This window comes from Bradyrhizobium sp. HKCCYLS3077, assembly GCF_051167555.1.
In the GTDB taxonomy this organism is placed as follows: Bacteria; Pseudomonadota; Alphaproteobacteria; order Rhizobiales; family Xanthobacteraceae; genus Bradyrhizobium.
The window spans coordinates 1-112,382 of record NZ_JBNPTH010000001.1; the positions used below are offsets into that span (position 1 = coordinate 1).

Annotated in this window: 104 protein-coding genes and 2 tRNA genes (1 of these 106 running past the window's edge); 52 read left to right on the plus strand and 54 right to left on the minus strand. The window is 66.3% G+C overall.

The annotated features are described in order from the left end of the window. Positions 1-322 precede the first annotated feature (322 nt). The 3 genes from ACQR0Z_RS00005 to tsaD all read right to left on the minus strand — a co-directional run bounded on the left by ACQR0Z_RS00005 (position 323) and on the right by tsaD (position 3,295). Positions 323-742 carry an EVE domain-containing protein gene (locus tag ACQR0Z_RS00005; RefSeq protein ID WP_434857858.1) on the minus strand — a complete coding sequence of 140 codons (420 nt, stop codon included), beginning with the start codon at positions 740-742 and terminating at the stop codon, positions 323-325. A gap of 139 nt (positions 743-881) precedes the next feature. Beyond that, a complete protein-coding gene (locus ACQR0Z_RS00010) occupies positions 882-1,862 on the minus strand; it encodes an NAD(P)H-dependent glycerol-3-phosphate dehydrogenase (RefSeq protein WP_434917293.1) in 981 nt (326 codons plus the stop codon). A 365-nt stretch (positions 1,863-2,227) separates the two neighbouring features. Next, positions 2,228-3,295, minus strand: a complete 1,068-nt coding sequence (gene tsaD, locus ACQR0Z_RS00015) for a tRNA (adenosine(37)-N6)-threonylcarbamoyltransferase complex transferase subunit TsaD (protein ID WP_434917294.1) — start codon at positions 3,293-3,295, stop codon at positions 2,228-2,230. 139 nt (positions 3,296-3,434) lie between these two features. On the opposite strand from tsaD, the gene ACQR0Z_RS00020 reads away from it, so the two are divergent. From ACQR0Z_RS00020 to ACQR0Z_RS00040, 5 genes are all read left to right on the plus strand, one after another. Then, complete coding sequence (locus ACQR0Z_RS00020; protein WP_434917295.1) at positions 3,435-4,175, plus strand: uroporphyrinogen-III synthase; 741 nt, start codon at positions 3,435-3,437, stop codon at positions 4,173-4,175. A 50-nt stretch (positions 4,176-4,225) separates the two neighbouring features. Further along, positions 4,226-5,530, plus strand: coding sequence for a COG4223 family protein (locus ACQR0Z_RS00025; RefSeq protein ID WP_434917296.1), 1,305 nt, complete (start codon positions 4,226-4,228; stop codon positions 5,528-5,530). Between the two features lie 17 nt (positions 5,531-5,547). Beyond that, the gene (locus ACQR0Z_RS00030) at positions 5,548-7,470 is read left to right on the plus strand and encodes a heme biosynthesis HemY N-terminal domain-containing protein (RefSeq protein ID WP_434917297.1); all 1,923 of its coding nucleotides are present in this window, start codon (positions 5,548-5,550) and stop codon (positions 7,468-7,470) included. A gap of 146 nt (positions 7,471-7,616) precedes the next feature. After that, positions 7,617-7,692: transfer RNA gene (locus ACQR0Z_RS00035), tRNA-Thr, on the plus strand. Between the two features lie 171 nt (positions 7,693-7,863). Then, on the plus strand, positions 7,864-8,247 hold the full coding sequence (locus tag ACQR0Z_RS00040; RefSeq protein WP_434917298.1) for a hypothetical protein: 384 nt from the start codon (positions 7,864-7,866) through the stop codon (positions 8,245-8,247). A gap of 1,370 nt (positions 8,248-9,617) precedes the next feature. On the opposite strand, the gene ACQR0Z_RS00045 is transcribed toward ACQR0Z_RS00040, so the two are convergent. Further along, positions 9,618-10,688 (minus strand): hypothetical protein, encoded by a 1,071-nt coding sequence (locus ACQR0Z_RS00045; RefSeq protein ID WP_434917299.1) that lies wholly within the window; start codon positions 10,686-10,688, stop codon positions 9,618-9,620. Between the two features lie 744 nt (positions 10,689-11,432). On the opposite strand from ACQR0Z_RS00045, the gene ACQR0Z_RS00050 reads away from it, so the two are divergent. Continuing rightward, positions 11,433-12,842, plus strand: a complete 1,410-nt coding sequence (locus tag ACQR0Z_RS00050; protein WP_434917300.1) for a GSCFA domain-containing protein — start codon at positions 11,433-11,435, stop codon at positions 12,840-12,842. A 34-nt stretch (positions 12,843-12,876) separates the two neighbouring features. On the opposite strand, the gene ACQR0Z_RS00055 is transcribed toward ACQR0Z_RS00050, so the two are convergent. Continuing rightward, positions 12,877-13,446: a hypothetical protein gene (locus ACQR0Z_RS00055; RefSeq protein WP_434917301.1), complete on the minus strand. Its 570-nt coding sequence runs from the start codon at positions 13,444-13,446 to the stop codon at positions 12,877-12,879. Positions 13,447-13,888: 442 nt separating this feature from the next. On the opposite strand from ACQR0Z_RS00055, the gene ACQR0Z_RS00060 reads away from it, so the two are divergent. Next, positions 13,889-14,323, plus strand: a complete 435-nt coding sequence (locus ACQR0Z_RS00060) for a hypothetical protein (protein ID WP_434917302.1) — start codon at positions 13,889-13,891, stop codon at positions 14,321-14,323. Between the two features lie 95 nt (positions 14,324-14,418). Next, positions 14,419-14,817, plus strand: coding sequence for a hypothetical protein (locus tag ACQR0Z_RS00065; RefSeq protein ID WP_434917303.1), 399 nt, complete (start codon positions 14,419-14,421; stop codon positions 14,815-14,817). Between the two features lie 151 nt (positions 14,818-14,968). On the opposite strand, the gene ACQR0Z_RS00070 is transcribed toward ACQR0Z_RS00065, so the two are convergent. Continuing rightward, complete coding sequence (locus tag ACQR0Z_RS00070) at positions 14,969-16,009, minus strand: polysaccharide deacetylase family protein (protein WP_434857871.1); 1,041 nt, start codon at positions 16,007-16,009, stop codon at positions 14,969-14,971. Positions 16,010-16,338: 329 nt separating this feature from the next. On the opposite strand from ACQR0Z_RS00070, the gene ACQR0Z_RS00075 reads away from it, so the two are divergent. Together ACQR0Z_RS00075 and ACQR0Z_RS00080 are read left to right on the plus strand one after the other, a co-directional pair. Beyond that, on the plus strand, positions 16,339-16,629 hold the full coding sequence (locus ACQR0Z_RS00075; protein ID WP_434917304.1) for a hypothetical protein: 291 nt from the start codon (positions 16,339-16,341) through the stop codon (positions 16,627-16,629). A 115-nt stretch (positions 16,630-16,744) separates the two neighbouring features. Next, positions 16,745-16,960, plus strand: a complete 216-nt coding sequence (locus ACQR0Z_RS00080) for a hypothetical protein (RefSeq protein WP_434917305.1) — start codon at positions 16,745-16,747, stop codon at positions 16,958-16,960. A 235-nt stretch (positions 16,961-17,195) separates the two neighbouring features. On the opposite strand, the gene ACQR0Z_RS00085 is transcribed toward ACQR0Z_RS00080, so the two are convergent. Then, entirely contained in the window at positions 17,196-18,878 is a 1,683-nt protein-coding gene (locus ACQR0Z_RS00085) for an MFS transporter (RefSeq protein WP_434877695.1), read from the minus strand. Positions 18,879-19,052: 174 nt separating this feature from the next. On the opposite strand from ACQR0Z_RS00085, the gene ACQR0Z_RS00090 reads away from it, so the two are divergent. The 6 genes from ACQR0Z_RS00090 to ACQR0Z_RS00115 all read left to right on the plus strand — a co-directional run bounded on the left by ACQR0Z_RS00090 (position 19,053) and on the right by ACQR0Z_RS00115 (position 26,077). Then, entirely contained in the window at positions 19,053-20,423 is a 1,371-nt protein-coding gene (locus tag ACQR0Z_RS00090; RefSeq protein ID WP_434917306.1) for a hydrolase, read from the plus strand. A 155-nt stretch (positions 20,424-20,578) separates the two neighbouring features. Beyond that, positions 20,579-21,976, plus strand: coding sequence for a cytochrome P450 (locus ACQR0Z_RS00095; protein WP_434917307.1), 1,398 nt, complete (start codon positions 20,579-20,581; stop codon positions 21,974-21,976). 52 nt (positions 21,977-22,028) lie between these two features. Further along, positions 22,029-23,435, plus strand: coding sequence for an adenylate/guanylate cyclase domain-containing protein (locus ACQR0Z_RS00100; RefSeq protein WP_434877698.1), 1,407 nt, complete (start codon positions 22,029-22,031; stop codon positions 23,433-23,435). A gap of 119 nt (positions 23,436-23,554) precedes the next feature. Next, positions 23,555-24,022, plus strand: coding sequence for a TerB family tellurite resistance protein (locus ACQR0Z_RS00105; protein ID WP_434857878.1), 468 nt, complete (start codon positions 23,555-23,557; stop codon positions 24,020-24,022). Positions 24,023-24,233: 211 nt separating this feature from the next. Then, positions 24,234-25,013, plus strand: a complete 780-nt coding sequence (locus ACQR0Z_RS00110; protein WP_434857879.1) for an SDR family NAD(P)-dependent oxidoreductase — start codon at positions 24,234-24,236, stop codon at positions 25,011-25,013. Positions 25,014-25,267: 254 nt separating this feature from the next. After that, the gene (locus ACQR0Z_RS00115; RefSeq protein WP_434877699.1) at positions 25,268-26,077 is read left to right on the plus strand and encodes a glutamine amidotransferase; all 810 of its coding nucleotides are present in this window, start codon (positions 25,268-25,270) and stop codon (positions 26,075-26,077) included. 126 nt (positions 26,078-26,203) lie between these two features. Here the strand turns inward: ACQR0Z_RS00115 and ACQR0Z_RS00120 are convergent. After that, positions 26,204-26,279, minus strand: a tRNA-Ala gene (locus ACQR0Z_RS00120). A 242-nt stretch (positions 26,280-26,521) separates the two neighbouring features. Between ACQR0Z_RS00120 and ACQR0Z_RS00125 the strand changes: the two genes are divergently transcribed. From ACQR0Z_RS00125 to folD, 3 genes are all read left to right on the plus strand, one after another. Beyond that, positions 26,522-26,812, plus strand: a complete 291-nt coding sequence (locus ACQR0Z_RS00125) for a YggT family protein (RefSeq protein WP_011923523.1) — start codon at positions 26,522-26,524, stop codon at positions 26,810-26,812. A 14-nt stretch (positions 26,813-26,826) separates the two neighbouring features. Next, a complete protein-coding gene (locus ACQR0Z_RS00130) occupies positions 26,827-27,156 on the plus strand; it encodes a DUF167 domain-containing protein (RefSeq protein WP_434917308.1) in 330 nt (109 codons plus the stop codon). Between the two features lie 275 nt (positions 27,157-27,431). After that, positions 27,432-28,316, plus strand: coding sequence for a bifunctional methylenetetrahydrofolate dehydrogenase/methenyltetrahydrofolate cyclohydrolase FolD (folD, locus tag ACQR0Z_RS00135; RefSeq protein WP_434917309.1), 885 nt, complete (start codon positions 27,432-27,434; stop codon positions 28,314-28,316). A gap of 140 nt (positions 28,317-28,456) precedes the next feature. Here the strand turns inward: folD and ppa are convergent, their stop codons facing one another. Both ppa and ACQR0Z_RS00145 read right to left on the minus strand, forming a co-directional pair. Beyond that, on the minus strand, positions 28,457-28,993 hold the full coding sequence (gene ppa, locus ACQR0Z_RS00140; RefSeq protein WP_434917310.1) for an inorganic diphosphatase: 537 nt from the start codon (positions 28,991-28,993) through the stop codon (positions 28,457-28,459). A 203-nt stretch (positions 28,994-29,196) separates the two neighbouring features. Next, on the minus strand, positions 29,197-29,706 hold the full coding sequence (locus ACQR0Z_RS00145; RefSeq protein WP_006611902.1) for a GNAT family N-acetyltransferase: 510 nt from the start codon (positions 29,704-29,706) through the stop codon (positions 29,197-29,199). Positions 29,707-29,947: 241 nt separating this feature from the next. Between ACQR0Z_RS00145 and ACQR0Z_RS00150 the strand changes: the two genes are divergently transcribed. The 6 genes from ACQR0Z_RS00150 (at position 29,948) to ACQR0Z_RS00175 (ending at position 35,173) form a co-directional block, all read left to right on the plus strand. After that, positions 29,948-30,856 carry a dienelactone hydrolase family protein gene (locus tag ACQR0Z_RS00150; protein ID WP_434917987.1) on the plus strand — a complete coding sequence of 303 codons (909 nt, stop codon included), beginning with the start codon at positions 29,948-29,950 and terminating at the stop codon, positions 30,854-30,856. Positions 30,857-30,866: 10 nt separating this feature from the next. Next, positions 30,867-31,334, plus strand: coding sequence for a DUF2269 family protein (locus ACQR0Z_RS00155; RefSeq protein ID WP_434858288.1), 468 nt, complete (start codon positions 30,867-30,869; stop codon positions 31,332-31,334). A gap of 10 nt (positions 31,335-31,344) precedes the next feature. After that, positions 31,345-32,673 carry an SDR family oxidoreductase gene (locus ACQR0Z_RS00160; RefSeq protein ID WP_434917311.1) on the plus strand — a complete coding sequence of 443 codons (1,329 nt, stop codon included), beginning with the start codon at positions 31,345-31,347 and terminating at the stop codon, positions 32,671-32,673. After that, positions 32,673-33,083 carry a thiol-disulfide oxidoreductase DCC family protein gene (locus ACQR0Z_RS00165; protein WP_434857885.1) on the plus strand — a complete coding sequence of 137 codons (411 nt, stop codon included), beginning with the start codon at positions 32,673-32,675 and terminating at the stop codon, positions 33,081-33,083. Before ACQR0Z_RS00160 ends, ACQR0Z_RS00165 begins: the two co-directional genes overlap by 1 nt. Before the next feature lie 219 nt (positions 33,084-33,302). Further along, the gene (locus ACQR0Z_RS00170; RefSeq protein ID WP_434917988.1) at positions 33,303-34,277 is read left to right on the plus strand and encodes a YeiH family protein; all 975 of its coding nucleotides are present in this window, start codon (positions 33,303-33,305) and stop codon (positions 34,275-34,277) included. An 8-nt stretch (positions 34,278-34,285) separates the two neighbouring features. After that, positions 34,286-35,173, plus strand: a complete 888-nt coding sequence (locus ACQR0Z_RS00175; RefSeq protein ID WP_434917312.1) for a LysR substrate-binding domain-containing protein — start codon at positions 34,286-34,288, stop codon at positions 35,171-35,173. 261 nt (positions 35,174-35,434) lie between these two features. On the opposite strand, the gene ACQR0Z_RS00180 is transcribed toward ACQR0Z_RS00175, so the two are convergent. From ACQR0Z_RS00180 to ACQR0Z_RS00220, 9 genes are all read right to left on the minus strand, one after another. Then, positions 35,435-36,682: a flavin monoamine oxidase family protein gene (locus tag ACQR0Z_RS00180; RefSeq protein WP_434917313.1), complete on the minus strand. Its 1,248-nt coding sequence runs from the start codon at positions 36,680-36,682 to the stop codon at positions 35,435-35,437. A gap of 247 nt (positions 36,683-36,929) precedes the next feature. Continuing rightward, the gene (gene typA / locus ACQR0Z_RS00185) at positions 36,930-38,756 is read right to left on the minus strand and encodes a translational GTPase TypA (RefSeq protein ID WP_434857888.1); all 1,827 of its coding nucleotides are present in this window, start codon (positions 38,754-38,756) and stop codon (positions 36,930-36,932) included. A gap of 225 nt (positions 38,757-38,981) precedes the next feature. Beyond that, on the minus strand, positions 38,982-39,749 hold the full coding sequence (locus ACQR0Z_RS00190) for a hypothetical protein (protein ID WP_434917314.1): 768 nt from the start codon (positions 39,747-39,749) through the stop codon (positions 38,982-38,984). 10 nt (positions 39,750-39,759) lie between these two features. Next, positions 39,760-40,029 (minus strand): hypothetical protein, encoded by a 270-nt coding sequence (locus ACQR0Z_RS00195; protein ID WP_434857890.1) that lies wholly within the window; start codon positions 40,027-40,029, stop codon positions 39,760-39,762. Further along, positions 40,022-40,186: a hypothetical protein gene (locus ACQR0Z_RS00200; protein ID WP_434917315.1), complete on the minus strand. Its 165-nt coding sequence runs from the start codon at positions 40,184-40,186 to the stop codon at positions 40,022-40,024. Before ACQR0Z_RS00200 ends, ACQR0Z_RS00195 begins: the two co-directional genes overlap by 8 nt. A gap of 59 nt (positions 40,187-40,245) precedes the next feature. After that, positions 40,246-40,494, minus strand: coding sequence for a hypothetical protein (locus ACQR0Z_RS00205; RefSeq protein WP_434877709.1), 249 nt, complete (start codon positions 40,492-40,494; stop codon positions 40,246-40,248). Positions 40,495-40,540: 46 nt separating this feature from the next. Further along, complete coding sequence (locus ACQR0Z_RS00210; protein ID WP_434917316.1) at positions 40,541-41,953, minus strand: radical SAM protein; 1,413 nt, start codon at positions 41,951-41,953, stop codon at positions 40,541-40,543. Beyond that, positions 41,934-42,653 (minus strand): prolipoprotein diacylglyceryl transferase, encoded by a 720-nt coding sequence (locus ACQR0Z_RS00215; protein ID WP_434917317.1) that lies wholly within the window; start codon positions 42,651-42,653, stop codon positions 41,934-41,936. The genes ACQR0Z_RS00210 and ACQR0Z_RS00215 overlap by 20 nt, the downstream gene beginning before the upstream one ends. A gap of 85 nt (positions 42,654-42,738) precedes the next feature. Continuing rightward, the gene (locus ACQR0Z_RS00220; RefSeq protein WP_434877711.1) at positions 42,739-43,500 is read right to left on the minus strand and encodes a Crp/Fnr family transcriptional regulator; all 762 of its coding nucleotides are present in this window, start codon (positions 43,498-43,500) and stop codon (positions 42,739-42,741) included. A gap of 165 nt (positions 43,501-43,665) precedes the next feature. Between ACQR0Z_RS00220 and ACQR0Z_RS00225 the strand changes: the two genes are divergently transcribed. Next, positions 43,666-44,040 carry a response regulator gene (locus tag ACQR0Z_RS00225; protein WP_434857896.1) on the plus strand — a complete coding sequence of 125 codons (375 nt, stop codon included), beginning with the start codon at positions 43,666-43,668 and terminating at the stop codon, positions 44,038-44,040. 22 nt (positions 44,041-44,062) lie between these two features. On the opposite strand, the gene ACQR0Z_RS00230 is transcribed toward ACQR0Z_RS00225, so the two are convergent. Continuing rightward, positions 44,063-45,637: an alkaline phosphatase D family protein gene (locus ACQR0Z_RS00230; protein WP_434917318.1), complete on the minus strand. Its 1,575-nt coding sequence runs from the start codon at positions 45,635-45,637 to the stop codon at positions 44,063-44,065. 127 nt (positions 45,638-45,764) lie between these two features. Further along, positions 45,765-47,123: a TAXI family TRAP transporter solute-binding subunit gene (locus tag ACQR0Z_RS00235; RefSeq protein WP_434857898.1), complete on the minus strand. Its 1,359-nt coding sequence runs from the start codon at positions 47,121-47,123 to the stop codon at positions 45,765-45,767. 366 nt (positions 47,124-47,489) lie between these two features. Between ACQR0Z_RS00235 and ACQR0Z_RS00240 the strand changes: the two genes are divergently transcribed. After that, complete coding sequence (locus tag ACQR0Z_RS00240) at positions 47,490-47,792, plus strand: 4a-hydroxytetrahydrobiopterin dehydratase (protein ID WP_434917319.1); 303 nt, start codon at positions 47,490-47,492, stop codon at positions 47,790-47,792. A 101-nt stretch (positions 47,793-47,893) separates the two neighbouring features. After that, positions 47,894-48,310 carry a YkvA family protein gene (locus ACQR0Z_RS00245; protein WP_434857900.1) on the plus strand — a complete coding sequence of 139 codons (417 nt, stop codon included), beginning with the start codon at positions 47,894-47,896 and terminating at the stop codon, positions 48,308-48,310. A 113-nt stretch (positions 48,311-48,423) separates the two neighbouring features. Here the strand turns inward: ACQR0Z_RS00245 and ACQR0Z_RS00250 are convergent, their stop codons facing one another. From ACQR0Z_RS00250 to ACQR0Z_RS00260, 3 genes are all read right to left on the minus strand, one after another. Then, the gene (locus ACQR0Z_RS00250) at positions 48,424-49,596 is read right to left on the minus strand and encodes a TAXI family TRAP transporter solute-binding subunit (RefSeq protein ID WP_434857901.1); all 1,173 of its coding nucleotides are present in this window, start codon (positions 49,594-49,596) and stop codon (positions 48,424-48,426) included. A gap of 144 nt (positions 49,597-49,740) precedes the next feature. Beyond that, positions 49,741-50,766 carry a hypothetical protein gene (locus tag ACQR0Z_RS00255; RefSeq protein ID WP_434917320.1) on the minus strand — a complete coding sequence of 342 codons (1,026 nt, stop codon included), beginning with the start codon at positions 50,764-50,766 and terminating at the stop codon, positions 49,741-49,743. Positions 50,767-51,265: 499 nt separating this feature from the next. Next, a complete protein-coding gene (locus ACQR0Z_RS00260) occupies positions 51,266-52,240 on the minus strand; it encodes an NADPH:quinone oxidoreductase family protein (RefSeq protein ID WP_434917321.1) in 975 nt (324 codons plus the stop codon). Positions 52,241-52,475: 235 nt separating this feature from the next. Between ACQR0Z_RS00260 and ACQR0Z_RS00265 the strand changes: the two genes are divergently transcribed. The 5 genes from ACQR0Z_RS00265 to argG all read left to right on the plus strand — a co-directional run bounded on the left by ACQR0Z_RS00265 (position 52,476) and on the right by argG (position 57,323). Continuing rightward, entirely contained in the window at positions 52,476-53,084 is a 609-nt protein-coding gene (locus ACQR0Z_RS00265; protein ID WP_434857904.1) for an invasion associated locus B family protein, read from the plus strand. A 116-nt stretch (positions 53,085-53,200) separates the two neighbouring features. Next, entirely contained in the window at positions 53,201-54,412 is a 1,212-nt protein-coding gene (rlmN, locus tag ACQR0Z_RS00270) for a 23S rRNA (adenine(2503)-C(2))-methyltransferase RlmN (protein ID WP_434917322.1), read from the plus strand. 165 nt (positions 54,413-54,577) lie between these two features. Then, positions 54,578-55,060: a hypothetical protein gene (locus ACQR0Z_RS00275; protein WP_434857906.1), complete on the plus strand. Its 483-nt coding sequence runs from the start codon at positions 54,578-54,580 to the stop codon at positions 55,058-55,060. Between the two features lie 39 nt (positions 55,061-55,099). Then, the gene (locus tag ACQR0Z_RS00280; RefSeq protein ID WP_434917323.1) at positions 55,100-55,882 is read left to right on the plus strand and encodes a phosphatase PAP2 family protein; all 783 of its coding nucleotides are present in this window, start codon (positions 55,100-55,102) and stop codon (positions 55,880-55,882) included. A 103-nt stretch (positions 55,883-55,985) separates the two neighbouring features. Beyond that, a complete protein-coding gene (argG, locus tag ACQR0Z_RS00285; protein ID WP_434917324.1) occupies positions 55,986-57,323 on the plus strand; it encodes an argininosuccinate synthase in 1,338 nt (445 codons plus the stop codon). Positions 57,324-57,398: 75 nt separating this feature from the next. Here the strand turns inward: argG and ACQR0Z_RS00290 are convergent, their stop codons facing one another. The 13 genes from ACQR0Z_RS00290 to sdhC all read right to left on the minus strand — a co-directional run bounded on the left by ACQR0Z_RS00290 (position 57,399) and on the right by sdhC (position 72,119). Next, positions 57,399-58,412, minus strand: a complete 1,014-nt coding sequence (locus ACQR0Z_RS00290; RefSeq protein WP_434917325.1) for a lipase family protein — start codon at positions 58,410-58,412, stop codon at positions 57,399-57,401. Between the two features lie 204 nt (positions 58,413-58,616). Then, positions 58,617-59,417 carry an EndoS/ChiA family endoglycosidase gene (locus ACQR0Z_RS00295; protein WP_434917326.1) on the minus strand — a complete coding sequence of 267 codons (801 nt, stop codon included), beginning with the start codon at positions 59,415-59,417 and terminating at the stop codon, positions 58,617-58,619. Between the two features lie 2 nt (positions 59,418-59,419). After that, a complete protein-coding gene (locus ACQR0Z_RS00300) occupies positions 59,420-59,965 on the minus strand; it encodes a hypothetical protein (protein WP_434877720.1) in 546 nt (181 codons plus the stop codon). A 255-nt stretch (positions 59,966-60,220) separates the two neighbouring features. Next, positions 60,221-62,413 carry an OmpA family protein gene (locus ACQR0Z_RS00305; protein ID WP_434917327.1) on the minus strand — a complete coding sequence of 731 codons (2,193 nt, stop codon included), beginning with the start codon at positions 62,411-62,413 and terminating at the stop codon, positions 60,221-60,223. Positions 62,414-62,656: 243 nt separating this feature from the next. Beyond that, on the minus strand, positions 62,657-62,875 hold the full coding sequence (locus ACQR0Z_RS00310) for a hypothetical protein (RefSeq protein ID WP_434857914.1): 219 nt from the start codon (positions 62,873-62,875) through the stop codon (positions 62,657-62,659). After that, positions 62,875-63,360 carry a pyridoxamine 5'-phosphate oxidase family protein gene (locus ACQR0Z_RS00315; RefSeq protein WP_434877722.1) on the minus strand — a complete coding sequence of 162 codons (486 nt, stop codon included), beginning with the start codon at positions 63,358-63,360 and terminating at the stop codon, positions 62,875-62,877. The genes ACQR0Z_RS00310 and ACQR0Z_RS00315 overlap by 1 nt, the downstream gene beginning before the upstream one ends. An 88-nt stretch (positions 63,361-63,448) precedes the next feature. Next, complete coding sequence (locus tag ACQR0Z_RS00320; RefSeq protein WP_434917989.1) at positions 63,449-64,276, minus strand: FkbM family methyltransferase; 828 nt, start codon at positions 64,274-64,276, stop codon at positions 63,449-63,451. A gap of 117 nt (positions 64,277-64,393) precedes the next feature. Continuing rightward, positions 64,394-66,349: an ABC transporter ATP-binding protein/permease gene (locus ACQR0Z_RS00325; RefSeq protein ID WP_434917328.1), complete on the minus strand. Its 1,956-nt coding sequence runs from the start codon at positions 66,347-66,349 to the stop codon at positions 64,394-64,396. Positions 66,350-66,408: 59 nt separating this feature from the next. Further along, the gene (locus ACQR0Z_RS00330) at positions 66,409-68,559 is read right to left on the minus strand and encodes an ATP-binding protein (protein WP_434917329.1); all 2,151 of its coding nucleotides are present in this window, start codon (positions 68,557-68,559) and stop codon (positions 66,409-66,411) included. Positions 68,560-68,667: 108 nt separating this feature from the next. Continuing rightward, on the minus strand, positions 68,668-69,450 hold the full coding sequence (locus ACQR0Z_RS00335) for a succinate dehydrogenase iron-sulfur subunit (RefSeq protein WP_006613010.1): 783 nt from the start codon (positions 69,448-69,450) through the stop codon (positions 68,668-68,670). A 33-nt stretch (positions 69,451-69,483) separates the two neighbouring features. After that, positions 69,484-71,322 carry a succinate dehydrogenase flavoprotein subunit gene (gene sdhA, locus ACQR0Z_RS00340; protein ID WP_434857919.1) on the minus strand — a complete coding sequence of 613 codons (1,839 nt, stop codon included), beginning with the start codon at positions 71,320-71,322 and terminating at the stop codon, positions 69,484-69,486. Between the two features lie 3 nt (positions 71,323-71,325). Then, a complete protein-coding gene (sdhD, locus tag ACQR0Z_RS00345) occupies positions 71,326-71,700 on the minus strand; it encodes a succinate dehydrogenase, hydrophobic membrane anchor protein (RefSeq protein WP_011923484.1) in 375 nt (124 codons plus the stop codon). A 20-nt stretch (positions 71,701-71,720) separates the two neighbouring features. Then, on the minus strand, positions 71,721-72,119 hold the full coding sequence (sdhC, locus tag ACQR0Z_RS00350) for a succinate dehydrogenase, cytochrome b556 subunit (RefSeq protein WP_011923483.1): 399 nt from the start codon (positions 72,117-72,119) through the stop codon (positions 71,721-71,723). Positions 72,120-72,686: 567 nt separating this feature from the next. Here sdhC and ACQR0Z_RS00355 point away from each other — a divergent pair. Continuing rightward, complete coding sequence (locus ACQR0Z_RS00355; RefSeq protein ID WP_434917330.1) at positions 72,687-72,944, plus strand: hypothetical protein; 258 nt, start codon at positions 72,687-72,689, stop codon at positions 72,942-72,944. A 7-nt stretch (positions 72,945-72,951) separates the two neighbouring features. On the opposite strand, the gene ACQR0Z_RS00360 is transcribed toward ACQR0Z_RS00355, so the two are convergent. Next, positions 72,952-74,478, minus strand: a complete 1,527-nt coding sequence (locus ACQR0Z_RS00360; protein ID WP_434917331.1) for a malonate--CoA ligase — start codon at positions 74,476-74,478, stop codon at positions 72,952-72,954. 179 nt (positions 74,479-74,657) lie between these two features. Between ACQR0Z_RS00360 and ACQR0Z_RS00365 the strand changes: the two genes are divergently transcribed. Next, positions 74,658-75,416 carry an SDR family oxidoreductase gene (locus ACQR0Z_RS00365; RefSeq protein WP_434917332.1) on the plus strand — a complete coding sequence of 253 codons (759 nt, stop codon included), beginning with the start codon at positions 74,658-74,660 and terminating at the stop codon, positions 75,414-75,416. A gap of 282 nt (positions 75,417-75,698) precedes the next feature. Next, entirely contained in the window at positions 75,699-75,923 is a 225-nt protein-coding gene (locus ACQR0Z_RS00370; protein WP_434917333.1) for a hypothetical protein, read from the plus strand. Between the two features lie 605 nt (positions 75,924-76,528). On the opposite strand, the gene bamA is transcribed toward ACQR0Z_RS00370, so the two are convergent. Then, complete coding sequence (gene bamA, locus ACQR0Z_RS00375; RefSeq protein ID WP_434917334.1) at positions 76,529-79,033, minus strand: outer membrane protein assembly factor BamA; 2,505 nt, start codon at positions 79,031-79,033, stop codon at positions 76,529-76,531. A gap of 954 nt (positions 79,034-79,987) precedes the next feature. Between bamA and ACQR0Z_RS00380 the strand changes: the two genes are divergently transcribed. From ACQR0Z_RS00380 to ACQR0Z_RS00390, 3 genes are all read left to right on the plus strand, one after another. Then, positions 79,988-81,202 carry an aminotransferase class I/II-fold pyridoxal phosphate-dependent enzyme gene (locus ACQR0Z_RS00380; RefSeq protein ID WP_434917335.1) on the plus strand — a complete coding sequence of 405 codons (1,215 nt, stop codon included), beginning with the start codon at positions 79,988-79,990 and terminating at the stop codon, positions 81,200-81,202. Between the two features lie 11 nt (positions 81,203-81,213). Then, complete coding sequence (locus ACQR0Z_RS00385) at positions 81,214-83,697, plus strand: DNA translocase FtsK (RefSeq protein WP_434917336.1); 2,484 nt, start codon at positions 81,214-81,216, stop codon at positions 83,695-83,697. 185 nt (positions 83,698-83,882) lie between these two features. Next, positions 83,883-84,641, plus strand: coding sequence for an outer membrane lipoprotein carrier protein LolA (locus ACQR0Z_RS00390; RefSeq protein WP_434917990.1), 759 nt, complete (start codon positions 83,883-83,885; stop codon positions 84,639-84,641). Between the two features lie 18 nt (positions 84,642-84,659). Here ACQR0Z_RS00390 and ACQR0Z_RS00395 read toward each other — a convergent pair whose 3' ends face one another. Then, complete coding sequence (locus ACQR0Z_RS00395) at positions 84,660-85,730, minus strand: DUF2336 domain-containing protein (RefSeq protein WP_434917337.1); 1,071 nt, start codon at positions 85,728-85,730, stop codon at positions 84,660-84,662. Between the two features lie 227 nt (positions 85,731-85,957). Between ACQR0Z_RS00395 and ACQR0Z_RS00400 the strand changes: the two genes are divergently transcribed. From ACQR0Z_RS00400 to ACQR0Z_RS00410, 3 genes are all read left to right on the plus strand, one after another. Further along, a complete protein-coding gene (locus ACQR0Z_RS00400) occupies positions 85,958-87,496 on the plus strand; it encodes a YifB family Mg chelatase-like AAA ATPase (protein WP_434857928.1) in 1,539 nt (512 codons plus the stop codon). A gap of 103 nt (positions 87,497-87,599) precedes the next feature. Beyond that, a complete protein-coding gene (locus tag ACQR0Z_RS00405; RefSeq protein WP_434857929.1) occupies positions 87,600-88,079 on the plus strand; it encodes a hypothetical protein in 480 nt (159 codons plus the stop codon). Positions 88,080-88,214: 135 nt separating this feature from the next. Then, positions 88,215-90,455 carry an ATP-binding protein gene (locus tag ACQR0Z_RS00410; RefSeq protein ID WP_434917338.1) on the plus strand — a complete coding sequence of 747 codons (2,241 nt, stop codon included), beginning with the start codon at positions 88,215-88,217 and terminating at the stop codon, positions 90,453-90,455. A gap of 502 nt (positions 90,456-90,957) precedes the next feature. Here the strand turns inward: ACQR0Z_RS00410 and coaA are convergent. The 7 genes from coaA to hisB form a co-directional block, all read right to left on the minus strand. Next, positions 90,958-91,914 (minus strand): type I pantothenate kinase, encoded by a 957-nt coding sequence (gene coaA / locus ACQR0Z_RS00415; protein WP_434857931.1) that lies wholly within the window; start codon positions 91,912-91,914, stop codon positions 90,958-90,960. Between the two features lie 34 nt (positions 91,915-91,948). Further along, positions 91,949-92,272 carry a phosphoribosyl-ATP diphosphatase gene (locus ACQR0Z_RS00420; RefSeq protein WP_434917339.1) on the minus strand — a complete coding sequence of 108 codons (324 nt, stop codon included), beginning with the start codon at positions 92,270-92,272 and terminating at the stop codon, positions 91,949-91,951. 77 nt (positions 92,273-92,349) lie between these two features. Further along, a complete protein-coding gene (gene hisF / locus ACQR0Z_RS00425) occupies positions 92,350-93,126 on the minus strand; it encodes an imidazole glycerol phosphate synthase subunit HisF (protein WP_434917340.1) in 777 nt (258 codons plus the stop codon). An 11-nt stretch (positions 93,127-93,137) separates the two neighbouring features. Further along, complete coding sequence (gene hisA / locus ACQR0Z_RS00430; RefSeq protein ID WP_434917341.1) at positions 93,138-93,872, minus strand: 1-(5-phosphoribosyl)-5-[(5-phosphoribosylamino)methylideneamino]imidazole-4-carboxamide isomerase; 735 nt, start codon at positions 93,870-93,872, stop codon at positions 93,138-93,140. 58 nt (positions 93,873-93,930) lie between these two features. Then, a complete protein-coding gene (gene hisH, locus ACQR0Z_RS00435) occupies positions 93,931-94,581 on the minus strand; it encodes an imidazole glycerol phosphate synthase subunit HisH (protein ID WP_434917342.1) in 651 nt (216 codons plus the stop codon). Further along, the gene (locus ACQR0Z_RS00440; protein WP_434917343.1) at positions 94,578-95,099 is read right to left on the minus strand and encodes a DUF2628 domain-containing protein; all 522 of its coding nucleotides are present in this window, start codon (positions 95,097-95,099) and stop codon (positions 94,578-94,580) included. Before ACQR0Z_RS00440 ends, hisH begins: the two co-directional genes overlap by 4 nt. Before the next feature lie 27 nt (positions 95,100-95,126). Next, a complete protein-coding gene (gene hisB / locus ACQR0Z_RS00445) occupies positions 95,127-95,720 on the minus strand; it encodes an imidazoleglycerol-phosphate dehydratase HisB (protein ID WP_434917344.1) in 594 nt (197 codons plus the stop codon). 195 nt (positions 95,721-95,915) lie between these two features. On the opposite strand from hisB, the gene hslV reads away from it, so the two are divergent. From hslV to ACQR0Z_RS00470, 5 genes are all read left to right on the plus strand, one after another. Then, positions 95,916-96,476, plus strand: a complete 561-nt coding sequence (hslV, locus tag ACQR0Z_RS00450; protein WP_006612664.1) for an ATP-dependent protease subunit HslV — start codon at positions 95,916-95,918, stop codon at positions 96,474-96,476. 3 nt (positions 96,477-96,479) lie between these two features. Next, the gene (locus ACQR0Z_RS00455; protein WP_434917345.1) at positions 96,480-97,079 is read left to right on the plus strand and encodes a DUF2585 domain-containing protein; all 600 of its coding nucleotides are present in this window, start codon (positions 96,480-96,482) and stop codon (positions 97,077-97,079) included. Between the two features lie 13 nt (positions 97,080-97,092). Further along, the gene (locus ACQR0Z_RS00460) at positions 97,093-97,605 is read left to right on the plus strand and encodes a GNAT family N-acetyltransferase (RefSeq protein ID WP_434917346.1); all 513 of its coding nucleotides are present in this window, start codon (positions 97,093-97,095) and stop codon (positions 97,603-97,605) included. A 6-nt stretch (positions 97,606-97,611) separates the two neighbouring features. After that, entirely contained in the window at positions 97,612-98,916 is a 1,305-nt protein-coding gene (hslU, locus tag ACQR0Z_RS00465) for an ATP-dependent protease ATPase subunit HslU (RefSeq protein ID WP_009031372.1), read from the plus strand. Positions 98,917-99,125: 209 nt separating this feature from the next. Further along, positions 99,126-100,247, plus strand: coding sequence for a hypothetical protein (locus ACQR0Z_RS00470; protein ID WP_434917347.1), 1,122 nt, complete (start codon positions 99,126-99,128; stop codon positions 100,245-100,247). Positions 100,248-100,250: 3 nt separating this feature from the next. Here the strand turns inward: ACQR0Z_RS00470 and ACQR0Z_RS00475 are convergent, their stop codons facing one another. From ACQR0Z_RS00475 to ACQR0Z_RS00485, 3 genes are all read right to left on the minus strand, one after another. Beyond that, a complete protein-coding gene (locus ACQR0Z_RS00475) occupies positions 100,251-100,826 on the minus strand; it encodes a Smr/MutS family protein (RefSeq protein ID WP_434877767.1) in 576 nt (191 codons plus the stop codon). A gap of 12 nt (positions 100,827-100,838) precedes the next feature. Beyond that, positions 100,839-102,467 (minus strand): murein transglycosylase A, encoded by a 1,629-nt coding sequence (gene mltA, locus ACQR0Z_RS00480; RefSeq protein ID WP_434917348.1) that lies wholly within the window; start codon positions 102,465-102,467, stop codon positions 100,839-100,841. Positions 102,468-102,622: 155 nt separating this feature from the next. Then, complete coding sequence (locus tag ACQR0Z_RS00485) at positions 102,623-103,324, minus strand: Tim44/TimA family putative adaptor protein (protein WP_434857943.1); 702 nt, start codon at positions 103,322-103,324, stop codon at positions 102,623-102,625. Positions 103,325-103,705: 381 nt separating this feature from the next. Here ACQR0Z_RS00485 and secB point away from each other — a divergent pair, with 381 nt between their 5' ends. Further along, entirely contained in the window at positions 103,706-104,194 is a 489-nt protein-coding gene (gene secB, locus ACQR0Z_RS00490; protein WP_434857944.1) for a protein-export chaperone SecB, read from the plus strand. A 63-nt stretch (positions 104,195-104,257) separates the two neighbouring features. Here the strand turns inward: secB and dnaQ are convergent, their stop codons facing one another. The 4 genes from dnaQ to ACQR0Z_RS00510 are packed head-to-tail and all read right to left on the minus strand — an operon-like array spanning position 104,258 to position 107,092. Further along, positions 104,258-104,956 carry a DNA polymerase III subunit epsilon gene (gene dnaQ / locus ACQR0Z_RS00495; protein WP_434857945.1) on the minus strand — a complete coding sequence of 233 codons (699 nt, stop codon included), beginning with the start codon at positions 104,954-104,956 and terminating at the stop codon, positions 104,258-104,260. Positions 104,957-105,000: 44 nt separating this feature from the next. After that, complete coding sequence (gene coaE, locus ACQR0Z_RS00500; RefSeq protein ID WP_434917349.1) at positions 105,001-105,600, minus strand: dephospho-CoA kinase; 600 nt, start codon at positions 105,598-105,600, stop codon at positions 105,001-105,003. Positions 105,601-105,632: 32 nt separating this feature from the next. Continuing rightward, positions 105,633-106,241, minus strand: a complete 609-nt coding sequence (locus tag ACQR0Z_RS00505) for a Maf family protein (RefSeq protein ID WP_434857947.1) — start codon at positions 106,239-106,241, stop codon at positions 105,633-105,635. Between the two features lie 11 nt (positions 106,242-106,252). Further along, positions 106,253-107,092, minus strand: coding sequence for a pyruvate, water dikinase regulatory protein (locus ACQR0Z_RS00510; RefSeq protein WP_434917350.1), 840 nt, complete (start codon positions 107,090-107,092; stop codon positions 106,253-106,255). Between the two features lie 414 nt (positions 107,093-107,506). On the opposite strand from ACQR0Z_RS00510, the gene hemJ reads away from it, so the two are divergent. From hemJ to mnmG, 4 genes are all read left to right on the plus strand, one after another. Continuing rightward, on the plus strand, positions 107,507-107,929 hold the full coding sequence (gene hemJ / locus ACQR0Z_RS00515; protein ID WP_434857949.1) for a protoporphyrinogen oxidase HemJ: 423 nt from the start codon (positions 107,507-107,509) through the stop codon (positions 107,927-107,929). Between the two features lie 241 nt (positions 107,930-108,170). Further along, positions 108,171-109,436, plus strand: a complete 1,266-nt coding sequence (rho, locus tag ACQR0Z_RS00520) for a transcription termination factor Rho (protein WP_434857950.1) — start codon at positions 108,171-108,173, stop codon at positions 109,434-109,436. Between the two features lie 437 nt (positions 109,437-109,873). Next, positions 109,874-111,208: a tRNA uridine-5-carboxymethylaminomethyl(34) synthesis GTPase MnmE gene (gene mnmE, locus ACQR0Z_RS00525; protein ID WP_434917991.1), complete on the plus strand. Its 1,335-nt coding sequence runs from the start codon at positions 109,874-109,876 to the stop codon at positions 111,206-111,208. Positions 111,209-111,437: 229 nt separating this feature from the next. Then, a protein-coding gene (gene mnmG / locus ACQR0Z_RS00530) for a tRNA uridine-5-carboxymethylaminomethyl(34) synthesis enzyme MnmG (protein WP_434917992.1) crosses the window boundary here: on the plus strand, positions 111,438-112,382 show its 5' portion. It continues 930 nt past the right edge of the window; the window shows 945 of its 1,875 coding nt (coding positions 1-945); its start codon is at positions 111,438-111,440; its stop codon lies beyond the right edge, outside the window.

Consider the following 112,382-nt stretch of genomic DNA (forward strand, 5'->3'; position numbering starts at 1 on the left):
AAGTCCTCCTGCCGATCACCTCAACCTGTCACCCATGTCGTCGGTTTGTTCTGTCACCTATGTAGCCGGTTTGGACCCCCCCCGACCCCTCCCCGCAAGGGGGAGGGGAGCTCAGCGTCGTCGTGATCGGTAGCGGGGCTTTTAGTCGCCTCAGGAATTTTGCCGCTGCAGCGGATCGGCTGTCATGACACTAGTCTTGCCGGTCAGACATTCGGGCAGGCGGTCCGGCAGGAGATCGGGACGCAGATGATCGAAGAGCGGTGCAAGAAGGGGCGGGATCTCTGACCGACATGACGGCCAGACTTGTTCGATCACGTGCTCGTCAGCCCGACACGCCGCCCAGCTTGCAGACGTGCTTCCACTCCTCCGGCGTCACCGGCTGCACCGACAGGCGCGACTGCTTGACCAGCGCCATCTCCGACAGCTTCGGGTCGGCCTTGATGGCCGCGAGCGTGACCGGCGTCTTGAACGGCTTGTGCGCCTTGATGTCGACGCAGACGAACTTGCCGGTCTTGTCGGTCGGATCGGGATAGGCCTCCTTGATGATCTCGGCGATGCCGACGATCTCCTTGCCCTCGTTGGAATGGTAGTAGAAGGCGAGCTCGCCCTTCTTCATCGCCACCAGGTTCTGCCGCGCCGTGTAGTTGCGCACGCCGGTCCAGGCCTCGCCCTTGGCGCCCTTCTCGACCTGCTGGTCCCAGGACCACACCGAGGGTTCGGATTTCACCAGCCAGTAGCTCATATGCGCATCGTCCTCAGATCACGGCAGCGCCGGTCCCGCGCGGAGTGCAGCATGGCTCGGCGGGCGGATCAAAGAAGACGGCCATCGCCGGGTCAACAGTTTACAGCGAGCACATCGGGCTTTTGCCCAGCGATCAGGCTCACTGCTCCGCCTTGAACGGCCGCAGCATCAGCGCCTCGATCGCGGCATCGATCGTGACCGCACCCGACAGGATCGCGGCCACCGCCTGCGCGACCGGCATCTCGACGCCGCGCGAGGCGGCGAGCTCGACCAGCACAGGGGCGGTGTACTGCCCCTCGGCGAGCTTGCCCGCCGGCAGCGGCTCGCCGCGGCCGAGCGCCAGACCGGCGGCGAAGTTGCGCGATTGCGGGCCGGCGCAGGTGAGGATGAGGTCGCCGAGGCCGGACAGGCCGGTCAGCGTCTCGCTGCGCGCGCCATAGGCGCGGCCGAGCCGCACCAGCTCGGCGAAGCCGCGCGTGGTCAGCGCCGCCAGCGCGGAGGCGCCGAGCTGGCGCCCGGCGACGATGCCGGCCGCGATCGCCAACACGTTCTTGGCGGCGCCGCCGATCTCGACGCCGCGCACGTCGGTCGAGTGATAGGGCCGGAAGGTCGGCGAGCCCAGTGCCTGGACGAGATCGGCTGCCAACGTCTCGTCGGGCGCGGCGAGCGTCACGGCCGTCGGCAGGCCGCGTGCGACATCGTCGGCGAAGCTCGGGCCGGAGAGGATGGCGGGCGTCGCGTTCGGCGCCGCCTCGGCGATGACCTCGGTCATGAATTTGTGGGTGCCGTGCTCGATGCCTTTGGCGCAGGCGATGACCGGCGTGGCGGGCGCAAGCAGCGGCGCGATGTGCATGACGGCGCCGCGCAGATGCTGCGCGGGGACGACGATGAGGATGGCAGAGGCGCGGGCGGCGGCGGCGAGATCGGCGGTGACGACGATGCTGTCGGCGAGCGGGATGCCGGGCAGCCGCGGGTTTTCCCGCGCGGCTGCTATGCGCGCAGCGTGACCCGCGTCGCGGGCGAAGAGGGTGACGTCACGGCCGGCCCGCGCGGCGACGGCGGCGAGCGCCGTGCCCCACGCCCCGGCGCCGATGATGGAGATGGTTTGGAAGCGGGTCATGCGCAACACGCGCCGCTGCGCTCCCTCTCCCCGTCCTTACGGGGGCGCGACGAGCTTCGCTCGCGCTGAGAGGGTTGGGGTGAGGGGCAGCCACACCCACCGACCTTGCTGGGAGCGCACACCCGGATTGCATCGGGCGATGCGATCGGACCTCTCAGCGCGAGCGAAGCTCGTCGCGCCCCCGCAAGTGAGGAGAGGTTAGATGGAGTGCCACGAATATGCGTCTTTGTGGGGCTACCCCCACCCCCGCCCCCTCCCCGCAAGGGGGAGGGGAGCGCACGGAGCGCGCCGCACGGGCTTGCGTCGTCATGCGCAGGAGCGCGGGCCAACCGATGGCTCAGGACATCTGGCAACAACGCCACGTCTCAAAACCCCGCGCGCGTTTTCGCGAACTTGCCGGGGACCTGCGCATTCGCATCGAGCAGCCAGCGCGCACGCGGGGCGGCATCCATGCCGTCGACGAGGCCGAGGGCGAGGCGCTCGGCGCCGGCCCAGGCGATCATGGCGCCGTTGTCGGTGCACAGCGCCGGCGGCGGCATGATCAGGCGGGTGCCCGCGGCTTGCGCGACATCGTCCAGCGCGGCGCGAATGGCCTGGTTGGCGGCGACGCCGCCGGCGGCGACCAGCGCGGTCGGGGCGCCGAAGCGCTGCTTGAACAGATCGAGGCCGACGCGCAAGCGGTCGGCGGTCGACTCCAGCACCGCGGCCTGGAAGCTGGCGCAGAGGTCGGCCACATCCTGCTCGCCCACGCTGTCCAATCGTCCGATCTCGGTGCGCACGGCCGTCTTCAGGCCAGACAGCGAGAAATTGGCGTCGCTGCGGCCCTGCATCGGACGCGGCAAAGCGAAACGCGTTGCGTCGCCGTTGCGCGCGGCCAGCTCCACTTGTGGTCCGCCGGGATAGGGCAGCCCGAGCATCTTGGCGACCTTGTCGAAGGCCTCGCCCATCGCGTCGTCGACGGTGGTGCCGAGCCGCACATAGTCGCCGACTCCGGCGACGGCGACGATCTGGGTGTGGCCGCCGGAGGCCAGGAACAGGCAATAGGGGAAGTCGATTGCATCGGTGAGACGCGGCGTGAGCGCATGCGCCTCGAGATGGTTGACCGCGATCAGCGGCGTGTCGTGCACCAGCGCGATCGCCTTCGCCGTGGTGAGACCGACGATGACGCCGCCGATCAGGCCCGGCCCCGCAGCGGCGGCCACGCCGGAGAGCGCGGCGTAGTCGACGCCGGCTTCGCGCATCGCGGCATCGATGAGATGGTCGAGCATGTCGACATGGGCACGCGCCGCGATCTCGGGAACCACACCGCCATAGATCGCGTGTTCATCGGTCTGCGAGCGCACCACATTCGAGAGGATATGCCCCTTGCCGTCCGAATCACGCGCAACCACGGCCGCGGCGGTTTCGTCGCAGGTGGTTTCGATGCCGAGCACGAGCGTTTGCGAGTCGTTACCCAATCTCAACCCTTTGGTCATTATGTGTGCGGGAAACCGCCTAACACCACGAGGTCGCCAGGTGCAATCACCACGCCGTTGCAGCCCGGCCGATCCGTATTCGACGGGAGCATAGCACATGGCTGTGCTGGTGACCCGTCCCGCTCCCGACAATCAACGCACCGCCGCGGCCTTGCGCGCGCGCGGCTTCGAGGTGCTGCTGGCGCCGATGCTGCGATTCGAGCCGGCCGCGCTGCCGGCCGATGCGGGCCACGACGTGGCGGGGGTCATCGTGACGTCGTCGAACGCGTTGCGCGCGGTCGCGCCGCAACTGCAGAGCTCCGCGCTGTTGCGCCTGCCCCTGTTCGCGGTCGGCGACCAGACCGCCGCGGCGGCGCGCGACGCGGGTTTCACGAACGTGATCTCCGCCGCCGGTGATGCCACGGCGCTGCGCGAGGTGATCACCAGCAGCCGCCTGGTCAAGGCCAAGGCCAACGTGAAGTCCACCCTGCTCTATCTCGCCGGCGCCGACATCTCGCGCGATCTCGCCGCCGAGCTGGCCGAGCGCGGCTTCGAGGTGATCACGCAGACCGTCTACCGCATGGCACCGGTCGCGGCACTGCCGCGCGAGGTCTGCGACGCCTTCGCGGCCAACGCGATTCAGGCGGTGCTGCATTATTCGCGGCGAAGTGCCGCGGCATTCGTGGCCGCGATCCGGGCCGAGGGCGTCGAAATCTCGGCGCTGGCGGTGCCGCATGGCTGCCTGTCGGCCAATATCGCCGAGGTGCTGCGTGACGCCGGGGCGACCCAGGTCACAATCCCAGCGCATCCGGATGAAAACGACATGCTGGAAGGGCTGACCCGTGCGCTCCCGTCGTGAATGGCGTAAGAGGGCCTGCCCAGTCTTGCTTCAGCCAGGGAACCTCCATCATGGTCGATGAACCCGACACCGCTGCACCGGCCTCCGATACCGGGCGGCCGAAACGGCCGCCGCCGACCATCGATCTTGAGGCGACCTCGCGCGAGGAGCGCCCCGCGGCCAGTGAGAGCGCGGCCGAGCGGCCGGCGCTGTCGCCGTGGTCCGCCCCGGCCGAGGCTGTCGCCGAGGGCTCGTCGGGCGCGGCAAGCCAGTCGCATCCGCATGGCGAGCCGGAGAGCGAGACTGAAACTGCCACACCGGACGAAACGGTCGCCGCGGCCGAGCCGCCGCGCGCCGACCTGCCGCCGCCTCCGCCGCCTCGCCCTGTGTCGCCCTGGATCATCGCGCCGTTCTCCGGCGCGGCCGCCGCAGCCCTGGTGATCGGCGTCGGCTGGATGCTGGGCTGGCCGGCCGTGCAGCCGCCGTCGCCCACCACGCCGCTGTCGACGGCCGTCGACGAGCTCACCACGCGGGTCGCCGGACTGGAGCAGCGCATCGGCAAGCCGGATACGGCCGTGACCGGCCGCATCGATGCGATCGACAAGGCGATTGCCGGCGTCCGCAGTGACGTCGCCGCATTGCGCAGTCAGAACGACAAGACGGTCGCGGCGCTGAACGACGTCAAGGCGCAGCCGCGCGATGGCGGCGCGTCCGTGCCCGCGCCTGCCCCGGTCGATCTGTCCGGCCTCACCGCGCGCATCGACGCGCTGGAGCGCGCCAGCAAGTCCCAGAGCGCGGCGCTGGCCCAGGAGAGCCGCAAGCTGTCCGAGGCAGCCGAGGCGGCCAAGACCACCGACGACGCGCCGCTGCGCCGTGTGATTGCCGCCACCCTGCTCGACGTCGCCGTGCGCCATGGCGATCCCTATGGCCCGGCGCTGTCGACCGCGAAATCGCTGGCGGGAGACGCGGCGGCGCTGCAGCCGCTCGAGACCTTCGCCAAGAGCGGCGTGCCGAGCCAGGCCGCGCTCAGCCGCGAACTGCTCACCATCGTGCCGAAGCTGACGCCGCCCGCGGCGGACGGCACCACCGGAACCTCGATCCTCAGCAAGCTCTCCGCCGGCGCGCAGAGCCTGGTCAAGGTCGAGCGCACCGATGGCGCCGGCACCGATCGCGGCGCCGTGGTGGCGCGGATCACCGCGGCTGCCCTGCGCAACGACGTCGCCGAGGCGCGGCGCGAGCTGAAGGGATTGTCGGCCGAGGATCGCGCGCCGGCCAATGACTGGCTCGCCAAGGCCGATGCACGCGACGCCGCGCTATCGACCGCCCGCAAATTCGCCGACGACGCGATGACCGCGCTCGCCAAACCCGCGCAATAGGACGCGCAAGGACGCACATGTTCCGGATCGTCATCTTCCTCATCCTGGTCGGGCTCGCGGCGGCGGGCTCGGCCTGGGTCGCCGAGCAGACCGGCGACGTCGTCTTGAACTGGGGCCCCTGGCGGGTCGCGATGACCCTGCCGGTGTTCGTGCTGGCGCTGGGCCTGACCATCGCGGCCTGCGTGCTGGTATGGAACCTGATCAGCGCGCTGCTGCGGGCGCCCGGCCGGATCCGTCACGCGCACCGCAACCGCCGCCATCAGCGCGGCCGCCACGCCATCACCCACGGCCTGCTCGCGATTGGCCATGGCGATTCGACCGCGGCGCGGCAGCATGCCGACATCGCCAAGCGGCTCGCCGGCGACGATCCGCTGACGCTGCTGCTGCATGCGCAGGCGGCGCAGCTCGAAGGCGACCGCGACGGCGCGCAGCGCGCCTTCCGCGCGATGGCCGAGCGCCACGACACCCGCCTGCTCGGCCTGCGCGGCCTGTTCATTGAGGCGCAGCGCGCCGACGACGCCTATTCGGCCGTCATGATCGCCGACGAGGCGCTGCGGCTTGCGCCGAACGCGACCTGGGCCTCGCATGCCGTGCTCGGCTTCCGCTGCGCGCAGGGCGATTGGGACGGCGCGCTTTCGATCCTCGACAGCAACTACACCGCCGGCATGATCGACAAGCCGAGCTATCGCCGCCAGCGCGGCGTGCTGCTGACGGCGCGCGCGCTCGCGCTGGAGACCGAGAACCGCGACGTGTCGCGATCGAGCGCGATGGAAGCGGTCAAGCTGGCTCCGACCCTGGTGCCGGCCGCGGTGCTGGCGGCGAAGTTCGAGAGCGAGGCGCACCAGGTGCGGCGCGCGATGAAGATCATCGAGGCCGCCTGGGCGTCCTGCCCGCATCCGGACCTCGCCGATGCCTATGCCCATGTCAGGCTCGGCGATTCCGCCCGGCAGCGGCTGACGCGGGTGGAAAATCTCGCGGCCCGCACGCCCGGCCATATCGAGGGCGCGCTCGCCGTGGCCCGCGCGGCGATCGACGCCTCCGAGTTCGGCCGCGCCCGCGAGGCGCTGGCGCCGTTCACCGAGGACCCGACCCAGCGCGTCGCCATGCTGATGGCCGAGCTGGAGCGCACCGAGAGCGGCGATGCCGGCAAGGCGCGCGAATGGACCCTGCGCGCGGTGCGCGCCCGCCACGACCCGGCCTGGACCGCGGACGGCTATGTCAGCGAGCGCTGGCAGCCGATCTCGCCGGTCACCGGCCGGATCGACGCGTTCCAATGGCAGACGCCGGTCGCGAGCCTGCCGTCGGAGCGCAACAGCGTGATCGAGAGCTCGGCCTTCGCCGAAGCCGTGCTGGCACCGCCGGCCCGGCCGGTCATCGCCGAGACCCCGGCCGAGCCGCTGCGCGACATCCCCGCCGCGGCGGTGATCGCCCCGGCCGTGCAGGACAACGTCCCGCCGCGGCCGGCCGAGACGGCGCGCGACGTGGCCACGGTGGACAAACCTGTCGACGAATCTCTGGACAACGCCCTGGAGAAGCCTGTCGAGAAGCCGGTGGACAACCCTGTTGAAAAGGCTGGGGATGGCCCGTTGATCGAGGCGACGGCCGTCACAGCCGTCGCGGCCGAGCCGGCGCCGCCGTTGCAGGCCGCAGCCCCCGCCGAGACGGACGCGGCGGAGCCGGCCGAGGACAACGAGGCTGCGGAAGCGCCAGCGAAACCGGCGGAGACGGCCGCGACCGCGCCGACGCCGCTGTTCCGGACCCGCAACGACCTCGCCAAGCCGCCGGAGACGCCGATCCAAGCCATCGTGCCGATCATGCGACCGCCGGACGATCCGGGGGTCGAGGACGACGACCAGCCGCGCGACGAATTCGCCGAGCAGATCGCCCCCAAGGTCCAGGCCGGCGGCTGGCGGGGCTTCTGGTCCCGCTTCGGCAACTAGCCGCGCGGAACCAGCATCACGGTGGCCACGAAATCGTCCGGGGCGGTCCCCTCGCCCCCGACTTGTCCTTGCCAACGGGCCATCGGCCCGATATCAGGAGCGCGTTCGCGTGGTCCGGTCGTGCCGGACACGCGCTGCTATGGTTCGCCGCAATAGCTCAGTTGGTAGAGCACGTCATTCGTAATGACGGGGTCGGGGGTTCGAGTCCCTCTTGCGGCACCACTGGCTGTACAAACCGCAACAAATAGTTGCGGTCAGAAACAGGTACCCCTCAAAAGCGCCTTGTCCGCTGTATGTCTGCAACAGGACGCAGGGTGCGATTCGCGTTCGGCGACCGTCTGCACGCACTGCATGGGGAGACCTCGACAGCAGGTCTTGGAGGACTTCATTTCATTGTCTCAGCAGTTGACCGAACTCGCGCGGCTGGTCGAGATCGCCGAACGACCGAGCCGCGACCTGGACCGCTTGATCTGGCAGACCGTCGACCCCGCATCCGCGTCGATCCCCGGTGGCGTGCCGCCGTTCTTTACCGACGATCCTCACGCCTCGAAGCTGCTGCTGCCGGATTCGGCGCTCATGGCCACGTCGAAGCGCGATGGCTCCAGCTTCCTGTCGACCGTGATCATGCAGACCAACAACGGCCAAACGACGATCGAGGCGCATCACCGCCATCGTTTTCTCGCCGCCTGCCTTGCGGCGCTGCGCGCCAGGGCAGCCTCGCTGGAGGATCGTGAGCCGGCAGCCGCTCCGCATCCCAAACCTCTCATCCGGCGGTGATCTCGGTCCGGTGACCGCCAAGCTTCCGCCGGTGGCGCAGCTTTCTTGTTTCCAAACCTTTCCGCCCGCATTCCCCGGGTTAAGAATTGCTCAACCCAAATCGCGCCATCGTCGGCGCGAGCCGCGGGGACAATTCCCGCACAGGCGGCGTTTCGGACCCTCGTTTTTCGTGGCGCAGCCACAAGTAGCCCGAAGGGCGAAGCGTGCCCGGCGTAGCCTCTTGGCGAAGCCGGGCGTTTGAGCCCCCCAAGTCTCACTTGAGTCCGGCTCTCTCTGATCCGATCAACGCTGTCAAACAGCCCGCCGCTCGTCACGGTCTTGCTGACGCCCATGCCGCCGCGATCCCGCGGGTTGATAACCCCGAGCTCCGCTGCAGTTTGGCGTCCTCGTCGATTGAGAGGGCGCAGGGAAGGCCGAGTGCCGACTGGCACCCGCGGCCCCCGTGCGAAGGAAAATGCACGGGGCAGGAACCACAGGCTCAGCCGGACACAACCCGGCCTTCCCTGCGCAATGGTTTGAACGGCTGCTCCGTGCTCTCCCAGGGGACCGGGCTTGCTTGCCCCCGTCATCGGCATCGTCGCCGATCAAGACACCAGCGTCGGGGTGTCGGGACCACACGGCTTGACCGTCCGCGACACGACGTTCGTCCGCACCTCCATGAGATGCTGCGTCGCCCCACGGCCACCGCTCCCCGCCGCAACGTCCCGTGACGATCGCGATACGCCCCTCTCAGTGCGGGCGGGATGGCGAGATAAGATCACTGATTTGGGGGTGGCGTCAACAAAATTTCTGGTATTCGGAATTCACGCCCCCGCACCGCTCACTTGCCGTGCACAACAGTCAGTCATCCCGTTTTGGCCGCCATCAAACTCGATGAGTGGGCCAAATGGCTCCCGAACAGAACGGCGAGATACATGCAGTCCAGCAGCGTCACCGTAGCCCGAACGTTGGCGCTTCGACGTTACGGGACTTTGAAGCCGGCCGACCGGAGCCGACGGAACGATCTAGCGGGTAATGAAAGCTGCAACGTAATCAGGTCGCGTTTCATTTTCAAAAGATAAGAAGCAGCGCGGCGTCGTAGCGCCGCGCTAGACGCGATTCAGCGGTTTTGATAAAGGGGGCAGTTAAGCCCCAGAGACTATTATGTGGGCTTGCCACATGGGATGCTCCTGATCCGGCTCGGCCGGGGTTTGGATGGTCTCAATGCCAGAGGGTTGCTCCGCCAAGATTGGCCCTCTGACGGTGGAACGGTGGAGATGGAGGGACTCGAACCCTCGGGCTCGCCAGGTGGACAACCGACCGCCCGCACCGTGCCATCCCCATTCTGAAACCGGAGCCGAAAGGCTCCGGTTTTTGTTTGAGCGGGCCATTTAAGAAAGACCTCCGCTCATATTCTTCCCGCCGCTTTCAGCCGCCGCAGCGCTACCTTTGGCGCGGCTATCGGAGTTGCGCACATGTTTCGGAATGCCGCACGCGTCGGCTAGAAGCCTCCACCATCGTCGAAATTCGACGGCCGACCATGGCAATCCGTCATACTCGGAAGCGATCATTGGCCCTTTCATGGGCAGCTCATTGGAGTGGTTGGTCCTAACGCGCTCCAATTCCTCCATCACCATGGGGTATTTCTTGAGTTCGATAGTGACTTCCTTATCGCCGATCAGATGCGTAAGCGTCATCTGCTTGCGGTCAATTTCTTCCCACCGGAGACCGCGCACCCATTTCATGTTGCCTTCAATGACATCAGAAATGCCCGGCTCGGACATGGGCGCCCATTCGCCGATGACTTCTTTTTGAGTCAGCCCAACGTCGGATTGGAAGGCCTGCGCCAGTGCAATAGATGGCCGGTTCTTTTCGTGTGCCTTGGCTCTGATCAGATTAGCTTGCTCACGCGTGAGTTGCTCATTCCGCGCTTTCGGTAGTTCGATTTCCATATTGCCAAGCAAGCCATAAAGGCGCGCGCAATTCTCATCCCGCACCGACGTTGTGCCGAATGAAAAAAGATTTCGGAGCATCACCATTTTGCTGTGTGAAACAGCAATCTTCCCGCCTTCGCGCCATTTCGCGTACCATGCATCGAGGGTATTGGCGTCGGCCTCTGACAGCTTTTGGCCGCCGAAGTCATTGCGGATAAGATTGAGCAGGGTGTCGTAATGCTCCCGCGACGTATGCTTGAGCTTCTGAAAGGGAGAGGTCGGAGAAGTTCGATAGCGATCAACAAGTTCGCCAAGTGTTGCAATGCTCGACGCGGGCGGCTCTTTAACCTCTTCCAGCCCCATCTGTTTTGCGATTGCCTTAAAGGCGTCAGGGTAAGCGACGGCCAACCGAGCAATTTCAGCCATCTCGCGTTCAATTTTGGCGGTCGCCTGCTCCAATAAGCGCGCCTTCTCGCGTTCGAGGGCCTCCAACAAATTGGGACCTGGCTGGTCAGGATGGCTGGTCATCGAACCTACAGGTTCCCAATGGGTTGCTCTTAGCCCGAACCCGACACTTGGCTGAGAGGCGGTTCTCACAACGGCATCTTAGTCAGTGCTAGGTCGCGCTTCGTCTTAAGCTGTAGCCGATTGCTACATTCCGAAGTGCTTTGAAGGTCCCCGAAGGGCCGATCTTGCATCTTTACCTAAAGTGATTCTCTTTTTCGCGCAACGATAGAAATAAGGAAACAGATTACTGAGCATTCCCCGTTAAGGAAAACACAAATCCAAAATGGCGTTAAAAGTCAATGTCGAGTGGTTTCCTACCTAGTGCCGGAAATTTCGGACAAGCACGGGCAAGTAGTGAGGCAGGAAGAATCTTTGCGGTTTGCACTATGGTTCGCTCCGAAACAGCGGAAATCCTTTCGTCGGTCCGGCCCAGCCTGCCTAGTTTCCGTCGCGCGCTTGGTTGACCAGTTAACAATTGCTTAACCCAAATCGCGCCATCGTCGGGCGCGAGCCGCGGGGAAAGTTCCCGCTCAGGCGGCGTTTCGGACCCGTGTTTTTACGTTCGATATCCGCAATGCCGGCCAAAGCTCGGCGTACGTCAACGGCCAGGCCGCAGACGATCAGTACAAAGGTCATGGTCGAAACGGAATGCGCGCGGCGTGCGATGCCTGCGCGCGTGACGAACAGGCCTTTTAGGCGGCGATGCCCGGCTCCGGCGGCCGGCAGGCCGGATCGACGCAACGAGACAAAGGCGAGCCCTTCGACATGAGCACGACAGCCACTGCCCTCGACAATCACAGCCAATATCAATCCATCGTCGGCCAGGTCCGGACGCTCGCCTACAAATATATCGAGGACAAGGACTACGTCAGCGCGCAGCTCGCGTTCCAGAAGCTGCTGGAGCTCGACCCGAAGGACATCAACGCGCGCTTCATCTATGCGCAGCTGATCGACGACGGCTCGCACAAGAAGCGCGCCGAGGCGCGCGACATGATGCTGGCGATCCTCGACGAGAACCCGCAGATCTTCGAGCAGGCCACCGAGGGCAATCTGCACCTGATCCGCAGCGCCGCCGTGCGCTGCAGCCATGTCGGCCCGTTCAGCCGCTCGATGGAGCTGTTCCGCAAGCTCGCGCCCGCCTCCAACGAGGCGGCGGACTATTTCTCGCTCAGCGAGATCCTGACCCAGGGCAACGAATTCGAGGAAGCGGTCACCGCGCTGGAGAAGGCGATCAAGCTCAACCCCGCCTATGACACGCCGGCCAATCGCGAGACGCTGGAACTCGCGCGCACCAACGCCAGGAAGGGCAAGACCAAGGAGGTCAAGGCCCGCGCCAAGGTCGGGCGCTATCCGGAGACGAAGGACTTCCTCGGCGACCTGCAGACGCTGATCACCAGCCACATCGCCGTCAACCTCGCCGCCGCGCCAAAGTTTCTCGACAAGAGCACGCGCTTCTTCACCATGGGCTCGTGCTTCGCGCGCAACCTCTCCAAGAGCCTCAATGACAGCGGCTACAACAGCCATCACATGGAGATCTCGGAATACATCAACACGACCTTCGCCAACCGCGTGTTCGTCGACTGGCTGCGCGGCGCCAAGATCGATCCGGAGATCCGCGAGCGCATCGTCGAGCTGCTGCCGCCGGGCTCGAGCCAGGAGAATACGCTCGCCGTCATCAAGCAGGCCGACGTCTTCATCCTGACGCTCGGCGTCGCCGCCGCGTTCTTCGACCGCGAGACCGGCGCCTTCGTGCTCCCCAGGCCGAGCGCGCTCAACTCACGGGCGCTGGCCGAGAAGTACAAGTTCCGCACCGCCAGCGTGCAGGAGAATGTCGACAATGTGCGCTATCTGATCGACTTCGTCAGGAGCGTGCGGCCCGGCATCAAGGTGATCGTCACGGTGTCGCCGGTGCCGCTGCTCACCTCGTTCGAATATGAATCGGTGGTGCAGGCCGACTGCCTGTCGAAGAGCACGATGCGGCTGGTCGCGCACGAGATCGTCAATAATTCGGAGCTCGAGGACATCTGGTACTGGCCCTCGTTCGAGGTGTTCCGCTGGGGCGGCTCGAATGCCTCCAGCTTCTTCGCCGCCGATGACGGCGCCGCCTGGCACGTCTCGGAGGACAAGGTGTCGGCGACCGTCCGCGCCTTCGTGCAGACCTTCTCGCCGGCCTGAGCACGGTCACGGAGAGCGATTCAGATCGGCTGCCTCAGGGCAGCCGTTTCCTCCAGAGACGGAAGATCAGGAAGCTGGCCTGGGCATAGCCCGGCGGCGAACTGTCGGGCCCGAACGGGGTCCGCGAATATAGCGAGCTGGAGACCATGAAGCCCCCCACATAGGGCTCCGGCAATCCCGTCAGCACCAGGAAGCAGCGGTGCGTGAGCAGGCCATCCTCGGGCTGGTTGCCGCGGACCAGACGGCAGTCGCCAAGCCCGGTGAAGGGGATGCCGTTGAGCTGGCCTTCGGTGTAGGTGCCGAGCACGGTCGGATCCATCGCCTGGCCAATACACACCCGCATGTCGCCGATGCTCTTGTCGTTGCTGCCGGTCATCCGGCCATCGCTCGCCTGCACGTTCACGCTGTGAATGGACAACTGGTCCTCGAGCGCCGGAGCAAAACCGGTCTTGGTCGGCGCGCAGAAATCCGACGGCACCACCCGCCCACGGCGCACGGAGCGCGCGATGTAGATTTCCTCGACGTCATTCTCGCCCGCCTGGGCGAGGCTGGGATGCTGGCCGGCGAGCAGCATGGCGGCCGTTATGAGCAGTGCTGAGATCATTCGGCGCATGCGCCAGCCCTTCCCCCGAATCGACCACTTTCCCTATCGGATTCGGCGAACCTTCTGAACAGCACCAACGAACAGTACATATGCATACGATCATACCTCAACCTTGGGTCGTTCCACGAGGATGGAACACCTCCGCATGGCGGTATTTTGGTAACAAACGCCGATGGTCTGGGAGTGCAGTGCGAGCGCCCGCACATGCTGCAATCAACGATGGTCGGATGATCGTCGGGCGCGTCCCTGAGCTCCTCATCGCCCTGAACTGAAGTCGCGGTCATCGACAAAAGGTTCTGAGAAAAGCGGTGTGCCGATCCGCGAGGGCGTGTGGAGCGCCCGCGTACGATCTGGAATTGTCCCGCCCAGTGTGACGGGCATCACATCAGGGGATCGCCGGGACGTCTAAACCTCCTCGCAGCCAACAAGGGGAGCTTTCACGATGCGCAAGATGATCCTGACCGGTGCCATGGTCCTGATGTCCGCCACCGCCGCCATGGCCGAGGGCACCCGCAGCCTGTCGCTGTCGTCCAGCGACGCTGCCCCGACGCCGCGACCCAGCTATGTGCAGCAGGCCGGCCAAGTCACCGTGACACCCGCACCGGTCCCGGCCGTCGCGACCGTCCCGGCGCAGCCCGCCACCCAAGCGACGGCCGCTGCTGCACCCGCGGCAGCGCCCGCGCCGGCCGCTCCGGCGACCACCGCCGCGACGCCGCAGCCGGCGACGGCCACAGCGACCGCGCCTGCGGCGTCGACCAGCTCGGTGCAGAAGCCGCAGAAGTTCCAGCGCTCCGCCCGCAGCAGCAAGCCGCGGACCAGGAGCTGGACGGAGGCCCGCATCGTCCGCGAGTTGCACCGCCACGGCATCTATTGGTGAGCGGACAGCCGAGACCTTCGTTCGGCGTCGAGCCCGGTTGACAGCCGTTCAACCTGAGCTAGCTTTCGGCCCATATTACCGCCATATGGGGAAACATGATGTTCCGAACGGCCCTGCTTGCCACTGCAATTCTTGCGGCGACGACAATTGGCGCCGCCGCCCAGACTGTTGCGCTGACCTTCAACATCCCGGGACAGCCGCCGGTGAGCCATCCAGCCAAATGGCGGCCCGGCATCACGGTCGAGCAGGCCATGCAGGGCGCCGGGATCAAGTACGTCACCGCCTGGTATCCCCGCCTCGGAAATGCACTCGTGATTGCCGAGGGCACGCCCCTGGTGACCAATGGTGGTCTGGGATCACCGTTCTGGTGGCTGTGCGTCGATGGCAAAGCACCGAAGCGCGGCGGCAAGGATGTCGGCATGTCCCAGGCGTTGATTCCCTCGGCGCGCTCGACTGTGACCTGGTCCTGGACGATCGAACCGACCTGCAAATAGTCGGCCCGGCTCGCGGCGGCATCGACGGCATCCGCTGCAGGTCGCCAGGCCGATAGAAGAAGGCGCGGCGTGATTTTCAGGCAAACACGCGTGCAACGAAAAAGGCCGGGCAATCGCCCGGCCTTTGCCGTCACTCACGGGCAGCGGGGCATCACTGCTGGACGGTCTGGATCACGCTGGAGATCGGGCGTGCATTGGTCATGGTGGTCGGCAGCTTCGGATCCTGGCCGACCATGGCGTCATATTCCGGCAGCGTGTCGAGCGTGCCCTTCGGCTTCATCGCGACGACCTTGTAGCCGCCGGCCTTGAGCCGCCGCAGCAGGGTCGGCAGCGCCAGCGCCGTGTTCTTCTGGAAGTCGTGCATCAGGATGATGCCCTTGCCCTTCTTGTCGAGCCCGGTCATCACCGTGTTCACGACCTGGTCGGCATCCTTGGAGCGGAAGTCGAAGCTGTCGACGTCGCAGGAGAACATCGCGACGTTGCGGGTGCCGAGATAGGCCACGGCGGACGGACGGTGCTGCAGCTGCGGGAAGCGGAAGAACGGCGCGGGATTGGTGCCGCCAAGCGCGAACTTCACGGCGCTGATGCCCTTCTCCAACTCGTCCTTCGCGGTCTGGTCGGTCATCTTCTTGCCGTTGAGATTGACGTGCGACCAGGTGTGCACGCCGACGACGTGACCGGCCGCCTGCACCTGGCGCAGGATCTCCGGATGATAGGTCGCGTGCTTGCCGATGGTGAAGAAGATGCCGGTGGTGCATTCGTCGGCCAGCGCCTTCAGCACGGCCGGCGTGTTGACTGGCCACGGGCCGTCGTCAAAGGTCAGCACAACCTCGCGGTCGGCGAGGAAGTCGAACTGCTTGAAGTGGTCGAGGCCGAAGCCCGGACCGCCTGTCGTGTCGACCACGACGGTGCGGGAGACGCCGAGCGCATCCGGATTGGCGCAGGTCGATTTCGGCAAGCTGGGCGCCGGCGGCGGCGTTGCGGGTCGGGCCGGCACGGTGCCGGTGAACTCGACGTCGGCCTTGGCGGCGAGCCTGGTCGAGGATGGGGAGGACGCCGGCTCGGCCGGCTTGATCGATGCGCTCTGCGCGGCGGCTTTCGCGGCGCTCGGCTTCGACACATAGTACCACACACCGGTGATCGCCAATGCCGCGACGACGGTGGCCAGCAGCAAGCCTAACGCATTACGCATGGTTACTCTTCCCGAAAACGCGAGACAGACGGTGGCGGACAAGAACACCGTCCAACCACCTCGATTAGCTTCCATTAGTGCCAACGAAACCTTAACGCGGTGCCAACACGGCCAGGATCGACCAAGATTTGCAGGACGATCGCCGACGCTCTCGGGTGTTCACCGGAGCGACATGTCGCCGCGGGCGGCCGCCCTGCCGAAATGGCCGATCCGGGTTGCGCAGGCCGATCTGGCGTGACCCGCATCACGGTTGCTAACGCGGCATCCGGCCATGATGAGCGCATCGAAACACGGGGCCCGCAATGACGCGGAGCCAATGGGAGCCAGCCATGACGAAGTCCTTCACTCTGCTGCGCAAGGCCGTTCTGGCCGCCGTCAGCGTCGCCGCCGTCGCAACCTTCACCACCACCGAAAGCTTCGCCTTCAGCGCCGAGGCGCAGCAGATGTGCACCGGCGACGCCTTCCGCCTGTGCAGTAGCGAAATCCCCAACATCCCGGCAGTCACCGCCTGCATGATCAAGAACCGCTCCTCGCTCAGCTCTGGCTGCCGCACCGTGCTCGACAAGGAAGTCGCGAAGCAGCGCAGCGGCAAGATCGCCGAGGCCAGCGACAGCCAGTGATGCACGGCTCTGGCTCCCCTTGCGCGCCCCGGCTGCAGTCGAGGCGCTTGCGAGGCCCGGTTGCGGCCACTAAAAGCGCCGCAGAACCTTCAATGCCGGGAGTGAGGCGTCAGTCATGAATAAGGTCTTGGTCATCATCCCCTTCCTCCTGCTCGCGTCGGCGGCCTCCGCCCAGCAGCAGGCGAACCAGGATGCCTGCGCGCGTGACGTGTCGCGGCATTGCCGTGCGGTGATGAACAATGGCGACCAGGCGGTGCTCGCCTGCCTCAAGGAGCACCGCGCCAAGCTGTCGAAGGCCTGCGACAAGGTGCTGACCGATCACGGGCAGTGAGTCCTGATTTGGCGTAATCGTTTCGGTCGTCGAGCGGATGGCCGAAGTTTTTTTTGTCGTCTCCGGAGGCTCGTCATTCCGGGGCAAGGCCGCAGGCCTTGAACCCGGAATCCCGAGATTGTCTTGCACCCTGCTCCTCAGCTTGAGATTCCGGGTTCAATCGTCACCGCGCAGCCGCGCGTTGACGATTGCCCCGGAATGACTCGGAAGCGGTTTGCTTGAGCGAATGAGCCGCTTAAGGCCCGCTCCGCGCTGCGCTCGCCACCGCAGGCGCAGTCTCGGGCGTGCGGTCGATGTCGTCCTTGGCGCGCACGGAGCCGAACGGACGCTCCAGCATGCGGCGGATGCGGACCGGATCGGGGCCGATGTGGAAATCGATGGCGCGCTTGTGCAGCTCGCGCTCGGCGCGGGTCGAGCGGTTGCGCTGGCGCAGATAGTCGATCCAGGTCGGGCAGTGATAGCGCTCGGTCCAGAGTTCGGGATCGGCGATGTCGCGCGCGATCGACCAGCCATAGGCGCCGTTGCGCTGCCGGCTGAGCTGCACGTCCTGCATCAGATCGTGGAAGGCGCGGGCATTGTCCTCGGCGACGCGGTACTCGATCTCGACCACCAGCGGGCCTGAGCGCGGCGTCAGCTCCAGCTGCACCTCGGGATCGGCCAAGGTCTCGCCGTCCTCGTTGCGGGCGCCGATCGGCGGCATCCGCAGCCAAAGGCCGAGCAGCGGTGAGGCGATCATCAATCCGCCGGACACCAGCAGCGCGACCTCGACGCCGGCGGCGTCGGTGAGGCGGCCCCAGCCCCAGCTGCCGATGGCGATGCCGCCAGAGATCGCCGCCTGGAAGGCGGCCAGCGCGCGGCCCGCGACCCAGCGCGGCGCCGACAGCTGCACGCCGATGTTGAACAGCGCGACCGCGAGCATCCACACCGCGCCGGCGACGACGAGCGCTGCGGCCGTGAGCACCGGCTCGGTGCTGAGCGCCACGGCCGCCGTGGTCGCTCCCAAGGTGAGCGCGCACACGCGGATCGCCGCCTCGCCCGACAGCCGCTTCCTGACCTCGCCGATATTGAGCGCGCCGATGACGGCGCCCATGCCGAACGCGCCGAGCATGATGCCGTAGGTCTGCGCACCGCCATGCAGCAGGTCGCGCGCGACCAGCGGCATCAGCGCCGAGATCGAGCCGCCGATGATGCCGGTCACTAGGGTGCGGATCAGCACGATGCGGATCGATGGCGAGTGGATGATGTAGCGAACGCCGGAGACGATGGCGCGGTTGAGCGGCTCGCGCGGCAGTCGGCTCGGCTCGACCACGCGGCGCCACATGAACAGGGCCACCAGCAATGGCAGGTACAGTAGCGCATTGGCCGCGAACGCGGCCACCGCCCCCGCAGCCGCGACCACGACGCCGCCGATCGCCGGGCCAAAGCTGCGCGCGATGTTGTAGCTGATGCCGTTGAGCGCCACGGCCGCCGGCAAGGTTTCCGGCGGCACCTGCTCGCTGACCGAGGATTGCCAGGCCGGCCCCATCAGCGCCATGCCGCTGCCGATCACGAAGCACAGCACGAGCAGGCGCTCGGGCGTGACCATGCCGAGCCAGGCCAGCACGGTCAGAGTCGTCGCGCCGCCGAGGGCCACGAGCAGGGACGCCAGCGCGACGATGCGGCGGTCGTACATGTCGGCGACCGCACCGGCCGGCATCGAAATGAACATGACGGGCAGCATCAGCGCGGTCTGCACCAGCGCCACTTTGTCGGCCGACGACGTCATCTGCGTCATCGCCCAGGCGGCGCCGACGGCCTGGATCAGCAGTCCCAGATTCGACAGCAGGCTCGCCAGCCAGATCCGGCGGAACACCGTGTGCTTCAGCGGTGCGGCGATGCTCTCCGCGGCGAACAGCTCGCGTTTCTGCGGCGCATTCATGCCGGTCCGTCCAGGTCGCCAGATCGCAGTGCAGAAGGTCGCATTGAACTATCGCTTGATTCCAGCCGGACGAATGTGATGCCTGCGAAGGTCAGCCGCGTCCAGTGCGCAGACGATCGCATCATGGATCGCGGCCAACCAACACAAGATGAATGAGACAAGGGGAGACCACCCATGAAACTGACGCGCCGCAACATTCTGCAGGGCATGGGAACCCTGCCCCTCCTCGCCAGCAGCCTGCCGCTCTCCGCCGCCGCACAGACGACGACCGCGCCATCGACCGGCGACATTCCTCCGATCCTGTTCGTCCACGGCAACGGCGATCATGCCGCGCTGTGGCTCACGACCTTGTGGCGGATGGAGTCCAACGGCGTGCCGCGGTCGCGGCTTGCCGCCCTCAACTTCACCGATCCGCTGGCCCGCAACGACGACGCGGTGGCGCAGCCGAACCGGTCGTCCACCGACGACCAGCGCCGCGAACTGGCCGAGGCCATCAAGGCGCTGAAGGAGCGCACGGGCGCACCGCGCGTGGCGCTGGTGGGCAGCTCGCGCGGCGGCTACGCGATCCGCAACGTCATCAAGAACGGCGGCGGCGCCGACGTCAGTCATGCCGTGCTGTGCGGCACGCCCAATCATGGCGTGTTCGACTGGGAGGACAGTCCCGGCAGCGAGTTCAACGGCCGAGGTCCGTTCCTGCGCGCTCTGAATTCAGGCGACAGCGAGGTTACCCCGGGCACCGCCTTCCTGACCTTGCGCAGCGACGGGCTGGACAAATACGCGCAGGCCGACGGCCGGCTCGTCGGCAAGCCCGGCGTCCCCACCGGGATCACCGCGGAAGGCCCGGCGCTGAAAGGCGCGACCAATCTCGTGCTCGGCGCGCTCGACCATCGCGAGGTCGCGTTCCATCCGCGCGCGTTCCGCGAGATCTACAAATTCATTGCCGGCCGCGAGCCGTCGGTCATCGCGGTCCAGCCGGAGCGCGAGGTGCGGATCAGCGGCCTCGTCACGGGCACGCCGGGCGGCGCGCCGACCAACCGCCCCGTTGCCGGCGCCAGCGTGGAAGTCTGCCGCGTCTCAGGCGAGACCGGCGCGCGCAACGGCGAGCCGGTCTATCGCGGCCAGACCGGCGCCGACGGGCGCTGGGGCCCGGCGGAGATCGATCCGACGTCGTTCATCGAGATCGTGCTGACGTCGCCGGGCGCGCCGGTCACACATTTCTACCGCTCACCGTTCCCGCGCTCGTCCGACGTGGTGCATCTGCGCGCCGCGCGGCCGCTCGGCCAGGCCGATGCCGGTGCTGGCGCGATCGTGATCATGTCACGTCCGCGCGGCTATTTCGGCCTGCCCCGCGACATCGTGCTGCTCGACGGCAAGGAACCGGGCGACGTACAGAAGGGCGTGCCGACCGATGCCGCGACGACGTTGCGGCTACCGGCCGGAGACATCGGGCGCAGCGTCATCGGGCTGTTCAACCAGGAACGCATCGCCGCCCGGGTTTGGCCAGCATCGGAGGGCAGGATTGCGCTGATCGAGCTGACTGATTAGTTGCTGGAGTATGATGGTACGTCACAGGAGCCCCGAGGGGGTGCGCTTGCGCGTCCCAGCTCACGCGACGAGCGCGATGACGTGAAGATGTCGCGCTCGTCGGTGCGATAGTTTGGGTCGACGGGCGCTCATGGGAGCGATCTTGTGAGGAGTGAATGAGCACTGCCGAGATCCACTATCTGCCGCAGGCACGGGTGCCGCATTCCCGGGGGCCGCTGATCCCGCCGATGCCGCCACGCGCGCCCGACAGCATGGGCACGCTGCGGCGGGTGCTGATGATGGGCCAGAACGCCATCTCGACCTGGAGCCAGCGCGCCTATGAGGACGAGATCGTCCGCGGCCGCTTCCTCGGCAGCTCCAGCTACATCCTCAACACGCCCGAGACCATCAAGCATGTGCTGGTCGACAATTGGGAGAACTACACGCGCACCGCCGGCGCGATCCGCGTGCTGCAACCGGTGCTCGGCGACGGCCTGCTGATTGCCGAGGGCAAGGCCTGGAAGCATCAGCGCCGCACGCTCGCGCCGGCGTTCACGCCGCGCGCGGTCTCCGGCCTCGTGCCGCACATGGTGGCGGTGACCGACGAGACGGTCGCGCGGCTGCGGCAGCAATGCGGGCAGCCGGTCGATTTGCGCGAGGTCATGCAGCGCATGACGCTCGACATCGCCGGCCGCACGATGTTCTCGTTCGAGATGGGCCGCCACGGCGCGACCTTGCGCGACTTCGTCTATGAGTACGGCATGCGGCTGGCCAGCCCGCATCTCCTGGACATCGTGCTGCCGGTGTCCTGGCCGACCCCGCGCGACTTCGCCCGCCGAAAGTTCCGCAGGCGCTGGACCGATTTCATCGGCATGCTGATGGCCGAACGCCGCGCCGCCGGAAAGCTGGAGGATGCGCCGCCGCGCGACCTGTTCGACCTGATGGGGGCCGCGCGCGATCCCGAGACCGGAGCGGCCTTCACCGACGCGCAGCTCGCCGACGAGGTCGCGACCATGATCCTCGCCGGACACGAGACCACCGCGACGGCGCTGTTCTGGGCGCTGTACCTGATCGCCCTCGACCCGGCCAATCAGGACAGGCTCGCGCAGGAGGTGCGCGCGGCGGCCGATCTCGGCAATCCGGAGCAACTGCCGTTCACGCGCGCGGTGATCGACGAGACGCTGCGGCTGTATCCGCCGGCGTTCCTGATCGCCCGCGCCGCCAGCGGACCGGACCGCATTGCGTCGTTTTCGGTCAAGCGCGGCGACGTGGTGCTGATCTCGCCCTGGCTGCTGCACCGGCACGAGAAGCTGTGGGACGCGCCCAATGCCTTCAAGCCGGAGCGCTTCATGCCCGGCGCACCGCCGCTGGAGCGCTTCGCCTACCTGCCGTTCGGGGCCGGTGCGCGGGTCTGCATCGGCGCTCATTTCGCCCTGGTCGAGGCAGTGCTGGCGCTGGCGCGCCTGGTCGGCGCCTTCAGGATCGAGCTGGTCGACCGCGCGCCGGTGATGCCGGTCGGCGTGGTGACGACGCAGCCCGACCGCTCGCCGCTGTTCCGAATCACGCCGCGGTGAGCGCCTTCATCTGGTATTCCGGTCCATCTTTGACTACCTGATCGGAATGTCCATGACCGCGGCCATGCCGTTTTCCGCCTCCCACGACGCCGCCGACCCGGCCGTGTCGGACGCGATCGCGCGGCTGATCGCGGAAGGGGCCGACCACGAGCTCAACCGGATCAACGTGCTCGACTTCGCGGCCCGGACCGGCCTCGACGAGGAGCGCGCGATCTCCGGCTTCATCCATGCCGCGCGGGCCGGCCTGTTCGACCTGACCTGGAACGTGCTGTGCCCCGGCTGCGGCGGCGTGCTCGACGCGCACGGCACGCTGAAATCACTCCGCTCGGACGAGTATCAATGTGGGCTGTGCGCCTGCGGCTATGAGGCGACCGTCGACCAGCAGGTCGAGGCCGCCTTCACGGTGAGCCCGCGCGTCAGGCGGATCGCCGCGCACGACCCGCATGCGCTGCCGGTCTGGGACTATTTCAAGCAGGTGTTCTGGAGCTCCGGCGTCGAATTCGACGACGCCGCGATGGCGGCATTGTCAAACGAGGTGGTGATCGACACGCGCGAGCTCGCGGCCGGCGACCACACCACCGTCACGCTGACGCTGCCGCCGCAATTCATCATCCTGTTCGAGCCGGTCACGCATGCCGCGCATTTCATCGACGTGCAGGGCGACCCGACCGACGAGGTGCAGCAGCTCGCCATCAAGTATGAAGGCGGACACAGCGCGGTGCAGACCACGGTGCTGCGGCCCGGCCCGCTGCAGCTCGCGCTCGACAACAAGGCCCGGGTGCGGACCTTGCCGACCATCATGGTCGCGGCCGATGCGCTGCATCACCTGATCGGCCGGCGCAAGCCGTTCCTCACCGCCAAGCGGATGCTGTCGAACCAGACCTTCCGCGACGTGTTCAAGGCCGACAATCTCAACATCGACCAGCGGCTGAAGATCACCTCGCTGACCTTCCTGTTCACCGACCTCAAGAGCTCGACCGCGTTGTATGAGCGCGTCGGCGATCTCGCCGCGTTCGACCTGGTGCGCGCGCATTTCCGCATCCTGCTCGAGATCATCAATGCCGAGAAGGGCGCGGTCGTGAAGACCATCGGCGACGCCGTCATGGCCACCTTCATCAAGCCGGAGCATGCGCTGGCCGCGGGCCTGCGGATGCGCCACGCGATGCAGCGGCTCAATGCCGAGCGCGGCACCGAGGATCTCGTGGTGAAGATCGGCATCCACGAAGGGCCGTGCCTGGCGGTGATGCTCAACGACCGTCAGGACTATTTCGGACAGACCGTCAACATCGCCGCGCGGGTGCAGAGCCTGTCGACGGCGCAGGAGATCCACATCACCGCACCGGTCATCCAGAGCCCTGGCGTCGCCGACATTCTGAGCACGGCGAACATCGCCCCCATCCAGAAACAGGCGGCGCTGCGCGGGATCGCCGACCGGATGATGGTCTACGAAATACCGTAACGCTTACCGAAATGTCATGCCGCGGCCGGGCCCGGATGGATTGTCCGAGACCGGCGGCGTTTGCATATAACAGGCGTCAGCAGGACGATCCGCGGCCTGCCCCAACATCGAAGGACGCCATGCTCGAGGGATTGCGCCAATTCATCGCCGACGTCGTGTCGCCGCAGGAGACGCCGGCCTTCGACGACAATGGCTACCAGCTCGCCGCGACCGCGCTGCTGATCCACGTAATCTCGCTGGACGGTGAGCCGAGCGCGGCGGAGCAGCGCAAGCTGCACAGCCTGATCGAGCTGCGCTTCGGCCTCGACCATGGCTCCGCCGACCGGCTGATCGCCCAGGCGATGCTGGCCGAGGGCGACGCGGTCGATCTCTACCGGTTCACCAGCGTCATCATGCGCGAGGTCGACGAGGCCGGCCGGCTGCGCATCGTCGAGATGATGTGGGAGCTGGTCTATGCCGACGGCAAGGTGACGGAGTTCGAGGACAATGTGGTCTGGCGCGCCTCGGAGCTGCTCGGCATCTCCACTCCCGACCGCATCGACCTCAAGCACCGGGTGGCCTCCCGACGCGCGGGGAACCCGGCCTGATCCGGCTCCCGCCCGGCGAGTGGCCGTCAGATGAACAAACTTTAATTTTGTTCCGGGCAACCTTTGTTCATGTAAACCTATGTGAATCCGATGTTATTGCGTTAACCGGGCGCCGAGCCGGGCTTCGGGCCAGCTTGCATGTTCCGGCCGGGCTATGCTCTCGTCCGCGGCGACCAAGCAAGTTCGGAATGTGATCGAAGAGCAGGGAATCGTGAGTGAACGGGTTACGCTGGTAACGGGCGCCTCGGCCGGAATCGGAACCGAGCTGGCACGCGTGTTCGCGGCCAACGGTCACCGGCTTGCCTTGACCGCCCGGCGCGAGGACCGCCTCGCCGCGCTCGCCCGCGAGATCACCGCCAAGGGCGGACCGGCGCCGCTCGTCATCCCCTGCGATCTCACCTCCCCCAATGCCGGGGCGACCATCGCGGCGGCGCTGACTGACGCCGGCGTCGAGCTCGAATATCTCGTCAACAATGCCGGCTTCGGCCTGTTCGGCAAGGCCGTCCAGCTCGACCGCACCGAGCAGCTCGACATGATCTCGGTGAACGTGCGCGCGCTGACCGAATTGTCGCTGCGCTTCTCCGACCAGCTGATCCGCAACAAGGGCGGCATCCTCAACCTGGGCTCGGTCGCGGGTTTCCTGCCGGGGCCCGGCATGGCCGTCTATTACGCCTCCAAGGCTTATGTGATCTCGTTCACCGAGGCGCTGCGCAAGGAGCTGGCGCCGCATGGCGTGCGGGTCACCGTGCTGTGCCCGGGCCCGGTGCCGTCGGAATTTCAGGACCGCGCCGGCTTCAAGCCGGGCGTCGATTCGGTGATCCTCAACGTCTCGCCGAAGGCCGTCGCCGAGGCCGGCTATCGCGGCCTGATGGCGGACAAGCGGGTCGTGCTGCCGGGGATCGGCATCAAGATCGTGCCGTTCCTGCTGCGCTGGTTCCCGCGCGGCTTCATCCTCGACGCGGTCGGGCGGCTGCAGCTCAAGCGCAGTTGATTCGCCTGCGCGTGGCGGATCCGACATTCCGCCGTGCGATGTCGGTGTTGTCGCCGTGGCGGCATCGGCTCTGAAACCGCACCAGATTTTTCGTTCTGCGTTTTCGACGTCGCCAGTGGTCTTCGACTATCGCGAAACGTCGCGCAGATGATTCGTTGCGTCGGCCGAAATGGCCCGTGCTGGCCCGGTGCTTGCTTTCCGAGGTTGACTTGCTCACGCACCGTTAACCTTCGCTTAGCTATGATCGCCAGGTGATGCTCAGGCCAGACCCTTCGCTTTCCTCGAACGGGACCGCCACGGCGGACGTTCGGCCCCTGTCCTCGACGCCGGCCGCGGCGGCTGTGCCGCACCGGCCCGTGCTCATCATCCTGCACCAGGAAACCTCGAGTCCCGGCCGCATCGGCAATGCGCTGCGCGCCCGCGGCTACCGGCTCGACATCCGTCGGCCGCGCTTCGGCGATCCGCTGCCAGAGACGCTCGATGGGCATTCCGGTGCCGTGATTTTCGGCGGTCCGATGAGCGCCAACGATCCCGACGATTTCGTCCGGCGCGAGATCGACTGGATCGAGGTGCCGCTGCGCGAGCAGCGCCCGTTCCTCGGCATCTGCCTCGGGGCGCAGATGCTGGCGATGCAGCTCGGCGCCCGGGTGGCGCCGCATCCGCAGGGACGCGCCGAGATCGGCTATTATCCGATCCATCCGACGCGCGCGGGCAAGAAGCTCTGCCCGCATTGGCCCGACCATGTCTACCACTGGCACCGTGAGGGTTTTGACCTGCCCGCCGGCGCCGACCTCCTGGCCGAGGGCGGCGACTTTCCGGTGCAGGCCTATCAATACGAGAACGCCACCGGGCTGCAGTTCCACCCCGACGTCACCTACGCGATGATGTGCCGCTGGACCACGCGCGGCCATGCAAGGCTCGACACGCCCGGCGCCTGCGCGCGCCACCATCATTTCGAGGGCCGCGCGGTGCACGATGCCGCCGAGCGGGTATGGCTGAAGCACTTCCTGGATGGATGGCTGGAGCGGCAGCCGGTCGCGGCGATGGCCGAGGCGGCGGAGTAGCGGCTTCAGACGTTCGGATTGTGGTGACTGGTGTCAGTCCGGCTTCGCCAAGGGCTACGCCGGACACCACGCTTCGCCCCTCGGGCACTGCGTGGCTGCGCCACGCGTAGCCCGAAGGGCGAAGCGTGGTGGAGCCAGGCGGGATCGAACCGCCGACCTCATCATTGCGAACGATGCGCTCTCCCAGCTGAGCTATGGCCCCAAGTCACGACTTCGACGGTCCGATGTTTTGGACAGTCCGACGTCTTGGTCACGCGGCCGCGCGAGAGTGGGAAGGCGGCCGGCAGATCGGGCGCCATTTACAGGCCGTGAACTGGTCAAGTCAAGAACGCTCACATCGCCCGTTAGCCTTGACGTCCGGCTTCCCTTGTTTGGGCGGGGGGGAACCGATATCTACCGCACAACCCAGGTCGAATCCGCGACCTCGCCCCCGAGTGGACCCGCATGCGTGCCGTTCTCGACATCGTTCTGATCGTTCTCGACCTCTATGTCTGGCTGCTCATCGCCTCGGCGATCCTGTCGTGGCTGATCGCCTTCAACGTCGTCAACACGCGCAATCAGTTCGTGTCCGCGGTGGCCGAATTCCTCTACCGAATCACCGAGCCGGTGCTGGCCCCGATCCGGCGCATGCTGCCCAATCTGGGCGGCCTCGACATCTCGCCGATCATCCTGATCCTGATCATCATGCTGATCCAGCGCGTGATCACCTACTACATCTATCCAAACGTCTTCTGATCGCTGTCGTCGCGATGGAGCCCTGGCGCACGGCGGCGGGCGGCCTGACCGTCGCGCTGCGCGTGACACCGCGCGGCGGCCGCGACGCGATCGACGGTGTCGAGACGCTGTCCGACGGCCGCAGCGTGCTGAAGGTCCGGGTCCGCGCGATTGCCGACGGCGGCGAAGCCAACCGCGCCGTGACCGAGCTTCTGGCCAAGGCGATCGGCGTGACCAAGAAGGCGGTGCGAATCACCTCCGGCGCGACGGCCCGGCTCAAGCAGGTCGCGATCGACGGCGAGCCGTCCAAGCTGGATCAGGCCTTGCGCGACCTCATCGCAGCCCATAAGCCGACCGGAACATAGTCGAAGCAGACGCAAGACAGGCGAGCCGATGCGTTTCGCGTCGCCGGCGGCGGTCTTCACCCTCCCCTGGAGGGGGAGGGTCGCCTCGCGGAGAGCGAAGCGAAACGTGAGGCGGGGTGGGGTGATCTCTCCACGAGCACCAGTGCGGGCGGAAAGATCACCCCACCCCGCTCGCCCGCTTCGCGAGCGAGCGACCCTCCCCCTCCAGGGGAGGGTGGGAGCCGGCGAGCTTGCTTCGGAGGACTCGGACGATCGACGACACGAGGGGACCAGACATGACCGCACGCATCATCGACGGAAAAATCATCGCAGCCGATCTGCGGGCGCAGGTCGCGGGCGAGGTCGGGCGGATCAAACGCGACCACGGCCTGACGCCGGGCCTTGCCGTTGTGCTGGTCGGCAACGACCCGGCCTCCGAGGTCTATGTCCGCAGCAAGCACACCCAGACCCAGGCCGCCGGGATGGCGTCGTTCGAGCACAAGCTGCCCGCCGACGTCTCCCAGGCGGAGCTGCTGGCGCTGATCGGCAGGCTCAATCAAGACCCGTCGGTGCATGGCATCCTGGTGCAGCTTCCGCTCCCGAAGGGGCTGGAGACCGAGGTGGTGATCAACGCGATCGATCCGGCCAAGGACGTTGACGGCCTGCACCCGCACAATGCCGGCCGCCTGGCCGGCGGCCAGCCGGCGCTGGCGCCGTGCACGCCGCTCGGCTGCATCATCCTGAGCAAGACCGTGCACGGCTCGCTCGAAGGCCTGAATGCGATCGTGATCGGCCGCTCCAATCTGGTGGGACGTCCGCTGGTGCAGTTGCTTCTAAACGAGAACGCGACCGTGACCATCGCGCATTCGCGCTCGCGCGATCTGCCGGCGCTGACCGCGCGCGCGGACCTCGTCTATGCGGCGGTCGGCCGACCGGAGATGGTGAAGCGCGACTGGATCAAGCCGGGCGCGACCGTGATCGACGTCGGCATCAACCGCATCCCGACCGCGGAAGGAAAGACGAAGCTGGTCGGCGATGTCGCCTATGCCGAGGTTGCTGAAGTGGCCGGCGCGATCACGCCGGTGCCCGGCGGCGTCGGCCAGATGACGGTGGCCTGCCTGCTGGTGAACACGCTGCGCGCGGCTTGCGCGATCGCCGGGCTGCCGAAGCCGGCTGTGTAGTATTCAACGTCATTCCGGGGCAGCCGCGCAGCGGCTGAACTCAGGTGCGCAATCGCGCACCTGAGAATCTCGAGATTCCGGGTCTGCGCTTCGCGCATCCCGGAATGACCTTGTGCGCGTTGTTGCCAACGCGCCGGAGGTTATTTCTTCGCCGCCTTGGCGCGGGCGATGCCCTCGCTGATCAGCTGGTGGGCGTCGTCGGCATTGCCCCAGCGCAGCACCTTCACCCATTTGCCGGGCTCGAGATCCTTGTAGTGCTCGTAGAAGTGCTGGATCTGCTGCAGCGTGATATCAGGCAGGTCCGAGTAGCTGCGCACCTTGTCGTAGCGCTGCGTCAGCTTGGAGGACGGCACCGCGATGATCTTCTCGTCGCCGCCGGCCTCGTCCTCCATGATCAGCACGCCGACCGGGCGGACGCTCATGACCGCGCCAGGGACGATCGCGCGGGTGTTGGCCACCAGCACGTCGCAGGGGTCGCCGTCATTCGACAGCGTGTGCGGGATGAAGCCGTAATTGCCGGGGTAGCGCATCGCCGTATAGAGGAAGCGGTCGACGAACAGGGTGCCGGCTTCCTTGTCGAGCTCGTACTTGATCGGCTCGCCGCCGACCGGGACCTCGATGACGACATTGACCTCGCGCGGCGGATCTTTCCCGATCGGGATGGCGTCGATGCGCATGGATGCTCCGTGGAACTTGAACGTTTGAGGATTTGACCCTCGCGGGTCAGACGCTCGGGAGATGAGCGCTCGCATTCGCAGTCGCAAAAAAATCGCGGCCGCGCAACTGCTAGCTCAATCCGAAACCTTCAGTTCAATTCGCCGACGCGTTAACGCTTAACGCGTCCAGAGCTTCAATCCGGCCGGACCACAGTTGGTCCAGCTCAGTTGGTCCAAGCGAAGGCGACCTTGTCGAGCGACTTCGGCCCGAAGCGCTCCGACGACCGCGCGACCATGCGGCCGCCCAACGCGCGGTAAAACTCGGTGGCGGGGTCGTTGTCGGACAACGCCCACACCACCATGCTCTTCAGTCCGCTCTGCGCGAGATCGCGCTTGGCGGACTGGAAGAGCCGGCGACCGAACCCCAGCCCCTGAAATTCCGGTCGCAGATAAAGCTCGTAGACTTCGCCGTCGAAGTGCAGGCTGCGGGCGCGGTTGCGGCCGTAATTCGCGTAGCCTGCGACCTTGTCGTTGAACACCAGCACGCTGACGCGGCTGCCTTTGCGGATTGCGCTGTCCCACCACTGGGGACCGCGCCGGTTGATCAGCTTCTCCAGCTCTGCGCCGGGGATGATCCCCTGATAGGCAGAACGCCAAGCTTCATCATGGGCTGACGCCACCGCAGCCGCATCTGCAGCCTTGGCCGGACGGACTTCGATCAGGGTTGTGCTCATGACGGGATCAAAGCAAGTCGGCGGTCCGCCTTCAAGGTGCCACGTTAAAGATCGGTTAACCTGTGGACTTTCGGCATCACAGTGGCGGAAACCTGTGCCGAAAAGGGACAAATTCGCAACATTGTTGGGAGACAGCGGTGTCCTGTCACCGCAGGTTCATAGCACGCACGACAAACAGCGGCTGACGGCGACGCTGCATCGGTTAGTGTGGCTCGGGCTCAACATCTTCCCGTCAGGCTGACTGGTGCTGCTTCGCTGCGTCTCATGGTTGCTCGCGGTCGCCGTCCTCACAGGATCGAACGCCTCGGCGCAGCGATTCGGACCGGTGTCGGCCGAGGGCGAGCCGGCGCGACGGCAGCAATGGCTGGTGCCGTCGACCTCGCCCGACATTCCGGCGCACGCCTTGCTCTACCGGCCCGCCGGTGACGGACCGTTTCCATTGGCTCTGATCGCACACGCCTCCACGCAGAACGCGCTCCGGCGGGCGCAGATGCCGCAGCCCAACTACACGGCCCTGGCGCGCGAGCTGGTGGCGCGCGGCTATGCTGTGCTGGTGCCGGAGCGTCTCGGGCATGGCCGCACCGGCGGGCCCTACATTGAAGACCAGGGTGAGTGCGCCAATCCGGACTACGAGAAAGCCGGACGGGCGACCGCCGCGCAGATCTCGCGCGCACTCGTCTTCATGCGCGAGCAGCCGTTCGTTGCCAACGGTGGCGCGCTCGTCGTCGGCCACTCGGCCGGCGGCTGGGGCGCGCTGGCGCTCGCCGGTCAGCCGCGGGACCTCGCCGCGAAGATCGTCGTCTTCGCACCTGGCCGTGGCGGCCACGCTGACGACGTGCCGGGACGCATCTGCGGCGAGTTGCGGCTGCGCGACGCCGCCCATGCCTTCGGACACAACGCACAGCTCCGGGTCACATGGCTCGTTGCAGCCAATGACAGCTACTTTCCGCCGGCGTTGTCGCGTGAGATCGCCGACGCGTTCGTCTCGGGTGGGGCGCAAGTCGACTTCAAGCTGCTGCCCGCCTTCGGAAACGAAGGCCATTGGCTGGCCGAACAGGACGCCGGTATCATGACCGCCTCGGACGCGCTGGCCTCAGCGCTCGTCCGGCCGCCGGCGCCGCGCCCGGCCAAGTCGGGATCGGCGAACTAACAGGACCATGATGACGCTGTATTTCCTGGTTAAATATCTGCACGTGCTCGGCGCCATCGTGATTCTCGGAACCGGCACGGGGATCGCATTCTTCATGCTGATGGCGCATCTGAGCGGCGAAGCCGCGTTCATCGCACGGACGGCCGGTGTCGTCGTGATCGCGGACATGATCTTCACGCTGTCGGCGGTGCTGCTGCAGCCGGTCACTGGTGGCACCTTGATGTGGCTGTCGTCGACGGCCGTGACGGAGGGTTGGCTGCTCACCTCGCTCGTGCTGTACGCCGTCGCCGGCCTGTTCTGGGTGCCCGTGATCTTCATGCAGATCGAGCTCCGCGACCTCGCGCGCGCCGCCGACAGCCGTGCGCAAGAGCTGCCGCCGCGCTATTTCACCGTCTTCCGCCGCTGGTTCCTGTGCGGCATCCCCGGCTTCGGCTCGGTCATGGCCATTCTCTGGCTGATGATCGCCAAGCCGTACTAACAGGTTTTGCATGATCGCTGCTCCGACCTCGCGCGTCCTCGTGCTCGGCGCTTCCGGGCTGATCGGCCGCTTCGTCACGGATGACTTGCGCCGGCGCGGCTTGACCACAGTCGGCGTCGCGCGGGCATTCTCGGCCTCGCAACGGGTATCCTCGCTGGACATCGAGCTGCCGATCATGGCGCTCGATGCCTCCGCCTTGGCGGGCCTCATGCGCGCGCATCAAATCGATGTCGTCGTCAATTGTCTCGGCGTGCTGCAGGATGGTCCCGGCAGCGACACCACGGCCGTGCATCGCGAGTTCGTGGCGCGCCTGCTCGCCGCGATCCCGGCCAGCGGCCGCCGCGTGCGGTTCGTTCATATCTCGATCCCGGGCACGGCGGACGAGGATCTCACCGCCTTCGCCACCACCAAGCGCGAGGCCGAACGGCTGATCGCGTCTTCAGGCATTCCGCATGCGATCCTGCGCCCGGGCTTCGTGATCGCACCCTCGGCCTATGGCGGCAGTGCGATGCTGCGCGCGCTCGCGGCGTTTCCGATTGATCTGCCGGTCAAGGACGCGGCGACGCCGTTCCAGCCGGTGGCAGTTGCGGATATCGCCGCGACCATCGCCTGGCTCGCCACGCGGCCGATCGATGAGGACGCGACGCAAGCGGTGAGCTGGGATCTGATGCAGCCGGAGGCGGTGACGCTGGGTGACGTGATCGCCGCGTTCCGGCGCAGCTTCGGCACCACGGATTGGCCGCGCCTCGCCGTGCCCGCGCCGCTGGTTGATCTCGGCGCGCTCGCGGGCGACCTCTCCAGCCGGCTGGGCTGGATGCCGCCGATGCGCCGCACGGCCATCGCCGAGCTGCGCCGCGGCGTGCGCGGCGATCCTGCGCCATGGATGGCGGCCACTGGGATCACGCCGGTCAGCCTCAGCGAAGCCGTCGGCGCGCAGGGCGCGTCCATTCAGGACAAATGGTTCGCGCGGCTGTTCCTGATCAAGGCCCTGATGATCGCGAGCCTCGTGCTGTTCTGGATCGCCTCCGGCAGCATCGCGCTGTTCATCTCGTTCCCGGCGACCACCGCGATCCTGACCACGCGCGGCTGGCCGGAGGGATTTGCGATTCCGTTCGCGGCCATCACCAGCATGATGGACATCTCCGTCGGTATGTTGATCGCATTCCGCAAAACGGCGGCTTTCGGCCTCGTTGCCGGAATCGTCGTCTCGCTCGGCTACATGCTGGGATGCGCGGTGCTGACGCCCGACCTCTGGCTCGAGCCGCTCGGCGCATTGGTGAAGACCGCACCTGCGATCGTGCTGATGCTGGTCGCGCTCTTGATGATGGACAATCGCTGATGACCGACTGGCCCGATGACGATGTGATTCTCTATGACGGCGTCTGCGTGTTCTGCTCGCGCTGGGTCCGGTTCGTGATCGCGCGCGACAGCGCCAAGCGCTTCCGCTTCACGCCGATCCAATCGCCCTATGGCACGAGGCTCGCGCAAGCCTTCGGCATCGATCCGAAGGAGCCGGACACCAACGCGGTCGTGCACGGCGGACGTGCGCATCTGAAATCCGATGCGGCGCTCACCGTGCTCTCCAACCTCCCGGGCTGGGGCTGGACCCGTGCGCTGTTCGCCGTGCCGAAGCCGTTGCGCGACGCGCTCTACAGCGTGGTCGCCCGCAATCGCTACCGCATTTTCGGCAAATACGATTCCTGCTTCGTGCCGGACGCCACGCTGCGTCGGCGCGTCCTGGAGGATTAGGATTGCTGGCGCAGACGGCCCAACCAATCGATTGAATCGATCATAATGTCCGATATAATCCGTTGGATCGATTGATTTAAGCATGAAATTCTCTCTCAAACCCCAGGTTTGGAGAGTTTTTTCATGGCTACCCACCCGAACGATCTGACCGCCGATGCGCCCGACATCGCCCAACATCGAGACACGCGCGTCCCCTCACCGTCGCGCCTGGCGCCGTTGCTGCCGGGCCTCGCGCTGTCCGCCGCGATCGCGGCGGGCGCCTTCGGGCTGCGCGAACTGCCGGGCCTAGGCGTGTTCAGCCCGATGATCCTCGCGATCGTGGCCGGCATGGCGCTGCATAATGTGGTCGGCACGCCGGTGCGGGCCAAGCCCGGCGTCGCCTTCGCCATGCGCCGGGTGCTGCGGGTCGCGATCATCCTGCTCGGGCTGCAGCTCACGGCGGCCCAGGTCGTCGAAGTCGGCGCGCGCGGATTGTTCGTGATCGCATTGAGCCTGACCGGCACGTTCCTGTTCACGGTGTGGATGGGCCGGCTTCTCGGCGTCGATCGCAAGCTGGCCGAGCTGATCGCGGCGGGCACCTCGATCTGCGGGGCGTCTGCGGTGATCGCGACCAACACCGTGACGCGCGCGCATGACGAGGACGTCGCCTATGCGGTGGCCTGCGTGACCGTGTTCGGCTCGATCGCGATGATCGCCTATCCCCTGCTGCCCGCCCTTCTGCATCTCGATGCCCACGCCTTCGGGCTGTGGAGCGGCGCCTCGATCCATGAGATCGCCCAGGTGGTCGCGGCCGCGTTCCAGGGGGGACAGCAGGCCGGCGAGTTCGGCACCATCGCCAAGCTGGCGCGGGTGATGCTGCTGGCGCCCGTCGTGCTCACGCTTGGCCTGCTGGCGACGCGCCGCGCCCGCCATGGCGGACACGGTCACGCCAGCGCGCAACCGCAGCTGCCCTGGTTCGTGCTCGGCTTCATCGCGATGATCGGTATCAACAGCGTCATCACGGTGCCTGCCGAGGCGAAGACGATCATCGTGACTGCGACGACCTTCCTGCTGTCGATGGCGCTGGCCGCGATGGGGCTGGAGACGGATTTCGCCAAGCTGAAGGCCAAGGGCCTGCGGCCGGCGGCGCTCGGCTTCGCGGCCTTCCTGTTCATCGCGAGCTTCAGCCTCGCTCTGGTGAAGCTGGCGACATAGGAGAGCACGTGACGCTCGAGCAGCTCCGGATCTTCGTTGCGGTCGCCACCCGCGAGCACGTCACCCAAGCGGCGCGCGAGCTCAATTTGACGCAGTCGGCGACATCGGCGGCGGTCGCCGCGCTCGAAGCGCGCTACCAGACGAAACTGTTCGATCGTGTCGGCCGCCGCATCGTGCTCACGGCGGCCGGCCGCGCGTTTCTGGTCGAGGCCAAGGCGGTGCTCGCGCGCGCCGCCGCGGCCGAGACCGTGCTCGACGATCTCGCCGGCCTGAAACGCGGTCGGCTGGCGCTGGCGGCGAGCCAGACCATCTCCGGCTATTGGCTGCCGGCTTTCATTCATCGTTTCAACGCCGCGCATCCGGCGATCACGCTGGAGCTGTCGATCGGCAATACCGAGCAGGTGGCGGAGCGGGTGCGCGAGGGCTCGGCCGACCTCGGCTTCGTCGAGGGCGATATCGACGATCCCGTGCTCGCGGCGCAGCCGGTGGCGGACGACGAGATGGTGCTGGTCGGGCCGGTCGATCATCCGCTGTGCCGGGGCGCGTCGGTGAAGGCCGCGGATCTGAAGGCGGCGCGCTGGGTGTTGCGCGAGCAGGGCTCTGGCACACGCGCCGTGCTCGAAGCGGCGGTCGGACGGTTCGGCATTCGCATGGACGAGCTCGATGTCGCGTTCGACCTGCCGTCGAATGAGGCCGTGCGCGGCGCCGTCGAGGCCGGCGCCGGCGTCACGGTGCTGTCACGGCTGGTAGTGATGCGCGCGGTCAAGGCGGGGCTGCTGGCGGTGGCCCATCTCGACCTGCCCAAGCGGCACTTCTACAGCCTGCGGCACAAGGAGCATCACCAGACGCAGGCGGCGCGGGAGTTTCTGCGGATGGTGGCGGAGAGCCAGAGCTAGTTTGGGCAGGCATTCCGCAGGACTATCGGATTTGACGGTCGTAGTTTTGTGCTCGTCTCCCACCACATCGTCATGGCCGGGCTTGTCCCGGCTATCCACGTCGTCCGGCATGCTTGGAACGACGTGGATGCCCGGGACAAGCCCGGGCATGACGGAGTAAACTAATTAGCCGAATTGTTTGTAGCCACAGCTCAACCGCCTCACCTCGGGATTCCGGGTTCAGCCGCTGAACGCGGCTGCCCCGGAATGACGGCAGACCCATCAGCGCCAGGCGAGCGCCTTCAGCGCTTCCTTCGCCGCCCGCTCGCCGCTGTCGCGCGCGCCATGGGCCGTCGAGAAGAAATCCGGCGGCGTGGCCTCACCGGCGAAGAACAGCCGATTGTCGACCGGTACGGCCAACACCGCGCGTTTGTCGGCGTGGCCGGGGAGGGCGTGCGAATAGGCGCCGCGCGCGAATGGGTCGGCACCCCAGCGCGACTCGGCCAGCGGACGCAGGCTCTTGCGGACATCGTTGCCGAGCAGGGCTGCGACGTCGTCGATCGCCTGCGCAGCCAATGCGCCCTCGCCCGCCGCCTCGATCTCGCGCGCGAAGCTGCCGCCGTAAAACCCTTCGATACAGGGCTGGCCGAAGGGGCGGAGCTGAAAGCTGCCGACGCGCGCGGAGTGGCTGCGGCCGCGCATGCCGGAATCCTTCGGCAGGTGATCCCAGCCGTCGAGCGCCAGCGTCACCTTGTTGTCGAGGCCGAGCGGCAGGCCGGCGGCGGCTTCGACCTTCGCCGGCAGCGCCGGCGTGAAGCGGAGCGCTTCGTCGGCGATGAGATTGGTCGGCACGGTGATGATGACCTTGTCGGCGGTCAGCGTGCCCTGTGAGGTCGTAAGCCGGATGCGCCTGTCGCTGTGATCGATCAGCGTCACCTGGCAGTTCAGCGCGATCGGCAGGCCGGCCCCATAGGCCGAGACCAGCGCGCCATAGCCGCGGCGGATGCGCCAGTTGAGCTCGGTATCCTCATAGGCCTCGAAATCGAGCAGCGACATCTGGTCGAGCTCGCAGCCGTTGAGATAGGTGCAGATCGCATCGATCATGCCGTTCCAGCGATGGCCGGGCTCCAGGCAGATGCTCGCGGGCGCGTCGCGGCCGCTTGCGGCAGCCTCCGCCGTGCGCGTGAAGAAGGCCTCCAGCGCGCCGAGGAAATCGTCGCGCTCGGCACGCGGGAACGCCGCCTCATAGGCCTGGTCGCGCCAGGGCGGACGGGATTTGTCGATGGTGAAAGCGAGCCGCTCGGCGATGGCGACGAAGGAGTTGCGGTCGGCCGAATGCAGCCAGCCGCAGCCGAGGTCAAAGGTGACGTCGGGCGACGCCATGATCGTGTGCGCCCGGCCGCCGATGCGGCCGCGCGCTTCGAGCACGATGAAGGAGACGCCCTTGTCGCGCAGCGCATGCGCGGCGCCGAGGCCGGCCGCGCCGGCGCCGATGATGGCGATGTCGATGGAGGATGGGAGGCTGCTCATGAGGCGGCTGCGGCTCCTACGATGGAGGCCCGGCTATCACCTCACCACTGCTGTCATCACCCGCGAAAGCGGGTGATCCAGTACGCCGAGACGGGCGTGTGACCCCGAGGGGCCGCGGCGTACTGGATGCCCCGCCTGCGCGGGGCATGACGGCGGAGGATGTCGAGACACTGCGCTCGACAAGCGAGGCATGACGAGAGCGGATGTTGCGCCACCACGCCCTGCCCCACTGAAGCGGTCGAGTGGCTTACGCCACCGCTTCCTTCTGCTTCTCGGCGCGCTTGCGCTCGTTCGGATCGAGGTGCTTCTTGCGCAGCCGGATCGACTTCGGGGTGATCTCCACCAGCTCGTCGTCCTCGATATAGGCGAGCGCCTTCTCCAGGGTCATCCGGATCGGCGGCGTCAGGCGGACGGCCTCGTCCTTCGAGGTGGTGCGGATGTTGGTGAGCTGCTTGCCCTTCAGCACGTTGATCTCAAGATCGTTGTCGCGGGTGTGCTCGCCGACGATCATGCCCTTGTAGACCTTCCAGCCGGGCTCGATCATCATCGGGCCGCGGTCCTCCAGCTTGAACATGGCGTAGGCCACGGCCTCGCCCTGGTCGTTCGAGATCAGGACGCCGTTGCGGCGGCCCTGGATCGCGCCCTTGTAGGGCATGTAGTTGTGGAACAGGCGGTTCATGATCGCCGTGCCCTTGGTGTCGGTCATGAGCTCGCCCTGGTAGCCGATCAGGCCGCGGGTCGGGGCGTAGAACACCAGGCGCAGGCGGTTGCCACCTGACGGGCGCATCTCGATCAGCTCGGCCTTGCGCTCGCTCATCTTCTGCACGACGACGCCGGAATGCTCCTCGTCGACGTCGATCACGACTTCCTCGATCGGCTCCAGGGTCTGGCCGGTGGCCGGGTCCTTCTCGAACACGACGCGGGGACGCGACACCGAGAGCTCAAAGCCCTCGCGGCGCATGGTCTCGATCAGGATCGCGAGCTGCAATTCGCCGCGGCCGGACACTTCCATCGCGTCCTTGTCCTGGGACTCGACCACGCGCAGCGCGACGTTGCCCTCGGCCTCGCGCAGCAAGCGGTCGCGGATCAGGCGGCTGGTGACCTTGTCGCCTTCGGTGCCAGCCAGCGGCGAGTTGTTGACGATGAACGACATCGACACCGTCGGCGGATCGATCGGCTGCGCCTGCAGCGGGGTCTCGACCGAAGGATCGCAGAAGGTGTCGGCGACGGTGCCCTTGGTCAGACCCGCGATGGCGACGATGTCGCCGGCCTCGGCGAAGTCGAGCGGCTGGCGCTCGAGGCCGCGGAACGCGAGGATCTTGGTGATGCGGCCGGTCTCGATCAGCTTGCCGTCGCGCGACAGCACCTTCACGGCCTGGTTCGGCTTCACCGAGCCCGACGCGATGCGGCCGGTGATGATGCGGCCGAGATAGTTGTTGGCCTCGATGATGGTGCCGAGCAGCCGGAACGGGCCTTCCTCGACCACCGGCGGCGCCACGTGCTTGAGCACGAGATCGAACAGCGGCTTCATGCCGTCCTCATGCGAGCCGTCGGGCGAGGTCGCCATCCAGCCGTTCTTGCCCGAGCCGTACAGGATCGGGAAATCGAGCTGCTCGTCGGTGGCGTCGAGCGCGGCGAACAGGTCGAACACCTCGTTGACGACCTCGGTGATGCGGGCGTCCGGGCGGTCGACCTTGTTGATCGCGACGATCGGCTTCAGGCCGAGCTTGAGCGCCTTGCCGACCACGAATTTGGTCTGCGGCATCGGCCCTTCGGCGGCGTCGACCAGCACGATCACGCCGTCGACCATCGACAGGATGCGCTCGACCTCACCGCCGAAATCGGCGTGGCCGGGGGTGTCGACGATGTTGATCTGGGTGTCCTGCCACTGCACCGAGGTGCACTTGGCCAGAATGGTGATGCCGCGCTCGCGCTCCAGGTCGTTGGAATCCATCGCGCGCTCAACCGTGCGCTGGTTCTCGCGATAGGTACCGGACTGCTGCAGGAGCTTGTCGACCAGGGTGGTCTTGCCGTGGTCGACGTGGGCGATGATGGCGATGTTGCGGAGGTTCATGGTCGGTGTCTTCTAAGCTTTCTCAAGAGCCCGTGCTCTGTCCCCGGCGGGGCGCGCGCTTTATGATAGTCGAATCAAGCTGTTAGCTTTGCGACGCGCGCTCGCGAAACTCGTTCGGCGGAAGGGGCCGGCAGCCCCAAATAGGAAACCCGGCCAATCGACCGGGCAGACCTCGCGCGTTGCGGCGCAATATAGGCAGAAAATGCCAAAAAACAATGACTGCTTTCAGGAATGAGGAGCGGATCCGGGCGGGTCGGCCGGAGGATCGACGGACGCTCCGTCCCGCATGCGCTGCCGGGCCGCCCGGAAATAGAGCATTCCGATCACCCCGGCGGGGAGCCCGATCGGCAGCAGGGGAGACTGCAGATGGTTGATCCAATAGAGGCGGCTGAAACCGTACAGGACGGCATACGCGCCGGGGATCAGGAGCAGGAGGCCGGTTGCCAGGACCAGTCCGGCGGCGCCAGAGGGAATACTGTCCCAGGTGATCAATGTGATGCCGGCCGCACCGGCCAGCAAGCCGGTGAGGATCATGCCTTGCGATGCCATGTCGCCGCCTTCAGGCAAGCTGAGCGCAGATGAACCGAACAGCAGCGAGCAGAGCCCCGGCAAGAGGAGCAACAGTCCGATGAACCCGAGCAGCGCGGTCAGCCCCTCTCGCGCCACCGACGCGACGAAGGTCCGCGGCCTGGGTGGCCGACGGCCGCGGCCGTAGCCGATGAAGCATGCACCGAGCGCCACCGCAGCAAGACCCGCCAGGAAGAACCCGAAATAGCCGCCCATCGTCCATCTCGGCACGAGGGCGAGGTAGATGGCCGCGTACAGCCCCCAAGCCATCAAGCCGAGGCTCCCGACCATGATCAGCGGGGTGAGGCAGCCTTTGCCGCGCGGCCGCTCATCGTCCGGAATGCCGCCGGGCGGGCCCTTCCAGCGCTCCTTCGGCAGCGGCGGGATAGCGCGAGTCTCCGAGCCAGGACGGTCGGGTGAGGTCATCTGACCGGACTCAGCCCCAGCGGCGGCGCACCGCCAGCACGATCATCACCAGTCCCGCGACGGCCATGCCGGCCAGGATCACCCCGGGGCCGAACAGGCCGCCGAACTCATTCCACTCGCGGCGCATCAGCGCCATCACGCAGCCAAACGGAAACATCAGGGCAAGGCCGCCGAGGATCGCTCCGACCGTCGCCGCCAGGCCGGCGGGCTCCCGCGCCCGACCCACCTCCTCCAGGAAGGGCGACAGCGGCGGACGGCGGTGGAAGGGATCATCATCCATGGCGGCGCGGCATCATCAGGCGAATCGCGGCAAAGACCAGAAACAAGCCGAGCATCACGGCACCGAGCGCAAGCGCGGCAAGCAGGCCCGGAAGATTCCGCTCAGTGATCAAGCATAGCAATCCGGGCGCGAGCAGCACCAGCCCGATCAGCAGCATCAGGATGGACGCCACCGCCGTGACGCAGCCACGCGCAGCCGACGGCGGCGCAGGCGATGTCATGCAGGCCCCCGCCCCCGCCTGACGGCGAGAACAATGAGCACGACGCCGGCGAGCGCAGCGCCGATGAACAGCAGTCCGATCGGATCGACCAGATCATTGCGCGTGATCTGATTGGGGAAGATGACGAGGACGCAGGCCATCGGAAACAGCAGGATCAGGCCGGCAATGATCCCAAGCGCAGCAAGACAACCCGAGCGTTGCTGCTGCGGCGGGAGCTCGGGGGGAAGAATCGGGCGTTCCGTCATGGCGACCACGCTTGAAGCGGCCGAACGACACGGATGGGCGCTTTGTTCATATCGGCCCCTTCCCCATTCGCGCGCGGATGCCGTCGATGGCGCCGTTGCGGTAGAACAGGTTGTAGGTGTCGAACGGGATGATCTCGCCGCGCTCGGTGACGAAGTGGATGCAGGAGCGCTTGACGTTGCCGACGCAGAAATTGAAGCGGTCGAGAAACTGCACGATGGTGACGCGGAAGACGTGCTCATAGCCGAGATTGTCGGGCACCTGGACGGACGGCAGGCAGCAGAGGAATTCGGCGACGCGCTCGCCGGTGTTCAGCGGCCCCGACGACAGCGAGAACAGCTCGACGAATTTGTCGCGCAGGACCGGGTATTTCTCGGGGCTGATCGTGTTCGGCATCACCGACAGCAATTCCTCTTCCGGCACCATCGACGTCAGCGGCAGCACGGTGGTGCCGTTGCGCAGGCCATAGCCGATCGAGATGCTCTCGGGATTGCAGGGCAACGGGATCATGTCATCATCGCCGAACACGCCGGTCTCGATCACGCGGCGGCGGATTTCCGACAGCATGATGCGGTCGGTGTCCTTGTTGAAATCGGCGTTGCGGCCGGCGTCCTGCACCGGCTGCAACGTCACGCCGCGCACGCATGTCCATTCCAGCGCGTGGCGGACGATGTCGCCGATCTCGTCGTCGTTGACGCCGCGCTTGATGGTCGCGACCAATGTCGTCGAGAGGCCCGCGCGCTCGAGGTTCTCCAGCGCCTGCTGGCGGATGCGGCGCAGATCGGCGCCGCGGATGTTGGTGAGGCCGGCGCGCGACAGCGAATCGAACTGCAGATAGACCTCGAGCCCGCGCTTGTTTTCCGCGAGCTTCGCCACGAACTCCGGCTCGCGCGCGATGCGCAGGCCGTTGGTGTTGATCATGACGTGGCGGATCGGGCGCGCACGCACCGCGGCGAGGATGTCGAAGAACTGGGGATGCAAGGTCGGCTCGCCACCGGAGATCTGCACCAGGTCCGGCTCGCCCTCGCTCTTCACCAGCGCATCCAGCATCCGCTCGACGGTCGCCAGCGGCGTGAAATGCGCGCGCTGCGGCGAGGACTCGGCGAAGCACACCGGGCAGGTCAGGTTGCAGTGATCGGTGATCTCGATGAGCGCCAGGCAGGAATGCTGCTCGTGATCGGGACACAGGCCGCAATCATAGGGGCAGCCATATTCGGTGCGGCGCTGGAAGCTGAGCGGCGTGTCACCCGGCTTGATGAAGGACTTGCAGCGCCGCCAATAGGCGGCATCGTCGGAGACCAGGGTCGACTGCACGCCGTGCTGCTTGCAGCGCTTCTCGTACCAGACCTCGTTGTCGAGGATCTGGATCTTGGTCGGCACCAGTTCGAGGCAGGTCTCGCACAGGGATTGCGTCTGCCCCCAGAACACATAGGGGCGAGACTTACGCAGCGGCGCGTTCATGCAGGGCCTTCGGTTGCGGCGCGGTCGCCAGCATGACCGCGGCGTAGGCGGCGATCGCGAGCGACAGCAGATGAAACAGGGTGAGCGGGCCGATCACCGGCCCGTAGGGCTTGAGGAATTCCCAAGCGAAGCGCTGCAGGCCGTAGACAAGCAGCGCGAGATAGAAGCCGTTGGCGATGATGGAGCCGCTCCGCCTGAAGACCGCGATGATGTAGAGCGCCGCGAAGGCCGCCATCGCCAGACTCTCATAAAGCTGCACCGGATGACGCAGAACGCCGTCGCCAAAATCGTGGCCCCAAGGCAGGGACGTCGGCGTGCCATAGGTGAAATCATCGAGCCCTGCCACGTAGCAGCCGATACGGCCGACCGCGATGCCGACCGCCAGCGGCAGCGCGAAGCGCGCACCGGTGCGCAGGGCAATGCCGTGCCGCCATTTGTAGAGCTCGACCGCCACGATGCCGCCGGCGAGCGCGCCTTCGACCGAGCGCGCCAGCCCGGTCATGCCGGACAGCCACAGGTTCAAGGTCCCGAACAGATAGGCGCTCAGCCCGGCGCCGAACACGAGCGCGGCGACATAGGGCCATTCGGTCGACTGCTTCGGAAAGCTGACGCGCGCCCCTCGCGCGAGCCACCAGCCGGCAGCGGCCGCGCTGAGCCAGGCGGCGACGTCGAAGATCGCATGAAGAAAGGCGCCGTCCATGACTCCCATAGTCCGGTTGCATCCGGACTATGGCAAGGTCCCGGCGCCGAAGGCAATGACGTGTTCGTCTCAGCCTCGGTTGATATCAGCCGGTGGCCGCCTGCTCGGTCGGATAGACGCCGCGCAGGACCTCCTCGAAATGGGTCTTCACCGCCTCGTTGCACAGGCAGGAGCGCTGCTTCAAGGCATCGAAATCCCGCACCATGAAGGCGCCGCGCCTGGTTTCGAGAATGCCCTCGGCGCGGAAGGTCTGGACGACACGGCTGACATAGGAGCGGCCAACGCCGAGCAAGGTCGCGAGTTGCTCATGCGTCAGCGGCACGATCGGCTCGCCATCGGTGCGGTCCATCGCCGCCACGATCCATTTCGCCGTGCGCTGCTCGATCGAGTGGATGGCGTTGCAGGCGGTCGACTGGAACATCTGCGCCAGCATGCAATCGGCATAGCGCGCGAATACGTTGCGCAGCGTCTTCGATTGCAGCTTGGCCGCGGCGAGGCGTGACAGGGGCAAGCGGACGAACGGGCCGCCGAACTTGACTACGATCCGCGTATAGGCCGGCAGGAAACCCTCGCTGACGATGCCGCCGACCGCGCCCTCGCGGCCGACCAGAATGGTCTCGACGTCGCGACCGTCCTCGTTGGGAACCAGGTAGGATGTCAGCGCCGGGCCGCAGGGAAAATGCACGATCTGCACGTCGTCGCCGGGGCGATACAGCAGTTCGCTCGGCATCGCCTGGTCCTCGACCAGGTAGGGCGCGATCAGGGCATAATCCGGCGGACTCAACCGGCGCAGCAGATTGTTGTAGGGTCGCTCACGCGCAAGTGTCGTCACAGTCTGGGTCGGCATCGAAATCCCCCGCGTTACGCATGTGCGTGATCTGTGCTTCTTGTGTTCACAAGTGCACAGACACAGGAACTCCGATATGATGGCTTCGGTTCCAGGACCCGCCAGCGTGCTTGCGATGAGGCGCCGGCTGCGGGAGCCAGTTTCACCTTGGAACCCGCAGATCACATGACCCGCTCGCAACCCAGCGTGCCCGAGCTCTATCAGCATGTGCTGGTCGTCGAGGACGACCCGATCATTGCGCTCGGCTTGGAAGACACCATCACTGATCTCGGTGTGGCCGAGGTCAGGATCGCGGCGAACGTCGCCACGGCGCTCGCCATGATCGAGGAGCGGGCGCCGGAGTTCGCGCTGCTCGATGTCGGCCTGGTGCGCGAAAAGAGCTTTGCAATCGCCGAGCGTCTCAGCACGCTCGGCATCCCCTTCGCATTTTCGACCGGCTACGGCGCCGACGGCGTGCCCACAGCGTTTTCCGACCGGCCGCGCTTGCCGAAGCCCTGCCCGACCGATGCCCTGGAGGTCGTGCTGCGGCGACGCGACTAGTCGTCGCCGCAGCGAAACGCCGTCAGCCCAGCTTCGGATCGAGCGTGGTCGACCACAGCGCAACGTCGGCACGGTCGCGCAGGGTCACGGTCATCTGGCCGCTCGCCCCGTCGATCTTGACGTGACCGAAGAACTGCATGCCGGCCGACGGCGGCAGGTTCTGCTTGTCGAGACCGGGCGCCTTGATGAAGCGCACCTCGGGGCCGAAGGTGTTGTCGAGCTCGTTCGGACCGAACGTGCCGGCATGCAGCGGACCCGAGACGAACTCCCAGAACGGCTCGAAGTCCTGGAATTGCGCCTTGTTGGGATCGTAGTAGTGCGCGGCGGCGTAGTGCACGTCGGCCGTCAGCCATACGGTATTCTGGATCGGCGCCGTCTTGATGAAGCGCAGGATCTCGGCGATCTCCAGCTCGCGGCCGCGCGCCGGACCGTCGCCCTGCGCAATCGCCTCGGAGCCCTTCTTGTTGGCCGCGTCATCATAGACGATAAGGCTGAGCGGCATGTCGGAGGCGATCACCTTCCAGGTCGCGCGCGAATTCAGCAGCGCCCGCTTCAGCCAGCGCATCTGCTCCGGCCCGATGAAGTAGGACGACGGGCCATAGCTGTCCTCGAGGTTCGGACCGTTGGCACCGCGATAGCTGCGCTCGTCGAGCACGAACACATCGAGATGCGGGCCGTATTTGATCGTGCGATACACCCGGCCCGGCTCAACGATGCTCTCGCGCATCGGATACATTTCGTGGAAGGCCCGCGCGGCGCGCGCCGCGAGCAGCTGGATGTTGCGCTCCTTGTAGGCCGCCGGCAGGTCCTTGGAGGCCGACCAGTTGTTGGTCACCTCGTGATCGTCCCACTGCACGAAGATGGGCACCTCGGCATTGAAGGCCCGCACGTTCTCGTCGAGGAAATTGTACTTGTGAGCGGCCCGGAATTCGTCGAGCGTCTCGGCGACCTTGGCCTTCTCCTCCACGGTGAGGTTCTTCCAGACCTTGTTGTCCGGCAGCTTGACTTCGGACTTGATCGGACCATCGGCATAGATGGTGTCGCCGGAATGCAGGAAGAAATCCGGACGATGCTTCTTCATCGTCGCGAAGGTGAACATGCCGCCATCGTCGGGATTGATGCCCCAGCCCTGGCCGGCAACGTCGCCGCCCCAGACGAACGACACGTCGCGTTTGTTGCCTGGCGCGGTGCGGAAGCGGCCGACCATTGGCTCGCTCTCGACGGCGGTGTGGGAGAGGTCGCGGAATTTGACGCGGTAGAAGATGTCCTGGCCGCTCGGCAGATTGTCGATCAGCATCTTGGCGGTGAAGTCGCTCTCCGGCAGCACCGCGATCGGCGGCAGCGCGCGGGCGTCCTTGAACGATTCGGTGGTCGCGACCTCGACCAGCATCTGCGACGGCCGGTCGGCACGCGCCCACACCACGCCGCCGTCCATGCTGACATCGCCGGACTGCACGCCATGGGTGATCTGCGGCCGGTCGGCCGCGCGGCTGAGATAGGGGGTCGCAAGCGTCGTGACGCCGGCGGCAGCGGCCGTCGAGAGGAAGCGGCGGCGCGACAGACGAAGCGACGGCGGGCGGACAAGATGAGCGGTCATGGGAATCTCCTGATCGGCTCGCGCGCGAAAGAGGACGCGCAGCGCCATGGCCGGCAGACCTAGGAAAGATTGATGACGCTGCAATTACACGGCTGGTCGAGACGCACGCGGCAGGCGTGGCGCCGGCTCACGTCCCGGCGGCGCGGAGCTGAGCGCTGGTCCGCTGCAGGTTGGCCGGCATGCTCATCAGGATCAGCTTGCGGTCGGCCACCGCGTTGTGGAACTGCTCGAGCGCGATGTTGAACGCGGTCAGCGCGGCGTGCTCGATCGCGCCGTCCTCGAAGCAGGTCAGCGTGTTGCGCAGGATCTCGTCGGCCTCGGCCTGGAGCTGGTCGAGCTCCTCGGTCGAATCGCTCTTGCGTGCGATCGTGATCATCTCCAGCAGCCGGTCGCGCAGCGAGGTATTGATGGTGCGCTCGTCGCGCTTGAGATAGCCCGCGAACCAGGCGCCGGCCGAGCCCATCGCAGACAGCGCCATCAGGCTCCACCAGATGTAGTCGCTGTAGCGGTCGAGGAAGGTCTTCTCCTCGCCGTCGACGAATGCGGCGGCACCGGGATGAGCGGGAATCGCGGCGTCCTTGTCGGTGTCGGGCGTTTCGATCTTGGCGGTGAGCGGGAATTCCGACAGCAGCTGCTGGCGGGCCGAGAACAACTGATGTGTAAAGGCCGAGACGGTGGAATCGGCGAGACCCTTGCGAGCAACAATGTGGTGGTTGAAGCTGATCGTCTTGACTTCGTCTTCCGGACGGTCAGGCGAGCCGCCGAACGCGCCCGAGGGAATCTCGGCGGCCTCGTACTCCGGATGGTTCTGCGCGATGGCCTCGGCCGAATCGATCGCCAGGAAGGTCGGCGTGCCGCCGTCCTTGGTGGCGGCCGCGATCGCATCGGCGGTGATCTTGCTGTTGATCGGCCCGGCGGCGAGATAGACGTCCGCCTTCTGGTTGCGGACGGCTTCGGCGGCCTCGGTGATCGGGAATTGCACGATCTCGACCTTGCCGGCATCGACGCCATACTGGTGCAGGATCACCTTCAGCAGGTTGGCGTTGGCCGGGGTGCGGCCGATGATGCCGACCTTGTGGCCGGCGAGCTGGGAAATCTTGGTGATCTTGGCGCCGCTCTTGCGGCCCTTGCCCTTGCCGGCCGGCGGCACCCAGAGCACGGCCACGTTCTTGCGCAGGGTGGCGACCGCCTGCGCGTTCTTCGGCACCTCGAGATCGCCGCGCACGATCGCGAGGTCGACCTTGCCGGCAGCCAGCGCCTGCGCACTCTCGCCGGCGCCTTCCGTCGGCACCGGGCGGAGCCGGACATAGGCGTGGTTCTGCGAGAACGCCTGGGTGAGGGCCTGGACGACCTTGAGATCGTCACTGTTCGGCGGACCGACCGCGATCTTGAGCACGACCGGCCGCATGGCAAAATAGTACGCACCCGCCAGAGCGCCGACGATCGCGAGGATCCCGGCGATGACGATGAACACGGCAGGGCGCATCTGGGAGCGCTGTGCTGGCGTGGTCTGGGTGTCTGCCAGGTCCGTTCCTCCGGTCACCTCGAGCCGGGGAACGACGCCAGGGGCGGCTTCGTCCGGCCTCGACCTCCGATAATGCCGAACTGTAGCAAATTTCTTGTCCGCCCGGGGTGACATCTGCGTCATGGTTACCGTGGCACGAGTGCTCGGGCAGACAACCATGGCGAGACGGCGATCCGGCGGCGCTGCTGTGACAAGGCTCTGACGGGGAAGCGGTTTCCAGTCACCGGCCCGAGAGGATCGGGGCGCGTGATCCGGACCGGCGCGATGACCGTAGAGATCCGGACGGATCGATCTGTGCGAGGAAGAGGACGAGAGGAGGACATCAAGATGGCCCAACCACTTTCAGGGGACGCACGCGCCCATACCTTGCGCGAGCTTTCCGGCTGGTCCGAGCTGAACGGCCGCGACGCCATCACCCGCACCTTCACCTTCAAGGACTTCAACGCGGCATTCGGCTTCATGACGCGGGTCGCATTGATCGCCGAGAAGCAGGACCATCATCCCGAATGGCGCAACGTCTACCGCACGGTCGAGGTGGTGCTTGCCACCCACGACGCCGGAGGCGTGACCGCCCGCGACATCGCGCTTGCCACCGCAATGAACGCGATCGCAAGCGAGATCGGCGACTGAACGAGATCGCTGCCCAGCGACGTCTTGCAGCAGAGATCGCCATCCCCACATGTCGGCGCGACGGCTGCGCCACCGCGCAGCCTCGGAACCGGAGATCGGACATGGTGTCGGATTCGGCCGACTACAGCGTCGGCTTCGAGCCGGCGGAGCGGCTGGCGCAGGATCGCGAGACGCTTCGCCGTCGTTTCTGGGTGAAGTTCAAGAAGGTCGTCGCGCGGCTCCCGTTCGCCGAGGAGCTGCTCGCGGCCTACTACTGCGCTTTCGACAAGGAGACGCCGCGGCACGTGCAGGTGTCCCTGCTCGGCGCGATCGCCTATTTCGTGCTGCCGTTCGACTTCGTTCCGGACGTGCTGCCGATCCTCGGCTTCACCGACGACGCGGCGGTGCTCGCCACGGCGATCCGCATGGTGACCTCGAACATCACGCCCGATCATCATGCCGCCGCCCGCGCCATGCTCGCGCGACTCGCATCGGACAGGTCCGCGAAAGATTCGGCGGATGACGATCATCGCGACTGAGGGTGGCCACGTCAGGCGGCATGCCCAGGAGACCAAAAGCCCCGCTCGGACATCCGAGCGGGGCTTTTCAGTTCATGCCGACAGAGCCGAGGCGTGCCCGGCGGGCGGTCTCGTCAGCGGCCGCGCGCCTGGGCGCGGGCGCTGCCGGTCTTCTCGGCTTCCCAGGCCTGGTACTGCTTGAACAAGGCTTCGCGATCGGCCTCGCTCGGCAGCGCCTTGCCGGCGTTGCTCTGCTTCAGGAAGTCGTCGAACCGATCGCGCTGCGCGCCCTCCATCGCGTGGCTCTCCAGCCATTTGCTGGCGGCGGGCAGGCGCTGCCAGCCGGCGAGCGGCGCCGACAGCGACACTTCCTTCCACTTCGGATGGAAGGGCGGGTTCTGGAACGCCGGGAATTTGGTGAAGAACGCATCGACGAAGGTCGCGAGCTTGCGGTAGCGGTCGGTGTTCGGCGCCCAATTATAGGCGGCAAGCACCGCGGGCACCGCGATCGTATCCACCTTCTCACCCTCGGCGATCAGGTTCGGATAGTCCTTCGCCGTCAGCGTCGCCGGCAGATAGTCGGTCTGCAGCGGGCGGTCGTAGTCGACATTGACGAGGTGGAAGCGGCCGTCGTTCACGAAGTTGCTGACCGACTTGTAGGGCTTGCCGCCGACGACGATGACCGCATCGAGCTCGCCGCGCTTCAGCTTCTCCATCGCGATGCGCTGCTCGATATAGGCGAAATTCGCGCGCAGGCCGAGGCGCTCGAACACCGTGAGCGCGGTGACGAAGGTGCCGCCATTGGGCAGGTCGACGCTGACGCGGCGGCCTTCGAGGTCGCGCAAGGTGCGGACCGCGCGCGGCGCGATCACCTGCATCTCCTCATTGTAGAGCTTGGTGACGTAGGTGAACTGCCGCTTGATGTCCTTGGCGAACCCCTTGCGCTCGAGATAGTCGAGCGTGTCGGCGCGGACCACGCCGAGATCGACACCCTGCAGGAACAGGATGTCAGCGACGCTCTGCACCGAGCCGCGGCCGACGATTGGCAGCACGCGCAGGCTGTTGCCGTCGTCGAGCAGCGAGGCGAGGTCGGCGCCGAACTGCACATAGGTGCCGCCGATGGTGCCGGTGATGAGCGTCACCGTGTTGGCGTTCAGTGCCTGCTTGGTCTGCACCGAGCCGAACTGAAAGATCGCCTTCAGGCTGTCGCTCACCTTGGCGGGATCGAACTCGCTTTCCTCGGCGTGGGCGGCGAAACCGCACGCCATCATCACTGCGGCCAGGGCCGCTCCAAACAGACGTCGCATGTGTCCCCCTCGGTGAAGGCTGGCACATGATTGCGGGCCGGCACGCGCGCAGCGCCGGACTCTCCCGGCGCGGCCATGAACGGCTCGAAAATCATGCGTGAAACAAAAAAATCAAACGGGACGGCATCGCTGCCGTCACGAGCTTCAATTCTGCAGCTGGTCGAGCCGGCGCTGCGCCTCGGCCGAACCGAGCTGGGCGGCGCGGCGGTACCAGTTGCGAGCCGCCGCCGGATCGGCGTTGATGTTGCGGATGTCCTTCGTTCCCAGCACGTGGGGATCGTAGGTCTGCGCCAGCATCAGGGCAGCGGCGGGTTCCTGCGCCTCGGCAGCGCGCTCGAGCAGCAGGCGGGCGGGCGGGATGTCGCCTGCGGCGAGCAGGCTCTTGGCGCGCTTCATGATGCCCGCGAGTTCATCCGGATCGAGCCGGCGGACCTGGGCGGGCGGCGGAGCCGCGGTCACGGCGCCGAGCCCCGGCGCGGTGATCGCCGATCCGGCACCGGGCGACGTGATCGAGGACGGCACCATCGCGGCGGGGGCCGCTGCCGACGGCACCGGAGCCGAGGGCGCCGTCGCAAAGCTCGGCGCGGCCGCGGATGGCGTGGGCTGCGTCACGGCGCGGTTCTGCAGGGCCGTTTGGTAGGCGTTGGCGATGTCGTCGCGTGTCGGCGCCAAGGCTGCGGTCTGCACCGGCGTCGCGGCCGCGGCCGGCGGCTCGGGCGGCAACCGGGCCGGCTCGTTCAGCTGCATGTCGCGCGCGGTCAGCTGGGTGTTGGTCGGCTGCGGCGGCGCCGTCGGATCAGGCGTGGCGCCGATCATCGACGCCTTCGCCGAGGCAATCAGATCGCGGGTCGCATCCGATGTGACCAGCGCGAACAGCACGGCCACGCCGGCCGCGGCCACGACCGCAAGCAGGATGCGCGAGGAGATCGACGTCCGGCGTGTCCGGACCGGCCACTGGTCCTCGAACTCCGTGCTCTCGATCTGGTTGCCGCCGTCATATTCCGACAGGAACATCGGCATCGATTCGTCGTTGGGATAGTTGTCCTGGGTCGACCGGCCGAACCGATAGTTCGACGGACGCTCCTGCGGTGGATCGTCAGGGAAGGGCCTGTAGTCGGGGCCGGAAGGAGCCCGCTCGTTGAACCGTCCACGCGTCGTCCGCTCAGCCATGGCCTTCATCCCCATCTCAACTTCACGCAACAAACTTTGAGTCCCAAGCCCGCCAGAAGCTCGAGACACGTCACGATTGCTAGAGGCACCCCACTGCCGACAACTAATTGACTAATTGAATCCGACTAAAAGTGGACGAGAGCCGGCATGATTCTGGAAATATTTTGATCTGATTGTGACGACGCACGTGCGATATCGGGCGGCGGAAAACCTGGAAACATCGAGATTACAACGAGAAAGTCATACTATTAACCTTGCCACAATGTGCCGAGGTTGCGTTAACCAAGAAACGCTCGTTTTCGGATTTGCGGCCTGAGGTTGCATCGTGCGCCCGCGAGAATGCGCCTATCGCACGATAGTCCGACAAGTTTGCGCCGTATCGCCGTCACGACGCCGTCCATCACGATCCATCCTTCGCGTAACGGATGAGTGCGGGCGTGCTGCAGACCACATCCGCGAGCCCGGGCCAGGCAGGCCCGAGCCGCAGCATCTCATCCCGTCACGGATGCAGGATCACCTTGCCCATTGCCTGGCGACCGGCCAGCACCTTCAGCGCATCGGCGGTCTGCGCCAGCGGGAACGTGCGGTCGACATGCGACGACAGCTTGCCTTCGGCGGTCCACTGCACGAGCTTCTCGAGATTGGCGCGGTTCTTGGCCGGGTTGAGCCGGGTCCAGGCGCCCCAGAACACGCCGCGAATATCGCAGCCCTTCAGCAGCGCCAGGTTCAGCGGCATCTTCGGAATGTCGCCCGCCGCGAAGCCGATCACCAGGAAGCGGCCTTCCCACGCGATCGAGCGCAGCGCCGCCTCGGCATACGTGCCGCCGACGGGATCGAAGATGATGTCGGCGCCCTTGCCGTCGGTCAGCCGGCGCAGCCCCTCTTTCAGATCCTCCTTCGCATAGTTCAGCGTCAGGCTGGCGCCATGCTGCCTGGCGAACTCCAGCTTCTCGTCGGAGGATGCGCAGGCGATCACCTTGAGGCCCATCAGCTTGCCGAGCTCGCAGGCGGCCAGTCCGGTGCCGCCAGCCGCACCGAGCACGGCGAGCGTTTCGCCAGGCTTCGGGCTGGCGCGGTCTTCGAGCGCATGCAGGGCCGTGCCGTAGATGATGATGATGCCGGCAGCGCGGTCGAAATCGAGATTGTCCGGAATCTTGACGATCGACGCTGCCGGCAGCGCGATCTTCTGGCGCGCGCCGTTATGGCCGCAGGAGGCCACCACGCGATCGCCGACCTTCAGGTCGGTCACGCCATCGCCGACGCTCTCGATCACGCCTGCGACTTCCGCGCCCGGCGAGAACGGGAACGGCGGCTTGATCTGGTACTTACCCTGGATCATCAGAATGTCGAAGAAGTTGAGCGCCGCAGCCTTGATCGCAATCACAGCCTCGCCGGCGCCGGCCACCGGATCGGGCACGTCGGCGAAGACGAGATCGTCGGGCTGGCAGAATTGCGAGCAGAGAATGGCTTTCATGGGCGCTCCTTGTTTCGTTGCTGCCGGCTTGGATCCGGCTTGGGAACGTCATGCCGGATTTGCCGGCGCGCCACAATCCATGATGACGGCATGGGCCGCGGGCCGGCCATCGCGATGCACCGGCTTTGCAAGCGAAGCATTTAGCCGCTATCCATCGCGTTCAAGGTCAGCGATTCCGGGCCATTTTCCAGTCACAATATTGGTGGAACGAAGTCGCGGGGGAACTTAGCACATCATGTTTGGGCGATTGTTGACAGCGCTGGTCGGCGGCGCGCTGCTGGTCGGAGTGCCGAGCCTCGCGGCGGCGCAGGGTTCTGCATCGAAGGCCGGCGCTCCGCAGCCGAAGGCCGCGCCGAAATCGGACGCCAAGCCGGCCGTGCCGAGCATCGGCGGCGCGGAGCCGACATTGATCGGCCAATTCGGTGGCTGGGGCGCCTACACCGCTTTGCCCGGCGGCAAGAAGGTGTGCTTCGCGCTGGCCAAGCCGGCCTCGTCCAAGACCAACCCGCCCAACCGTCCGCGCGATCCCGCCTATGCCTTCGTCTCGACCCGGCCCTCCGAGAAGGTTGTCAACGAGGTGTCGATCATGATCGGCTACGCGCTGAAACCAGGCACCGACGGCTCGCTCGATGTCGGCGGCGCGTCCTATTCGATGTACGCGCAGGGCGACGGGCTCTGGATCAAGAACGCCGCCGAGGAGGAACGCATGGTCGAAGCCATGCGCAAGGCCCCGGAGGCGGTGGTGAAGGGTGTCTCAGCCAAGGGAACCGAGACCACCGACGTATTCTCGCTGAAGGGCCTCGCCCAGGCGCTCGACCGCATCGCCCAGGATTGCCGGCGCTGAACGGCCGGCTGATACCGCCGGCGGCCAGACCGGTCGCATTTGCCGGCCGAATTGTTATATAGACCCGCTGAACGCCTTCGGCCGCGACGGCCGGGCAGCAATTTGGGCCCATCGACATGGCAACGACTGCCGGGCTGCGCGACGGCGCCGCGCCCCTCGAAAAGATTCCGCTCGAAACCTACGTGCCGCCGGCGAAGCCGTCGCTGATCGGTCTGTCGCGTGCCGAGCTCGCGGCGCGGCTCGGCGAGATCGGCGTGCCGGAGCGGCAGCAGAAGATGCGCGTGCAGCAGCTGTGGCATTGGCTGTATTTCCGCGGCGCCAGATCCTTCGACGAGATGACGTCGGTGTCCAAGGACACGCGCAACGGATTGGCCGAGCGCTTCACGGTCGACCGTCCCGAGGTCGTGGCCGAGCAGATCTCGAATGACGGGACCCGCAAATGGCTGCTGCGGCTGCCAAGCGGCGACGGCCTGCAGAAGGCCCACGAGGTCGAGTGCGTCTACATCCCCGAGACCGACCGCGGCACCTTGTGCGTCTCCTCGCAGGTCGGCTGCACGCTCAACTGTTCGTTCTGCCACACCGGCACCCAGCGGCTGGTGCGCAACCTGACCGCAGGCGAGATCGTCGGCCAGATCATGGTGGCGCGCGACCGGCTCAACGACTGGGCCGACCGCGAGACGCCGCACGGCAATCGCCTGATCACCAACATCGTCATGATGGGCATGGGCGAGCCGCTGTACAATTTCGATGCGGTGCGCGATGCGCTGCTGATCGTCTCCGACAATGAGGGCATCGGCATTTCCCGCCGCCGCATCACGCTGTCGACGTCCGGCGTGGTGCCGAACATCAAGCGCGCGGGCGAAGAGATCGGCGTGGCCCTGGCCATCTCGCTGCATGCCGTGCGCGACGAGCTGCGCAACGAGCTGGTGCCGCTGAATCGCAAATATCCGATCGCCGAGCTCTTGCAAGCCTGCCGCGACTATCCCGGCGCGTCGAACGCGCGGCGCATCACCTTCGAATATGTGATGCTCAAGGGCGTCAATGATTCGCTCGACGATGCCAGGCTGCTGGTCAAGCTGTTGAAGGGCATTCCAGCCAAGATCAATCTGATCCCGTTCAATCCGTGGCCGGGCTCGGCCTATGAATGCTCGGACTGGGAGCAGATCGAGAAATTCTCCGAATACGTCTTCAACGCCGGCTATTCCTCGCCGGTGCGCACCCCGCGCGGCCGCGACATCCTCGCCGCCTGCGGCCAGTTGAAATCGGAGACCGAGAAGCTGTCGGCGCGGGAGCGCCAGGCGCTGCGCGCGATGGCGATGACGGATTAGTTGTCTTTTTCGTGCTTATAGCGACACGACGCGTCGTCATGCCCTGGCTTGACCCGGGCATCCATCCTTCTTCGCTGGATTTTCTTAAGTGATGGATGGCCGGGTCAAGCCCGGCCATGACGAATGAGAGAGAAGCACTTTCATGTCTGACATGAGATTGACGCCATGGCGCTGATCGGCCGACTCATCGTGATTGCGTTCGGCTTCCTGCTCGCAAGCTTCGTCGCGGGGCTTGTCGTCGTCACCGCGATCCTGATCCCGGAATTCTCCGACATCGGCATCGGACCGATCGACCAGAGCGCGTTCCAGGTCGTCATCGGCTTCGGCTTCATCTTCGTGTCGGGCTTTGCGCTGATCCCGGCGCTGCTGATCGCGCTCATCACCGAGGCATTTTCGATCCGCAGCGTGCTCGCCTATGCGATCGGCGGCGGTCTGGTCGGCGCGGCCTGTTATCTCGGCCTGATCCCGTTCGATCCCGAAACGCTGCACTTCGAAGGCATCGTCCGCCGCCAGCTCGAGATCCTGACCGGCGCGGGCATCCTCGGCGGCCTGATCTATTGGCTGATCGCGGGCCGCAATGCCGGACGCTGGCGCGAGCCGCCGCGATTGGCTCCCCCTCCGCCGCTGCCCTCGGGATCGCCGCGGTGAGCCTTTCCATCGCCATCGGCTTTCGCTAAACCGCGCGCCATGAACCGCAACGGACTCTTCATCGCGTTATCGCTCGCACTCGTCATCGGCGTGCTGTTCGGCGTCTATCCCGAGCTCGACCTCAAGCTCGCCGCGCTGTTCTACGATCCGCACACGCGCAGCTTCCCGCTCAAGCTCGACGGCACCGCCGCCTTCGCGCGCGACGCCGCGATGTGGATCGCCTGGGGGCTCGCGCTGCCCTCGATCATCGCACTGGTCGTGAAGCTGATCCGCCCCGACCGGCCGCTGTTGATCAAGGGCCGCACCATCGCCTTCCTGCTGCTGACGCTGACGCTGTCGGCCGGCGTGCTCACCAACTTCACCTTCAAATCCTATTGGGGCCGCCCGCGCCCGGTCGTGGTGACCGAGTTCGGCGGCGACATGCAGTTCGTGCCGTATTGGGATCCGCGCGGCGGCTGCGGCCGCAACTGCTCGTTCTTCTCCGGCGAAGGCGCCACCGCGTTCTGGACGCTCGCCCCGGCCGCATTGACGCCACCCGCGATCCGCCCCGTCGCCTATGCCGCCGCCGTGCTGTTCGGCCTCGCCACCTCGGTGCTGCGCATGGCGTTCGGCGGCCATTTCTTCACCGACATCGCCGCCGCCGGGCTCGTGACCTTTTTCGTGATCTGGCTGGCCCATGGCTACATCTACCGCTGGCCGTCGACGCGCCTGACCGACGCCGGCGTCGACGCCGCGCTGACCCGCTTCGCCATGCCGGGCTTCCGCCTGATGCGCCGGCTGTTCGGCCGCCGCCGCGAGGCCGATACCAGCCCCGCCGCCTGAGCGCGGCCGGCCTGAGATTAATCGCGTGCCCCCCGGGGCGAAATCTGCTATCCGCGCCCGAATTTCGGCAACGAAACGGCCATCAACACCGGTTGGACTCCCCATGACCACGATCCTCAAAGGCCTGCCTGCGGGCGAGAAAGTCGGCATCGCCTTCTCCGGCGGGCTGGACACCAGCGCCGCGCTGCTCTGGATGAAGCAGAAGGGCGCGCGCTGCTTCGCCTACACCGCCAATCTCGGCCAGCCCGACGAGTCCGACTATGACGAGATCCCGCGCAAGGCAATGAGCTTCGGCGCCGAGAAGGCGCGCCTGGTCGATTGCCGCACCCAGCTGGTGCACGAGGGCATCGCCGCGATCCAGTCCGGCGCGTTCCACATCTCGACCGGCGGCATCACCTATTTCAACACCACCCCGCTCGGCCGCGCCGTGACCGGCACCATGCTGGTCGCCGCGATGAAGGAGGACGGCGTCAACATCTGGGGCGACGGCTCGACCTACAAGGGCAACGACATCGAGCGGTTCTACCGCTACGGCCTGCTGACCAATCCGAGCTTGAAGATCTACAAGCCGTGGCTCGACCAGCAGTTCATCGACGAGCTCGGCGGCCGCGCCGAGATGTCGGCGTTCCTCACCGCCAACGGCTTCAATTACAAGATGAGCGCCGAGAAGGCGTATTCAACCGACAGCAACCTGCTCGGCGCGACGCATGAGGCCAAGGATCTCGAGAACCTCAACAGCGGCATCCGCATCGTCAACCCGATCATGGGCGTGCCGTTCTGGCGCGAGGACTGCGCGGTCAAGCCGGAGACGGTCGTCGTCCGTTTCGAGGAGGGCCAGCCGGTCGCGCTGAACGGCCAGAGCTTCAGCGACGCGGTGGCGCTGTTCCTCGAAGCCAACGCGATCGGCGGCCGTCACGGCCTCGGCATGAGCGACCAGATCGAGAACCGCATCATCGAAGCCAAGAGCCGCGGCATCTACGAGGCGCCGGGCATGGCGCTCTTGCACATCGCCTATGAGCGTCTCGTCACCGGCATCCACAACGAGGATACGATCGAGCAGTACCGCATGAGCGGCATGAAGCTCGGCCGCCTGCTGTATCAGGGCCGCTGGTTCGACTCGCAGGCCCTGATGCTGCGCGAGACCGCGCAGCGCTGGGTCGCGAGCGCCGTCACCGGCGAGGTGACGCTCGAGCTGCGCCGCGGCAATGACTACTCGATCCTCAACACCGAGAGCCCGAACCTGACCTATCAGCCGGAGCGGCTGAGCATGGAGAAGGTCGAGGACGCCGCCTTCACGCCGGCCGACCGCATCGGTCAGCTCACCATGCGCAACCTCGACATCGCCGACACCCGCACCAAGCTGAAGCTCTATTCGGACACCGGCCTGCTGTCGGGATCGGACGGCGCGCAGATCTTCCAGCTCGGGCATGACAAGGGCTGAGCGAATCCGCCGAGAGCGCGGCACATGACGAATGGCCGGGACCACTCTCGGCCATTCGCATTTGCAGGACTCGCTTCAGGCGAGGTGCACGACGGGCGGCCGTGCCGACAGCGGCTGGGTTGCAGCCACCGGATTCGCTCGTGGCATGACCACGGACGCCAGCACGATAGAGAACGGCAGCGGCGGCGCGCCGAGCAGAGACAGATAAGTATCCGGCATGTGCTGGTGCAGATTCTCGATGACATAGGCGACGAGCTCACAGCCGATCACGATCGGCTGCACCTTGCCCGTCAGCGCCACCGGCGTGCCGATCGGCGCATAATGATAGCCGCCGAGCTCGAGACGGGCCGCGGTCGCCAACAGCATCGCTGCAACGAGTGGACCGCCCTTGGGCGCAGGCTGATAGAAGTCGTGAGTGGCCCACACGGCATTCCAGCCGTAAGCCACCGTATCCAAGGTGTTATAGACCCGGCGCACCCTGCCCTCCAACGGCGAGCCGCTGCCGAACAGCGCGGCGAACGCCGTGTTGCCCGGCGTCATCCCTGCGAAGCTGCTGACATAGACATCGAGCGCCGGGCTGCGCTGGACGATCGAAAGCGCGAGCACGGGCGCGAGCGTGCCGCCCAGGCTGTGCCCGGTCACCGCCAACCGGCTGCCGGCAGGCAGACGGCCGACCGCGTCTTGCAGCGTGACGCCGGCCTGGTCGGTCAGGGCCAGGAGATTGGTCAGACCTTTGCTGGTCCCGGCGGAGATCTTGGCGCCGCGCGCAGCCGGCCACTCCACCATGTCGCCGAACGGGCTGTCCTCGTCGCCATCGTCCCAATAGGCCGGCGAGAACGGGTTGGGGTAGGTGCCGCGGATCGCGATCGCATAGGTCTTGGTGCGCTCGCTGTAGGCGATGAAGGCGAAGTTATCCGGCGGGTCCGGCGGGGCCGCCAGCCAGACGACACGCCAGTCGTCGGCGGTGAGGGTATCCTGCGCGAGATATGTTGCGATCGATCCCGGCGCACCGTAGGCGATGCCTGCAAGGGTCATCAGCACGGCGTCGGACACCGGCGGGACGAGCGGAGAAGAGACAGCTTCTGACATCAATGTCGTGCTCCCGTCTAGGCCACCAGCACGCAGAGGCGCGCCGGCGGCATGGAGAAATGTGGTCAACATCGTCAATCATTCCGATGCGGCGAGGCTGATCGCGCTCGCGTGCCCGCGCAGGCTCGTTCGCGCGACGCATCTCGCGCGATTGCGCTGGCAGGATCGGCAGAAGGCGCCGGCCGAAGCCGGCGCCCGAGGTCGTCATGGAAGGTTGTCGTGGATCGTACGCGTCCAGCTGCCATCCGGCTTGCCGGTGATGCTCTCGATGTCGGATGACACATTCCAGAGCATCATGCCGCGCTTGGCGCCGGCGCTGGGATTCCAGCGGCAGAGCTGCCTGGTCTCCTCCAGCGACGTGCCCTGCGTGATCGGACCGACCTTGTCGGACTTCACGCCGATCGAGATCCTGTCCGGGCTGATCACGGTCGCGTACTGCTCCACCAACTGCGTCATCGATGTAAAGTCGCGAAAGTAGGCCATCGTGTTGATGCTGGTGAGCGTCGACGCGAGCTGCCTGATCACGTCCTTGTCACGATCGAACAGATAGGTATCGAGCGTGAGGATCGCGTTCGGCATGGCCTTGCGCATGCCGGTCACGGTGTCGACGAACTGCTGGCCGGGGAAGCTGTCCAGATCTTCGTTGTCGATATCGAAGCCGTCGAGATTCCATTGGTCGGCCAGATAGGCGCACCATGCGCCGAACTGATCGGGATCCGTGATGCCGGTGTTCCATCCCACTGGCGGCTGCGGCGTGCCGATCAGTGACAGCAGGATCTTCATGTTGGGCGCCGTATGGCGCAGCGAGGCGATGCCGGCGCGAATGCTGTCCCCGGTGTTCGACTTCTGCAGGAACGCCTGACAGGTCGTATTTCCCGGGAAGAGGTTCGAGAAGGCGAGGATCAGCACGTCCACATAGGACGGTGTGTCCGCGAGCAGCGGCCCGTGCCCTGGCCCGGATGGAATATATCCGAGCCAGAAGGCCGTGAAAGTTTGCTGGGCCATGATCAGATCCGCGTGCCGCCGGTGAACGTCGGGACCGGATAGACGACGGCGTCGAGCGGCGTGGACGACGTGATCGAATCGCCGTTGAGATAGAACAGCCGCTGCGTCGGCGTCGCGATTAGATTGCCGTTGATATTGGCGTCAATGCGCACCGTGCCGCGCCAACCCGTTCCGCCCTGCGGCAAAGACTGGCCTTGCGTCACGGTCGATGGAATGCACTGAACGCCGTAGATGATGGTCTGGCCGGCGTTGATCTGCTGGTTGAGGAAGCCGCGCCCGGTCGAGGCGAAGAACTGTTGGTAGATCTCGACATTGCCCGCGGCGTCGATGAACTGCGCCATCAGGCTGCTCTTGCCTTCGCCTTGATTGAAGTCGGTCGTCTCCTCGAAGATGACGTTGTAGTAGACCGAGGAGACGGACGCGCCGGGCACGAGCGACACCTGCACCCAGTAGCCCTGGATGAGGAAGGGATTGGCGGCGCCGGGAGGAAGAATGCCGTCGGGGACGAGAGTCTCGGCAAGCACTTCAAATGCGGACAACAGCGGCATGATGAATCTCCTGAATGAAAATGATCGATGTAATCGAGACGCGACAAGTAATGGCGTAAAGATCGCTCAACACCCTCAGATTGTATAGTCAAGGGTGCGTGATGATGAGTTGAGTCAATTTGGAGCGCTTCGGAGACGACGCTTCGTGAAGCGTGAGCAGGCCGCCGCAAGGGGATGGCAAAGCGGCTCACCTCGACAAACAAAAATGGCCGGGATCGCTCCCGGCCATTTTCATTCTCGACTAATCGCCCCGCCTCACCGCGGCGGCGCCACGCCCGGAGGCGGCGGCGGCAGCGCCGCCTGGCCGCCGTTGAGCAGCGGCGTGATGCGGCGGACCGTGACGCGGCGGTTGATGCGGCTTGGTCCCTGGGTCTGCTCCTTCAGGTACTGCTCGCCGTAGCCCTGAGAGGTCAGGTTCTCGGCGGGCACGCCGAACTGCTGCGTCATCAGGGTGGCGACCGATTCGGCGCGGCGATCGGAGAGCGACAGGTTGTCGGTCTCGTTGCCGACCGCGTCGGTGTGGCCCTCGATCAGGAACACCTCGCGCGGATTGCGCTGGATCGCCTGATTGAGGCCGTCGGCGATGACCTGCAACTTCGCCGCCTGGTCCGGCCCGATCTCCCACGATCCCGACTCGAAGGTGATCGTGTTGAGATCGATCGACGGCATCAGCTGACGCACCGAGGGCGAGTAGCGGACTTCGTCGAGCGAGTAGCGGCGCTGCACGCGCTCCACCGGCGGCGCGATCAGCGTGTCGTAGATGACATCCGGCGGCGCCTCCTCGGCGTCGACGATGTAGCGGTTGTAGGGGATGCGGATCTCCGGCGGCGGCAGATCGACGTAGAAGCCGCCGACCGCCTGCGGATCGCGGTAGGTGTTGTCGATGATGATGATCTCGCGTCCGCCGATGTCGCGGCGGATGCGGCGGAGCAGCCGGCCGTCGGGCGCGGTGATCGTCACGATCTGGCTGCCGTCGGGACGGATCACGACGGTGCGCGTCTCACCCCGCTCCTGCTGCACGCGGATGTCGCGGGCACCGTAGCGGAAGCGCTCGAGCTCATCGTGACGCACGAAGGCCTGGCCGCTCGGATCGCGCACGATGACGCGGCCCGGCTCGTAGATCAGCGTGCGACCGCCCTCCTGGACCTCGCGGCGCTGGCCGCGGAAGTCCTCGAGCCGCTGCGGCCCGGCCATCGGCGCGCCCGGCGCGATGGGCGTGAGCTGCTGCGGCGTCGGCGGAGGCGGCGCGGGAATGGGTGCTGCGACCTGCGGCGGCGGCCGGTTGGACATCGCCGGAGGACCGGCCGGCGGCACGGCGCCCGGTCCGGCCTGCGCCCCACCGGGTCCGCCACCTGGGCCGGCCACGGGAGGCGGGGGCGGCGTCCCAGGAGCACCAGCGGGGCCGCCCGGAGGCAGGCCCGGACGGCCACCGCCCGGCGGCGGGTTGCCGGCAACCGGCGGAGTGCCGGGCGACGGTGGCGTCCCTGGCGAGGGCGCCTGGGCGGCCGGAGGCGTTGCCGGCGACGGCGATCCGCCAGGTGCAGGCGCGACCGTGCCGGCCGGCGGCGTCGGTGCGCCACGCGGCGGCAGGCCACCTTGCGGGGCACCAGGCGGAGGACCGCCGGCACCGGGGCGGCCGCCTGGCGGCCGTTCTCCGGCAGGTCGTTCCCCCGGAGGCCGCTCGCCGGGCTGACCGGGGCCCGAACGCGGCGGCTGCGGCGGCGCTGCCGGGGCCGCGGAAGGCTGTGGCGACGGGGTGGCGGCCGGCGGCGGGGGCGGGGAATGAGGTGGCTGCGTCGCGCCAGCCGGCGGCGGCGCTCCGGGCCGCTGCGAGCTCGGGGCTGCGCTCGGCGGCGCCGGTGGTGGAGATGGCGGCGCAGCCGTGGGCGGAACGGGCGGTGTCGGGCGCGACGGGGCTGCGGCGGGCGGCGGCGGCGCGGGCGGAGTCGCCGGGCGCGGCGGCTCACGCACGACCGGGGGCGGCGCCGGCGAATGCGCCGGAGGCGCAGCGGCGGGAGGCGTCGGCGGCGTCGGACGCGACGGCGGAGGTGAAGGCGGTTCAGCCCGCGGCGGCGGCGGTGCGGGGCGCGGCGGCTCCGGACGCGGCGGTTCGGCCCGCGGGGGAGCCGGCGGCGGGGCAGGTGCGGGGCGCGGCGCTGCAGCCGGCGGGGGCGGCGGAGGCGGTGGTGCAGCAGGACGCGGAGGGGCCGCCTGCGGCGGTGGAGCTGGCGGCGCAGCCTGGTGAGGCGGCGCCCCACCCGGCGCACCCGGGCGCTGCGGCTGACCTTGCGGCGGCTTGGGCCGGCCGTCCGGACCGACCTCGCCGCCGGGGCCGCCCTGCCCCTGCGCAACGACCATGGGCGCGCTCTGCGCAAAGGATCCGGAGCTCGTCAGTTGCATCGCCGACAGCGCGGTCGTCGCCAGCAGCAGAACGCGAAGTTTGCTCATGTGTTTTGGTATCCCGAAACGTTCTTTTTGAAGCACGGAGTGATCAACGTTTATGCGTTAGGCTGGATTGTGGCGCAGTTCAAATCTGCGGGGGGATTTATTTCGACGCGAAACAGCCGCGCGGCCGCCGCCATTCATGTTACATTCAGTCTTGAATTTCAAAGGGTTGGCGGAACACGACGCGCCAAAGGCCGGCTCTTGGCCGGCCCTCCTGTCTGCATCATGATGAAGGTTCAATCGCGGTCAATCCGTGACCGGACTGGGCGTCGTCGGACCGAGCGGTCCACGCCCCGGGATTTCGTCCGGTGTCTGTCCCGGCAGCTCGCGCGGCGGCGCCGGCGCATCGGGCTCGTGCATCGGCGGTGGAATGTCGGGCTGGGGATTGCCGACCGGATCTTCCGGCGGCGGCTCGACCGGGCGGCCCGGCGTCGCCGGCGGGATCTCGGGCGGTTCGATCGGCATCACATCGCCACCTTGCGGTTATCGCCGAGATCGGGTCGCGTATTGGTCACGGCTGCGGCCGCCATCTTGATGTAGCTGACCACCGTGCCGGGCGAGTCCCAATATTCGGCGTCGTCGGGCGTGATCTTGAGCAGGCGGATGTTCGGATCCTCGGCGCTGTCCCACCACGCCTTGGCGGTCGTCGTGAACAGCTCGCGAATCTTGGCGCGATCGTTCGAGATCGCCGCGGTGCCTGTCAGCGAGACGTATTTCTGGGCGCCTGCATCGGCGAAGGACAGGTTGACCTGCGGCGCGCGCGCGATCTCTTCGTCCTTGTGGTGACGGGCGTCGGTCAGGAAGTAGATCATGTTCTCGTCGCGCTGGAGATAGGCGCTCATCGGCCGCGCGCGCAGTCTGTCGCCATCGCGGGTGACCAGCATCGCGAAGGTGATCTTCTTCATCAGCTCCCAGACGCGATCCTGATCGCGCGTGTCGTCATTGCTCATGGTTCGCTCCCTGGATGTCAGGGGCGGTAACGCGGGGCGTGCCTGCGATGTTCCGGAAACCGCGCAGGAAAGCGAGCGGCGTGAGGTCTCAGCCGCGGACCAGCAGAGTGTTGCTGCGGGTGCGGCCGACCTCGCGGTAACCACGGCTGATCATGTCCGCGAGACAGTCCTGCCGCCATTCGTCGCGCGACAGATGCTCGATGACGACGGCGCGCGGCCACAGCGCTGCGGGCGCATCGCGGAAGAAGCTGATCAGCACGCGATCCTCGAAGCCTTCGACGTCGATCTTCAGCACATCGACCCTGGTCGCGCCGGCCTGGTCGAGAATCGCCTGCAACCGCATCGACGGCACCTTGAACGCGTCCGCGCCGGCCGTGCCAACCACGATATGGCTGGCGCCGAGATTGTCGCCGTCGGTCTCGATCATCACCTCGCCGTCGCTGTCGCCGGCCGCCGCCGCAACGAGCCTGACCTGCGACAGTCCCGAGGCGTCGCGGTTGAAGCGGAGCCGCGCATGCGTCACCGGATGCGGCTCGATCGCGATCACGAGGCCATCGGGGCCGACGTGACGCGCCAGCGGCAGCGCGAAGGTGCCGACATTGGCGCCGACATCCACGGCCACGCCGCCGGCCGGCAGATGGCTGCGCAGGAAATCCAGCTCCTCGCGATTGTAGTCGGGATTGAACACGGCGCCGCGCTCGGTGGCGCTGACCTGGTGATAGAGGCGGAAATTCGCGCCCTGGTAGCCGACATCCACCGGACCTGCGCGGAGCAGATTCAGGGCGCGCGTCAGCATCGGCCGGAACGCGCCGCGCTTCAGCCCGGAGCCATGCGCCAGCCGGATCACCAGCGACTGGGCGGCGTTGGGAGCGAAGGTCCCGAAGGGCGGCGGAGAAGGGTCGTTGTCGGGCGTCAAGGTCGCATCCTGCACATGGGGCGGCGAGTGATAGCCGGTTTTGCCGGGCACTCCAATGCGGCTGAGATGGCGGCTTTGTGACCCCGCAGCGACGAGAGCTTGAATGCGAGGCTCGGCTCACACCGCCTTGCGCTGGCGCAGGAAGCGCCCGATCAACCGCCGCTTGCCCTTGCGCGGGATCAGGTCGATGTCGCTCACGAGCTTGGCGCCGCCCTTGCGGCGTTCGAGCACGATCTTGCGGCTGTGGAAGGCCTCGAGCTCGACCCGGTGCGCGACGCTGACGATGGTCGCCTTCGGCAGCTCGGTCGTCACCATTTCCATCATCCGGTCCTGGCTCTTCTCGTCGAGCGCCGAGGTCGCCTCGTCGAGCACGACGATATCGGGACGGTGCAGCAGCAGCCGCGCAAAGGCGAGGCGCTGCTTCTCGCCGCCGGAAAGCGTCTGGTCCCACGGCGCCTCTTCCTCGATGCGCTCCTTCAGATGATCGAGCCCGGTCTTCTGCAGGGCCTCGCCGACCTGCTCCACGCTCCAGTCCTCGGCGGCACCGGGATAGGCCACGGCGCGACGCAGGCTGCCGGAGGGCACATAGGGCCGCTGCGGCAGCATGAAGAGTCTGCGGTCGGGATGGAAATTGATGCTGCCGCCGCCCCACGGCCAGAGGCCGGCGATGGCGCGGACCAGCGTACTCTTGCCGGTGCCGGATTCGCCGGCGACGAGCAGCCGCTCGCCGGGATCGACCACGACCTCGGTTTCACCGACGACGGCCGTGCCGTCATCAAGGGTGACGGAGAGGTCGTTGAGGCTCAGCATCGCATCACCGGTCGTCTCGCCGCGCTTGATGCGGCCGAGACCGTCGCCCTGCTCGGCCCGCTCCAGCGCGTCGAGCGACATCATCAGCGAGGCGATGCGGCGGGCACAGGCGTTCCAGTCGGCGAGGCGCGGATAGTTGTCGACCAGCCAGCCGAACGCGGTCTGCACGATCGTGAACGCGCTCGCCGCCTGCATGACCTGGCCGAGCGTCATGCTGCCGTCGAGGAATTTTGGCGCGCACAGCAACAGCGGCACCACGGGGGCAATGAGGCTCGAGCCCTGCGAGACCAGCGTGGTGCGCATGTGCTGGCCGGCGAGCCGGGCCCACTGCTGCAGCACGTTGCCGAACGTCCGATCGATCCCGGCGCGCTCCTCGCTCTCGCCGCCGAGCAATGCGATGCTCTCGCCATTCTCGCGGACGCGGGTCAGCGTGTAGCGGAAGTCCGCTTCGGCCTGGTTCTTGTCCTCGGAGACCTGCACGAAGCGGCGGCCGATCGTCATGATCGAACCCGAGGCGATGGCGGCGTAGACGATCGCCGCGATCACCAGGAAGCCCGGGATCGTGATCTCGGTGCCGCCGAGATGCAGCGTCAGCGCGCCGCCGATGGTCCAGAGCACGACGATGAAGGTGGCCGCCGACAGCAGCGCCGAGGTCACGCCGGCGACGAAATCGACCGGCGAATCCGCGGCAATGCGCAGATCCTCGGCGATGCGGTATTCGGGGTTCTTGTGGTCGCCGCTGACGAGATTGAGCTGGTAGTAGCGTCCGCTGGTGAGCCAGCGCGTGATGACGCTGTTGGTCAGCCAGGCGCGCCAGCGGCGCTGAATGCCCATGCGGGCATAGACCTGCGCGACGCCGAGCACGACGCTGCCGATCGCCAGCGGGAAGAAGATCGCCGTGAGATGGAAGACGGTGGCGGAATCGCGCTTTTCGATCGCGTCGAAGATCGACCGATTCCAGACATTGATGCCGTATTGTACCGCAACGGTCGCAACGATCAGCAGCAGCAGGCCGATGGTGAACATCCATGCCAGCCGGTCGCCGCTCTTGCCCCAGAAGCCGCGGGCGCTGATCCAGAAGCGGGTCAGCAGGTAGCGCTTGCGGAGCTGCTCGGCTTCCTCGGGCGAAAGCTCCGGGTCGGGCTCCACCAGTTCAGGCGGCGGCGGCTCGACATGGGCACCGCTTTCGGCCGCAATCTCGACGATCGGAGGTTTTTCCGACTCTTCCCGAGCGGGCCGCGCGATGTCCTGAACCTGTCCCATGGCGCGATAACCGCAACCTGAGTTGAAGGTTCCCGCTTGAGTTCCCCGGCACCGCGGGCTCAGGAGAGGTCGGTGTTTGGTGCAACGGGCGGCGCGCGGTAGAGCGGGACGGGCACGACCTTGTGCAAGACGCGCGAGAGTTCCTCGATCGAATAGGGCTTGCGCAGCAGCTCGAAGCCATGCGTGCCCTGCTGCGCCAGCACGTGGCTGTAGCCGCTGGCGAGCACGACCGGCACGTTCAGCTCGAGGCGGCGGATCTCCTCGGCGAGCTCAAGGCCGGTCATTCCGGGCATCACGACATCGGTGAACACGACGTCGAACCGGCTGGCGCTGCTGATCAGCTCCTCCAGCGCATCCTGGGCATTGTCGACCAGGGTGGTGCGATAGCCGAGTTCGGCCAGCGCTTCGGTGGCGGACCTGCCGACATCGATGTTGTCCTCGACTACCAGCACCGACATGCCCTCGCCGCCGATCGGAACGGCACGGTGACCGTCGACGCCGCGCTGCGGATCCGCCGGAGCCACGCGCGGCAGATACAGCGTGAAGGTGGCGCCGTGCCCGACCTCGCTCGCCACCCCGAGCTCGCCGCCGGACTGCTTGGCAAAGCCGAACACCTGCGACAGGCCGAGGCCGGTGCCCTGGCCGATGGTCTTGGTGGTGAAGAACGGCTCGAAGATCCGGCTGAACTGCTCCTGCGGAATCCCAACGCCGGTGTCCTTGACCGCAATGGCGACATAGCCGAGCGGCGGTCGCTCGTGCGGCGCGGCGGGGGTCGGCAGGTCGGCGGCGGGCGCCACCGCGATGCTGAGAAGCCCCTGCCCGGCCATGGCGTCGCGCGCGTTCACCGCCATGTTGATCAGCGCGGTCTCGAACTGCCCGGCATCGGCATTGACGTAGCAGGGCTCATCGGGAACGGAGGTCACGACCTCGATGCGCGATCCCACCAGCGTCTTGGTCATGTCCCGCAGCGTGACGACGCTGCGGCCGATGTCGAACACCTCCGGCTTGAGCGTCTGCCGCCGGGCAAAGGCGAGCAGCTGCGAGGTCAGCTTCGAGGCGCGCGCCACCGTGTCCGAGATCGCGTCGATGTAGCGCTGCCGCCGTTCATCGGGAAGATTCGGCCGGCGCAGCAGATCGGCCGAGGCGCGGATGACGGTCAGCAGATTGTTGAAGTCGTGCGCAACGCCGCCGGTGAGCTGGCCCAGCGCCTCCATGCGCTGGCCGTGCTTGAGCGCGTCCTCGGCCTCGAGGCGTCGGGCCGCCTCGACGTAGAAGTGCTCGGTGCGGCTGCGCGCCAGCATCAGGAAGACGACGAGCAGCGCGGTCGCAGGAATACCGAAGATGAGGTGCCGGCTGATCGTGCCGAGCCAGCGGTCGCGGATGGTCGCCGTCGCCAGCCCCGCGGAGACGTAGACCGGGTAGTCCGCGAGCCGCTGGTAGCCGACGCGACGCTGGATCCCATCGAGCGGCGAGGTTTCCGTGACCAGCTGCTCGGTATCCGCGGCCCCCGCCGGAATGTCGTTCGCGACCGGCCCGGCTTCGTCCGGCGCGGCCGGATAGCGCGCCAGGACCCGGCCATCGTAGCGGCGCAGCGCGAAGTAGCTGCCGGGCGCGCGACCGATCCGGGCATAGAAGTGCTCGAAGTAATCCGGCAGCACCGAGGCCTGGATGACGCCGGTGAAGCTGCCGTGGTCGCCGGGGCGGCGGCGGCTGACGCTGAAGAACGTCGCGCCCTGATAGGGGGGACGGGGTGCCAGCTGGGTGCCGATGAAGGTGCCGATGCTGGTTTTCACATGGGCGGAGAAGTAGTCACGGTCCACGAACGAGGTGTCCGGTGCCGGGTAGACCAGGCTGTTGACGAGCGGCCGGCCATTGGCGTCGAACACCCAGGCCGACTTCATCTGCGGCAGCGCATCCGACAATTGGCGCAGCCGCAGATGCAGCGCCTGCTCGCGGGCCTTGATGTCCGCGTCCGACAGGTCGCGGACGATCTCGTCGATCTCGGACAGGCTGCGGTCGATGGTCTCGAACACCTTGAGCGCATGCTCGTGGACCACATCGAGCGAACGGCGGATCTCGCGGTCGGCCTCTTCGGTCGTCGCACCGTAGGAGACGTAGGCAGCGACCAGGAACAGCGCGACGGGCAGCGCGAGCGACGCGACCGTCATCCAGCGCAGCATCATCAGCGATTTGCGTTGTGCGGTTTGCACAGGTGCTCCGGCCCAAAGGGCTGAGAGCTTAACGCAATCGGCGTCGGCTACAAAGTAGCTGCGCCCGGAACTTCTGACGGTTCCGGGCGCGTCTTATCTAGTTCTCGGTCAGATCTGCCGTTCGACGAGCTTCAACTTCAGCTCGGCGATCGCCTCGGCCGGGTTGAGGCCCTTCGGGCAGGCCTTGGCGCAGTTCATGATGGTGTGGCAGCGGTAGAGGCGGAACGGATCCTCGAGATTGTCGAGCCGCTCGCCGGTCGCCTCGTCGCGGCTGTCCTTGACCCAGCGGGTCGCCTGCAGCAGCGCGGCCGGTCCCAGATAACGCTCGCTGTTCCACCAGTAGCTCGGGCACGAGGTCGAGCAGCAGGCGCAAAGGATGCACTCGTAGAGGCCGTCGAGCTTCTCGCGGTCCTCGTGGGTCTGCTTCCATTCCTTCTGCGGCGTCGGCGTGGTGGTCTTCAGCCACGGCTCGATCGAGGCATACTGCGCGTAGAAATTGGTGAGGTCGGGTACCAGGTCCTTGACCACCGGCTGGTGCGGCAGCGGGTTGATCTTGACCGCGCCGTCCTTCACGTCGTGCATCGAGCGGGTGCAGGCCAGCGTGTTCTGGCCGTCGATGTTCATCGCGCAGGAGCCGCACACTCCCTCGCGGCAGGAGCGGCGGAAGGTCAGCGACGGATCGATGTGGTTCTTGATCCAGATCAGGCCGTCGAGAACCATCGGACCGCAATCGTTGACGTCGACATAATAGGTGTCGACGCTCGGATTCTTGCCGTCGTCCGGATTCCAGCGGTAGACCTTGAACTCGCGGACTTCGGTTGCGCCCGCCGGCTTCGGCCAGGTCTTGCCGCCGGTGATCTGCGAATTCTTCGGAAGTGCGAACTCAGCCATTTCAGGAGGCCTTCTTTGTTATGACGGACGGGCTCAGTACACGCGCGCTTTCGGCGGGATGTACTGCACGTCGTTGGTCATGGTGTAGTTGTGCACCGGGCGGAAATCGATCGTGGTTTTGCCGTCCTTGTTGTCGATCCACGCCAGCGTGTGCTTCATCCAGTTCTTGTCGTCGCGATCCGGGAAGTCCTCGCGGGCATGCGCGCCGCGGCTCTCGGTGCGATTGACCGCGGAGTCCATCGTCACCACCGCCTGAGCGATGAGGTTGTCGAACTCCAGGGTCTCGATCAGGTCGGAATTCCACACCAGCGAGCGGTCGGACACGGCGATGTCACCGATGCCGCCATACACCTTGTGAATGAGGTTATGACCTTCCTGCAGCACCTCGCCGGTGCGGAACACGGCGCAGTTGGTCTGCATCACGTGCTGCATGCTCTCGCGCAGCTTCGCGGTCGGCGTGCCGCCGGAAGCGTAGCGATAATGGTCGAGCCGGCCGAGCGCCTTGTCGGCGGAGTCCTTCGGCAGGTCCGGCTGCTTGCCGTTCGGCGTCAGCTTCTCGGCCAGCCGGAGCGCAGCCGCACGGCCGAACACGACGAGGTCGATCAGCGAGTTGGAGCCGAGCCGGTTGGCGCCGTGCACCGACACGCAGGCCGCCTCGCCCACTGCCATCAGGCCGGGGACGATCGCGTTGTCGTCGCCGTCCTTCTTGGTCAACACCTCGGCGTGATAGTTGGTCGGGATGCCGCCCATGTTGTAGTGCACCGTCGGCACGATCGGGATCGGCTCGCGGGTGACGTCGACATTGGCGAAGATCTTGGCCGACTCCGAGATGCCCGGCAGACGCTCGGCCAGCACCTTCGGATCGAGATGGTCGAGATGCAGGAAGATGTGGTCCTTCTTCTTGCCGACGCCGCGGCCTTCGCGGATCTCGATGGTCATGGCGCGCGAGACGACGTCGCGCGAGGCGAGGTCCTTGGCGGACGGCGCATAGCGCTCCATGAAGCGCTCGCCCTCGGAATTGACGAGATAGCCGCCTTCGCCGCGCGCGCCCTCGGTGACCAGACAGCCCGAGCCGTAGATGCCGGTCGGGTGGAACTGCACGAACTCCATGTCCTGCAGCGGCAGGCCGGCGCGCAGCGCCATGCCGCCGCCGTCGCCGGTGCAGGTGTGCGCCGAGGTGCAGGAGGCGTAGGCGCGGCCATAGCCGCCGGTGGCCAGGATCGTGGTCTGGGCGCGGAAGCGATGCAGCGTGCCGTCATCCATGCGCAGCGCGATCACGCCGCGGCAGGTGCCCTGATCGTCCATGATCAGGTCGATGGCGAAATACTCAATGAAGAACTCCGCCGCATGGCGCAGCGACTGGCCATACATCGTGTGCAACATCGCATGGCCGGTACGGTCGGCGGCGGCGCAGGTGCGCTGCGCCTGGCCCTTGCCGTAGTCCATGGTCATGCCGCCGAACGGGCGCTGATAGATCTTGCCGTCCTCGGTGCGCGAGAACGGCACGCCCCAATGCTCGAGCTCATAGACGGCGTCGGGTGCGTTGCGCACCATGTACTCGATGGCGTCCTGGTCGCCGAGCCAGTCCGACCCCTTGACGGTGTCGTACATGTGCCAGCGCCAGTCGTCCTGGTGCATGTTGCCGAGCGAGGCCGAGATGCCGCCCTGCGCCGCCACGGTGTGCGAGCGGGTCGGGAACACCTTGGTGATGCAGGCCGTGCGCAGGCCCGCTTCGCTGCAGCCGACCACCGCGCGCAAACCAGCGCCGCCGGCGCCGACCACGACGACGTCGTAGGTGTGATCCTCGATCGGATAGGCTTTTCCGTTCGTCGCGGGCGCGCCGTTCGCGCTGCCATTTGCTCCGCCGGCCATTCGCTAGACTCCAGTGGACAGTTTGATGAGGGCGTAGATCGAGGCGATCGCCACGGTCACGGCAAAGAAATTGTTGCCCATGATCGCGATGAGCTTGAGCGACTCGGTGTGGACGTAGTCCTCGATGATCACCTGCATGCCGATCTTCATGTGCCAGCAGCTGGCAACCACGAACAGCAGCATGATCAGCGCGATCGGCAGCGAGCCGAGGATCTGCGCGGCACCGGCCTGGTTGCGGCCGAGCAGCATGATCACGACGACAACGACGGGAACGATCAGCAGGGTCATCGCCACAGCGGTAATGCGCTGACGCCAGAAGTCGCCGGTGCCGGAGTGAGCGGCGCCGAGATTGCGGACGCGGCCCAGCGGGGTCCGCATCGATTTTGCGCGTGCGTTGCTCATCGACCGCCTCCGACTGCGTAAGCCACGATCCACACCAGAACGGTCAAGGAGATGCCGCCGATCAGTGCGCCCCAGGTCAGCGTCTCGCGCTCGTTGGGCTTGAAGCCGTAGCCGAGGTCCCAGACGAAGTGACGGATGCCGGAGAGCAGATGATGCAGCAGCGCCCAGGTGTAGCCGAACACGATCAGGCGGCCGAGGAAGCTGCCCATGAAGCCCTGGACATAGGAATAGGCGCTGGGACCGGACGCGGCGGCGATCAACCACCAGGCCAGCAGCAGCGTCCCGAAATACAGTGCAACCCCGGTGGCGCGATGGACGATCGACAAGATCATCGTCAGCGTCCAGCGGTAGGTTTGCAGATGCGGCGAAAGCGGTCGTTCGATCCTGGCTGTCATTGCTTGCTTTGATGATTTCTTGTTGGCCGTGAACGGAAGGGGCTTGCGGCCGTGTGGGATCGGCAGGCGGGCCTTATTTACGGAGAAGGAACAGGTGTTGCAACGAACAAATGGCCCAAAACCGAACTGCGATTCAGTACTATGACGTCGGTGAAAAAAGGATCAATCTCCGCCGTGGTATACCAGGACCCAGCGCCCCCATTTGACGGCGAATGATGGTTCATTTCTATCTCCTCACCAAGCCCGGCCGAACGCGGCAGACCTCGAAAATAACGCAGGTCGTAGAGCATTGATTCACCGCTTAACTACGGACCGGGGCCGGCCGGTTTCGCCATACACCCGGCTGCACAGGCTCTCGATTCTGCAAACCTGACCGGAAGGATTCGCGGGACGAGCGTCGCCCTGACGCCGCCGGACCCCGAGGCAAACAGGCGCGGATGTCGCCCGTTCCCGATGCTCGACACCCGTATCTCGCCGCTGGTCGATTTTGCCGCATGTCAGGGTCGGACGCCGTGGCCTAGTCTGCGGCGAAACGCGATCCAAAAAAGCGCGCTGCAGGGAGGTCCGATGCCCGTTCCCACGGTCCGGCCGACAGCCACCGAACGCCCGGCGGCGCTGCCGGTGCGCAATGCCTCCTCGCGCGAACCCGCCGAGGAGCCGTTGACCTGCGTCCTCGGATTCGCGGCCGCCGGCCTGTTCGCCGCCTGCGTCGCCATCGCCCTCCAGCACAACATCGCCTCGCTCGCCGTGCTGGAGTTCGTGGTGATCTGCGCCGCGCCGCCGCTGGCCGCGCTCGCGGGCCTCGCGATCGGACGACGGCGCTAGGCCGTCGCTACTTCGTATAAATGTCCTTGTACTGGTCACGCAGCACGTTCTTCTGCACCTTGCCCATGGTGTTGCGCGGCAGCTCGTCGACCACGAACACGCGCTTGGGCATTTTGAACTTGGCAAGCCGGCCGTCGAGGCCCTTGAGCACGCCGGCCTCGTTCACATCGGCGCCGGGATGCTTCACGACCACGGCGGTGACGCCCTCGCCGAAATCGGCATGCGGCACGCCGATCACGGCGGACTCGACCACGCCCGGCATGGCGTCGATCTCGCTCTCGATCTCCTTCGGATAGACATTGAAGCCGCCGGAGATGACGAGGTCCTTGCCGCGGCCGACGATGTGGACGTAGCCCTGGGTGTCGATCTTGCCGAGGTCGCCGGTGATGAAGAAGCCGTCGTCGCGGAATTCCGACTTGGTCTTCTCCGGCATCCGCCAATAGCCCTTGAACACGTTCGGGCCCTTCACCTCGATCATGCCGATCTCGTCGCGGGCGAGCTCCTTGGCCGTCTCGGGATCGGTGACGCGCACGGAGACGCCGGGCAGCGGGAAGCCGACCGCACCGGGCACGCGCTCACCCTCATAGGGGTTCGACGTGTTCATGTTGGTCTCGGTCATGCCGTAGCGCTCGAGCACCGCGTGACCGGTGCGCGCGAACCATTCGCGATGGGTGTCGGCGAGCAGCGGCGCCGAGCCGGAGATGAAGAGCCGCATGTGGCTGGTCGTCTCTTTGCTCAGCCGCGGGTTCTGCAACAGCCGCGTGTAGAAGGTCGGCACGCCCATCAGCACCGTGGCGCGCGCCATCAAATTGATGATGAGGTCCGGATCGAGCTTCGGCAGGAAGATCATCGACGCCCGGGCGAACAGCGTCACGTTGCTGGCCACGAACAGGCCGTGCGTGTGATAGATCGGCAGCGCGTGGATCAGCACGTCGTCCTTGGTGAAGCGCCAGTAGTCGATCAGTGTCAGCGAGTTCGAGGCGAGATTGTCGTGAGACAGCATCGCGCCCTTGGAGCGGCCGGTGGTGCCCGACGTGTAGAGGATCGCGGCAAGATCGTCCGATGTACGCGGCACGGTGGTGAACGCCGTGTCAGCCTTGTCCGCGGCTTCCGTCAGCGAGCCCTTGCCGGACGCGTCGAGCGTCTCGACCTTGGCGCCGACCTTGGCCGCGAGCGCGCCGATGCCCTCGGCCTTCGAGGGATCGCACACCACCACGGTCGGCTCGGCATCGCCGATGAAATAGTCGAGCTCGTTGAGCGTGTAGGCGGTGTTGAGCGGCAGATACACGCCGCCGGCTCGCACCGTGGCTAGATAGAGCACGAGACCCGACACCGACTTCTCGGTCTGCGCCGCGACGCGATCGCCCGGCTTCACGCCACGCGCCACCAGCACGTTCGCCATCTGGCCGGCGCGCGCGACGAGATCGCCATAGGTGATGCGCTGGCCATCATGGGTCTCGATCGCGAGACGGCTGGGATCGTCGAGGCCGTCGAACAGGCGGGCGAACAGATTGGCGTTGGCGGCGTGGTTCATGCAACATTCCCCTGGAGCGGTGGCCGGCCGGCAGTGCCAGCCGGCGGAACATCGTGCTCGACGAAGACGAAAAGGGCCCGGACGGCTGAAAGCAGCGGCTGAAGCGCCGGGGCTGCCGTCTCTGATCGAGGCTGCCTTAGCAAAAACGCCCTTTCGAAGGCAACGGGAGACGCCAGGAAATGACCAAGGGGAAACGGATCGCGTGGATCACCGGGGGCGGTACCGGCATCGGCGAGGCCGGCGCGCTGGCGCTGGCCGCCGAGGGCTGGACCGTCGTGGTGTCGGGCCGGCGCAAGGCGGCGCTCGATGCCGTGGTGGCCAAGATCGCGGCTGATGGCGGCGCCGCGGAAGCCGTCGTGCTCGACGTCGCCAAGGCCGCCGACGTGCAGGCCGCGGCCGACGCCATCCTGATGCGTCACGGCCGCATCGATCTCCTGGTCAATTCGGCCGGCGTGAACGTGCCGCGGCGGCGCTGGGAAGACATGACGCTCGACGGCTGGAACCAGCTGGTCGAAATCAATCTCAACGGCGTGCTGTACTGCATGAAAGCCGTGCTGCCGGCGATGCGCACGCAGCAGGACGGCGTCATCATCAACGTCTCGTCCTGGGCCGGCCGTCACGTCTCGAAGATGCCGGGGCCGGCCTATACCTCGACCAAGCACGCGGTGCTGGCGCTGACGCATTCCTTCAACATGGAGGAATGCGTCAACGGCCTGCGCGCCTGCTGCCTGATGCCGGGTGAGGTCGCCACCCCGATCCTGGAGCAGCGTCCCGTGGTGCCGAGCGCCGCGGAGCAGGCCCGCATGCTGCAGCCGGAGGATCTTGGCCGGACGATCGCGTTCGTGGCGAGTTTGCCGCCGCGGGTGTGCGTGAACGAAATCCTGATCAGCCCGACGTGGAATCGCGGGTTCATTCAGACGCCGGCGAACAGGGAGTGAGGGGGATTGGACTGGTCGCATACTGGGTTCGCGATGAACCGAGCCGGTTGAGGACTCCAGGGCAATGCCAGAGCGCCGGCGTTTGCTCCTAACGAACCATGTGATGGAGGCACGTCTCTCGTCACCCCCGCTGTCATCGCCCGGCTCGACCGGGCGATCCAGTACTCCGAGACGCCGGCGATGGAATCGAGAAGCCGCGGCGTACTGGATGCCCCGCCTTCGCGGGGCATGACGATGGGATATGCGGAAACGTCCTCGCGACACGATGCGCCCGAGCTATTCATGAAACTCGTCGCCCCCTCAAACAGAGGGCGCAGGGAAGGCCGGGCGCTGGCCGCGCCCGTGGCCCGCCTGCAGAAAATAAAGCAGGCGGCAGTCACCACAGGTCTGGCCGAGAACGCCCGGCCCTCCCCGCGCAACGGTTTTAACGGCTGCTTCGCGTTCTCCCTGGTGCGCCGGCTTGCTGGCCACCATCCCCCCGCGAAGCGAAGCCTCAACGTGAGTTGATATCAGCGTCGGGATATCAGGACCGCGCGACTTGACCGTGCGTGCCTCACCGTTCGTCCGCGCAGGAGACCCACGCTGCGTCGACACACGCCCATCGCATCCCACTGCCAACGTCTCGTGACGGTCGCGACACGCCCCTCATGCGGCAGCAGGGACGCGCGGAAATGTGCCGGTGATTTGCCCGACGACACAACGGGACACGCTGCGGCAAACTAACACGACGGGCAATTTGAGCATGGGAGGGATGCGGGCAATGCGCATGCGACGGACATGCGACGGATGTGATCTTGCCAAGAGACCATGTGAGCCGAGATGTCCGCCGCGCAGACGGTGCGCTCCCCTCCCCCTTGCGGGGAGGGGTTGGGGGTGGGGGTCTGCGGGCGATGAACTCAGTGATGTGAATGCGGTCCGAGCAGCAAGGCAGACCTCATCAGTGCGATGGAGCAATGAGCTCCGACTCTCATAAGCAGCGGAGTTCGTGGACCCCCACCCCCGACCCCTCCCCGCAAGGGGGAGGGGGGCTCACCGCCGTTGTGGTCAGCAGCGGGGCTCGAGCATCTTCAGGAACTTAGCCGCCTAAACAGAGCGTCGTCCTGCACTCCACCTCAGAACGACGTTCCGCCGCCGAACCTGAACTCCTGCGTGACGTCGTATTTGCCCTTGGACAGCGGCACCGCGTAGTCGAAGCGGAGGGGGCCGAAGGGGGAGGCCCAGATCAGGCCGACGCCGACGGAGGAGCGGATGACCTTGCTGTCGTCATACTGCATCGCGCATTTGCAGGTCGATGTGTTGACCTCGCCGGTGCCGGCCCAGGAGGTCGGGCCCTGATAGCCCCACAGCGAGCCGGCGTCGGCGTAGACCGAGCCCTTCAGGCCGACCTCCTTGGGCAGGAACCAGAACGGCATCTGTAGTTCGGCCGAGGCGCCCCAATATTTGGTACCGCCGAGCGCATCGCCGGTGGCGCCCAAGCTGCGATAGGTGATGTCGCGCGGGCCGATGCCGTTGGAGGCGAAGCCGCGGACCAGGGTCGGACCCATCTGGTAGTGGTCGAGCATGCGCAGGTCCTTGTCGCCGACCTTGTTGAGGACGCCGCCCTGCAGATGGATCACGCTGACGATGTCGGCGACCAGCGGCGTGAAGTACTTCGCATCGATGGCCGACTTCAGATAGCTGACATTGCCGCCGACGCCGGCGAAATCCTGGCGCCAGTCGATCAGCAGGCCATCGGTCGGGTTCTTGGTGTTGTCGAGCGTGTTGTAGTTCAGCGTGTAGCCGAGCGCCGAGGTCAGCGCCGCGCCGTCGTTCAGCTCCTTGCGGACCGCCAGGCTCGATTCGCCGTCGCCATAGCAGCCATAGCCGTAGACGCCGGATGAGGTCGAATTGGTCGGATCGACGCCGCCGAGCACGCTCTGGATATAGGCCGGGGTCGGATTGAAGGCGAGCAGGCCGTTGGCGGAGTTGTTGTTGCAGTTGGCGAGATAGGACGGCAGCGTGATCTCCTGCCGGTACAGCGAATAGCGCAGCTGCAGCGACAGATCCTCGCGCAGCTGGAAGCCGAGCCGCGGGCTGAAGCCGACGGTGCGCGTGCCATAGCTGGTGTAGCTGTTGGCGAGCTGCTGGCGGTAGGAGACGTCGAGGCCGAGCGCGATCCGGTAGTCCAGCAGATAGGGCTCGACGAAGGACAGCGAGACGCCGCGGGTATATTGTCCGTAGGTGACCGCCGCCTTGGCATAGAGTCCGCGCCCGAGGAAATTGCGCTCGGAGATCGACACCTCCGCCAGCGCGCCATCGGTCGTCGAATAGCCGCCGGAGATCGAGAAGTCGCCGGTCGACTTTTCCTCCAGCAGGACGTTCAGGATCACGCGGTCGCTCGACGAGCCCGGCTCGGTCGTGATCTTGACCTCCTTGAAGAAGTCGAGGTTCTTCAGCCGGCGCTCGGCGCGATCGACCAGCGCGCGGTTATAGGCATCGCCCTCGGAGAGGTCGAACTCGCGCCGGATCACGTAGTCGCGCGTGCGCGTGTTGCCGCGGATGGCGATGCGCTCGATATAGGTGCGCGGGCCTTCGTCGACGGAGAACACGATCGCGACCGTGTGGGCCTCGATGTTGCGGTCGCCGCGCGGACGCACGACCGCGAAGCTGAAGCCGCGGCGCGAGGCCTCGATCTGCATCTCCTCGACGGACTTCTCGAGCTGCTCGACATTGTAGAGAGCGCCGACACTGACCCGCGAATAGCCGCGCAGCGCGTTGGCATCGAGCGCGGCGACGGTCGACTGGAAGTCGACCGAGCCGACGCGATATTGCTGGCCTTCCTCGATCTGGAACGTGACCAGGAAGCCCTTCTGCTCCGGATCATATTCGCTGAGCGCGGCCACCACCTGAACGTCGGCATAGCCGTTCTTGAGGTAGAAGCGGCGGATCAGGTCGCGGTCGGCCTCGACGCGATCGGGGTCGTAGACGTCGTTGTTGCCGAGGAAGCTCAGCCAGTTGGTCGCGCGGGTCTTGATGATGTCGCGCAGACGCGCGGCGGAATAGGCATTGTTGCCGACGAACTCGACCGACTTCACGCCGGTCTTGACGCCCTCGACGACGGTGAAGATGAGGTCGACGCGGTTGTTGGGCTGCTCGATGATTTCAGGCGTGACGCGCACGTCGTAGCGGCCGGAGCGGCGGTAGATCTCGGCGATGCGCTGCGCATCCGACTGCACCATCGGCCGGGACAGCGTGCCGCGCGGCTTCGACTGCACCTCGGCCTGGAGCTGCTCGTCCTTGACCTTCTTGTTGCCCTCGAAGGCGACGCGGCCGATCACGGGGTTCTCGACCACGCGCACCACGAGCCGGCCGCCCTGGCGGTCGATCCTGACGTCGGCGAACAGGCCGGTCTGGATCAGCGCCTTCAGGCCGTCATCGACCTGGCCGGCGTCGAGCGCGCCGGACGGCCCCGGCTTGAAGTAGGAGCGGATGGTGTCGGCTTCGATGCGCCGGTTGCCTTCGATGGTGATCGAGGTCGCGGCCGCCGCAGGGGCCGCCGCGGCGGTGCGGGGCAACGCGGTCACCGGCAGGGCCAGCAGCATCAGGGCAAGCACGCCCGGCAGTCTCAGACGCATCATCGACGCTCTTTCGAAAAGTCAGAGTCCTCGGCGCGACGCAGATGCCGGCACGCCCATGGGAATCGCTGATGCCCGCGAAAGATGGTCGTGATGCGCCATTCTCGTTTCGTGAAATGTCGGATGATGCGGGATGTGACGGAGTGTTTCCGGTCAGACAAACTTGCGCGGCGGGCGGAGCGACCGAGGCCGTGGCCTAGTATGAAGTCCAACTCCGGCACTGCGGCCAGAAGGCAACGGCCGCTGCGGACATCTTCGTTAAGCAATTCGTCCGCCCGCGCCGCATTCGGCGGCTACCGACATCAAATTCTACAAATCTTAGGATGTCGGCAACACCAGGGAAAAACCAGGGTGCTATCTGATGGTCACCCGAACTAAGCCCCCAAGTAGTTCGGCCAAGGCCCGGTGCGCGTAGATTCCCATACTTATTCCGGCGCACCGGGCCGCCCTGTTTTTCAGTAGCAGAATTGAGCCATCGCTCTTGCGGCGAGCCCAGCTGCGCTCCCTCTCCCCGTCCTTCACGGGGCCGCGACGAGCTTCGCTCGCGCTGAGAGGGTTGGGGTGAGGAGCCACCACGAGCACCAGACTCGCGGAGAGCCCCCCTCACCCGGATTGCATCCGACGATGCAATCCGACCTCTCCCGCCCTAGCGAAGCTTCGCTTCGCCCCGGCGCGGCGAGGTTGGGCAGCCACAAGCGCCGACCTCCCACCCTTTTGTGCGATTGGGAAACGCTTCCCCGAAAAGTTCCGGCGAAGCAGCCGTCACCCCCGCCCGAATCACCACAATGTCCGCCGCTGTTGCGAAATTGCCTCTGGATCGAGTGGCGAAAAACGATCAAAACGTGCGGCAGCGCCGATGGTTAATCGCGTCTTAACCTCGCCCCACCTATGGTGACCGCCAAGGCACCGGTTCATGGGCGATCGGCGGCTTCCACTGGTTTGGCGCGCGTTTTACGTATGGCAATGACCGCTTCATCCCCCGCGCCCGCTGGCGCCAGCCATTCGGAGAGCGAACGCTCGCCGTTTGCGCGGCTGAACGAACTGCTCGCCCCCTACCAGCCGGGCAAGCCGATGATCACGCTCGCCGTCGGTGAGCCGCAGCATCCGGTGCCGGATTTCGTCGGGCCCGTGCTGGCGCAGCACATCGCCGATTTCGGCCGCTATCCCGCCGCCAAGGGCATCGAACCGTTCCGGAAAGCGGCGAGCGCCTGGCTGTCGCGCCGATTCGCGCTGCCGCGTGCGGTCGATCCCGAACACGAGATTCTCGTTCTGAACGGCAGCCGCGAGGGCCTGTTCTTCGCCGCGCATGCCGCGCTCCGCCATGTCGGCCCGCGCCGCGGCAGGCCGGCGATCCTGATGCCGAACCCGTTCTATCCGGTGTATGGCGTCGGCGCCCGCACCGCCGGCTGTGACTCCATCTATCTGCCGACGATTCGCGACAACGGCTTCCTGCCCGACCTCGATGCAATCGACGAGGCGACCTTGGCGCGCACCGTCGCGTTCTACCTCGCAACGCCGGCGAATCCGCAAGGGTCGGTGGCATCAGTGGACTACATGCGTAAGCTGGTCCGGCTCGCCAACGCCTACGGCTTCCTGATCTTCAGCGACGAATGCTATTCGGAGATCTACACGCGGCAGGCGCCGGGCAGCATGCTCGAGCATGCCGGGCCCGACTACACCAACGTCGTCGCGTTCCAGTCGCTCTCGAAGCGCTCCAACGTGCCGGGCATGCGCATCGGCTTCGCTGCCGGCGACCGCAGGTTCCTCGCGGCCTTCCATGAGCTGCGCAATGTCGCAGCGCCGCAGGTGCCGGTGCCGCTGCAGCATGTCGCGGTCGCGGCCTATGCCGACGAGGCGCATGTCGAGGAGAATCGGCGGCTGTACCGCGCGAAGTTCGACCTCGCCGACCAGATCATCGGCAACCGCTACGGCTATCAACGCCCCGACGGCGGCTTCTGCGTCTGGCTCGACGTCGCCGATCGCGGCGGCGACGAGGAGGTAACGCTGCGGCTGTATCGCGACGCCGGCGTGCGCGTCGTGCCCGGCAGCTATCTGGCGCGGCCGCAACCCGATGGCTTCAATCCGGGTGTCGGCTATATCAGGCTGGCGCTGGTGGCCGATGCCGCCTCGACCGGCGAGGCGCTGCACCGGCTGGTCGAGACACTCGGATAATCGCGGGGCGGATGCGGATGCCGGCGATCGAACGAGTCATTCCCCTGGTCAACCATCTGCCGACCTCGCTGCGCGAGGCGCTGGTGCGGCGGCTGCGCGAGCTCGCGGGCCTCGGCCTGATCGCGCTGTGCGGTGTCGCTGCCGCGGCGCTGATGACCTGGTCGGTGCAGGACCCAAGCCTGTCGCATGCCACCTCGCGCGCGATCCGCAACATTCTCGGCTATCCCGGCGCGATCAGCGCCGATCTCCTGATGCAGATCCTCGGCCTCGGCTCGATCATGGCGATCCTGCCGCTGGCCGTCCGCGGCTGGCGGATGATGACGCACCGGCCGTTCGATCGCGAGGCGCTGCGCTTCGGCGCCTGGGTGCTGGCAGCCGTCATCGCCGCCGGCTTCGCCAGCTGCTGGCCGCGCTCGCATGCCTGGCCGCTGCCGACCGGCCTCGGCGGTGTCGTCGGCGATGCCCTGGTGCGCGCGCCGGCGGTGGTGTTCGGCCCGCCCGGCGTGATCTACCGCATCGTGCTCGGCACGCTGCTGCTGGTCGCGATGATCGGCTGCCTGCTGGTCGCCGGCGGCATGGGCGCGAAGGAAGCCGATCCGAGCCTGGTCGACGAGGAAGAGGACGACACGCCGCTCGCCGATCCCGAGGATGACGACGACCGCAAGGCCATCCGGCTCGGCTGGATCTTCCACGCGCTGATGAGCGCGAAGGCGCAGATCGGCTGGTTCCTCTCGACGGCCTATCGCGCGCTGGTCTCCTCCGGCCCGCAACCGCGCACGGCCGCCGCCGGCCGGCAGGAGCCGAGCCTCGCCCGCGGCCAGAAGAAGCCGACCCTCGCGCCCGAGATGGAGGGCGACGAGGACGAGGAGGAGGAGGAAGAGGCGGCCGGCGACGAGGAGGACGACGAGGAGGAGGAGCCGGCTCCGAAGGCGCGCAAAAAGCCGGCGCCGAAAACCCCGCCGAAGAAGTCCAGCGACAAATACGATTTGCCGTCGGTCTCGATGCTGGCGGCGCCCAAATCCTCCGACCGCCAGCCGCTGTCGAAGAGCGAGCTGGAGGCCAATTCGCGCGCGCTGGAAGGCGTGCTGCAGGATTTCGGCGTGCGCGGCGAGATCGTCAAGGCGCATCCCGGCCCCGTCGTCACCCTGTACGAACTGGAGCCGGCGCCGGGCATCAAGTCGTCGCGCGTCATTGGCCTGGCCGACGACATCGCCCGCTCGATGAGCGCGCTGTCGGCGCGCGTCGCCGTCGTGCCCGGCCGCAACGCCATCGGCATCGAGCTGCCGAACGTGCATCGCGAGAAGGTTTACTTGCGCGAGCTGCTGGTGGCCAAGGAGGCGACGGAGAGCGTCGCCAAGCTGCCGCTCTGCCTCGGCAAGAACATCGGCGGCGAGTCCATCATCATCGATCTCGCCCGCACGCCGCACATGCTGATCGCCGGTACCACCGGCTCGGGCAAGTCGGTCGCGATCAACACCATGATCCTGAGCCTGGTCTATCGCCTCAGGCCCGACCAGTGCCGGCTGATCATGGTCGACCCGAAGATGCTCGAACTGTCCGTCTATGACGGCATTCCCCATCTGCTCACGCCCGTCGTGACCGACCCGAAGAAGGCCGTCGTCGCGCTGAAATGGGCGGTGCGCGAGATGGAGGAGCGCTACAAGAAGATGGCCAAGCTCGGCGTGCGCAACATCGACGGCTACAACGCCCGGCTTGCGGAAGCCCGCAACAAGGGCGAGGAGCTGACGCGCACCGTCCACACCGGCTTCGACAAGGAGACCGGAAAGGCGATCTATGAGGAGGAGAAGCTCGACCTCGATCCCCTGCCCTACATCGTCATCATCGTCGACGAAATGGCCGACCTGATGATGGTCGCCGGCAAGGACATCGAAGGCACCGTGCAGCGCCTCGCCCAGATGGCGCGCGCCGCCGGCCTGCACGTGATCCTGGCGACGCAGCGTCCGTCGGTCGACGTCATCACCGGCACCATCAAGGCCAACTTCCCGACCCGCATCTCCTTCCAGGTGACGTCGAAGATCGACAGCCGCACCATCCTCGGCGAGATGGGCGCCGAGCAGCTGCTCGGCCAGGGCGACATGCTCTACATGGCCGGCGGCGGCCGCATCAGCCGCGTCCACGGCCCGTTCTGTTCCGACGAGGAGGTCGAGAAGGTGGTGCGCCATCTCAAGGCCCAGGGCTCGCCGGAATATCTCGAGGCGGTCACCGCCGAGGAGCCGAGCGAGGAGGACGGCGCCGTGTTCGACGCCACCGGCATGGGTGGCGGCGGCGGCGGCGACGACCTGTTCGCGCAGGCCGTGGCCGTGGTGAAGCGCGACCGCAAGGCCTCGACCAGCTACATTCAACGCCGGCTGCAGATCGGCTATAACAAGGCCGCTTCACTGATGGAGCGGATGGAACAGGAAGGCATCGTCGGCCAGGCCAACCACGCCGGCAAGCGCGAGATCCTGGTGCCCGAGGAAGAAGGCGGGTTCTGAGCCCTGCCCGTCTCGGTCCCAGATCTGCCGTTTCCGTGTCGTAACTTCACGCAATTACGATCACGCTGACCGACCGAACCACGATAGAAACGCGGAAACATCAGGACGCCGTTTTGAAAAGCCCCTTGTTGAACAGCACGTTTTCATCTCCAGCGGCCTGCCGCGGCCGCCGCTTGTCGACCTGGATGGTGGCGGGCGCCATCACCGTCCTCACAGCGACCGGCCATGCGGCCGCCCAGGGCACGCCGGCGCCCAAAGCGGGGCAGAAGAGCGGCGGCCCGGTCAGCGCCTCCGAGCCGCAGCGCGGCGGTCCCGTGGCCACCCAGACCACGCCGCCCAACCCGATCATTCCCGATCCCCGGCGCAACGTGCCGGCCAGCATCTTCACCTCGTTCGACGCCAACCAGAAGGCGCAGGCCGCCAAGGTCAGCGCCTATCTGTCGTCGCTGCAGACCTTGGTCGGAAACTTCGTTCAGGTCGGCCCGGACGGCAGCAAGACCAAGGGCGATTTCTACATCCAGAAGCCCGGCAAGGTGCGCTTCGAATATGAGCCGCCGACGCCGATCGACATCGTCGCCGACGGCTCGTCGCTGGTGGTGCGCGACCGCAAGCTGGCGACCCAGGACGTCTACCCGCTGTCGCAGACGCCGCTGCGCTATCTGCTGTCCGATCGGATCGACCTGCTCAAGGACACCAACGTCATCGCGGTGTCCTCGGACGATCTCTATGTGACGATCACGATCGAGGAGAAGCAGGCGCTGATCGGCACCAGCCGGCTGATGCTGATGCTCGGCGCCAAGGACGGCCAGCTCAAGCAGTGGACCGTGACCGATCCGCAAGGCTACGACACGACCATCGCCGTCTACAACCTCGACACGACGAAGAAGCTCGATCCGGCGATGTTCAAGATCGACTTCACCAACTACAGCACGCCGCCGGGCTGACGCCGGGCGGCGCACCGCTCAGCGCGACTCGAGGCCGCGGACCTTCCACTGCGCCTCGGACAGCGCGAGCTTCTCAAAGCGCTTGCGCGCCTCCTCGACGTCGTCGGCGGCAAGCGCGTCGCAGCCGGGACGCGCGCGCAGGATCATCGCGGTCGTCGCCCAGCCCAGCCGCGCCGCCTTGCAGGCCAGCAGCAGATCCATCAGGCGATCATCCTGCAGCAGCGATTCGATCGTCTCGATCGAGACCACGCAGAGCAGCGCGAGCGCCGCGATCACGGCGGGAAAATCGCCGGTGACGCAGAAGCGATTGACGGCGGAGTCGCCGAGCTTGCCGCTGCGATTGAGCGCGGCGACCTCGGCCTTGACCTGCTCATAGTCCCACATCGCCCGCATCGCGGCGCCCGACGACCGGGTCGGCGCGGCCTGCAGCGTGGCGCGGGTCGCCGGCGGCGCGGCCTTGATGAAGCGGGTGCGGGCGGCCTCGCTGGCGGCGGCGACGAAAGCGCGCGACAGCTTGGCCGGGAGATCGGTGCGCAGCGCCAGCTTCTCGGCCAGGTCCTCATCGCGCTCGGCGATCTTGAACAGGCTGCGATAGCCGTCCTCGGAGAGTTTCGCGGTGAGGTTCTGCGCCAGCGCCATGCGCACGGCCGGGAAGCCGCGGGCGATCAGCTGCGTCGTGAGACTGTCGCCGATGCCCCTGCGGCTGGCGATCGCGGCCAGATGCGCCGGGCTACCGGCCCGGATGAACTCCGCGAGATCGCGTTCGGTCAGCACGGCCGCCTTGGCCAGCATCGGACCTGCGACCCGCAATTCGGGATGCACCGCGAGCAGACGGACGGTGGCGTAGGGCGCACGCTCGACACCGGCGAGCGCCATGCTCAATTCGGCTACCAGATCGGTCGCGACCTGCGGCATCAGCCGGGCGAACATCTGGTCATAGAGATCGAGCTGCTCGTCCGACGCCGGACGCGGGCCGGCGAGGAACAGGCTGGTGGTCCGGCGCAGCATGTCGGTGGCGAGTTCGGACACCGTCCTCGCCTCACCGGCGGGCGTTTTGACGGATGGAGCTGCCGCAGGCGCTGGGGGCATTGCAATTCTCTCATGGTCGGCGCCGGCCGGCTGTGAGGCGGCGCGCATCGCTCATCAATTTGCGGAAGAATGCGAAGGCCGGACTAAAGGGGCGTTAAGCCAACCACGGGGAACTACGGAAGCGTCAGGCCGTCGTTAACGGATTTCACCCGGCCCGGGCCAATGTTCTCGTCTTGTTCTTGCGAACGCCCTCCGCTTCCGCTAGCCTCTGCATCGGGAGGGGCACCATGGTCCAGCGCGTTTCCACCGTCGCCTTCGAGGGGATCGAGGCCCGCGCGGTCGACGTGCAGGTCCAGGTCGCGCCGGGACTGCCGGCGTTCGCGATCGTTGGCCTCCCGGACAAGGCAGTGTCGGAGGCGCGCGAACGAGTCCGTTCGGCGCTGATCGCCTCTGGCCTCGCGCTGCCGGCGCGGCGGATCACCGTCAACCTGGCGCCCGCCGATGTGCCGAAGGAAGGCAGCCATTACGACCTGCCGATCGCGCTCGGCCTGATGGCGGCGATTGGCGCGATTCCGCCGGATGCGCTGAGCGGCTTCACCGTACTTGGCGAGCTTGGCCTCGACGGCTCGCTCGCGCCCGTCGCCGGCGTGCTGCCGGCCGCGATCGGCGCCAATGCGCGTGAGGAGGGGCTGATCTGTCCGGCCGCCTGCGGCGCCGAGGCGGCGTGGGCCAGTCCCGACCTTCAGATCATCGCGGCGACGTCGCTGATCCAGATCGCCAATCACTTCAAGGGCACGCAGGTGCTGTCGCGCCCGCAACCGAAAATCCAGGAGGCGCCCGCGAGCCTGCTCGACCTGCGCGACATCAAGGGCCAGGAGAGCGGCAAGCGGGCGCTGGAGATCGCAGCCGCCGGCGGCCATCATTTATTGATGATCGGAAGTCCAGGTGCCGGCAAGTCGATGCTGGCGGCGCGGCTGCCTTCGATCCTGCCGCCGCTGTCGCCGGCCGAGCTGCTGGAGGTCTCGATGATCGCCTCGGTCGCCGGCGAGATCGAGGGCGGCGCGCTGACCAATCGGCGTCCGTTCCGCAGCCCGCACCATTCGGCGAGCATGGCGGCACTGACCGGCGGCGGCCTGCGCGCGCGGCCGGGCGAGATCTCGCTGGCGCATCAGGGCGTGCTGTTCCTCGACGAGCTGCCGGAGTTCGACCCGCGCGTCTTGGATTCACTGCGCCAGCCGCTTGAGAACGGCGAGGTCTCGATCTCGCGCGCCAACCACCGCGTCACCTACCCTGCCCGCTTCATGCTGGTCGCCGCGATGAACCCCTGTCGCTGCGGCAATGCTTTCGAGCCCGGCTATGCCTGCAAGCGCGGCCGCATCGACCGCTGCACCGCCGACTACCAGACCCGCATCTCCGGCCCGCTGATGGACCGCATCGACCTGCGCATCGAGGTGCCCGCCGTCACCGCCGCCGACCTGATCCTGCCGCCGTCCAAGGAAGGCTCCGCCGAGGTCGCGGCCCGCGTCGCCGCCGCGCGCGACCTGCAACGCGCCCGCTACGCCAAGGCCGGCCTGCCGCACATCCGGACCAACGCCGAAGCGCCGGCCGCCGTGCTCGACGACATCGCCAAGCTCGATGCACCTGGCCAGAAGCTGCTGCGCGAGGCCGCCGAGACGATGCGGCTGTCGGCGCGCGGCTATCACCGCGTGCTGCGCGTGGCGCGTACGCTGGCCGATCTCGACCATGCCGAGACGATCGGCCGGCTGCATCTGGCGGAGGCCCTTTCCTATCGCGCCCTGGCCGAGGACAATCGGCACGCGGCGTAACCGCGACGCCCTCCATCAACCCTCTGGTAACGACTTCTCTTTACGCTCCGACAACCATAAGGCCCGCGTTTCCGCCCCTAGGCCTGTTGCGTCGGTGCGTGTCATGTTGCGTTTCAAGGTCATCGTGTCGGCCGTGCCGCTGATCGCGGCCGCTGTCTTTGCCAAGATTGAGTTGGCGCCCTCCGCCCAGCCCTGCATTGCCATCGGCGCCGACAGCGTCCTGCTCGGCTCGGGCCCGTTCCACGCCGATCTCCATGTCGACTTCACCGACGATCCCGCACGCGCGACGGTGCGCGTGGCGCTGGCCGACAGTCCGGAGACGGCCGATTTCGTGGTCGTGGATGATGCGCCTGGCCGGGAGGATCAGGGCTGCGGCATGAGCGCCGCCACCCAGGTCGTCGCGATCGCCGCCGATCCGCATCCGGACGCGACGCTGATCTATCTCGCCCGTGACGATGCGGCGGATGGCCGCGCCGACTATCGCATCTATGTGCGCTCCAGCCGCACCAGCGCGCGCGAAGCGGCGGCGCTGATCGTCGCGGCACGCAGTCACTCGCCTTCCCCGGTCAATCCGGTGCTGTGACCCGGACTAACGTCCGGTTCACCATCTCTGCACGGGCGTTGCACGTGTGGAGCAGCCTTCAAAGTCTCGGCAAGACCGACGTCGCATGGTGCGGGTCGGCAACGACATTGGAATCGAGATCGTCGGGGACGAGCGATGGGACGGATGTTTCATATCAGGCTGCAGCTGCGCCGCTTCATGCGCCGTCACCGCACCATCTTCGCGATCCTGCGGTCGCTGATGATCTTCTCCGCCGGGTTCGGCGGCGCCTATGGCTTCATCAAGGCCAGCATCTCCGAGAATTCCGGCTATAACCCGCACACCTTCGCGATCGGCGCGAGCTTCCTGTTCGCGCTCGCCTGCGTCGGCCTTGCAACGCTCAGCATGCGGCTGCGCTTTGTGAAGAAGAAGCTGCACAAGATCGCGCTTCACAACGAGGTGCTGGCCGACCGGAATTGGGAGTTACAGGAAGCCGAGCAGCGGGCGCGGAACCTGTTCGAGCAGCAGGGCGATCTCATCGTCATGCGCGAGCAGGACGGCAGGATCGTATTCGTCAACGACGCGTTCTGCCAGATGGCCGGTCTCGACCGCGAGAACCTGGTCGGCAGCCGCTTCGCCTTCGGGCTGATCGAGCAGGGCGACAGCGCGCTCGAGCCCAGCGGCACGCGCGTGCATGACCAGCGCATCGACAGCGCGATCGGGCCGCGCTGGATCGCATGGCGCGAGGCGCTGGTGCGCTCCGATGCCGGCCACCCTGCCCTGCTGCAATGTGTCGGCCGCGACGTCACCGACCGCACCGAGACCGAGCGCGCGCTGGCCGATGCGCGCGACCAGGCCAACGCCGCCAACCGCGCCAAGTCGCGCTTCCTGGCGATGGCCAGCCACGAGATCCGCACGCCGCTGAACGGCATCCTCGGCATGAGCGGGCTGCTGTTGGAGACGCAGCTGACGCCGGAGCAGACGACCTACGCCAGGGCGGTGCGCACGTCAGGCGAAGCGCTGATGTCGCTGATCAATGAGCTGCTCGACTATTCCAAGATCGAGGCCGGCAAGCTGGCGCTGGAGGCGCAGCCGTTCTCGCTGGCCGCGCTGATCGAGGAGATCACCGAGCTTCTGGCGCCGCGGGCGCAGGCCAAGCAGCTTGAGATCGCGGCCTATATGGATGAACGGCTGCCGACTTTCGTGACGGGCGACGCCGCGCGGCTGCGCCAGGTGCTGCTCAATCTGGCCGGCAACGCCATCAAGTTCACCTCCAAAGGCGGCGTCGCCATCATCGCCGAGCCTGGCATCTGGCCGAACGAAATCAGCTTCCAGGTCCGCGACACCGGCATCGGCATCGCCGCCGATGCGCAGGAGCGCATCTTCCGCGAATTCGAGCAGGCCGACGACAGCGTCGCCCGCAGCTTCGGCGGCACCGGCCTGGGGCTGGCGATCTCCGACCGCATCGTCAAGCGGATGGGCGGCCGGATCAATCTGCAGAGCGAGCTCGGCGCCGGCTCGACCTTCGAGGTCTCCGTCCCGCTGCCGGCCGCGCTCGAGCGCGGCGAGCAGAACAGTTTTCGCGGACCCGATCTCACCGGACAGTCGATCATGCTGATCGCACCGCCCGGGCTGCAGGCCGAGCTGATCGAGCGACGACTGCAGAACTGGGGCGCGCAGACCTGTCTCGTCGCCGAGACCGAGGTGGCCGAAGCGCTGCTGCCGGAGCGCGCCTGGCATGCCGTGCTGGTGGACGACGCCATCGGCAGCGAGACGGCGCGCAGCCTCGGCATGGCCGCGCAGCGCCACACCACGCGTCTGATCGTGCTGGTCACGCCGGTGAGCCGCCACGAACTGGCGCCGACGGCGCCGTTTAATGGCTATCTGGTGAAGCCGCTACGCGCCGCCTCACTCGCCGCCCGCGTCGGCTTCGACGTCGATGGCGCGGCCGCGACGCTGATCGACGATCCCGTTCCGATGATCGCGCCGCCGATTGCCGCGCGCGCCGGCACCGGCTTGTCGATTCTCGTGGCCGAGGACAACGACATCAATGCGCTCTTGATGCGCTCGCTGCTGACCAAGCTCGGGCATCATGCCGATATCGCCGTGCACGGCGAGGCCGCGCTGGATTCCTGGCTCGCGGCACGCTCGGCCAGCACGCCCTACGATTTGATCCTGATGGACGTGCAGATGCCCCGCCTCGACGGCATCGCCGCGGCGAAGCGCATCCGCGCGCTCGAAGCCGCCGAGCCCGGCCGCCGCACGCCGATCCTGGCGCTCACGGCGAACACGCTGGTCGAGGACCGCTACGCCTGCTTCGAGGCCGGCATGGATGGATTTTTGGTCAAGCCGATCGATCGTGACAAGCTGGACGAGGCCCTCGCCAATCTGGCCGCTGCGCGACAGGTGGCCGCATAATGATGAGTTTGTAGTACGGGAGGTGTTTGCGCTCCCTCTCCCCGTTCTTCACGGGGAGAGGGTCGGGGTGAGGGGCAGCCACACGGGTGGTGATAATTCTCTGCCTCTCAGAGCCGCCCTGCTCGTCCGTCAGACCTGCAACTCGGCTGCGCATTTGCCGTACCCCCCGGATTGCTGCGCAATCCGACCTCTCCCCGCAAAAGGGCAGGGAGAGGTTGCACCGCGCTAGCCTGATTAGCGGGGCACTAAGTGAGCATCCGCAAGGCAAGCCATTCCGGGGCATTCGCGCGCAAAATCGCGCAGCCATTTTGAAGCAGCGCGAATGAGCCCGGAATCCATAGCCACAGTCCGCTATCTCTTAAGGGACAATAGCCACGAGCATCTCGGCCCATATGACCGATCGTGGTGATGGATTCCGGGCTCGCGCTTCGCGCGCCCCGGAATGACCGAGACTATTTGACAGCGGAAACTTTTCGAAATCTCGCTCGGCTCAGCACCGAACTCACAACCGCCGCAGAGCCACCGATTCGATCTCGTGATCGGCGCCCTTCTTCAGGATCAGGGTCGCGCGCGGTCTCGTGGGCAGAATGTTGTCCTCGAGATTGGCGAGGTTGGTGCGTTCCCAGATCGCGATCGCGGTGGCGGTGGCCTCTTCGTCCGACAGCAGCGCGTAGCGGTTGAAGTAGGAGCGCGGGTCGTGGAACGCGGTGTCGCGCAGCGACAGGAAGCGCTTCACATACCATTTGCGCAGCACCGCCTCGTCGGCATCGATATAGACCGAGAAGTCGAAGAAGTCGGACACGACGGGCACGGCCTTGCCGTCGCGCGGCAACGGCCCGGTCTGCAGCACATTGACGCCTTCGACGATCAGGATGTCGGGCTGGTCGATCTCGGTCCACTGGTTGGGCACGATGTCGTAGCTGAGATGCGAGTAGACCGGCGCACGCACCGGATGGCGGCCGGCCTTGATGTCGGAGAGGAAGGCGAGCAGCCGGGCCTTGTCGTAGCTCTCCGGAAAGCCCTTCTTCTGCATCAGGCCCTGCCGTTCGAGCACGGCGTTCGGAAACAGAAAGCCGTCGGTGGTGATGAGATCGACCTTCGGCCGCGGCGACCAGCGCGTCAGCAGCGCCTGCAGCACGCGCGCGGTGGTCGACTTGCCGACCGAGACCGAGCCGGCGACGCCGATGATGTAGGGCATCTTGCGGTCGCGGATGCCGAGGAACTGACGCTGCGCGTAGTACAGCCGCTGCGCCGCATCGACATACATCGACAGCAATCGCGACAGCGGCAGGTAGATGTCCTCGACCTCCTGCAGATCGAGGCGGTCGTGCATCGAGCGCAGCTTCGAGAACTCGCCGGGCTCAAGCGTCATCGGCGTGTCGTTGCGCAGCTCGGCCCATTGCTGGCGGGTGAAGACGCGGTACGGATTATATTGTTGTTCGGTGGTGCGCATATCCATGACGCTGCCCTTCGTTTCCCCCGGCCGTCGCGCCCTACTCCGTCTTGCGCGATGCCTTTTCTTCCAGCCCCGACTGACCGGTCCGCTTGCCGAGCGCCGCCTCGACCTCGTCGAGCCTGATGTCGCGCGACTTCAACACCACCAACAGATGAAACAGCAGATCGGCGCTTTCGGAGATCAGATGTTCGCGATCAGGGCCGACAGCGGCGATGACCGTCTCGACCGCCTCCTCGCCCATCTTCTTGGCGCACTGCGCCGGACCCTTGTCGAGCAACTTGCGCGTATACGACGCCTCGCCGCCCGCCGCGGCGCGCGCGTCGATGATGGCAGCCAGGTCGTGAAGCGTGAAGCGGGACATCAGCCAGGTCTCAGAACGCCGGTCCGCCCAGAGTGGCCGGACAAGCGTTCATCTAACATTTTTGCGGCGCAATGTCGTCAGGGATCGAGCCGCATCGGCAAGCCCTGGCGCACCATGTGCTCCTTGGCCTGACGGATGGTAAATTCCCCGAAATGGAAGATCGACGCCGCGAGCACGGCGGTCGCCCTGCCCTGACGGATGCCGTCGACCAGGTGATCGAGATTGCCGACGCCGCCGGAGGCGATCACCGGTACGGGCACGCTGTCAGCCACCGCCCGGGTCAGCGGCAGGTCAAATCCCTGGCGGGTGCCGTCGCGGTCCATCGAGGTCAGCAGGATCTCGCCGGCGCCGAGCGCGACGACCTCCTGCGCGAATTCCAGCGCGTCGATGCCGGTCGATTTGCGGCCGCCATGGGTGAAGATCTCCCAGCGCGAGCCGCCGCCGGGACGCGACACCGACTTGGCGTCGATCGCGACCACGATGCACTGCTCGCCGAACTTCTCGGCGGCTTCCTTCACGAATTCGCGACGCGCCACCGCGGCCGAGTTGATCGAGACCTTGTCGGCGCCGGAGCGCAGCAGGGTCTTGATATCCTCGATGGTGCGGACGCCGCCGCCGACTGTGACCGGCATGAAGCAGGCCTCCGCCGTGCGGCGGACGACGTCGAGCATGATGCCGCGGTTCTCATGAGTCGCGGTGATGTCGAGGAAGCAGAGCTCGTCGGCGCCGGCGGCGTCATAGGCGATCGCGGCTTCGACGGGATCGCCGGCATCGCGCAGATTGACGAAGTTGACGCCCTTGACGACCCGTCCGTCCTTGACGTCGAGGCAGGGAATGACGCGGACCTTGAACATATTGTTCTCCCCTACCCGCTGATCGCGCGGATCAACGCCAAGGCTTCGGCCGGATCCAGCCGCCCGTCATATAGCGCGCGGCCGGCGATGGCGCCTTCGAGTTTCTTCGCACGCGGCGTCAGCATCGCCTTGACGTCCTCGATCGAGGCGAGGCCGCCGGAGGCGATGACGGGGATCGAGATGGCGTCGCCGAGTGCGATGGTGGCGTCGAGGTTGAGACCCTTGAGCAGGCCGTCGCGGGCGATGTCGGTGAAGATGATCGCGGCGACGCCGGCGTCCTCGAACCGCTTGGCGATGTCGAGTGCTGTCACTTCGGAGGTCTCGGCCCAGCCTTCCACCGCGACCTTGCCGTCGCGGGCGTCGAGGCCGACGGCGACGCGGCCGGGGAAGTTTTTAGCAGCCGTCTTCACCAGCTCGGGATCGCGCACCGCGGCGGTGCCGATGATGACGCGGGTGATGCCCTTGTTGAGCCAGGCCTCGACCGTCTTGAGATCGCGGATGCCGCCGCCGAGTTGCACCGGCATCTTCACGACTTTCAGCATCGACTCCACCGCCTGCGCATTCATCGGCTTGCCGGCGAAGGCGCCGTCGAGATCGACGACGTGGAGATATTCAAAGCCCTGGTCGGCGAAGCTCTTCGCTTGCGCCGCGGGATCGAGGTTGAACACGGTGGCGCGCGCCATGTCGCCCTGCTCCAGGCGCACGCATTGGCCGTTCTTCAGATCGATGGCGGGAAACAGGATCATATCTGGTGTCTCTCAAGAGCGCGCCCTGCCCGCCCCGGGGCGAACAGGACGACAGCGCTCACGGCTTCCATTTCAGGAAGTTGGAAATCAAGGCGAGACCGAACCGCTGGCTCTTCTCGGGATGAAATTGCGTGCCGATGGCCGTGTCTTTGCCGACGATGGCGGTGATCGGCCCGCCGTAATCGGCGCGCGCCAGCACCTCGTTCTCGTTGACGGCATTGAGATGATAGGAGTGCACGAAATAGGCGTGCAGGCCCTTCGGCCCAAGCGGCAGCTTCTCCAGCACCGGATGCTCCTGCAACACGTCGAGCGTGTTCCAGCCCATATGCGGAATCTTCAGGCTTTCATCACGCGGCGTGATCTTCTCGACATCGCCGGAGACCCAATCGAAGCCATCGGTCGTGACATGCTCCTTGCCGCGCGTCGCCATCAGCTGCATGCCGACGCAGATACCAAAGAACGGGCGCGCCTTGTGGCGCACGGCCTCGGTCATCGCCTCCAGCATGCCGTCGACGGCGTCGAGGCCACGGCGGCAATCGGCGAAGGCGCCGACGCCCGGCAGCACGATGCGGTCGGCGCGATACACCGTGTCGGGATCGCGGGTGACGACGACCTTCTGCGGATCCTCCATGCCGCGCGCGGCGCGCTCGAACGCTTTGGCGGCGGAATGCAGATTGCCGGAGCCGTAATCGATGATTGCGACGCTCATCGTCCACCTCCGGGTTCTGGGAACAAGCCAATGATGCTGGCGTGGGGCAAAGGCGGTGGCGGCCGCTGGCCGTTGTCGCGCGTCGGCGGCGCGGCGCCGCGATCGACGGTGTTGTTGTCGTAGCCGAGATCGCTGCGCCGCGCAGTCCAGCGCTCGAAGAAGCGGCGCTCGGCGGCATCGAGATCGTCGGCGACGACGACATCGAGCTGGCGCCAATGCCCTCGCGAATAGCTCCAGCGCTTCAGGCTGGAGGCCTCAAGTCCGAGCAGGATCGCGATCAGGAGATCGATGGTGGCGATCGCGCCGCCGGCGACTCCGACCTTAGCCAGCACCAGATCGATCAGGATCACCAGCGCGATGTAGCCGATGACTGCGAGCCACAGCCGGTGCCAGGCCAGCCAGACGGCCCCGAGCACGGCGGCCCAGAGATGGAAGCCGTCGCGGATGAAGACGAAGCGATCCGTCGAACGCAGATCGGCTCCAGCGGCGAGGGGCGCGTGAACCGTATAGACGGGCATGTCAAAAATTCCCTTGGAGGAGGGAGGTCAGCCGCCGAGCTGACCCTTGGTGGATGGCACTTCGCCCTTGTTGCGCGGATCGATCGCGAGCGCTGTCCGCAACGCCCGCGCCAGACCCTTGAAGCAGGATTCGGCGATATGATGGGCGTTCTCGCCGTACAGCGTTTCGACATGCAAGGTGATGCCGGCGTTCATCGCGAAGGCGTTGAACCATTCGCGCACCAGCTCGGTGTCGAACTCGCCAATCTTGTCGCGCGCGAAGGTGGTGCGGAACACCAGCATCGGCCGGCCCGAGACGTCGATCACGACCCGCGTCAGCGTCTCGTCCATCGGCATGTGGATCGAGGCGTAGCGGGTGATGCCGGCCATGTCGCCGAGCGCCTGGCGCACGGCCTGGCCGAGCGCGATGCCGACATCCTCGGTGGTGTGGTGGAAGTCGATATGCAGGTCGCCGACCGCCTTGACGGTCATGTCGATGCGGGAATGGCGGGCGAGCAGGTCCAGCATGTGATCGAAGAAGCCGATACCGGTCGCGATCTCGACGACGCCGGTGCCGTCGAGGTTCACGGACACCTCGATGTCGGTCTCTTTGGTCTTGCGCTTGATGGACGCGCTACGCATGGGGTCAGCTTTCCCTTGAAAACGCGGCCCTTTTATCAGGCGGATGACACCTTAGCTACTGCGGGATGACGCGCTCTTGGCCTGATCTCGGGCCATGGTGAGCGGATTTCAAGGCCCGCCAGGGCAGGGCGGGGACCCGGTAATTGTATCCCCCGGCCTGAGGCCCTAAATGAGGGCACCAACCAAGGACGTCCCATGCACGCATCTTCCCATGAGCCCACCGTCTGGCACGGCACCACGATCCTGACCGTCCGCAAGGGGGGCAGGGTGGTCGTGGGCGGCGACGGCCAGGTCTCGATCGGCCAGACCGTGATCAAGTCCAACGCCCGCAAGGTCCGCAAGCTCGGCAAGGGCGACGTGATCGGCGGCTTCGCCGGGGCCACGGCGGACGCCTTCACCCTGTTCGAGCGGCTCGAGAGCAAGCTGGAGCAGTATCCGGGGCAGCTCACCCGCGCGGCCGTCGAGCTCGCCAAGGACTGGCGGACCGACCGCTATCTGCGCCGGCTGGAAGCCATGATGATCGTGGCCGACAAGGAGGTCTCGCTGGTGCTGACCGGGACCGGCGACGTGCTGGAGCCGGAAGCGGGCGTGATGGCGATCGGCTCGGGCGGCAATTACGCGCTGGCGGCGGCGCGGGCGCTGATCGACACCGATAAGGATGCCGAGAGCATCGTACGCAAGTCGCTCGATATCGCCGCCGACATCTGCGTCTACACCAACCGCAACATTACCATCGAAGCGCTCTCGGCCGAGTAGGCGATGACCGCGGACGGAATCAGCGTTTCGTCCCGCCGGTCGCCCGGGCTCTGGCTCGGGCTGGTGCTTGCGTTGTTGGCTCTCCAGGCCGCGATCCTGTTCGCGATGGGCCGGCTGCCGATCTGCGCCTGCGGCACCGTCAAGCTGTGGCATGGCGTGGTGCAGAGCTCGGAGAACTCGCAGCATCTCACCGACTGGTACACGTTCTCGCACATCATCCACGGCTTCCTGTTCTATGCACTGACCGCGCTGATCGTGCCGCGGCTGCCATGGCAAGGCCGGCTGATCATCGCGATGCTGATCGAGGGCGCCTGGGAGCTGGTCGAGAACTCCAGCATCATCATCGAGCGCTATCGCGCCGCGACGATCTCGCTCGATTATTTCGGCGACAGCGTCGTCAACTCGGTCGGCGACACGCTGGCGATGATGACCGGCTTTTTGCTGGCGCGCGTGCTGCCGGTGTGGCTGACCGTGCTGATCGCGATTATGTTCGAGATCGGCGTCGGCCTGCACATCCGCGACAACCTGACGCTCAATATTCTGATGCTGATCTATCCGACCGAAGCGATCCGGCAGTGGCAGGCCGGACCGCCTTTGCTGTGAGGGCAGGGCGGCGATGAATGTTGGCTTCCGTCCGATGACCGAAGACGATTTGCCGGCCATCCGTGACTGGCTGCAGCAGCCGCATGTCCGCGAATGGTGGGGTGATCCGGACGAGCAATATGCGTTGCTCGATGGCGACCGTCATGAGCCGGCCATGGATCAGTACATCATGCTGATGGATGGCGAAGCGGCCGGCTATCTGCAGTGCTACGCCCTCACCGCGTGGAACGACGGCTTCGGTCCGCAGCCGGACGGCACCCGCGGCATCGACCTGTTCATCGCCGGCCCCGAGCGCATCGGCCAGGGTCACGGTCCGCTGGTCCTCCGAACCTTTTGTAACCTGATGTTTCAGCGCGGCGTCCCGCGCGTGATCACCGATCCCTCGCCGGCCAATGCGCGGGCCATTCGCGCCTATGAAAAGGCGGGATTCCGACGCGAGCGCCTGATCGACACACCGGACGGCCGGGCGCTGCTGATGTCCTGCCAACCCGCCGACTTGCCTCGCCGCCCATCCGAGCCTAGCTAGAGCCCTATGACCGACTTTTCCCCTCGCGAAATCGTCTCCGAACTCGACCGCTTCATCGTCGGCCAAGCCGACGCCAAGCGCGCGGTCTCCATTGCGCTCCGCAACCGCTGGCGGCGGCTGCAGCTCGATACGGGCCTGCGCGAGGAGGTGCTGCCGAAGAACATCCTGATGATCGGCCCGACCGGCGTCGGCAAGACCGAGATCGCGCGGCGGCTGGCCAAGCTCGCGGGCGCGCCGTTCCTCAAAGTCGAGGCGACCAAGTTCACCGAGGTCGGCTATGTCGGCCGCGACGTCGAACAGATCATCCGCGACCTCGTCGAGGTCGCGATTCACCAGGTACGTGAGCGCAAGCGCAAGGACGTCGCCGCGCGCGCACAGTTGGCCGCCGAGGAGCGGGTGCTCGACGCTCTGGTCGGCGCCAATTCGAGCGCCGCGACCCGCGACTCGTTCCGCCGCAAGCTGCGCGCCGGCGAGCTCAACGACAAGGAAATCGAGATCGAGACGCAATCGTCGGGCGGCGGCATGCCGATGTTCGAGATCCCGGGCATGCCTGGCGCGCAGATGGGTGCGATCTCCATCGGCGACATCTTCGGCAAGCTCGGCGGCCGTACCAAGACGCGGCGCGTGACGGTCGAGGCTTCGCACGACATCCTGATCGCGGAAGAATCCGACAAGCTGCTTGACAGCGACCAGCTGGTGCAGGAGGCGATCACCGTCGTCGAGAACAACGGCATCGTGTTCCTCGACGAGATCGACAAGATCTGCGTGCGCGAGAACCGCCATGGCGGCGACGTCTCGCGCGAGGGCGTGCAGCGCGACCTGCTGCCGCTGATCGAGGGCACCACGGTCTCGACCAAGCACGGCGCCGTCAAGACCGACCACATCCTGTTCATCGCGTCGGGCGCGTTCCACATCGCCAAGCCATCCGACCTGCTGCCGGAGCTGCAGGGCCGCCTGCCGATCCGCGTCGAGCTGCAGGCGCTGACCCGCGACGACATGCGCCGTATCCTGACCGAGCCGGAGGCGTCGCTGATCAAGCAATATGTGGCACTGATGAAGACCGAGGGCGTCACGCTCGACATCACCGACGATGCGATCGATGCGCTCGCCGACGTCGCGGTCGCGGTCAACTCGACGGTCGAGAACATCGGCGCGCGCCGGCTGCAGACGGTGATGGAGCGCGTGCTCGACGACATCTCCTTCACCGCCTCCGACCGCACGGGCGAAACCATGCGCGTCGACGCCGCCTATGTGCAGCAGCACATCGGCGATCTCGCGAAGAATGCGGATCTCAGCCGGTTCATTCTGTAGGCGTCTGCCCGAGCGCTCACCGCAAACTCCGCCGTCGTCCCGGCGAACGCCGGGACCCATAACCACCGAAGCTGATTGTCACGCACGATGGCGGCTCCAGCCTTGCCTCATCTCGAACGGCGGTGGCTATGGGTCCCGGCTCAAGGCCGGGACGACACTGGTGGGTGTGGCGGCGGCCGTCGCAACATCACCATTCGATCGGCCGCCGCATGACCGGCGTGCTCAGCAGACACTGGCGCCTGATGCTCGCCGTCAACGCAGCCGTGATGCTCGGCGTGTTCGTGCACAAGCTGACGCTGCCGCCCTACATTCCCTACATCCATCTGCTGGTCGACTATCACTTCGGCTTCATCAAGCGCGCGCTGATCGGCGCGGTCGTGGGACTGTTCACGACCAAAGTGCCGGTGTGGCTGGTGTTCGCGCTGGCCGGCGGCGTCTGGCTGATCACCTTCGCGTTGTTCATTCAGCTGTTTCGACGGACGTTCGGTTTCGACCGCGCGCAGCTGCCGCTGCTCGTGTTCACCGCCGGCTCGCCATTCGTATTCAAGAATTTCCTGTTCACTCTCGGCCATTTCGACATCTATGGCTGCCTCGGCGCGATCATCCTGCTGCTGGTGCCGGCGAGCTCGCTGGCTTACGTGCTGCTCGCGGCGGTGATCTCGGCGGTGCTTGTGCTGATCCACCACATCCATCTCTTGATGTACGTGCCGACCATCACCGCCATCGTCGTGCTGCGCTACTACCTCGCCCGTGCCACCACGCGACGCGATGTCATCGTGGGCGCGGCTATGTTGTTCGGCCTCGGCGCACTTTTTCTAGCGGCGCAATTCCTCGGCACGATGCCGCTGCCCGAAGCGGACTTCGTCGCCTATTTGAAGACGCGCATGCTCGATCCGTCGCGCACCGAGCTGCTGCAATTCGCCTATGTCTGGTATCAGCCATTGTCGAAGGAAGTGCAGGACACCTGGGCGCGGCTGCCATCGAATCTGCTTGGCGTCCCCGTCTACGCGCTGCTGATCTTGCTGCACCTGCCGCTATGGCGGACCCTGCACGACCTCGTCCGTGCGCTCGAGCGACCGCACGACCGGCACATGGTCATCACTGCGCTTGGCGTGATCAGCCTCGCCTATTTCGTGATGTTCGCGATGGTGTTCGACTATTCGCGCTGGATCTCGAGCTGGGTCGTCTGTCAGGTGCTGATGCTGCACGCAGTGAAGACGCTTCCCGCAAGCAAACAGATCGCTGCCATCGACGCCAATGACCGCAAGACCACCATCCTCGGCTGGATCGTCACAGTCATCCCGCGCATCGGCATCATTCGGCCGTTCTGAGCCTCAGCCGCGCGGACGCCGGATGCGGACATAGAGCGCGCCGGCGCCGCCATGGCCGACATGGGCCTCCTCGAAACCGACGATCAGGGTCCTGAATTCCGGCAGGCTCAGCCAATGCGGCACCTGGCGGCGGAGCACGCCGCGTTCGGGATCGGCGCCGATCGTGCCTTTACCGGTGATGACGAGTACGAAGGTCAGGCCGTCATGCTGGGCCCGGTGCAAAAAATGATGCAGCGCCTGGTGCGCGCGGCTCTGGGTCATGCCGTGCAGGTCGAGCCGCGCATCGATCTCGCTGCGGCCGCGCGACAGTTTCGAGCGCTCCTTGCGGCCGAGCGACACCAGCGGCGGGATCGCTGGCCTGGCCGGCTTGGGGATGACGACGGGCGCGACCGGGCGCGGCGTCGTCAACGGCTTGTCCGGCTGCGGCTCGGCGGTCGCCATCGGCGGATGCGGCCGCACCGGACGCGGCGTCTTGCGCAGCGGCTTGACCTGTCGCGCTACCGTCTCCCAGAGCGTGCGCTCGTCCTCGGAAAGGCCGCGCCTGCGTCGGGTCCGCGGCGGCTCGGGATCTTCAGGCATGGAGACGACGGTTCATGGGTGATTGCGGTGACGTCTGCCATAACGCAATCGGCGGATATTGCGATCACTTTCGAGGCGGGGCCGGGCGGCGGGCAAGGGCACCGGCTGCGGGACGGCGACGTTCTGTGCCACCGTCGTCGCCGGGCTCGCGCTCGGGGCAGGGGCAGGGACCTTCGTCTCACTGGCGGAAGCTGCAGTTGTGGTCGGCATCGCGGCATCGGCACCCTTGTCGAGCCCCTTGGCGGACTCATTGGCCGCGGCCTCCTTCGGCAGGCCTTGCGGAAACAGCTTTGCGATCTTCTCCGAGGGACGCGGATCCGGCAGCGGCATCTTGCGGCCGCGCGCGACAGGATCGAGGCTCCGCGGCACCAGCATCACGAACTGGATGCTGTGCTTGAGACGGCCCGACACCTTCCCCGCTTCCTGTCCAGCGCCGAAATAGAGATCGGCGCGCGCCGGGCCGACGATGGCCGAGCCCGTGTCCTGCGCGATCATCAGCCGGTGGAACGGATTCTTCTGCTTCTCCGACTCGATCGGCAGCTCGCCGGTGATGAAGAACGGCGTGCCATAGACGTGCAGCGATTTGTCGACGGCGATCGAGCGGCCCGGCGTGAGCGGAATGCCCTGCGCGCCGACGGCCTCGTCCTTGTCCGACAGTTGGACTTCGCGGAAGAAGATGTAGGAGCGGTTCATCCGGCGAAGTTCGTTGGCGCCTTCCGGATTCTGCTCCATCCAGTCGCGGATGCGCTGCATCGACATCTGCTCGCGCGGAATGATGCCACGCTCGATCAGGATGCGGCCGACCGGCGTGTAGGGATGACCATTGTAGGCATCGTAGTTGATGCGCACCGTCGAGCCATCGTCGAGGCTGATGCGCGCCGAGCCCTGGATCTGGGCGAACAGCAGATCGGTCTGATTGCGCAGCCAGGCAATCTCGAGCCCGCGGCCCTCGATCGCGCCGTCCTCGATCTCCGCGCGGTCGTAATAGGGCACCAGCTTGCGCCGGCCGATCTTGCGATACACCGGACCCTTGTTGGGCAGGCTGGTCGCATCCTGCTTGAAGCCGCGCACGAACAGGTTCGAGGGCCGGCGATAGACCGGAACGTTGTAGACCTCGTTCTGGGTGCGCGAGCCCTCGATCACGGGTTCGTAGTAGCCGGTGACGAAACCGTCGGCATCGCCCAGCTTGGAGATCTTCAGCGGCTCGAAGTTGCGCTCGAAAAAGGCGCGCGCCGCGGCGTTGTCCGTGAGGTCATTGGCCCGCGCATCGCGGCAGGGATCGCGCAAGGAATCGCCGAGCGCCTTGTCCTCCGGCGAGCCCTCGGGTTTCGCTGCAATCGGCTTGCAGCTGGCGCGGAACGTCCTGTAGGCCGCGAGCTGATCATCGTCGCTCCAGCCGGGCACGTCATTCCAGCTCAGCGGCTGGTACTGGCTGTTGGTGATTTCCAGCGGCCAGTCGAGCTGAGGGTAGGGCAGGTGGCGCATCGGCGGAGCGGCAGGGGCATGCTGCCGATGACGCGCCCGCACGGCCTCGGCCGCGTAAGGCGCGAGCACAACCGCGGCGACGCCAAGGGCGAGCGCCGCCGTCCAGTATCTGAGGCTTCGGGCCGAAAAACCCCGCTTCCAAATTTCGCGAACCATGCTTGCACCGTCAAAGTACCACTCAACGCGAAATTCGGAAAAAACGCGGTTTGAAGTATGGTCGATGTCAAAGCTGCTGCTTGCGCGCGACGTCCTCCTGACGCCGGTTCGTGCCGAGCGGCATCCCCACGCGGATGCCGCTCGTGTTCGATGAACTAATGACTGCCGGTGCCGACCAGCTTCCAGTTCGGGTCACGCGAACCGGTGTCGCGGGCGAAGGTCCAGATGTCGGTGATGTCGGCGACCTTGTCCGGATTGCCGTCGACGACGTTGCCCATCTTGTCGCGCGTCACCGAGATCATCTGCGACACGAACCGCACCGTGACCTGCGCCGTGCGGTCGCGCAGGTCGGCGCCGACCAGTTCGGCGGTGTCGATCGAGACGAAGCGCGTCTCGGTCTTCTGCTCGTTCTTCTCGCGGTCCTTGATGACGGACTCGAAGCTCTCATAGACCTCGGCCGACAGCAGGTCGCGCAACGCGCGGCGGTCGCCATTGGCGAAAGCCAGGACGATCATCTCATAGGCGCTGCGCGCGCCGGTGAGAAAATGGCGGGGATCGAACGAGGGGTCATTGGCCACGATCGCATCCAGGCCGCGGGCGAGCGGGGTACCCGGTTCGGTCAGCCCGCGCCAGCGATCACCAGGGGCCGGCATCTCGGCACCGGGCGCGGGAGCCGCGGGGTCGATCGGCTTGCCCGGGACCGGCATAATCGGGTTGTCGGGCGCGCCCTGCACCGCATTCCGGGCAGCGTGATCGAACGGCGTCCGCTCACTTCCGGTGCGCTGCCCGAGAACGGCGCGCAGGCGCACGAAGATGAAGACCGCCAACGCCAGGAAGATGATGGTATAAATGTCCACGTCGTGTTCGCTTTCTGACTTGTCGAGCCGAACGCGGAGCCCGGCCACCGAGCCCCCGTTCTACAGGATCCAGGTAAAGACCGGTGAATCCCTCGGTCTGCCCGGATGTAGTCATCGAATTGGGCCCGGCCAATGGCACATTGTGGCACGCCGATCCTAACCCTTTTCCGACCCTAGGGGAAATCCGATCCTGGCCGACAGGGAACGGGCAAGGCAGGTCCCCCGTTCCGTCCCTTGGCCAATGCGACAAATAGAGGCACGTCGGCCGGAATGGCCATTTAGGGGCTTAACGGCGTTGCCGCCTCGTCCTTGTGGAACAAGCCGGCCCTATGGTAGCCACGCGCCGCAACGACCCGCCCTTTGTGCCTGGAGAACACTGCAATGACCAACGGTAACGGCGCCACTTCCGAGGCGGCTCCCCCTCCCCAGCTGAACGTGCTGGCGCAATACATCAAGGATCTGTCGTTCGAGAATCCGAACGCCCCGCAGTCCCTGGCGCCGCAGGGCCAGCCGCCGCAGATCAACATCCAGATCAATGTCGGCGCCAACGCCATCGCCGAGACCGAATATGAAGTAACGCTGACGATCGAGGGCAAGGCCGAGAGCGGCAGCACGGTCATGTTCAGCTTCGAGCTGGTGTATGGCGGCGTGTTCCGGCTGGTCAACGTTCCGCAGGAGCATCTGTCGCCGATGCTGCTGATCGAATGCCCGCGGCTGCTGTTCCCGTTCGCCCGCGAAATCGTTGCCAGCTCGGTGCGTGACGGCGGCTTCCCGCCGCTGATGCTCGACCCCGTCGACTTCGTCAGCCTGTACCGCCAGAACATGGAGCGTCAGGCAGCTGCCCAGGGCGGGCAGATCCTGCAGAGCTGATCGGCTCGTAGAACATCGTCAGACCAAGTCGGTGTAGGTGATCCGCGGCTTTACTGGCGCGGATCACGCTCCCGGTAGAAATTCCATCCAGATCGGCTTGTCGCCGAGGGTGGCGATGAAGGCGCGATGGGCCTCGCGCTCGGCCTCCGTGACCCGCGGCGCCAGAGGCTGCTCCCGCTGCCGGCGCGGCGTATCCCCGCCGACCCCGACTCTGATCTCCTGGCTGTCCTGGGTCAGGATCAACTGCGACTGCCGCGCCCCGACGAGATCGACATAGACCTCCGCCAGCAGCTCGGCGTCGAGCAGCGCCCCGTGCTTGGTGCGCCGCGAGTTGTCGATCGCGTAGCGCGAGCAGAGATCGTCGAGACGGTTCGACACGCCCGGATGTTTCCGGCGAGCGAGCAGCAGGGTGTCGACCAGGCGCTCGCGGGGAATCGGCGGCCGCTTCGTCCGATCGAGCTCGGCATTGATGAAGCCGATGTCGAAGGACGCATTGTGGATCACCAGCGGCGCATCGCCGATGAACGCCAGGAAGTCCTCGACGATCTCCTGAAACAGCGGCTTGTCCGCCAGGAACTCGCTCGACAGGCCGTGGACCGCGAAGGCCTCGGCCGGCATGTCGCGCTCGGGATTGATGTAGACGTGGAAGACCTGGCCGGTCGGCATGCGGTTGATGATTTCGACGCAGCCGATCTCGACCAGACGGTCGCCGCGCAGCGCGTCGAGGCCGGTGGTTTCGGTATCGAGAACGATCTCACGCATCTGACTTGATCCGTCGCCAACCCGTCACAGGCCGGGCTGGCGAATCAGCCGCGGCGTTGCGGCATCTTAACGACCTCGGCGAGGATGTCGCGGATGCGCTCCCGTACGGGATCGAGACCGTGCGAGGTATCCACGACGAAATCGGCACGCGCGCGTTTCTCGGCGTCGGGCATCTGCCGGGCCAACAGCGCATCCAGCGCCTCTTCAGTCATCGTGCCGCGCGCCAGGATGCGCTCACGCTGAATCTCCGGCGAGGTCGACACCACGACCACGGCATCGACCCGCTTGTCGCCGCCGGTCTCAAACAGCAAGGGCACGTCGACGACCGCGACCGGCACGCCGGAGCGTTCGGCCTCATCGAGAAACGCCTGGTGATAGGAGCGCAGCATCGGGTGCACGATGGACTCAAGCCGGCGGATGGCGGCGGGGTCTCCAACCACCTTCGCCGACAGTTTGGCGCGATCGACCTTGCCGCCAGCGGTCGCCCCGGGAAATGCGGCCTCGATCGCCGGCGTGGCTTCGCCTTCATAGACCTTATGGACGGTAGCGTCGGCGTCATAGACCGGCACGCCGGCTTCGGCGAACAGCTTCGCCGTCGTCGACTTGCCCATGCCCATCGAGCCGGTCAGGCCCAGCACTCTCATCCGTATCTCCCGGCGCGCGGCTGCTGCGGTCATCAGATCCTGAGCAACCGGGCCTCGCGGAAATAGGCGAGCAGCGGCAGCAGAGGCAGACCAAGAATGGTGAAATGATCGCCGTCGATGCGATCGAACAGATGCACCCCGAGCCCTTCGAGCTGGTAGGCGCCGACGCTGGTCGTCACGGCCTCGCCGGCGGCATCGAGATAGGCCGCGACCTCGCTCTCGGTCAGCGCGCGCATCGTCATCCAGGCCACGGCGACATGCGAGAACAGCAGCTCCCCATTGCGGACCACGGCGATCGCCGAATGCAGCGCATGAGTGCGTCCGGCCAGCGCCAGCAATTGATACATCGCCTGCTGCCGGCCGGCCGGCTTGTTGAACATCCGCTCGCCCAGGGCCAGCGTCTGGTCCGCACCGACCACATAGGCATTGGGGTTGCGTGCGGAGACTTCGGCGGCCTTGGCGTTGGCGAGATGCAACGCGATCTCGTACGGCGCCACCAGGCCGGCCTCGGCCTGAATCGCCCGCTCGTCGACCTTGGCCGGGATCGCCTCGCAGGCCAGACCGGCGTTGGCGAGCAGCACGCGCCGCGCACGGCTTTGCGATGCCAACACCAAAGGCTCTTCACTGCACCAGATCGACATCAGTTCGCTCACTAGTCCGGCAGGCGCTGCCGCTGCCGGTCGGTATAGAGTTTCAGGATCGCGGCCGCCGTCTCCTCGATCGAGCGGCGCGTCACGTCGAGCATGACCCAGTTGAACCTCGCACTGAGCTTGCGCGCATAGGCGACCTCGTCGGTCACCGATTGCTTATCGACATAGTTCTCGTTGCCGGATTCCGCACCCATGCTGAGCAAACGATTTTGCCGCACCTGGATCAGCCGCTCCGGCGTCGCGTGCAGGCTGACCACCAGCGGCTTCTTCAGCGTCTCCAGCTGGTGCGGAATCGGGATACCGGGCACAAGCGGCACGTTCGCGGTGCGCACGCCACGATTGGCGAGATAGATCGAGGTCGGCGTCTTGGACGTCCGGCTGACACCCACCAGGACGACGTCGGCTTCTTCGAGGCCGTCGACCATCTGGCCATCATCATGGAGCATCGTGTAGTTCAGCGCGTCGATGCGCGCGAAATATTCGGCGTTGAGCACGTGCTGCGCGCCGACGCGGCCGGCGGTCGATGCGCCGAGATAGGCCTCGAACAGCTGCATCACCGGGCCGATGATCGACAGGCTCGGGATGTTGATCTGCTGGCACTTGCCCTCGAGCCTGGAGACCAGGTCCTTCTCCAGCAAGGTGAAGAGAACGATGCCCGGCGCTTCCTCGATCTCGTCGAGCACGCGATCCAGCTGCTTCTGGCTGCGCACCAGCGGATAGACGTGCTCCACCGGCGTCACATTGGTGTACTGCGCGGCGACCGCTCGCGCGACCGTGATCAAGGTTTCGCCCGTCGAGTCGGAAACCAGATGGAGGTGAAAGTAATTGCCGGTGGTGGGCATCAAATCCTTAACGATCTGTGAATCCCTGTGAAGGACGGGAGCAAAATCCGGCCGCCCGCTGCCCCCTTTGGATAACCCCGATTGTTCTGCACATGGTCGCTGTCCGGGACAACGCGACGTCACAGGGCTGATGATATCGGGACGAGGTTCGTTTGTCTTGGGATAAGCTGTCGATGCAGCCCGACAAGCGATTGAATCAAACTGGACTCTAGAAAGTCCAATCGTCCTCAGCCGGCCTGTTGAAGGATGTGAACAAGCTGCGGGAAATCGGCTGGCAGAATTGCATGAGTCCAATCCACCGCTACCTAGACTCAAACCTTAAGATTCTAAAATTATTTGGTTTGGAAGCGATCGAGCGAGCGGATATGTCTCGCCTCCCAATAGTCACCAGCCGGTTAACGGATCGCGACATCGATGTACGAGTGGATCAAGGCGCTGCACGTCATCGCTGTCATCGCGTGGATGGCCGGCATGCTCTATCTGCCGCGCCTGTTCGTCTATCATTGCGAGGCCGAGATCGGCTCGAAGCAGTCCGAGACCTTCAAGGTGATGGAGCGCCGGCTGCTGAAGGCGATCATCAATCCGGCGATGATCGTGACCTGGCTGGCCGGGCTGTACATGGTCTGGGCGGGGCACTGGTATGCCAGTGGCTGGTTTCACGGCAAATTCCTCCTTGTTCTCATTTTGTCCGGCGTGCACGGGCTCTTTACCCGCTGGGTGAAGGACTTTGCTGCTGACCGGAATACGCACACCCAAAAATTTTACCGTTATATCAACGAGGTACCGACGGTGCTGATGATCGGCATCGTGATTCTCGTCATCGTCAAGCCGTTTTGACCCGATCCATGAGAATACCGCTCCGCCCGAGATGCCTTGCAGAGGCCGGCGCGATTTTCTATATTAAGGACATCCCACCCCACGCAGGCGGATGTGGTTGCGTTCCGGCTTGACCGGCCGCCGCATCAGGTCTGGCGCCTTATTGGCGCCAACCTTGCTTAGACCTGCGGACCTCATTTTCGTCCGCCTTCCCACAGCCACCTCGCATCCCTCCCAAGTCGCTTCCACAGGACCACCCCCAATGCGGGAAATCAAACTACAGGACCTCAAGTCAAAGACGCCGGCCGAGCTCGTCTCCTTCGCGGAGGAAAACGGGGTCGAGAACGCCAGCACGATGCGCAAGCAGGAGCTGATGTTCGCCATCCTTAAGCAGCTCGCGATCCAGGAGACCGACATCATCGGTGAGGGTGTCGTCGAGGTTCTCTCCGACGGCTTCGGCTTCCTCCGGTCGCCGGATGCCAACTACCTGCCCGGCCCGGATGACATCTACGTTTCGCCGTCGCAGATCCGCCGCTTCGGCCTGCGCACCGGTGACACGATCGAGGGTCACATCCGCAGCCCGAAGGAAGGCGAACGCTATTTCGCGCTGCTCAAGGTCAACACGCTGAACTTCGAGGATCCCGAGAAGTCCAAGCACAAGGTCAATTTCGACAATTTGACGCCGCTGTTTCCGGACGAGCGCTTCCGGCTCGAGCTCGAGGATCCGACCCGCAAGGATCTGTCGCCGCGCGTCATCGACATTGTCGCCCCGATCGGCAAGGGCCAGCGCGCGCTGATCGTCGCGCCGCCGCGCACTGGCAAGACCGTGCTGATGCAGAACATCGCGCACTCGATCACCGCCAATCATCCCGAGTGCTACCTGATCGTGCTGCTGATCGATGAGCGCCCCGAGGAAGTCACGGACATGCAGCGCTCGGTCAAGGGCGAGGTGGTGTCCTCGACCTTCGACGAGCCGGCGGCGCGTCACGTCCAGGTCGCGGAGATGGTGATCGAGAAGGCCAAGCGCCTGGTCGAGCACGGCCGCGACGTCGTCATTCTGCTGGACTCGATCACCCGTCTTGGCCGCGCCTACAACACCGTCGTGCCGTCCTCCGGCAAGGTGCTGACCGGCGGTGTCGACGCCAACGCGCTGCAGCGCCCGAAGCGCTTCTTCGGTGCCGCCCGCAATATCGAGGAAGGCGGCTCGCTGACCATCATCGCCACCGCTCTGGTTGACACCGGCAGCCGCATGGACGAGGTCATCTTCGAAGAGTTCAAGGGCACCGGCAACTCCGAGCTCATCCTCGACCGCAAGGTCGCGGATAAGCGGACCTTCCCGGCGATCGACATCGCCCGCTCCGGCACTCGCAAGGAAGAGCTCATCACAGAGGCGCAGAACCTCAAGAAGATGTACGTCCTCCGCCGCATCCTCAATCCGATGGGCACCATGGACGCGATCGACTTCCTGCTCGACAAGCTCCGCAGCACCAAGAGCAACTCGGAGTTCTTCGAGTCGATGAACACCTGATCGGGATACGATCAGTCAGTTTGGAAAGGGCGCTCTTCGGAGCGCCCTTTTTGTTTGGGAGCGTCGCACGGATCTGATGCCTTACGGGGTCACTTCGAGATCAACGCCGGGATCACCCTCCCCTGGAGAGGGAGGGTCGGTCATATGCACGAAGTGCATGTGAGCCGAGGTGGGGTGTTCTCTCCACTTGCACCGGTGTCTGCGGAGACATCACCCCACCCCGCTCGCCCGTGATCGACCCTCCGCCTTCAAGGGAGGGTGAGACTGAGAGCGCCGCGCCGTCCGTCGCCGTCATCGATACGTTGGCGATGAAAGCATCATGCCTTTCGCCGTCATCGGATCATGCTCGGGTTGGTCACGCGGCTCTCGCCATCTGGCGTAAAGCATGCCGGTGTAAACCGATTGTCTTTCTGGATCGCCGAGCCCAATTGAACATTATGCATCCGCACGACCAGACCATCTTCGCACTGTCCTCGGGACGGCTGCCAAGCGCGATTGCGATCGTCCGGATGTCTGGTCCGCACGCCGGCGCAGCTCTTCAGATGTTGGCGGGCAAGATGCCGACGCCGCGGGTGGCGACGCGGGTGCTGCTTCGCGATGCCAGCGGCGATCCGATCGATGACGCGGTCGTGCTGTGGTTTCAGGCCCCAGCCAGCGCGACCGGCGAGGATGTCGCCGAGCTGCATGTCCATGGCAGCCGCGCGGTGATCGCGACACTGTTTGCAGTGCTCTCGGCGATGCCGGAGCTGCGTCCGGCGGAGCCGGGCGAGTTCACCCGGCGCGCATTCGAAAACGGCAAGATCGATCTGACCGAGGCTGAGGGACTCGACGATCTCATCCATGCCGACACCGACCGCCAGAGGCGCCAAGCGCTGCGGCAGCTCCAGGGTCTGCTGGGCAACAAGGCGCGGAGCTGGCGCGAGCAGATCATCGAGGCCGGCGCGCTGATCGAAGCCGGGATCGACTTCTCGGATGAGGGTGATGTGCCGGCTGAGCTGATGGCGCCGGCGCTTGCGCGGATCAGACAGCTCCTGGGCGAGATCGAGGCCGTGCTCTCGGCGCAAGGCCGGGCCGAGCGGCTTCGCGAAGGTCTGACCGTGGTGATCGCGGGTCCGCCGAATGCCGGCAAGTCGACCTTGATGAACCAGCTCGCCCGCCGCGAGGTCGCTATCGTGTCGCCGCATGCCGGCACCACGCGCGATCTCATTGAGGTTCAGCTCGACCTCGACGGCTATCCGGTGACGTTGATCGATACGGCGGGCATCCGGGAGACCGAGGATCCGGTGGAGCAGGAGGGTGTCCGCCGTGCGCGGGATCGCGCATCGCAGGCCGATCTCGTGTTGTGGATGTCCGAAGATGATCGGCCGCAAGCGATGCCGCGGGGGGAGACGCCCGTCTGGCTGGTTCGCAACAAGATCGATCTGCTCGCATCGGACCAGATGTCGACCTCCGGCGGGGGTGTCAGCCGGGCGTTTGGCATCTCGGCGCAGAGCGGGGCGGGGATGCCGGCTCTGCTGGAAGCCTTGGTCGGCTTCGCTCGCGACTATTTCGGCGCGACCGAGAGCGGGCTGATCACACGGGAACGCCAGAAGCAGTCATTGCAGCAGACCGCGGAGGCACTGCGGCGGAGTCTGAACGCTGTGGGGAGGGGCGAAGAGCTCGTGGCCGAGGAGCTGCGCATTGCGGCGCTCGCACTGGGGCGACTGCTGGGGCGGGTCGATGTCGAGGATTTGCTCGACGTCATCTTTCGCGAGTTCTGCATCGGAAAGTAGCGCGCCCCGATCGGAGACTCCGCCAATATACTTAATGAGAGGTGAGTTGGTTAACCGATCGTCAAATGTTTCACGTGAAACAGGACGGGGGAACTCGCCGAGGTGTTTCACGTGAAACAGTAAGTCGGCCGGAACGCTGTGTTTCACGTGAAACGGCTCCGGCTGCTCCAAGGCCGTGTTTCACGTGAAACGTCTTTCAGGTGACGTGGGCAAACGCTACATAACGACGATGATCCAACACCTGACATCCTTTGACGTCATCGTCATCGGCGGTGGCCACGCCGGCTGTGAAGCCGCCGCCGCCTCGGCGCGGATGGGCGTGCGCACCGCTCTGGTCACCCACCAATTCGCGACCATTGGTGCGATGTCCTGCAATCCCGCAATCGGCGGATTGGGCAAGGGGCATCTCGTCCGTGAAGTCGATGCGCTCGACGGTCTCATGGGCCGCGTCGCCGACGCCGGTGGGATCCAGTTTCGTGTCCTGAACCGCCGGAAGGGTCCGGCTGTCCGCGGTCCTCGTGCTCAAGCCGATCGAAAGCTCTACGCCGCGGCGATGCAGACGGCGATCCGCGACACTACAAACCTCGTCGTGATCGAGGGCGAAGCGGACGAACTCGTCACCGCGAATGGCCGCATCGCCGGCCTGAAGCTGGCAGACGGGCGGACCTTCACGTGCGGTGCGGTGGTGATTACCACCGGCACCTTCCTGCGCGGTCTGATCCATTTGGGCGAGAAGACCTGGCCGGCGGGCCGGGTCGACGAAGCGCCGGCGCTCGGGCTGTCGCGGTCTCTCGAAGACATCGGCTTCAAGCTCGGACGCCTCAAGACCGGTACGCCGCCGCGTCTCGACGGGACGACGATCGATTGGTCCGCAGTCGAGATGCAGCCTGGCGACAATCCACCGGAGCCGTTTTCAGTTCTCACGGACCGGATCACCACGCCGCAAATCCAGTGCGGTATCACCCGCACGACGACCGCCACGCATGACGTGATCCGCGCCAACGTCCATCGCTCGCCGATGTACTCCGGACAGATCAAGTCGACCGGCCCGCGCTACTGCCCGTCAGTCGAGGACAAGATCGTCCGGTTCGGAGACCGCGACGGTCATCAGATCTTCCTGGAGCCGGAAGGCCTCGACGACACGACGGTCTATCCCAACGGCATCTCGACCTCA

Coding starts and splice junctions, on each gene's coding strand:
- ACQR0Z_RS00005 (WP_434857858.1), bottom strand. CDS start 742: ATGAGCTACTGGCTGGTGAAATCCGAACCCTCGGTGTGGTCCTGGGAC.
- ACQR0Z_RS00010 (WP_434917293.1), bottom strand. CDS start 1,862: ATGACCCGCTTCCAAACCATCTCCATCATCGGCGCCGGGGCGTGGGGC.
- ACQR0Z_RS00020 (WP_434917295.1), top strand. CDS start 3,435: ATGGCTGTGCTGGTGACCCGTCCCGCTCCCGACAATCAACGCACCGCC.
- ACQR0Z_RS00025 (WP_434917296.1), top strand. CDS start 4,226: ATGGTCGATGAACCCGACACCGCTGCACCGGCCTCCGATACCGGGCGG.
- ACQR0Z_RS00030 (WP_434917297.1), top strand. CDS start 5,548: ATGTTCCGGATCGTCATCTTCCTCATCCTGGTCGGGCTCGCGGCGGCG.
- ACQR0Z_RS00045 (WP_434917299.1), bottom strand. CDS start 10,688: ATGACCAGCCATCCTGACCAGCCAGGTCCCAATTTGTTGGAGGCCCTC.
- ACQR0Z_RS00050 (WP_434917300.1), top strand. CDS start 11,433: ATGAGCACGACAGCCACTGCCCTCGACAATCACAGCCAATATCAATCC.
- ACQR0Z_RS00055 (WP_434917301.1), bottom strand. CDS start 13,446: ATGATCTCAGCACTGCTCATAACGGCCGCCATGCTGCTCGCCGGCCAG.
- ACQR0Z_RS00060 (WP_434917302.1), top strand. CDS start 13,889: ATGCGCAAGATGATCCTGACCGGTGCCATGGTCCTGATGTCCGCCACC.
- ACQR0Z_RS00065 (WP_434917303.1), top strand. CDS start 14,419: ATGATGTTCCGAACGGCCCTGCTTGCCACTGCAATTCTTGCGGCGACG.
- ACQR0Z_RS00070 (WP_434857871.1), bottom strand. CDS start 16,009: ATGCGTAATGCGTTAGGCTTGCTGCTGGCCACCGTCGTCGCGGCATTG.
- ACQR0Z_RS00075 (WP_434917304.1), top strand. CDS start 16,339: ATGACGAAGTCCTTCACTCTGCTGCGCAAGGCCGTTCTGGCCGCCGTC.
- ACQR0Z_RS00080 (WP_434917305.1), top strand. CDS start 16,745: ATGAATAAGGTCTTGGTCATCATCCCCTTCCTCCTGCTCGCGTCGGCG.
- ACQR0Z_RS00085 (WP_434877695.1), bottom strand. CDS start 18,878: ATGAATGCGCCGCAGAAACGCGAGCTGTTCGCCGCGGAGAGCATCGCC.
- ACQR0Z_RS00090 (WP_434917306.1), top strand. CDS start 19,053: ATGAAACTGACGCGCCGCAACATTCTGCAGGGCATGGGAACCCTGCCC.
- ACQR0Z_RS00095 (WP_434917307.1), top strand. CDS start 20,579: ATGAGCACTGCCGAGATCCACTATCTGCCGCAGGCACGGGTGCCGCAT.
- ACQR0Z_RS00100 (WP_434877698.1), top strand. CDS start 22,029: ATGACCGCGGCCATGCCGTTTTCCGCCTCCCACGACGCCGCCGACCCG.
- ACQR0Z_RS00105 (WP_434857878.1), top strand. CDS start 23,555: ATGCTCGAGGGATTGCGCCAATTCATCGCCGACGTCGTGTCGCCGCAG.
- ACQR0Z_RS00115 (WP_434877699.1), top strand. CDS start 25,268: ATGCTCAGGCCAGACCCTTCGCTTTCCTCGAACGGGACCGCCACGGCG.
- ACQR0Z_RS00125 (WP_011923523.1), top strand. CDS start 26,522: ATGCGTGCCGTTCTCGACATCGTTCTGATCGTTCTCGACCTCTATGTC.
- ACQR0Z_RS00130 (WP_434917308.1), top strand. CDS start 26,827: ATGGAGCCCTGGCGCACGGCGGCGGGCGGCCTGACCGTCGCGCTGCGC.
- folD (WP_434917309.1), top strand. CDS start 27,432: ATGACCGCACGCATCATCGACGGAAAAATCATCGCAGCCGATCTGCGG.
- ppa (WP_434917310.1), bottom strand. CDS start 28,993: ATGCGCATCGACGCCATCCCGATCGGGAAAGATCCGCCGCGCGAGGTC.
- ACQR0Z_RS00145 (WP_006611902.1), bottom strand. CDS start 29,706: ATGAGCACAACCCTGATCGAAGTCCGTCCGGCCAAGGCTGCAGATGCG.
- ACQR0Z_RS00155 (WP_434858288.1), top strand. CDS start 30,867: ATGACGCTGTATTTCCTGGTTAAATATCTGCACGTGCTCGGCGCCATC.
- ACQR0Z_RS00160 (WP_434917311.1), top strand. CDS start 31,345: ATGATCGCTGCTCCGACCTCGCGCGTCCTCGTGCTCGGCGCTTCCGGG.
- ACQR0Z_RS00165 (WP_434857885.1), top strand. CDS start 32,673: ATGACCGACTGGCCCGATGACGATGTGATTCTCTATGACGGCGTCTGC.
- ACQR0Z_RS00180 (WP_434917313.1), bottom strand. CDS start 36,682: ATGAGCAGCCTCCCATCCTCCATCGACATCGCCATCATCGGCGCCGGC.
- typA (WP_434857888.1), bottom strand. CDS start 38,756: ATGAACCTCCGCAACATCGCCATCATCGCCCACGTCGACCACGGCAAG.
- ACQR0Z_RS00190 (WP_434917314.1), bottom strand. CDS start 39,749: ATGACCTCACCCGACCGTCCTGGCTCGGAGACTCGCGCTATCCCGCCG.
- ACQR0Z_RS00195 (WP_434857890.1), bottom strand. CDS start 40,029: ATGGATGATGATCCCTTCCACCGCCGTCCGCCGCTGTCGCCCTTCCTG.
- ACQR0Z_RS00200 (WP_434917315.1), bottom strand. CDS start 40,186: ATGCTGCTGATCGGGCTGGTGCTGCTCGCGCCCGGATTGCTATGCTTG.
- ACQR0Z_RS00205 (WP_434877709.1), bottom strand. CDS start 40,494: ATGACGGAACGCCCGATTCTTCCCCCCGAGCTCCCGCCGCAGCAGCAA.
- ACQR0Z_RS00210 (WP_434917316.1), bottom strand. CDS start 41,953: ATGAACGCGCCGCTGCGTAAGTCTCGCCCCTATGTGTTCTGGGGGCAG.
- ACQR0Z_RS00215 (WP_434917317.1), bottom strand. CDS start 42,653: ATGGACGGCGCCTTTCTTCATGCGATCTTCGACGTCGCCGCCTGGCTC.
- ACQR0Z_RS00220 (WP_434877711.1), bottom strand. CDS start 43,500: ATGCCGACCCAGACTGTGACGACACTTGCGCGTGAGCGACCCTACAAC.
- ACQR0Z_RS00225 (WP_434857896.1), top strand. CDS start 43,666: ATGACCCGCTCGCAACCCAGCGTGCCCGAGCTCTATCAGCATGTGCTG.
- ACQR0Z_RS00230 (WP_434917318.1), bottom strand. CDS start 45,637: ATGACCGCTCATCTTGTCCGCCCGCCGTCGCTTCGTCTGTCGCGCCGC.
- ACQR0Z_RS00235 (WP_434857898.1), bottom strand. CDS start 47,123: ATGCGCCCTGCCGTGTTCATCGTCATCGCCGGGATCCTCGCGATCGTC.
- ACQR0Z_RS00240 (WP_434917319.1), top strand. CDS start 47,490: ATGGCCCAACCACTTTCAGGGGACGCACGCGCCCATACCTTGCGCGAG.
- ACQR0Z_RS00245 (WP_434857900.1), top strand. CDS start 47,894: ATGGTGTCGGATTCGGCCGACTACAGCGTCGGCTTCGAGCCGGCGGAG.
- ACQR0Z_RS00250 (WP_434857901.1), bottom strand. CDS start 49,596: ATGCGACGTCTGTTTGGAGCGGCCCTGGCCGCAGTGATGATGGCGTGC.
- ACQR0Z_RS00255 (WP_434917320.1), bottom strand. CDS start 50,766: ATGGCTGAGCGGACGACGCGTGGACGGTTCAACGAGCGGGCTCCTTCC.
- ACQR0Z_RS00260 (WP_434917321.1), bottom strand. CDS start 52,240: ATGAAAGCCATTCTCTGCTCGCAATTCTGCCAGCCCGACGATCTCGTC.
- ACQR0Z_RS00265 (WP_434857904.1), top strand. CDS start 52,476: ATGTTTGGGCGATTGTTGACAGCGCTGGTCGGCGGCGCGCTGCTGGTC.
- rlmN (WP_434917322.1), top strand. CDS start 53,201: ATGGCAACGACTGCCGGGCTGCGCGACGGCGCCGCGCCCCTCGAAAAG.
- ACQR0Z_RS00275 (WP_434857906.1), top strand. CDS start 54,578: ATGGCGCTGATCGGCCGACTCATCGTGATTGCGTTCGGCTTCCTGCTC.
- ACQR0Z_RS00280 (WP_434917323.1), top strand. CDS start 55,100: ATGAACCGCAACGGACTCTTCATCGCGTTATCGCTCGCACTCGTCATC.
- argG (WP_434917324.1), top strand. CDS start 55,986: ATGACCACGATCCTCAAAGGCCTGCCTGCGGGCGAGAAAGTCGGCATC.
- ACQR0Z_RS00290 (WP_434917325.1), bottom strand. CDS start 58,412: ATGTCAGAAGCTGTCTCTTCTCCGCTCGTCCCGCCGGTGTCCGACGCC.
- ACQR0Z_RS00295 (WP_434917326.1), bottom strand. CDS start 59,417: ATGGCCCAGCAAACTTTCACGGCCTTCTGGCTCGGATATATTCCATCC.
- ACQR0Z_RS00300 (WP_434877720.1), bottom strand. CDS start 59,965: ATGCCGCTGTTGTCCGCATTTGAAGTGCTTGCCGAGACTCTCGTCCCC.
- ACQR0Z_RS00305 (WP_434917327.1), bottom strand. CDS start 62,413: ATGAGCAAACTTCGCGTTCTGCTGCTGGCGACGACCGCGCTGTCGGCG.
- ACQR0Z_RS00310 (WP_434857914.1), bottom strand. CDS start 62,875: ATGCCGATCGAACCGCCCGAGATCCCGCCGGCGACGCCGGGCCGCCCG.
- ACQR0Z_RS00315 (WP_434877722.1), bottom strand. CDS start 63,360: ATGAGCAATGACGACACGCGCGATCAGGATCGCGTCTGGGAGCTGATG.
- ACQR0Z_RS00325 (WP_434917328.1), bottom strand. CDS start 66,349: ATGGGACAGGTTCAGGACATCGCGCGGCCCGCTCGGGAAGAGTCGGAA.
- ACQR0Z_RS00335 (WP_006613010.1), bottom strand. CDS start 69,450: ATGGCTGAGTTCGCACTTCCGAAGAATTCGCAGATCACCGGCGGCAAG.
- sdhA (WP_434857919.1), bottom strand. CDS start 71,322: ATGGCCGGCGGAGCAAATGGCAGCGCGAACGGCGCGCCCGCGACGAAC.
- sdhD (WP_011923484.1), bottom strand. CDS start 71,700: ATGCGGACCCCGCTGGGCCGCGTCCGCAATCTCGGCGCCGCTCACTCC.
- sdhC (WP_011923483.1), bottom strand. CDS start 72,119: ATGACAGCCAGGATCGAACGACCGCTTTCGCCGCATCTGCAAACCTAC.
- ACQR0Z_RS00355 (WP_434917330.1), top strand. CDS start 72,687: ATGCCCGTTCCCACGGTCCGGCCGACAGCCACCGAACGCCCGGCGGCG.
- ACQR0Z_RS00360 (WP_434917331.1), bottom strand. CDS start 74,478: ATGAACCACGCCGCCAACGCCAATCTGTTCGCCCGCCTGTTCGACGGC.
- ACQR0Z_RS00365 (WP_434917332.1), top strand. CDS start 74,658: ATGACCAAGGGGAAACGGATCGCGTGGATCACCGGGGGCGGTACCGGC.
- ACQR0Z_RS00370 (WP_434917333.1), top strand. CDS start 75,699: ATGAAACTCGTCGCCCCCTCAAACAGAGGGCGCAGGGAAGGCCGGGCG.
- bamA (WP_434917334.1), bottom strand. CDS start 79,033: ATGATGCGTCTGAGACTGCCGGGCGTGCTTGCCCTGATGCTGCTGGCC.
- ACQR0Z_RS00380 (WP_434917335.1), top strand. CDS start 79,988: ATGGCAATGACCGCTTCATCCCCCGCGCCCGCTGGCGCCAGCCATTCG.
- ACQR0Z_RS00385 (WP_434917336.1), top strand. CDS start 81,214: ATGCGGATGCCGGCGATCGAACGAGTCATTCCCCTGGTCAACCATCTG.
- ACQR0Z_RS00390 (WP_434917990.1), top strand. CDS start 83,883: ATGGTGGCGGGCGCCATCACCGTCCTCACAGCGACCGGCCATGCGGCC.
- ACQR0Z_RS00395 (WP_434917337.1), bottom strand. CDS start 85,730: ATGCCCCCAGCGCCTGCGGCAGCTCCATCCGTCAAAACGCCCGCCGGT.
- ACQR0Z_RS00400 (WP_434857928.1), top strand. CDS start 85,958: ATGGTCCAGCGCGTTTCCACCGTCGCCTTCGAGGGGATCGAGGCCCGC.
- ACQR0Z_RS00405 (WP_434857929.1), top strand. CDS start 87,600: ATGTTGCGTTTCAAGGTCATCGTGTCGGCCGTGCCGCTGATCGCGGCC.
- ACQR0Z_RS00410 (WP_434917338.1), top strand. CDS start 88,215: ATGGGACGGATGTTTCATATCAGGCTGCAGCTGCGCCGCTTCATGCGC.
- coaA (WP_434857931.1), bottom strand. CDS start 91,914: ATGGATATGCGCACCACCGAACAACAATATAATCCGTACCGCGTCTTC.
- ACQR0Z_RS00420 (WP_434917339.1), bottom strand. CDS start 92,272: ATGTCCCGCTTCACGCTTCACGACCTGGCTGCCATCATCGACGCGCGC.
- hisF (WP_434917340.1), bottom strand. CDS start 93,126: ATGTTCAAGGTCCGCGTCATTCCCTGCCTCGACGTCAAGGACGGACGG.
- hisA (WP_434917341.1), bottom strand. CDS start 93,872: ATGATCCTGTTTCCCGCCATCGATCTGAAGAACGGCCAATGCGTGCGC.
- hisH (WP_434917342.1), bottom strand. CDS start 94,581: ATGAGCGTCGCAATCATCGATTACGGCTCCGGCAATCTGCATTCCGCC.
- ACQR0Z_RS00440 (WP_434917343.1), bottom strand. CDS start 95,099: ATGCCCGTCTATACGGTTCACGCGCCCCTCGCCGCTGGAGCCGATCTG.
- hisB (WP_434917344.1), bottom strand. CDS start 95,720: ATGCGTAGCGCGTCCATCAAGCGCAAGACCAAAGAGACCGACATCGAG.
- hslV (WP_006612664.1), top strand. CDS start 95,916: ATGCACGCATCTTCCCATGAGCCCACCGTCTGGCACGGCACCACGATC.
- ACQR0Z_RS00455 (WP_434917345.1), top strand. CDS start 96,480: ATGACCGCGGACGGAATCAGCGTTTCGTCCCGCCGGTCGCCCGGGCTC.
- ACQR0Z_RS00460 (WP_434917346.1), top strand. CDS start 97,093: ATGAATGTTGGCTTCCGTCCGATGACCGAAGACGATTTGCCGGCCATC.
- hslU (WP_009031372.1), top strand. CDS start 97,612: ATGACCGACTTTTCCCCTCGCGAAATCGTCTCCGAACTCGACCGCTTC.
- ACQR0Z_RS00470 (WP_434917347.1), top strand. CDS start 99,126: ATGACCGGCGTGCTCAGCAGACACTGGCGCCTGATGCTCGCCGTCAAC.
- ACQR0Z_RS00475 (WP_434877767.1), bottom strand. CDS start 100,826: ATGCCTGAAGATCCCGAGCCGCCGCGGACCCGACGCAGGCGCGGCCTT.
- mltA (WP_434917348.1), bottom strand. CDS start 102,467: ATGGTTCGCGAAATTTGGAAGCGGGGTTTTTCGGCCCGAAGCCTCAGA.
- secB (WP_434857944.1), top strand. CDS start 103,706: ATGACCAACGGTAACGGCGCCACTTCCGAGGCGGCTCCCCCTCCCCAG.
- dnaQ (WP_434857945.1), bottom strand. CDS start 104,956: ATGCGTGAGATCGTTCTCGATACCGAAACCACCGGCCTCGACGCGCTG.
- coaE (WP_434917349.1), bottom strand. CDS start 105,600: ATGAGAGTGCTGGGCCTGACCGGCTCGATGGGCATGGGCAAGTCGACG.
- ACQR0Z_RS00505 (WP_434857947.1), bottom strand. CDS start 106,241: ATGTCGATCTGGTGCAGTGAAGAGCCTTTGGTGTTGGCATCGCAAAGC.
- ACQR0Z_RS00510 (WP_434917350.1), bottom strand. CDS start 107,092: ATGCCCACCACCGGCAATTACTTTCACCTCCATCTGGTTTCCGACTCG.
- hemJ (WP_434857949.1), top strand. CDS start 107,507: ATGTACGAGTGGATCAAGGCGCTGCACGTCATCGCTGTCATCGCGTGG.
- rho (WP_434857950.1), top strand. CDS start 108,171: ATGCGGGAAATCAAACTACAGGACCTCAAGTCAAAGACGCCGGCCGAG.
- mnmE (WP_434917991.1), top strand. CDS start 109,874: ATGCATCCGCACGACCAGACCATCTTCGCACTGTCCTCGGGACGGCTG.